This is a genomic window from Salmonella sp. K21076, assembly GCF_039650795.1.
Classification (GTDB): Bacteria; Pseudomonadota; Gammaproteobacteria; order Enterobacterales; family Enterobacteriaceae; genus Salmonella; species Salmonella enterica.
This window is the reverse complement of the sequence record NZ_JBCLYA010000045.1, coordinates 115344-230686: the sequence shown is the minus strand read 5'-3', so window position 1 is coordinate 230686 and position 115343 is coordinate 115344. Positions and strand designations below refer to the sequence as shown.

Annotated in this window: 101 protein-coding genes, 5 tRNA genes and 4 pseudogenes (2 of these 110 cut by a window edge); 43 read left to right on the top strand and 67 right to left on the bottom strand. The window is 53.9% G+C overall.

All coding sequences use genetic code 11. The annotated features are described in order from the left end of the window. A protein-coding gene (locus AAYN39_RS13910; RefSeq protein WP_001180878.1) for an alpha-keto acid decarboxylase family protein crosses the window boundary here: on the bottom strand, nucleotides 1-1210 show its 5' portion. The gene continues 443 nt to the left of window position 1, outside the view; the window shows 1210 of its 1653 coding nt (coding positions 1-1210); it begins with the start codon at nucleotides 1208-1210; the stop codon falls past the left edge of the window. A 179-nt stretch (nucleotides 1211-1389) separates the two neighbouring features. Here AAYN39_RS13910 and mgrA point away from each other — a divergent pair, with 179 nt between their 5' ends. Both mgrA and ypeC read left to right on the top strand, forming a co-directional pair. Continuing rightward, nucleotides 1390-2388 (top strand): L-glyceraldehyde 3-phosphate reductase, encoded by a 999-nt coding sequence (gene mgrA, locus AAYN39_RS13905; protein ID WP_000640297.1) that lies wholly within the window; start codon nucleotides 1390-1392, stop codon nucleotides 2386-2388. A 113-nt stretch (nucleotides 2389-2501) separates the two neighbouring features. Continuing rightward, nucleotides 2502-2828 (top strand): DUF2502 domain-containing protein YpeC, encoded by a 327-nt coding sequence (gene ypeC, locus AAYN39_RS13900; protein WP_000490091.1) that lies wholly within the window; start codon nucleotides 2502-2504, stop codon nucleotides 2826-2828. Nucleotides 2829-2888: 60 nt separating this feature from the next. Here ypeC and AAYN39_RS13895 read toward each other — a convergent pair whose 3' ends face one another. After that, the gene (locus AAYN39_RS13895) at nucleotides 2889-4130 is read right to left on the bottom strand and encodes an Nramp family divalent metal transporter (RefSeq protein WP_000131734.1); all 1242 of its coding nucleotides are present in this window, start codon (nucleotides 4128-4130) and stop codon (nucleotides 2889-2891) included. Between the two features lie 342 nt (nucleotides 4131-4472). On the opposite strand from AAYN39_RS13895, the gene nupC reads away from it, so the two are divergent. Continuing rightward, on the top strand, nucleotides 4473-5675 hold the full coding sequence (gene nupC, locus AAYN39_RS13890) for a nucleoside permease NupC (RefSeq protein ID WP_000376341.1): 1203 nt from the start codon (nucleotides 4473-4475) through the stop codon (nucleotides 5673-5675). Between the two features lie 52 nt (nucleotides 5676-5727). Here nupC and AAYN39_RS13885 read toward each other — a convergent pair whose 3' ends face one another. The 3 genes from AAYN39_RS13885 to AAYN39_RS13875 all read right to left on the bottom strand — a co-directional run bounded on the left by AAYN39_RS13885 (nucleotide 5728) and on the right by AAYN39_RS13875 (nucleotide 8301). Next, nucleotides 5728-7917, bottom strand: coding sequence for a sensor domain-containing phosphodiesterase (locus AAYN39_RS13885; protein WP_001112949.1), 2190 nt, complete (start codon nucleotides 7915-7917; stop codon nucleotides 5728-5730). Between the two features lie 190 nt (nucleotides 7918-8107). After that, nucleotides 8108-8183, bottom strand: a tRNA-Ala gene (locus tag AAYN39_RS13880). 42 nt (nucleotides 8184-8225) lie between these two features. Further along, a tRNA-Ala gene (locus AAYN39_RS13875) sits at nucleotides 8226-8301 on the bottom strand. 221 nt (nucleotides 8302-8522) lie between these two features. Between AAYN39_RS13875 and AAYN39_RS13870 the strand changes: the two genes are divergently transcribed. Both AAYN39_RS13870 and AAYN39_RS13865 read left to right on the top strand, forming a co-directional pair. Next, entirely contained in the window at nucleotides 8523-8885 is a 363-nt protein-coding gene (locus AAYN39_RS13870) for a YfeC-like transcriptional regulator (protein WP_000472034.1), read from the top strand. Between the two features lies 1 nt (nucleotide 8886). After that, the gene (locus AAYN39_RS13865; protein WP_000826515.1) at nucleotides 8887-9279 is read left to right on the top strand and encodes a YfeC-like transcriptional regulator; all 393 of its coding nucleotides are present in this window, start codon (nucleotides 8887-8889) and stop codon (nucleotides 9277-9279) included. 53 nt (nucleotides 9280-9332) lie between these two features. On the opposite strand, the gene gltX is transcribed toward AAYN39_RS13865, so the two are convergent. Beyond that, nucleotides 9333-10748: a glutamate--tRNA ligase gene (gltX, locus tag AAYN39_RS13860; RefSeq protein WP_000695623.1), complete on the bottom strand. Its 1416-nt coding sequence runs from the start codon at nucleotides 10746-10748 to the stop codon at nucleotides 9333-9335. 258 nt (nucleotides 10749-11006) lie between these two features. On the opposite strand from gltX, the gene AAYN39_RS13855 reads away from it, so the two are divergent. From AAYN39_RS13855 to AAYN39_RS13845, 3 genes are all read left to right on the top strand, one after another. Beyond that, nucleotides 11007-11082: transfer RNA gene (locus AAYN39_RS13855), tRNA-Val, on the top strand. Between the two features lie 41 nt (nucleotides 11083-11123). After that, nucleotides 11124-11199 (top strand) — tRNA-Val (locus tag AAYN39_RS13850). 4 nt (nucleotides 11200-11203) lie between these two features. After that, nucleotides 11204-11279 (top strand) — tRNA-Lys (locus AAYN39_RS13845). A 162-nt stretch (nucleotides 11280-11441) separates the two neighbouring features. On the opposite strand, the gene AAYN39_RS13840 is transcribed toward AAYN39_RS13845, so the two are convergent. The 4 genes from AAYN39_RS13840 to xapA are packed head-to-tail and all read right to left on the bottom strand — an operon-like array spanning nucleotide 11442 to nucleotide 14739. Next, nucleotides 11442-12326 carry a LysR family transcriptional regulator gene (locus tag AAYN39_RS13840; RefSeq protein ID WP_000438886.1) on the bottom strand — a complete coding sequence of 295 codons (885 nt, stop codon included), beginning with the start codon at nucleotides 12324-12326 and terminating at the stop codon, nucleotides 11442-11444. Nucleotides 12327-12377: 51 nt separating this feature from the next. Then, entirely contained in the window at nucleotides 12378-12536 is a 159-nt protein-coding gene (locus AAYN39_RS13835; RefSeq protein WP_000658727.1) for a DUF1427 family protein, read from the bottom strand. Nucleotides 12537-12594: 58 nt separating this feature from the next. Then, nucleotides 12595-13851, bottom strand: coding sequence for a nucleoside permease (locus AAYN39_RS13830; protein WP_000513243.1), 1257 nt, complete (start codon nucleotides 13849-13851; stop codon nucleotides 12595-12597). A gap of 54 nt (nucleotides 13852-13905) precedes the next feature. After that, nucleotides 13906-14739 (bottom strand): xanthosine phosphorylase, encoded by an 834-nt coding sequence (gene xapA, locus AAYN39_RS13825; protein ID WP_001119752.1) that lies wholly within the window; start codon nucleotides 14737-14739, stop codon nucleotides 13906-13908. 255 nt (nucleotides 14740-14994) lie between these two features. Between xapA and AAYN39_RS13820 the strand changes: the two genes are divergently transcribed. Continuing rightward, nucleotides 14995-15756: an outer membrane protein OmpK gene (locus AAYN39_RS13820; RefSeq protein WP_000722932.1), complete on the top strand. Its 762-nt coding sequence runs from the start codon at nucleotides 14995-14997 to the stop codon at nucleotides 15754-15756. A 61-nt stretch (nucleotides 15757-15817) separates the two neighbouring features. Here AAYN39_RS13820 and AAYN39_RS13815 read toward each other — a convergent pair whose 3' ends face one another. Then, nucleotides 15818-16744, bottom strand: a complete 927-nt coding sequence (locus tag AAYN39_RS13815; protein WP_001109831.1) for a LysR family transcriptional regulator — start codon at nucleotides 16742-16744, stop codon at nucleotides 15818-15820. 89 nt (nucleotides 16745-16833) lie between these two features. Between AAYN39_RS13815 and AAYN39_RS13810 the strand changes: the two genes are divergently transcribed. Further along, nucleotides 16834-17832, top strand: a complete 999-nt coding sequence (locus AAYN39_RS13810) for a bile acid:sodium symporter family protein (protein WP_000765569.1) — start codon at nucleotides 16834-16836, stop codon at nucleotides 17830-17832. On the opposite strand, the gene AAYN39_RS13805 is transcribed toward AAYN39_RS13810, so the two are convergent. The 3 genes from AAYN39_RS13805 to zipA form a co-directional block, all read right to left on the bottom strand. Continuing rightward, a complete protein-coding gene (locus AAYN39_RS13805; protein WP_001682115.1) occupies nucleotides 17829-18047 on the bottom strand; it encodes a DUF3820 family protein in 219 nt (72 codons plus the stop codon). The two genes, AAYN39_RS13810 and AAYN39_RS13805, sit on opposite strands and share 4 nt — an antisense overlap. 1 nt (nucleotide 18048) lies before the next feature. Continuing rightward, a complete protein-coding gene (gene ligA / locus AAYN39_RS13800; protein ID WP_000433257.1) occupies nucleotides 18049-20064 on the bottom strand; it encodes an NAD-dependent DNA ligase LigA in 2016 nt (671 codons plus the stop codon). A 71-nt stretch (nucleotides 20065-20135) separates the two neighbouring features. Next, the gene (gene zipA, locus AAYN39_RS13795; RefSeq protein ID WP_000983126.1) at nucleotides 20136-21122 is read right to left on the bottom strand and encodes a cell division protein ZipA; all 987 of its coding nucleotides are present in this window, start codon (nucleotides 21120-21122) and stop codon (nucleotides 20136-20138) included. Between the two features lie 231 nt (nucleotides 21123-21353). Here zipA and cysZ point away from each other — a divergent pair, with 231 nt between their 5' ends. The 5 genes from cysZ to crr all read left to right on the top strand — a co-directional run bounded on the left by cysZ (nucleotide 21354) and on the right by crr (nucleotide 26426). Beyond that, nucleotides 21354-22115 (top strand): sulfate transporter CysZ, encoded by a 762-nt coding sequence (cysZ, locus tag AAYN39_RS13790; RefSeq protein ID WP_000255008.1) that lies wholly within the window; start codon nucleotides 21354-21356, stop codon nucleotides 22113-22115. A gap of 372 nt (nucleotides 22116-22487) precedes the next feature. Continuing rightward, a complete protein-coding gene (gene cysK, locus AAYN39_RS13785) occupies nucleotides 22488-23459 on the top strand; it encodes a cysteine synthase A (protein ID WP_000036904.1) in 972 nt (323 codons plus the stop codon). Between the two features lie 383 nt (nucleotides 23460-23842). Continuing rightward, nucleotides 23843-24100, top strand: coding sequence for a phosphocarrier protein Hpr (ptsH, locus tag AAYN39_RS13780; protein ID WP_000487600.1), 258 nt, complete (start codon nucleotides 23843-23845; stop codon nucleotides 24098-24100). 48 nt (nucleotides 24101-24148) lie between these two features. Further along, nucleotides 24149-25876 carry a phosphoenolpyruvate-protein phosphotransferase PtsI gene (gene ptsI / locus AAYN39_RS13775; RefSeq protein ID WP_000623114.1) on the top strand — a complete coding sequence of 576 codons (1728 nt, stop codon included), beginning with the start codon at nucleotides 24149-24151 and terminating at the stop codon, nucleotides 25874-25876. A gap of 40 nt (nucleotides 25877-25916) precedes the next feature. Further along, nucleotides 25917-26426 carry a PTS glucose transporter subunit IIA gene (gene crr / locus AAYN39_RS13770; RefSeq protein WP_000522253.1) on the top strand — a complete coding sequence of 170 codons (510 nt, stop codon included), beginning with the start codon at nucleotides 25917-25919 and terminating at the stop codon, nucleotides 26424-26426. A gap of 149 nt (nucleotides 26427-26575) precedes the next feature. Here crr and AAYN39_RS13765 read toward each other — a convergent pair whose 3' ends face one another. Together AAYN39_RS13765 and pdxK are read right to left on the bottom strand one after the other, a co-directional pair. Further along, the gene (locus AAYN39_RS13765) at nucleotides 26576-26815 is read right to left on the bottom strand and encodes a hypothetical protein (protein ID WP_000844540.1); all 240 of its coding nucleotides are present in this window, start codon (nucleotides 26813-26815) and stop codon (nucleotides 26576-26578) included. Beyond that, nucleotides 26812-27678, bottom strand: coding sequence for a pyridoxine/pyridoxal/pyridoxamine kinase (pdxK, locus tag AAYN39_RS13760; RefSeq protein WP_000529613.1), 867 nt, complete (start codon nucleotides 27676-27678; stop codon nucleotides 26812-26814). The genes AAYN39_RS13765 and pdxK overlap by 4 nt, the downstream gene beginning before the upstream one ends. An 82-nt stretch (nucleotides 27679-27760) precedes the next feature. Between pdxK and ptsJ the strand changes: the two genes are divergently transcribed. Genes ptsJ through AAYN39_RS13745 form a run of 3 tightly spaced genes read left to right on the top strand, consistent with a single transcriptional unit; the run spans nucleotide 27761 to nucleotide 30223 of the window. Next, the gene (gene ptsJ / locus AAYN39_RS13755; protein ID WP_000565130.1) at nucleotides 27761-29053 is read left to right on the top strand and encodes a transcriptional regulator PtsJ; all 1293 of its coding nucleotides are present in this window, start codon (nucleotides 27761-27763) and stop codon (nucleotides 29051-29053) included. 14 nt (nucleotides 29054-29067) lie between these two features. Then, nucleotides 29068-29787, top strand: a complete 720-nt coding sequence (locus AAYN39_RS13750) for a GMP synthase (protein ID WP_001263738.1) — start codon at nucleotides 29068-29070, stop codon at nucleotides 29785-29787. A gap of 58 nt (nucleotides 29788-29845) precedes the next feature. Continuing rightward, complete coding sequence (locus AAYN39_RS13745) at nucleotides 29846-30223, top strand: YfeK family protein (RefSeq protein ID WP_000710735.1); 378 nt, start codon at nucleotides 29846-29848, stop codon at nucleotides 30221-30223. 32 nt (nucleotides 30224-30255) lie between these two features. Here AAYN39_RS13745 and cysM read toward each other — a convergent pair whose 3' ends face one another. From cysM to AAYN39_RS13695, 10 genes are all read right to left on the bottom strand, one after another. After that, nucleotides 30256-31167: a cysteine synthase CysM gene (cysM, locus tag AAYN39_RS13740; protein ID WP_001093881.1), complete on the bottom strand. Its 912-nt coding sequence runs from the start codon at nucleotides 31165-31167 to the stop codon at nucleotides 30256-30258. Nucleotides 31168-31287: 120 nt separating this feature from the next. Next, nucleotides 31288-32382: a sulfate/thiosulfate ABC transporter ATP-binding protein CysA gene (gene cysA, locus AAYN39_RS13735; protein ID WP_000021072.1), complete on the bottom strand. Its 1095-nt coding sequence runs from the start codon at nucleotides 32380-32382 to the stop codon at nucleotides 31288-31290. Beyond that, nucleotides 32372-33247 carry a sulfate/thiosulfate ABC transporter permease CysW gene (cysW, locus tag AAYN39_RS13730; protein WP_000852703.1) on the bottom strand — a complete coding sequence of 292 codons (876 nt, stop codon included), beginning with the start codon at nucleotides 33245-33247 and terminating at the stop codon, nucleotides 32372-32374. The genes cysA and cysW overlap by 11 nt, the downstream gene beginning before the upstream one ends. Continuing rightward, entirely contained in the window at nucleotides 33247-34080 is an 834-nt protein-coding gene (gene cysT / locus AAYN39_RS13725; RefSeq protein ID WP_000881746.1) for a sulfate/thiosulfate ABC transporter permease CysT, read from the bottom strand. The genes cysW and cysT overlap by 1 nt, the downstream gene beginning before the upstream one ends. Next, nucleotides 34080-35096, bottom strand: coding sequence for a thiosulfate/sulfate ABC transporter substrate-binding protein CysP (gene cysP / locus AAYN39_RS13720; protein ID WP_000290267.1), 1017 nt, complete (start codon nucleotides 35094-35096; stop codon nucleotides 34080-34082). Before cysP ends, cysT begins: the two co-directional genes overlap by 1 nt. A 157-nt stretch (nucleotides 35097-35253) precedes the next feature. Then, on the bottom strand, nucleotides 35254-36045 hold the full coding sequence (ucpA, locus tag AAYN39_RS13715) for an SDR family oxidoreductase UcpA (RefSeq protein WP_000517460.1): 792 nt from the start codon (nucleotides 36043-36045) through the stop codon (nucleotides 35254-35256). A gap of 236 nt (nucleotides 36046-36281) precedes the next feature. After that, the gene (gene yfeX / locus AAYN39_RS13710; protein WP_000084583.1) at nucleotides 36282-37181 is read right to left on the bottom strand and encodes a porphyrinogen peroxidase; all 900 of its coding nucleotides are present in this window, start codon (nucleotides 37179-37181) and stop codon (nucleotides 36282-36284) included. Between the two features lie 94 nt (nucleotides 37182-37275). Beyond that, entirely contained in the window at nucleotides 37276-37851 is a 576-nt protein-coding gene (locus tag AAYN39_RS13705; RefSeq protein WP_000838971.1) for an RpoE-regulated lipoprotein, read from the bottom strand. A 61-nt stretch (nucleotides 37852-37912) separates the two neighbouring features. Beyond that, nucleotides 37913-38362 (bottom strand): DUF2919 domain-containing protein, encoded by a 450-nt coding sequence (locus tag AAYN39_RS13700; protein WP_000842927.1) that lies wholly within the window; start codon nucleotides 38360-38362, stop codon nucleotides 37913-37915. After that, entirely contained in the window at nucleotides 38349-38774 is a 426-nt protein-coding gene (locus tag AAYN39_RS13695) for a GNAT family acetyltransferase (protein WP_000406008.1), read from the bottom strand. The genes AAYN39_RS13700 and AAYN39_RS13695 overlap by 14 nt, the downstream gene beginning before the upstream one ends. A 212-nt stretch (nucleotides 38775-38986) precedes the next feature. Between AAYN39_RS13695 and amiA the strand changes: the two genes are divergently transcribed. From amiA to AAYN39_RS13675, 4 genes are all read left to right on the top strand, one after another. Beyond that, nucleotides 38987-39856, top strand: a complete 870-nt coding sequence (amiA, locus tag AAYN39_RS13690) for an N-acetylmuramoyl-L-alanine amidase AmiA (RefSeq protein WP_000102880.1) — start codon at nucleotides 38987-38989, stop codon at nucleotides 39854-39856. A 2-nt stretch (nucleotides 39857-39858) separates the two neighbouring features. Continuing rightward, entirely contained in the window at nucleotides 39859-40758 is a 900-nt protein-coding gene (gene hemF, locus AAYN39_RS13685) for an oxygen-dependent coproporphyrinogen oxidase (RefSeq protein WP_000801336.1), read from the top strand. Between the two features lie 20 nt (nucleotides 40759-40778). Next, a complete protein-coding gene (locus tag AAYN39_RS13680; RefSeq protein WP_001194343.1) occupies nucleotides 40779-41108 on the top strand; it encodes a hypothetical protein in 330 nt (109 codons plus the stop codon). Nucleotides 41109-41236: 128 nt separating this feature from the next. Then, a complete protein-coding gene (locus tag AAYN39_RS13675) occupies nucleotides 41237-42514 on the top strand; it encodes a DUF1963 domain-containing protein (RefSeq protein WP_000344436.1) in 1278 nt (425 codons plus the stop codon). 199 nt (nucleotides 42515-42713) lie between these two features. Here AAYN39_RS13675 and eutR read toward each other — a convergent pair whose 3' ends face one another. The 19 genes and pseudogenes from eutR to maeB all read right to left on the bottom strand — a co-directional run bounded on the left by eutR (nucleotide 42714) and on the right by maeB (nucleotide 60904). Continuing rightward, nucleotides 42714-43766 (bottom strand): HTH-type transcriptional regulator EutR, encoded by a 1053-nt coding sequence (gene eutR, locus AAYN39_RS13670; RefSeq protein WP_000753659.1) that lies wholly within the window; start codon nucleotides 43764-43766, stop codon nucleotides 42714-42716. Between the two features lie 47 nt (nucleotides 43767-43813). Beyond that, entirely contained in the window at nucleotides 43814-44308 is a 495-nt protein-coding gene (eutK, locus tag AAYN39_RS13665) for an ethanolamine utilization microcompartment protein EutK (protein WP_000606260.1), read from the bottom strand. Between the two features lie 12 nt (nucleotides 44309-44320). After that, nucleotides 44321-44980, bottom strand: coding sequence for an ethanolamine utilization microcompartment protein EutL (gene eutL, locus AAYN39_RS13660; RefSeq protein WP_001111056.1), 660 nt, complete (start codon nucleotides 44978-44980; stop codon nucleotides 44321-44323). 9 nt (nucleotides 44981-44989) lie between these two features. Next, the gene (gene eutC, locus AAYN39_RS13655) at nucleotides 44990-45886 is read right to left on the bottom strand and encodes an ethanolamine ammonia-lyase subunit EutC (RefSeq protein WP_000372351.1); all 897 of its coding nucleotides are present in this window, start codon (nucleotides 45884-45886) and stop codon (nucleotides 44990-44992) included. An 18-nt stretch (nucleotides 45887-45904) separates the two neighbouring features. Next, nucleotides 45905-47266: an ethanolamine ammonia-lyase subunit alpha gene (eutB, locus tag AAYN39_RS13650; protein ID WP_000769994.1), complete on the bottom strand. Its 1362-nt coding sequence runs from the start codon at nucleotides 47264-47266 to the stop codon at nucleotides 45905-45907. 11 nt (nucleotides 47267-47277) lie between these two features. Beyond that, nucleotides 47278-48681 carry an ethanolamine ammonia-lyase reactivating factor EutA gene (eutA, locus tag AAYN39_RS13645; RefSeq protein ID WP_001097523.1) on the bottom strand — a complete coding sequence of 468 codons (1404 nt, stop codon included), beginning with the start codon at nucleotides 48679-48681 and terminating at the stop codon, nucleotides 47278-47280. Continuing rightward, the gene (eutH, locus tag AAYN39_RS13640; protein ID WP_000512341.1) at nucleotides 48678-49904 is read right to left on the bottom strand and encodes an ethanolamine utilization protein EutH; all 1227 of its coding nucleotides are present in this window, start codon (nucleotides 49902-49904) and stop codon (nucleotides 48678-48680) included. The genes eutA and eutH overlap by 4 nt, the downstream gene beginning before the upstream one ends. Before the next feature lie 118 nt (nucleotides 49905-50022). Further along, the gene (gene eutG, locus AAYN39_RS13635; protein ID WP_001147519.1) at nucleotides 50023-51210 is read right to left on the bottom strand and encodes an ethanolamine utilization ethanol dehydrogenase EutG; all 1188 of its coding nucleotides are present in this window, start codon (nucleotides 51208-51210) and stop codon (nucleotides 50023-50025) included. Beyond that, nucleotides 51200-52039, bottom strand: coding sequence for an ethanolamine utilization protein EutJ (eutJ, locus tag AAYN39_RS13630; RefSeq protein ID WP_000929675.1), 840 nt, complete (start codon nucleotides 52037-52039; stop codon nucleotides 51200-51202). The genes eutG and eutJ overlap by 11 nt, the downstream gene beginning before the upstream one ends. Nucleotides 52040-52049: 10 nt before the next feature. Continuing rightward, complete coding sequence (locus tag AAYN39_RS13625; protein ID WP_001075647.1) at nucleotides 52050-53453, bottom strand: aldehyde dehydrogenase family protein; 1404 nt, start codon at nucleotides 53451-53453, stop codon at nucleotides 52050-52052. A gap of 11 nt (nucleotides 53454-53464) precedes the next feature. Beyond that, complete coding sequence (gene eutN / locus AAYN39_RS13620) at nucleotides 53465-53752, bottom strand: ethanolamine utilization microcompartment protein EutN (RefSeq protein WP_001522340.1); 288 nt, start codon at nucleotides 53750-53752, stop codon at nucleotides 53465-53467. A 126-nt stretch (nucleotides 53753-53878) separates the two neighbouring features. Continuing rightward, nucleotides 53879-54154 (bottom strand): annotated as a pseudogene (eutM, locus tag AAYN39_RS13615) (ethanolamine utilization microcompartment protein EutM); the annotation flags it as partial. 40 nt (nucleotides 54155-54194) lie between these two features. Then, on the bottom strand, nucleotides 54195-55211 hold the full coding sequence (gene pta / locus AAYN39_RS13610; protein ID WP_000582913.1) for a phosphate acetyltransferase: 1017 nt from the start codon (nucleotides 55209-55211) through the stop codon (nucleotides 54195-54197). Then, nucleotides 55208-56005, bottom strand: a complete 798-nt coding sequence (gene eutT / locus AAYN39_RS13605; protein WP_000997668.1) for an ethanolamine utilization cob(I)yrinic acid a,c-diamide adenosyltransferase EutT — start codon at nucleotides 56003-56005, stop codon at nucleotides 55208-55210. Before eutT ends, pta begins: the two co-directional genes overlap by 4 nt. Continuing rightward, on the bottom strand, nucleotides 56002-56691 hold the full coding sequence (eutQ, locus tag AAYN39_RS13600) for an ethanolamine utilization acetate kinase EutQ (protein WP_000733871.1): 690 nt from the start codon (nucleotides 56689-56691) through the stop codon (nucleotides 56002-56004). The genes eutT and eutQ overlap by 4 nt, the downstream gene beginning before the upstream one ends. Further along, nucleotides 56669-57148, bottom strand: a complete 480-nt coding sequence (gene eutP / locus AAYN39_RS13595; RefSeq protein ID WP_000820751.1) for an ethanolamine utilization acetate kinase EutP — start codon at nucleotides 57146-57148, stop codon at nucleotides 56669-56671. The genes eutQ and eutP overlap by 23 nt, the downstream gene beginning before the upstream one ends. 12 nt (nucleotides 57149-57160) lie before the next feature. Beyond that, entirely contained in the window at nucleotides 57161-57496 is a 336-nt protein-coding gene (gene eutS / locus AAYN39_RS13590) for an ethanolamine utilization microcompartment protein EutS (RefSeq protein ID WP_001031445.1), read from the bottom strand. 480 nt (nucleotides 57497-57976) lie between these two features. Beyond that, the gene (tnpA, locus tag AAYN39_RS13585; RefSeq protein WP_048658925.1) at nucleotides 57977-58435 is read right to left on the bottom strand and encodes an IS200/IS605-like element IS200F family transposase; all 459 of its coding nucleotides are present in this window, start codon (nucleotides 58433-58435) and stop codon (nucleotides 57977-57979) included. Between the two features lie 189 nt (nucleotides 58436-58624). Further along, on the bottom strand, nucleotides 58625-60904 hold the full coding sequence (gene maeB, locus AAYN39_RS13580; protein ID WP_000344299.1) for an NADP-dependent oxaloacetate-decarboxylating malate dehydrogenase: 2280 nt from the start codon (nucleotides 60902-60904) through the stop codon (nucleotides 58625-58627). A 271-nt stretch (nucleotides 60905-61175) separates the two neighbouring features. On the opposite strand from maeB, the gene tal reads away from it, so the two are divergent. Together tal and tkt are read left to right on the top strand one after the other, a co-directional pair. Then, entirely contained in the window at nucleotides 61176-62126 is a 951-nt protein-coding gene (gene tal / locus AAYN39_RS13575) for a transaldolase (RefSeq protein ID WP_001072452.1), read from the top strand. 19 nt (nucleotides 62127-62145) lie between these two features. Continuing rightward, a complete protein-coding gene (gene tkt / locus AAYN39_RS13570; RefSeq protein ID WP_000087345.1) occupies nucleotides 62146-64146 on the top strand; it encodes a transketolase in 2001 nt (666 codons plus the stop codon). Nucleotides 64147-64208: 62 nt separating this feature from the next. On the opposite strand, the gene AAYN39_RS13565 is transcribed toward tkt, so the two are convergent. The 3 genes from AAYN39_RS13565 to nudK all read right to left on the bottom strand — a co-directional run bounded on the left by AAYN39_RS13565 (nucleotide 64209) and on the right by nudK (nucleotide 66310). Then, nucleotides 64209-64439: a hypothetical protein gene (locus AAYN39_RS13565; protein ID WP_000700635.1), complete on the bottom strand. Its 231-nt coding sequence runs from the start codon at nucleotides 64437-64439 to the stop codon at nucleotides 64209-64211. A 127-nt stretch (nucleotides 64440-64566) separates the two neighbouring features. Next, nucleotides 64567-65610 (bottom strand): DUF1176 domain-containing protein, encoded by a 1044-nt coding sequence (locus AAYN39_RS13560; protein WP_001270681.1) that lies wholly within the window; start codon nucleotides 65608-65610, stop codon nucleotides 64567-64569. A gap of 124 nt (nucleotides 65611-65734) precedes the next feature. Then, on the bottom strand, nucleotides 65735-66310 hold the full coding sequence (nudK, locus tag AAYN39_RS13555; RefSeq protein WP_000084037.1) for a GDP-mannose pyrophosphatase NudK: 576 nt from the start codon (nucleotides 66308-66310) through the stop codon (nucleotides 65735-65737). Between the two features lie 203 nt (nucleotides 66311-66513). Here nudK and pbp4b point away from each other — a divergent pair, with 203 nt between their 5' ends. Further along, nucleotides 66514-67812 (top strand): penicillin binding protein PBP4B, encoded by a 1299-nt coding sequence (pbp4b, locus tag AAYN39_RS13550; RefSeq protein WP_000673295.1) that lies wholly within the window; start codon nucleotides 66514-66516, stop codon nucleotides 67810-67812. A gap of 448 nt (nucleotides 67813-68260) precedes the next feature. Here pbp4b and AAYN39_RS13545 read toward each other — a convergent pair whose 3' ends face one another. Further along, on the bottom strand, nucleotides 68261-70120 hold the full coding sequence (locus tag AAYN39_RS13545; RefSeq protein WP_001078926.1) for an oxidoreductase FeS-binding subunit: 1860 nt from the start codon (nucleotides 70118-70120) through the stop codon (nucleotides 68261-68263). Nucleotides 70121-70305: 185 nt separating this feature from the next. Here AAYN39_RS13545 and narQ point away from each other — a divergent pair, with 185 nt between their 5' ends. Continuing rightward, on the top strand, nucleotides 70306-72006 hold the full coding sequence (gene narQ, locus AAYN39_RS13540) for a nitrate/nitrite two-component system sensor histidine kinase NarQ (RefSeq protein WP_000216820.1): 1701 nt from the start codon (nucleotides 70306-70308) through the stop codon (nucleotides 72004-72006). 184 nt (nucleotides 72007-72190) lie between these two features. Continuing rightward, nucleotides 72191-75304: a multidrug efflux RND transporter permease AcrD gene (acrD, locus tag AAYN39_RS13535; RefSeq protein WP_001263083.1), complete on the top strand. Its 3114-nt coding sequence runs from the start codon at nucleotides 72191-72193 to the stop codon at nucleotides 75302-75304. 101 nt (nucleotides 75305-75405) lie between these two features. Here the strand turns inward: acrD and ypfM are convergent, their stop codons facing one another. Continuing rightward, nucleotides 75406-75585 (bottom strand): protein YpfM, encoded by a 180-nt coding sequence (gene ypfM, locus AAYN39_RS13530; protein WP_055385076.1) that lies wholly within the window; start codon nucleotides 75583-75585, stop codon nucleotides 75406-75408. A 412-nt stretch (nucleotides 75586-75997) separates the two neighbouring features. Here ypfM and AAYN39_RS13525 point away from each other — a divergent pair, with 412 nt between their 5' ends. Genes AAYN39_RS13525 through AAYN39_RS13515 form a run of 3 tightly spaced genes read left to right on the top strand, consistent with a single transcriptional unit; the run spans nucleotide 75998 to nucleotide 77713 of the window. Next, nucleotides 75998-76354 carry an ArsC family reductase gene (locus tag AAYN39_RS13525; protein ID WP_000631925.1) on the top strand — a complete coding sequence of 119 codons (357 nt, stop codon included), beginning with the start codon at nucleotides 75998-76000 and terminating at the stop codon, nucleotides 76352-76354. A 3-nt stretch (nucleotides 76355-76357) separates the two neighbouring features. Beyond that, a complete protein-coding gene (dapE, locus tag AAYN39_RS13520) occupies nucleotides 76358-77485 on the top strand; it encodes a succinyl-diaminopimelate desuccinylase (protein WP_001277830.1) in 1128 nt (375 codons plus the stop codon). Between the two features lie 27 nt (nucleotides 77486-77512). After that, on the top strand, nucleotides 77513-77713 hold the full coding sequence (locus AAYN39_RS13515) for a YpfN family protein (protein ID WP_000383839.1): 201 nt from the start codon (nucleotides 77513-77515) through the stop codon (nucleotides 77711-77713). A gap of 26 nt (nucleotides 77714-77739) precedes the next feature. On the opposite strand, the gene tmcA is transcribed toward AAYN39_RS13515, so the two are convergent. The 5 genes from tmcA to dapA form a co-directional block, all read right to left on the bottom strand. Beyond that, nucleotides 77740-79755, bottom strand: a complete 2016-nt coding sequence (gene tmcA / locus AAYN39_RS13510) for a tRNA cytosine(34) acetyltransferase TmcA (protein WP_001279850.1) — start codon at nucleotides 79753-79755, stop codon at nucleotides 77740-77742. 15 nt (nucleotides 79756-79770) lie between these two features. Then, nucleotides 79771-80634 (bottom strand): neutral zinc metallopeptidase, encoded by an 864-nt coding sequence (locus AAYN39_RS13505; RefSeq protein WP_001267527.1) that lies wholly within the window; start codon nucleotides 80632-80634, stop codon nucleotides 79771-79773. Nucleotides 80635-80765: 131 nt separating this feature from the next. Next, nucleotides 80766-81479, bottom strand: a complete 714-nt coding sequence (gene purC / locus AAYN39_RS13500; protein WP_001171630.1) for a phosphoribosylaminoimidazolesuccinocarboxamide synthase — start codon at nucleotides 81477-81479, stop codon at nucleotides 80766-80768. A gap of 174 nt (nucleotides 81480-81653) precedes the next feature. After that, a complete protein-coding gene (bamC, locus tag AAYN39_RS13495; RefSeq protein ID WP_000331880.1) occupies nucleotides 81654-82688 on the bottom strand; it encodes an outer membrane protein assembly factor BamC in 1035 nt (344 codons plus the stop codon). Between the two features lie 16 nt (nucleotides 82689-82704). Continuing rightward, nucleotides 82705-83583 carry a 4-hydroxy-tetrahydrodipicolinate synthase gene (gene dapA / locus AAYN39_RS13490; RefSeq protein WP_000494019.1) on the bottom strand — a complete coding sequence of 293 codons (879 nt, stop codon included), beginning with the start codon at nucleotides 83581-83583 and terminating at the stop codon, nucleotides 82705-82707. A 145-nt stretch (nucleotides 83584-83728) separates the two neighbouring features. Between dapA and AAYN39_RS13485 the strand changes: the two genes are divergently transcribed. Both AAYN39_RS13485 and bcp read left to right on the top strand, forming a co-directional pair. Continuing rightward, a complete protein-coding gene (locus tag AAYN39_RS13485; RefSeq protein ID WP_000189060.1) occupies nucleotides 83729-84301 on the top strand; it encodes a glycine cleavage system transcriptional repressor in 573 nt (190 codons plus the stop codon). Further along, on the top strand, nucleotides 84301-84771 hold the full coding sequence (gene bcp, locus AAYN39_RS13480) for a thioredoxin-dependent thiol peroxidase (RefSeq protein WP_001068686.1): 471 nt from the start codon (nucleotides 84301-84303) through the stop codon (nucleotides 84769-84771). Before AAYN39_RS13485 ends, bcp begins: the two co-directional genes overlap by 1 nt. A gap of 46 nt (nucleotides 84772-84817) precedes the next feature. On the opposite strand, the gene AAYN39_RS13475 is transcribed toward bcp, so the two are convergent. The 4 genes and pseudogenes from AAYN39_RS13475 to AAYN39_RS13460 all read right to left on the bottom strand — a co-directional run bounded on the left by AAYN39_RS13475 (nucleotide 84818) and on the right by AAYN39_RS13460 (nucleotide 89830). After that, the gene (locus AAYN39_RS13475) at nucleotides 84818-85957 is read right to left on the bottom strand and encodes a glycerate kinase (protein ID WP_000706383.1); all 1140 of its coding nucleotides are present in this window, start codon (nucleotides 85955-85957) and stop codon (nucleotides 84818-84820) included. 5 nt (nucleotides 85958-85962) lie between these two features. After that, nucleotides 85963-87231 (bottom strand): SLC13 family permease, encoded by a 1269-nt coding sequence (locus AAYN39_RS13470; RefSeq protein ID WP_000200863.1) that lies wholly within the window; start codon nucleotides 87229-87231, stop codon nucleotides 85963-85965. Nucleotides 87232-87298: 67 nt separating this feature from the next. Further along, nucleotides 87299-88486: pseudogene (locus AAYN39_RS13465) on the bottom strand (sugar diacid recognition domain-containing protein). Nucleotides 88487-88762: 276 nt separating this feature from the next. Further along, the gene (locus AAYN39_RS13460) at nucleotides 88763-89830 is read right to left on the bottom strand and encodes an AI-2E family transporter (protein WP_000892056.1); all 1068 of its coding nucleotides are present in this window, start codon (nucleotides 89828-89830) and stop codon (nucleotides 88763-88765) included. A 207-nt stretch (nucleotides 89831-90037) separates the two neighbouring features. Between AAYN39_RS13460 and bepA the strand changes: the two genes are divergently transcribed. Together bepA and arsC are read left to right on the top strand one after the other, a co-directional pair. Beyond that, a complete protein-coding gene (gene bepA, locus AAYN39_RS13455; RefSeq protein WP_000489630.1) occupies nucleotides 90038-91501 on the top strand; it encodes a beta-barrel assembly-enhancing protease in 1464 nt (487 codons plus the stop codon). A 39-nt stretch (nucleotides 91502-91540) separates the two neighbouring features. Continuing rightward, nucleotides 91541-91900 carry an arsenate reductase (glutaredoxin) gene (gene arsC / locus AAYN39_RS13450; protein WP_000132650.1) on the top strand — a complete coding sequence of 120 codons (360 nt, stop codon included), beginning with the start codon at nucleotides 91541-91543 and terminating at the stop codon, nucleotides 91898-91900. Between the two features lie 26 nt (nucleotides 91901-91926). Here arsC and AAYN39_RS13445 read toward each other — a convergent pair whose 3' ends face one another. From AAYN39_RS13445 to upp, 3 genes are all read right to left on the bottom strand, one after another. Further along, nucleotides 91927-92628 (bottom strand): DnaA inactivator Hda, encoded by a 702-nt coding sequence (locus tag AAYN39_RS13445; protein ID WP_061835882.1) that lies wholly within the window; start codon nucleotides 92626-92628, stop codon nucleotides 91927-91929. Nucleotides 92629-92722: 94 nt separating this feature from the next. Continuing rightward, the gene (gene uraA, locus AAYN39_RS13440) at nucleotides 92723-94012 is read right to left on the bottom strand and encodes a uracil permease (protein WP_000198341.1); all 1290 of its coding nucleotides are present in this window, start codon (nucleotides 94010-94012) and stop codon (nucleotides 92723-92725) included. An 87-nt stretch (nucleotides 94013-94099) separates the two neighbouring features. After that, nucleotides 94100-94726, bottom strand: a complete 627-nt coding sequence (gene upp / locus AAYN39_RS13435; RefSeq protein ID WP_000706208.1) for a uracil phosphoribosyltransferase — start codon at nucleotides 94724-94726, stop codon at nucleotides 94100-94102. A 412-nt stretch (nucleotides 94727-95138) separates the two neighbouring features. Between upp and purM the strand changes: the two genes are divergently transcribed. From purM to ppx, 4 genes are all read left to right on the top strand, one after another. After that, nucleotides 95139-96176 (top strand): phosphoribosylformylglycinamidine cyclo-ligase, encoded by a 1038-nt coding sequence (gene purM, locus AAYN39_RS13430; RefSeq protein WP_001767330.1) that lies wholly within the window; start codon nucleotides 95139-95141, stop codon nucleotides 96174-96176. Next, nucleotides 96176-96814 (top strand): phosphoribosylglycinamide formyltransferase, encoded by a 639-nt coding sequence (gene purN / locus AAYN39_RS13425; protein WP_001028592.1) that lies wholly within the window; start codon nucleotides 96176-96178, stop codon nucleotides 96812-96814. Before purM ends, purN begins: the two co-directional genes overlap by 1 nt. A gap of 188 nt (nucleotides 96815-97002) precedes the next feature. After that, a complete protein-coding gene (gene ppk1, locus AAYN39_RS13420) occupies nucleotides 97003-99069 on the top strand; it encodes a polyphosphate kinase 1 (protein WP_000529558.1) in 2067 nt (688 codons plus the stop codon). A 4-nt stretch (nucleotides 99070-99073) separates the two neighbouring features. After that, nucleotides 99074-100615, top strand: coding sequence for an exopolyphosphatase (gene ppx / locus AAYN39_RS13415; protein ID WP_001123330.1), 1542 nt, complete (start codon nucleotides 99074-99076; stop codon nucleotides 100613-100615). A 35-nt stretch (nucleotides 100616-100650) separates the two neighbouring features. Here ppx and AAYN39_RS13410 read toward each other — a convergent pair whose 3' ends face one another. Beyond that, nucleotides 100651-102864: a sensor domain-containing phosphodiesterase gene (locus tag AAYN39_RS13410; protein WP_000773655.1), complete on the bottom strand. Its 2214-nt coding sequence runs from the start codon at nucleotides 102862-102864 to the stop codon at nucleotides 100651-100653. Between the two features lie 96 nt (nucleotides 102865-102960). Beyond that, nucleotides 102961-103098 carry a hypothetical protein gene (locus AAYN39_RS13405; protein WP_001581698.1) on the bottom strand — a complete coding sequence of 46 codons (138 nt, stop codon included), beginning with the start codon at nucleotides 103096-103098 and terminating at the stop codon, nucleotides 102961-102963. A gap of 196 nt (nucleotides 103099-103294) precedes the next feature. On the opposite strand from AAYN39_RS13405, the gene AAYN39_RS13400 reads away from it, so the two are divergent. The 4 genes and pseudogenes from AAYN39_RS13400 (at nucleotide 103295) to AAYN39_RS13385 (ending at nucleotide 105754) form a co-directional block, all read left to right on the top strand. After that, nucleotides 103295-103468: a YfgG family protein gene (locus tag AAYN39_RS13400; protein WP_001231515.1), complete on the top strand. Its 174-nt coding sequence runs from the start codon at nucleotides 103295-103297 to the stop codon at nucleotides 103466-103468. 263 nt (nucleotides 103469-103731) lie between these two features. Continuing rightward, a complete protein-coding gene (locus AAYN39_RS13395; protein WP_001131774.1) occupies nucleotides 103732-104226 on the top strand; it encodes a glycine zipper 2TM domain-containing protein in 495 nt (164 codons plus the stop codon). Between the two features lie 15 nt (nucleotides 104227-104241). After that, nucleotides 104242-104781: a DUF5384 family protein gene (locus tag AAYN39_RS13390; RefSeq protein ID WP_000755800.1), complete on the top strand. Its 540-nt coding sequence runs from the start codon at nucleotides 104242-104244 to the stop codon at nucleotides 104779-104781. A 228-nt stretch (nucleotides 104782-105009) separates the two neighbouring features. Then, nucleotides 105010-105754 (top strand): annotated as a pseudogene (locus tag AAYN39_RS13385) (hypothetical protein). 266 nt (nucleotides 105755-106020) lie between these two features. On the opposite strand, the gene guaA reads toward AAYN39_RS13385, so the two are convergent. After that, entirely contained in the window at nucleotides 106021-107598 is a 1578-nt protein-coding gene (gene guaA / locus AAYN39_RS13380; RefSeq protein WP_000138293.1) for a glutamine-hydrolyzing GMP synthase, read from the bottom strand. Nucleotides 107599-107667: 69 nt separating this feature from the next. Then, nucleotides 107668-109134 carry an IMP dehydrogenase gene (gene guaB / locus AAYN39_RS13375; RefSeq protein ID WP_000944174.1) on the bottom strand — a complete coding sequence of 489 codons (1467 nt, stop codon included), beginning with the start codon at nucleotides 109132-109134 and terminating at the stop codon, nucleotides 107668-107670. A 160-nt stretch (nucleotides 109135-109294) separates the two neighbouring features. On the opposite strand from guaB, the gene xseA reads away from it, so the two are divergent. Beyond that, nucleotides 109295-110644 (top strand): exodeoxyribonuclease VII large subunit, encoded by a 1350-nt coding sequence (xseA, locus tag AAYN39_RS13370; protein WP_000953156.1) that lies wholly within the window; start codon nucleotides 109295-109297, stop codon nucleotides 110642-110644. Nucleotides 110645-110805: 161 nt separating this feature from the next. On the opposite strand, the pseudogene AAYN39_RS13365 reads toward xseA, so the two are convergent. Beyond that, nucleotides 110806-115343 (bottom strand): annotated as a pseudogene (locus tag AAYN39_RS13365) (autotransporter outer membrane beta-barrel domain-containing protein); it runs 419 nt beyond the window's last position.

Sequence of the window (115343 nt, the reverse complement as noted above, 5' to 3'; positions counted from 1 at the left end):
GCGGCTGAACCACAACTTCCGCGCCGTCAGGAAGCGACAGCGCGGCAGCGCCAAAGGCGGCGGTCCCCTGGTCGACAAGGATAATATCGCCGGGTTTGAGACACTGCTGTAAGGTTTGCCAGAAGCTTTCCTGGGTCAGTTCTCCCTTATCAATCCGCACTGGCTGTCCGGCGGAACGCGTCGGCGGCGGCGCAAAAGCGCATTCAAGGCACAGTTCGCGCAGCGTAGACACTGCCTGCGCCATCGGGAGGTTGAACCAGGTTTCGCCGATGCGCGACGCGTAAGGCTGAATCTCCAGCGTGCGTTCCGCCGGCAATTGTTGGGTAAATCCGGCCGTAAGGGTATCGACAAAACGGGTGCCGACGCAGATAACCCTATCGGCGTCCTCTATGGCCTGACGTACTTCTTTGCTGCTGGCGCCTGCACTATAGGTGCCAACGAAGTTCGGGTGCTGTTCATCAAAAAGCCCCTTCCCCATCAGTAGTGTCGCATGAGCGATGGGCGTTTCCGCCATCCAGCGCTGCAACAGTGGTCGTAAACCAAAACGCCCGGCAAGAAAGTCGGCCAATAGCGCAATGCGCCGACTGTTCATCAGGCACTGACGGGCGTGGTAACGAAAAGCCGTCTCCACGCCGCTTTGCGCTTCATGCACGGGCAACGCCAGCGCCTCCGTAGGCGGGATAGCCGTTTTTTTCGCCACGTCGGCGGGCAGCATGATGTATCCTGGCCTGCGTGCGGCAAGCATTTCACCCAATACGCGGTCAATCTCGAAACAGGCGTTCTGTTCATCCAATATTGCGCTGGCAGCGGATATCGCCTGACTCATGCGATAAAAATGACGAAAATCGCCGTCACCGAGGGTATGGTGCATCAATTCGCCACGCTGCTGCGCAGCGCTACAGGGCGCGCCGACGATATGCAAGACCGGGACATATTCCGCGTAACTGCCCGCGATACCGTTAATAGCGCTAAGTTCTCCCACGCCAAAGGTGGTGAGTAGCGCTCCAGCGCCCGACATGCGCGCATAACCGTCCGCGGTATAAGCGGCGTTCAGCTCATTGGCGCATCCCACCCAACGCAAGGTCGGGTGGTCAATCACATGGTCAAGAAACTGCAAGTTATAATCGCCCGGTACGCCAAAAAGATGGCCAATGCCGCATCCTGCCAGTCTGTCCAGCAAATAGTCGGCCACGGTATAGGGGTTTTGCATGACAGCTTTCCTTCTGACGTTGACATTATGTTGAGTATTAAGGAATGCCGATGGCTGTCCAGCACGGCGGGGATGAAAGCCTGGAAAACAATGTTTACAGCGGCAAACAGTAAAAGCCGGATACCGCCTGGCGAGTGTAACCGTATACACTATTTATTCACGCCACAGGGGGAAAGGTCATGATTTATCAGCCCGATGAGAATCGTTATCACACAATGGAGTATCGTCGCTGCGGGCGCAGCGGCGTCAAACTTCCCGCTATTTCGCTGGGGTTATGGCACAACTTCGGCGATACGACACGGGTAGAAAATAGCCGGGCGCTGCTGCAACGCGCGTTCGATCTGGGCATTACCCACTTTGATCTCGCCAATAATTATGGGCCGCCGCCGGGCTCCGCAGAATGCAATTTTGGCCGCATTCTGCAGGAAGATTTTTTACCGTGGCGCGATGAGTTAGTCATCTCCACCAAAGCGGGCTACACCATGTGGGATGGCCCTTATGGCGACTGGGGTTCACGGAAATACCTTATCGCCAGCCTCGATCAAAGCCTGAAACGTATGGGGCTGGAGTATGTCGATATCTTTTATCACCATCGTCCCGATCCCGAAACGCCGCTTAAAGAGACGATGAAAGCGTTAGATCACCTTGTGCGCCACGGCAAAGCGTTGTACGTGGGGATCTCTAACTATCCTGCCGATCTGGCCAGACAAGCTATCGATATTCTGGAGGATCTCGGCACGCCTTGCCTGATTCATCAGCCTAAATATTCGCTTTTTGAGCGTTGGGTAGAGGACGGGCTGCTGACGCTGTTGCAGGAAAAAGGCGTCGGCAGTATTGCCTTCTCGCCGCTGGCGGGCGGGCAGCTCACTGACCGTTATCTGAATGGCATTCCGGAAGATTCCCGCGCGGCGAGCGGAAGCCGTTTCCTTAAACCAGAACAGATTACCGCCGACAAACTGGAAAAAGTTCGCCGGTTGAATGAACTGGCTGCACGACGGGGCCAAAAATTGTCTCAGATGGCGCTCGCCTGGGTGCTGCGTAACGATAACGTTACCTCGGTACTGATTGGCGCCAGCAAACCGTCGCAAATCGAAGACGCCGTAGGAATGCTGGCCAATCGCCGTTTTTCGGCGGCGGAATGTGCAGAAATTGACGCTATTCTGGAGGGCCGGTTTTAGCAAAAAATGCTCTCCTTCATGATTTAAGAGTTAAGGCGATGAAACAAATCTTTACTGCTTTGTAATATTGCATTAACAGGCCGGCGACGGCTCGATCGTGAAGGAGAGAAAGTATGTTCAGGTCACTGATTCTGGCGGCAGCCTTGCTGGCTTTTACACCGCTTGCCGCGAATGCGGGCGAAATCACCCTGTTGCCCTCAATAAAATTACAGATTGGCGATCGCGATGATTACGGTAACTACTGGGACGGTGGTCGCTGGCGCGACCGGGATTACTGGCACAACCATTATGAATGGCGTAAAAATCGCTGGTGGCGCCATGACAACGGCTATCATCGCGGCTGGGATAAGCGTAAAGCGTATGAACGCGGTTATCGGGAAGGCTGGCGCGATCGCGACGATCATCGCGGGCGAGGCCGGGGTCACAAACATCATCACTAAGCCTCCTGCTGAATAACAGCCCGATGACGCCCACGCATCGGGCCTGCTATCTTTCTGTCTTTATGACAACCCCATCACCGTTCCAACCAGCAACCAGATATTCAGGGCGACGACCAGCACGACAATTATCCAGCCAATCTGTTTTACCCGCCGCGTGTTCACCAGCTCGCCCATTAGCGTAGCGTTACTGGTGAAAATCAGGAGCGGCACCAGCGCCAGCGCAATACCAAAACTCAGCAGCACCTGGCTCATCACCAGAATTCGGGTAGGGTCCAGCCCCATCAAAATCACAATAAATGAGGGCAGCATGGTAATGGTGCGCCGTACCCACAGCGGAATGTGAAAACGGACAAACCCTTGCATCACCACCTGCCCCGCCAGAGTCCCTACCACGGTGGAGGAAAGCCCTGCCGCAACCAGACTAAGACCAAACACTGTTGCCGCCGCATGGCTTAGTAACGGTTCCAGCGTCAGGTATGCCTGATCGAGGTCGGCGATGCCAGTATGGCCGCTAAAATGAAACGCCGCCGCGGCGGTCGCCATCATTGCCAGATTGACAAAACCGGCAATCGTCATGGCAATAGCGACATCCCATTTCGTTGCTGAGTACCGTTGTTGCCGCGTTCCGCCGTGCAGATGCTGCGTTAATGACGAGTGCAGATAAATCACGTGCGGCATAATCGTCGCGCCAAGCACGCCGGCGGCTAAGAATACGGCTTCCGGGTTCGGTAGCGCCGGGATAACCATTCCTTTGCCGAGCTGCGCCATATCAGGCTGAGAGAAAAACAGCTCCACAATGTAAGCGGCGGCGACAAAAAGCAGTAAACCGCCGATGACTTTTTCAAGCGGTTTTTGACCGCGGCGCTGTAACATTAAAATCAGAAACGTCGCGATACCGGTCAATACCGCGCCCTGTAGTAAAGAGACGCCCAGGATCAGCTTAAAACCTATTGCCGCGCCGATAAATTCAGCTAAATCGGTGGCCATCGCGATGATTTCCGCCTGTACCCAGTAAAACCAGACTACCGGACGCGGATAATGGTCGCGAATTTGCTCCGCCAGGTTCTTGCCGGTGGCGATCCCGAGTTTTGCCGAGAGGATTTGAATCAGCATCGCCATCAGGTTCGCCCAGACCACCACCCAGAGTAGCTGGTAGCCAAAGCTGGCGCCGGCCTGAATATTGGTCGCGAAGTTACCGGGATCGATATAACCAATCGCGGCAATGAACGCAGGTCCCATTAATGCGAGCCTTAGCTTGCGCGCCGCCCGTCCGCTGCTATTCTCTACGCGATTGTCAGTCATCTTTTGCCTCAAAAACATAGCCTTTGCTATGTTTCATGCTATGTTCATTGATAATGATTATCAAGTGCATTTCAATGGGTACGGGTGATTACTTTGATAGTGTGAAACGATAGACCGATACGATGGCGACCTGTATCAGAACAGTTTGGCTTAACATTACAAGATTAGCACACTGATATAACTTTTCATTTTCATATTCAGTACAGTAAAAGTGTATTACAGATCACTAATTTTGAATCTCGTCACAGGTCCTTATTATAGTGTGTGTTGGATCTCGTTTTCTTTACAGCTGTTGCATAGAATGTGCACGAAAATTAAACCTGCCTCATATTTGGAGCAAATATGGACCGCGTCCTTCATTTTGTCCTGGCGCTTGCCGTTGTTGCGGTACTCGCACTGCTGGTTAGCAGCGACCGTAAAAAAATTCGCATTCGTTACGTCATTCAGTTACTTGTTATCGAAGTGTTACTGGCCTGGTTCTTCCTGAACTCGGATGTTGGCCTTGGCTTCGTAAAAGGTTTCTCCGAGATGTTTGAAAAACTGCTCGGATTTGCCAACGAAGGGACAAACTTCGTCTTTGGCAGTATGAACGATCAAGGTTTGGCGTTCTTCTTCCTGAAAGTATTGTGCCCGATCGTCTTTATTTCCGCGTTGATCGGTATTCTCCAGCATATCCGTGTTCTGCCAGTGGTCATCCGCGCTATTGGTTTCCTGCTATCCAAAGTAAACGGTATGGGCAAACTGGAATCTTTTAACGCCGTCAGCTCGCTGATCCTCGGCCAGTCTGAGAACTTTATCGCTTATAAAGATATTCTCGGTAAAATGTCCCGTAACCGCATGTACACCATGGCTGCAACGGCGATGTCTACCGTTTCCATGTCTATCGTGGGCGCGTATATGACCATGCTGGACCCTAAATATGTGGTCGCAGCGCTGGTTCTGAACATGTTCAGCACCTTTATCGTTCTGTCGCTGATCAACCCCTATACCGTTGATGCCAGCGAAGAAAATATTCAGATGTCGAACCTGCATGAAGGCCAAAGTTTCTTCGAAATGTTGGGCGAGTACATTCTGGCAGGTTTTAAAGTGGCGATTATCATCGCGGCGATGCTGATCGGCTTCATCGCGCTGATCGCGGCGCTGAACGCGCTGTTCGCAACGGTTACCGGTTGGTTCGGCTACAGCATCTCCTTCCAGGGCATTCTGGGTTACATCTTCTACCCGGTCGCATGGGTAATGGGCGTACCGTCCAGTGAAGCGCTGCAGGTAGGAAGTATCATGGCGACCAAACTGGTTTCCAACGAATTCGTGGCGATGATGGATCTGCAGAAAATCGCCTCTACCCTCTCTCCACGCGCTGAAGGCATTATCTCCGTCTTCCTGGTGTCCTTCGCGAACTTCTCTTCCATCGGTATTATTGCGGGCGCGATTAAAGGCCTGAACGAAGAGCAAGGCAACGTGGTTTCCCGTTTTGGTCTGAAACTGGTTTACGGTTCTACGCTGGTGAGCGTACTGTCCGCCTCTATCGCGGCGCTGGTACTGTAAGTCTGCGTTTAATGTAGAAACCGGGGAGCTATCCCCGGTTTTTTTATGCCGCTTATTTGCCTAACGGGCGCGGGCGGCCAATCAGATATCCCTGCAAACTATGTACGCCAAGCTGCAATAGCAGATCGCGCTGCGCAGGCGTTTCAACAAACTCAGCCACGACGCTCAACGATTTCGCTTTCGCTAAATCAGTGATGGATTTCACGATCATCGCATCCAGGGAGTCCGTCAGAATATCTTTTACGAAACAACCGTCGATTTTAATGATGTCCGCCTTGAGGCGTTTTAGCCGTTCATAGTTTGCATAACCGGTGCCGAAATCATCAATGGCGATTTTTAGGCCAAACTTACGCAGCTGGTTGATATTGTGCATACTGATTTCGGAATGAGAGAAGGCCTGTTCTTCAGTAATTTCGATGATGACCGAAGCAGGCGGGACGCCATAGCGTTTAAAAAGCTGCATAATGCGCGACGCCGTCTCTTTTTGCAGCAGCGTCAGCGGCATCAAATTAACCGAAAAACGCGCCCCCTGCTCCGCCGAAGGATGCGCGGACAACCATTGCAGGAGCGCTTCCATCACCTGCATATCAAACCGTACGCTCAGGTTAAACTGGGCGATAAGCGGAATGAACTGATTCGGCATCATGATACCGTCGTCGCACCGAAGCCGCGTCAGAATCTCGTCATACCCTTTTCCCTGCGCGTCGCGAATGGGTTGCGCATACAAAACCAGCGCGCCGCGCTCCAGCGCCTGACGGATTTTCTGCAACCGCAGCACCCGTTCCGTCGTCTGCCCGGAAGCGGCTTCAATACTCTGGGTCAGTGCAAGCACCCGACGGTGCGAGCAGGATTGCTCCGCCAGCCAGCTTAATTGCCCCAACAGCGGTTGCAAGGTTTCCTGGCGACCATCGAATGTTCCCCACGATGCGCCGTATTCCATGTCCAGACCGGTATTGTTCCAGTAAATTTTGCGGTTATTAAGCACATTGAGCATATATTGCAGGCGGGCTTCCGTCTCCGGTCCCGTCAATACCAGCAATAATTCACTGCCCGGCAGATGGAAAATTTTCTCCTTTTCCAGCAGCAGCGGCTGCAACACGCGAAACACCTCGCGTTCGCAATGCACGCGCATCTGCATACCGTAATGACGGCTCAGAAATTCCAGGTTTTCCATGCGTAGATAACACACGCTTTGCCCGGCATCCTGTAAAAGAAACTGCCCCAGCGCGCGCAAGTTAGGCAGTTGCGTCAACGGATCGGTCAATGCCTGCGAGTGCCACTGTCGATTCAACCATTCGCTACGCTGATTAATCCGCGCCATGTACAACAAACAAATACTAAAAGAAATGAGAACTGAAAGGATAAATGCCAGCGAATATTCTGAACCCACGCCCTGCAGAAAATTGCGGTTATAGCTAAGCAGGAATAGCGCAGTGAGAGCCCAACTAAAATTCAACAGCGGATAGCTGATTTTCCCCACGCCGATGGTAAATCCAATGAACAGAACTGGCACCAGATAGCCAGCAATATACTTTGTCTCGAAAGGCGTACACAGCACCGCTAATAGCGTCGCCAGAGTGGCAAACCAGAGAAGCGTAAACAGGCGTTTTTCTTTGGCGAGATAAGGAGCGACATCCCTCCGCCAGAAAATACGCATATAGTGCGGGCTGACTATCATTCGCAGCGGATAATAGAAAAAGAGGGTAAAAATAAGCGCGGCAGAAATCAGACTCAATAAATCGACAATCGAGAAAATAGCGGTGCCGGTGCCAAAGAAGGTAGAGATGGTCACCGGGAAAGCCAGGTAGTGCCCCGCCAGATGCATACTGATTTTTATACCAAACGGCGTCATTAACCCTAACCAGAAAACGCGTAGCCAGATGCCTTGGTTGGGTATTCCGTAGCGCCAGCGCGCGCCCAGCTGCCAGCGTACGATAGCGCAAACCAGCAACACGGGAAACGTCTGGCAAAATAGCAGCACCATCGCCTGTGGCAGAGGTAAATGAAAATTCCATTCATTAGTCAACATCATTCCGCCTACCATCGGCGCGACGCCACGGCGGCCAAATAAAAACAGCACGGAAAACATGACGCAGAGCGGTAGCCAGGCCAGAAAGATATAGCTGGAATCAATTGTGGCGCGGGGAGAAATGAGACGAGATAGCAGAATAGCCGGAACGGTCAGGCAGAAGGCCAGTAAGAATATTTTTATATTTTTTAATACGTTACACTTATCCGGCATTGCTTTAATGCTCACATCATTATATAAGGCGCATGAATAATAAGTATATTCGCATTATGAAGCAATCTAACAAAAGCTCATATTGACCGCAAAAGCAGCGGCAAACGAACGCACCTGAAGAGCAGATCAGACGCCATGAATTTTGTGACAAAAAGCAAAAACCCCCGCTTTTCAGCGAGGGTTTGAACGTTGGTGGAGCTAAGCGGGATCGAACCGCTGACCTCTTGCATGCCATGCAAGCGCTCTCCCAGCTGAGCTATAGCCCCATAGTGCTTTTACGTATACGCCAAATTTATCGGGAGTAAATTTGGTGGAGCTAAGCGGGATCGAACCGCTGACCTCTTGCATGCCATGCAAGCGCTCTCCCAGCTGAGCTATAGCCCCACTACGTAAAGCTTGTCGAGTTGACGGGCGGCATCATATGAATTCCCTCGGCATGTGTCAACGGCAAAATGAACTTGCCGAATTCAATCGCTGAAAAAGCATTCAAATAAAGGACATTGCGGCACAACTCGCATTCAGTAGTTAAACACGTCACGGTTTCGACTAAAATGGTGCTATAAAATGAACCACTAATTAACCCCACGACTATTCAGGGAATCGTTATGTTCAAGGAACGGATGACGCCAGAAGAACTCGCTAATCTCACCGGTTACAGCCGACAAACCATCAATAAATGGGTACGGAAAGAAGGCTGGGCAACATCGCCCAAACCTGGCGTCCAGGGCGGTAAAGCCCGTCTGGTTCATGTAAACGAACAGGTTCGTGAATATATCCGCAGCGCTGAACGTTCAGTTGACCATCACGCAGACACATTCACGCCTGCCAGCAACGCATCGCTTGAAGCGCTGCTCATGACGCTCGCCAAAGAGATGACCTCATCCGAGCAGAAACAGTTTACCTCTCTCCTCGTGCGTGAAGGGATTACCGGTTTGTTACAACGCTTAGGGATACGCGATAGCAAATAATATGAAAAGATTACGCAGTAAAATGACCACTGAAGAGCTGGCTGAATGCCTCGGCGTGGCCAGACAAACCGTCAATCGCTGGATCAGAGAACAACACTGGAAAACCGAAAAATTTCCCGGCGTCAAAGGCGGACGCGCAAGACTCATCCATATTGATGCCAGCGTGCGGGAGTTTATTCTCAATATTCCGGCTTTTCGCAAACTGCCTGCGTTTTATCAGGCGGAAGAGGCTTTCGCAGAATATGCGAACGCGACGCACAGTCACGCTTATCGACAAATTATTGATGCCGTTGAAAATATGTCTGCTCAGGAACAGGAAAAACTGGCGCTGTTTTTATCGCGGGAAGGTATTCGCGGATTTCTGACGCGTTTAGGTATCAATGAGGCGGACTAACAAATAATAAACGGCAGGCGTCTGCCCTGCCGTTTATTCTGTTTCAGCTGGCGTTACTGCTGACTTTCACGCTCGGCGATAAAGCCCAGCGCTTTGTTGATACGCTCAATGCTGCGGGTTTTACCAATCGCATGTACGGTGACATCCAGCGCAGGCGACTGCCCGGCACCGGTCACAGCCACACGCAGCGGCATCCCTACTTTACCCATCCCCACTTCCAGCTCATCCGCCGTGGCCTGAATCGCGTGGTGGACGTTTTCTGCTGACCAGTCCGTAATCGCCGACAGCTTGTCGCGCACCACTTCCAGCGGCTGACGCGCCACCGGGCGGAGGTGTTTTTTCGCCGCATCGGCGTCAAACTCGCTGAAGTCTTCATAGAAGTAGCGGCAGCTCTGCGCCATCTCTTTCAGAGTCTTGCAGCGTTCGCCCAGCAACTTCACCAGCTCAGCAAGCTGCGGGCCGTTACGGGTGTCGATATTTTCCTGCTCGATATGCCACTGCAAATGCGTCGCCACATATTCCGGCGCCAGCGTATTGATATAGTGGTGGTTCAGCCACAGCAGTTTATCGGTGTTGAACGCGCTCGCAGACTTGCTCACCGCACCGAGGGAGAACAGCTTGATCATCTCTTCGCGGGTGAAGATTTCCTGATCGCCGCTGGACCAGCCCAGACGCACCAGATAGTTCAGCAACGCTTCCGGCAGATAACCGTCATCGCGATACTGCATCACGCTCACCGCACCGTGACGTTTAGACAGCTTTTTACCGTCGTCGCCGTTAATCATCGACACATGCGCGTACATCGGCACCGGCGCGTTTAACGCTTTCAGAATGTTAATCTGGCGCGGAGTATTGTTGATATGGTCTTCGCCACGAATCACATGGGTAATTTCCATATCCCAGTCGTCCACCACCACACAGAAGTTGTAGGTTGGGGAACCGTCGGTACGACGAATGATCAGATCGTCCAGTTCCTGATTGCTGAATTCGATCGGGCCACGGATCTGATCATCAAAAATAACGGAACCGTCCTGCGGGTTGGCAAAGCGCACCACGCATGGCTCATCGTCGGCATGATGTTCGTGGCTGTGACGGCAACGCCCGTCATAACGCGGCTTCTCGCCTTTCGCCATCTGATCTTCACGCAGTTGCTCCAGACGCTCTTTAGAGCAGTAGCATTTATAGGCTGTTCCCGCCTCCAGCATCTCGTCAATCACCGCGTTATAGCGATCAAAACGTTTGGTCTGGAAATATGGGCCTTCGTCCCATTCCAGGTTCAGCCAGTTCATACCATCCATGATGGCTTCAATGGCTTCCGGCGTGGAACGCTCAAGATCGGTGTCTTCAATACGCAGCACGAATTCACCGCCGTGGTGACGTGCGAAAAGCCAGGAATAAAGAGCAGTACGCGCGCCGCCGACGTGCAGATAACCTGTCGGGCTAGGCGCGAAGCGAGTTTTGATTTTCATGAAATGGCCTTACGTTTATAAAGATGCCGACAACCGGCAAATCCTGGAAAGATGAATAGCCTTGTATTCTATCACTGTGGCTTGATTCCTCAATGTTGATCCGGTCAGAACGCTGCGCTTTGCTATTTCCGTATAGAAATCATGCAGTGCGGGGTAATTCACGATCGTTTTGTTTAATTTTACGACGAACAAACAAAAACTTTAGAAAATGCGTTGACTCATTTTCAACTCTCCCTATAATGCGACTCCACACAGCGTGGGTGATTAGCTCAGCTGGGAGAGCACCTCCCTTACAAGGAGGGGGTCGGCGGTTCGATCCCGTCATCACCCACCACTTTCTCGCCAGCTAAATTTCTTATTGTGAAGTACCGAAGTGGGTGATTAGCTCAGCTGGGAGAGCACCTCCCTTACAAGGAGGGGGTCGGCGGTTCGATCCCGTCATCACCCACCACTTCGGGTCGTTAGCTCAGTTGGTAGAGCAGTTGACTTTTAATCAATTGGTCGCAGGTTCGAATCCTGCACGACCCACCAATGTAAAAAAGCGCCCTAAAGGCGCTTTTTTGCTATCTGCGATTTATAAGATTCGAACCTGCCGCAGGTTCGGGTCTTGCCTGATGCGCTGCGCTTATCAGGCCTACAGACGACACCGCCGCGTAGGCCGGATAAGACGTTAGTCGCCATCCGGCACAGACATCATACCGTCAACGCCGCCACCAGTTTCTCCAGTGCTGGCGTTGCCTGCTGCTGGTCATACACAATATACAAATCCGCCGGAATACGTTCCTCTAACGGACGGAACACCACACCCGGCCAGCTCATTTGCGCATAGCCATCAGCCATCAACGTAATCCCGATCCCCATACTGATCATCGCCAACACCGTTTGCGGCTCAACCACTTCCCGAATAATCATTGGCGAGAAACCCGCCTGTTGGCATACACGTTGTAAAAATCCCCAATCAGAATGTACGGAAGGCAACGTAACAAAATATTCATTGCGCAACGCCGACAGCGGCACAGAATCTCTGGATGCCAGATCGTGATCTTCCGGAACTGCAACCATGAATGCAGATTCATGCAAACGTATGCTGGTAAAACCGACTGCTGGTTCGATAGCCATACGCCAGATCCCTGCATCAAGTTCCCGACGCTCTAACAACGCCATTTGCATACCTGGAGACTTTTCGCGAAAAAGTACTTCAACATTGGGATTTGCTTTCAAAAAGTGACGCATCGCAGGACGCATTCTTCCCCACAGCGCCGTACCAACCACACCCAGTTCAATGCGCCCCGCTTCACCGCGACCAATCTGCTCCACTCGCGCCAGCGCCTGATTTGCATTGGCTAACAAGCGACGTGACTCCTCCATTAAAACTTTCCCGGCATGGGTTAATGCAACGCTGCGGGAATGACGAATAAACAGCAATGTACCCAGTTGCTGTTCAAGTTCTTTGATATGGATACTCAAGGGAGGTTGTGACATATTTAACCGGGCAGCAGCCCGGCCAAAATGCAATTCTTCTGCAACAGCGAGGAAATAACGTAATAGCTTTAGATCAATACGATGGGCTCGTTCCATCACTATCGCACTCCAGGAATAAGGGATAACGTCTGGAATTTACCATATTACCTAGTAAAAAATAGATTTAACGACAAGATACCCAATATACATAAATACAATAGATAAAACCCCGGGTAAAACATTTGGTGCAGGAATAGGTATACGGCATAAAGTAAAAAATGCGCCAATACCAAATCCAATACCGGAGGAGAGAATAATTTCTTTCATACTGTGTCCTTGTTCATAAAAATGGACTGGCGAACATCCTCTCGCCAGTCAAATAAAATTAATGTGCTAATGATTTGGTCGACAGTTTTTCTGGATGGTGCTGATATTTAAAGAACAATGCAAAAATAACGGCCAATGCCAGAGCGTAGGCGGCAAAAACCAGCCAGATGGTTTGCCAATCTTTTACGCCATCAATAGAAAAATAATCCACGGCCATACCGCTTAAAAGAGACCCAATCCACGCCCCCACGCCGTTAACCATGGTCATAAACAGCCCCTGCGCGCTGGCGCGAATACTTGAGTCCACCTCCTGCTCTACAAATACTGACCCTGAGATGTTGAAGAAATCAAATGCGCAGCCATAAACAATCATCGACAGCAGCAATAGCACAAAGCCAAACGGGGATGGATCGCCAAAGGCAAAGAAGCCGAAACGCAGCGTCCACGCCAGCATGCTCATCAGCATTACCGTTTTAATACCAAAGCGTTTAAGGAAGAACGGAATGGTGAGGATAAAGCCCACTTCCGCCATCTGCGAAACTGAAAGCAAGATAGAGGGATACTTCACCACAAAACTATCGGCAAACTCAGGATTACGGGCAAAATCATGCAGGAACGGATTACCGAAGACATTGGTAATTTGCAGCACCGCCCCCAACATCATCGCAAACAAAAAGAAGATTGCCATGCGTGGATTTTTAAACAGAACAAAAGCATCCAGTCCGAGCTTACTGACAAGCGTGGTGTTCGCCTTCTTCTCGGCTACCGGAATTTTCGGTAACGTCAGCGCATACAGGGCCAGCAATAACGATGCGCCAGAAGCGATGTATAATTGCGCACTGCTCAGTTCCAGCCCCATCAGGCTCACCGTCCACATCGCAACAATAAAACCTATTGTGCCGAAAACGCGCACGGGCGGAAATGACGTTACCGGATCCTGACCTGCTTTCGCCAGACAGGAGTACGAAACGCTATTGGATAATGCAATCGTTGGCATATACGCCATCGCATTAACCAACATCACCCAGAACATCGTCTGGGGATCGGTAACGGTGGTGGCGTACAATAACGCCCCCGCGCAAACCAGATGGCAAAGCATATAGGCTCGCTCAGCGCGCAGCCATTTATCAGCAATGATCCCCATAATGCCCGGCATGATAATCGCTGCCAGTCCTTTTGAGCTGTAGACCATACCGACATTCGCGCCGGTAAAATCCAGAGTGTTGATCATGTAAGAGCCCAGGGTAACCAGCCAGCTCCCCCAGATAAAATATTGCAAGAACGACATGACTTTTAAGCGGGACGTAATACCCATTTTTTATTCCTTGCCGTGAGATAAAGCCCCAATACGGGGCCGTAGTCATTGTGTTTAGGCCAGCTTACGTAAAAAGCCGCAAATCAGATTGATAAAGTTCTGCCGGGAAAGTTCAGCCGCCGCCAGCGTTTGCGCATGGGAGAGTTTTACATCGCCCAGCCCTTCCGCCAGATTGGTGATCGCTGAGACGGCAACAACTTTGAGGCCACAATGACGTGCGCTAATCACCTCAGGGACAACGGACATTCCGACCACATCGCCGCCAATAATCTGCATCATGCGGATTTCTGCCGCCGTTTCGAAGTTCGGACCCGGATAAGAAACAAATACGCCTTCAGTGAGGGGGAATCCCTTCTCTGCCGCAACGGACTGAAGCATGGCGCGATAATCTGCGTCATAAGCATTAGCCAGCGAGAAGAAGCGATCGCCATAACGATCATCGTTTGGCCCCACCATCGGCGTACCGGGCATCGTATTAATGTGATCGCTAAGCGCAACCAGGCTACCCGGCCCCACTTCCGGACGCAGAGATCCTGCCGCATTGGTGCAGAACAACACTTCACAGCCCAGTAATTTCAACGTGCGAATGGCATCGGTCATCACCGCCATTCCACGCCCTTCATAAAAATGTCCGCGGCCTTTCATACAGGCCACCGGAACACCCGCCAGATGGCCGAGCACCAGTTCACCAGCATGGCCGTGTACGGTGCTGACGGGAAATCCCGGCAATTTCTCGTAAGAAATGGCTACCGCATCTTCGATTTGATCCGCCAGAGCACCCAACCCGGAGCCTAAAATAAACGCGACTCGCGGGGTAAATGCCGGTTTATGTGCATGAATAATATCAATACAATACTCAGGATTATGAGAAAAAAGAGCGTGAGGCATAAGTTTCCTTGTTCTATCGGATTTAATTTGACTCCTTTTTATAACGACCATCGCCCCTTGCTGACCAATACACTTTTCACGTGTCATCAATAGCCATTTAATATCGATAGATTTAGATCGCTTCTGTATTAATACAGAGGGAAAACAGTATTGGTTTTTGCTTGCACTTCATATTAACAATATGCCGCTTTCATATTTATAAATTGCCTCTTTTTAATTAACCCATTAATAATTATCGGCATAGGGAAATATGCTATGAAAAAAATTCTTACTCTGACGCTTTCTTCTTTACTCATTATTCCCGCACTCACCCATGCGGAATTTAAAGGCGGGTTCGCCGATATCGGCCTCCATTACCTCGACTGGACATCAGACACCACGGAAAAAACCAGTAAAAAATCCCATAAAGATGATTTTGGGTACCTGGAACTGGAAGGCGGAGCGAATTTTAGCTGGGGAGAAATGTACGGGTTCTTCGACTGGGAAAATTTTTACAATGGCCGCCACGCTAAACCAAGCAGCGAACAGCGTTACACCTTTAAAAATACCAACCGTATTTATCTGGGCGATACAGGATTAAACCTCTATCTCCATGCCTACGGGACGTACGGTTCACCTCATCGCGCTAATTTCCATGATGACATGTTTCTCTATGGTTTAGGCTATAACTTCACAGGTAACGGTTACTGGTTTAAACCCTTCTTTGCCAAACGTTATACCGATCAGACCTACTACACAGGCGATAATGGTTATGTATTAGGTTGGGTGGCCGGCTATAGCTTCTCGTTGGGTAGTGAGAAATTCAGCGTAACGAACTGGAATGAGTATGAGTTTGACCGCGATGCGTCCTACGCTGCGGGCAATGGCGGGAAAGATGGCATTAATGGCGCAGTAGCGCTGTGGTGGAATGCGACTCCTCACCTGACCGCAGGAGTACAATATCGTTACGCTGATAATAAGTTAGGAGAATCCTTCCTGCAGGATGGCATTATTTATTCCATCAAATACCTGTTTTAACACACTGCCCTGTCAAAAATGGCAGGGCAAGACCGCACCTCACACACGGACAGATAGATATTTATAGCTGATACAGCGGATCTTTCGCCCTCGCGGCGGTTAATTCGCTGGCCTGAGTACGCACCACGTCCCACAACGCCTGCGCCGCCGTGGAGAGCGATCGGTTTTTTCGCCGCGCCAGCATGAGCTGCCTTTCAACTACGGGCGTCAGCCGTTTAACCTGTAAGTGGCTGCCCTGCGGGAGCGGTAACGCCAGCGCGGGCAGCACGCTGATGCCGATTCCCGCTTCCACCATTGGAAACAGCGTGGCCGGGTGACCAATCTCCTGCACGATATCCGCCTCAATAGCAAAATGGGCCAGCGCCGCATCAATCAGCGGTCGACTGCCGGAAGCATAATCCTGTAAGACCAGCGAGGCCTGTTTAAGATCCTGCCAGCTCACCCATTCCTGATGCGCCAGCGGATGATCCTGGCGACACAACAGTAAAAAAGGCTCTGATAAGATGGCTTCACACTGTAAATCCACCGCTGCGCCGGGATCGATAACGATGCCAAAATCCACTTCACCCTGGCGGATGCTCTCCAGCACCCACTGCTGCGGACGATCGTGCAATACAAAATCAATAGCGGGATAAAGTGAATTACTTTGGGCAATGCATTGCGGAATAAGATGCGCAGAAATGGTTTGGCTCGCGGCAACGCGCACGGTGCCGGTTAATTGTGTCCCTACTCTGCCTGCATCGCGCAGTATGCTGTTCAGTTCATCAAGCACCCGCTCCAGACGCGTCGCCAGCTGTTGCCCCGCCTCGGTCAGCACCACCTCACGCGTGGTGCGATCCAACAGTCTGACGCCGGTTTGCCGCTCCAGCTCTTTTACGCTATGACTGACCGCAGACTGGCTCAGTCCAATCCTGTCCCCTGCCCGACTAAAACTTTTGGCCTGGGCGACGGTAATAAAAATCCGCAGTTGACGCAGTGAATAGTTCATCGACTAGATTCATATATAGATGCAATAAATCAATTTTATTTCTCAAAGCGAAAAACGCAAAATAGCTGCACCGACTTTCAGGAGTTTTTATGAAACTTTTTCGTATCCTTGACCCTTTCACGCTGACACTTATCACCGTGGTACTACTGGCCTCTTTTTTCCCGGCGGAAGGTGGCTTTGTGCCTGTCGTTGAAGGCATTACGACAGCGGCTATCGCTCTGCTGTTTTTTATGCATGGCGCGAAGCTTTCGCGTGAAGCGATCATCGCTGGCGGCAGCCACTGGCGGTTGCATCTGTGGGTCATGTGCAGCACTTTTGTGCTCTTTCCTGTCCTCGGCGTGCTGTTTGCCTGGTGGGCGCCTGTCAATGTCGACCCTATGCTCTACAGCGGCTTTCTGTATCTGTGTATTTTGCCCGCCACCGTGCAGTCGGCGATTGCATTTACTTCACTCGCGGGCGGCAACGTCGCGGCCGCGGTGTGCTCAGCGTCTGCGTCCAGCCTGCTGGGCATTTTCCTGTCGCCGCTGCTGGTCGGTCTGGTAATGAATATTCATGGCGCGCAGGGCAGTCTGGAAGAGGTGGGCAAAATTATGCTGCAACTGCTGCTGCCTTTTGTGCTGGGACACCTGTCTCGCCCGTGGATCGGCAATTGGGTCGCGCGCAACAAAAAGTGGATCGCGAAAACGGATCAGACCTCTATTCTGTTGGTGGTCTACTCGGCGTTCAGCGAAGCGGTGGTCAACGGCATCTGGCACAAAGTCGGCTGGGGATCGCTGCTGTTTATCGTCGTGGTCAGCCTCATACTGCTGGCGATCGTCATAGCCATTAACGTCTTTGTCGCCCGTAAATGCGGCTTCAATAAAGCCGACGAAATCACTATTGTCTTCTGCGGTTCGAAAAAAAGCCTGGCCAACGGGATCCCGATGGCCAATATTCTGTTTCCGACGTCAGTGCTGGGTATGATGGTATTACCGCTGATGATCTTCCACCAGATCCAACTGATGGTCTGCGCAGGGCTGGCGCGGCGCTACAAACGCCAGACCGAGAAGTTACAGGCGCAGCAGGAAAGCCGCGCCGCGAAAGCTTAAAGCGGGCGTTTCAGGGGCTGCACCAGTTGCGTCAGCCCCTCGGTTTTAATCAGCAGCGTGATTTGCATCAACTCCCCTAGTTTACCCGCCGGAAATTGATCTTTACGGGCAAACCACAGCAAATACTCTTCCGGAAGGTCGATCAATCGACGTCCCTGATATTTGCCAAAGGGCATCACGGTGTTGGCGATTTCAAGCAGCTGCTCTTTTTCCATCTCAGGCACCCAGTAAGCGGATCATTTCCGCTTCATCAATCACGGTAATACCCAGTTCCTGCGCTTTGGCCAGTTTGGAGCCCGCCGCTTCACCGGCAATCACCAGATCGGTTTTCTTCGATACGCTGCCTGCCACTTTCGCGCCCAGAGCCACTAAACGCGCTTTAGCGTCATCGCGGGACATCTGGCTCAGGCTACCGGTTAGTACCACGGTTTTACCGGCAAACGGGCTATCGATCTCTTGCGCATTAATGACTACCGGCGCGGGCCAGTGAACCCCTTCCGCCAGTAGCTGCCCAATCACGTCACGATTGCTCTCTTCGGCAAAAAAGTTAAAGACGTGCGTAGCGACCACAATCCCCACGTCGGGTACTTTCTGCAACTCGTCAATGGTGGCAGCCTGCAGCGCCTCCAGCGTGCCGAAGTACGCCGCCAGCCCCGCCGCCGTCGCTTCACCCACTTCACGGATGCCCAGCGCATAGAGAAAACGCGCAAAAGTCGTCGCTTTGGCTTTTTCCAGCGCGTTAACAACATTTTGCGCGGACTTTGGCCCCATTCGGTCCAGGCCGGTCAGTTTACCCGCCGTCAGACGGAACAGATCCGCTGGCGTATGGACATACTCCCTTTCCACCAGTTGGTCGATGATCTTATCGCCCATCCCGTCTACATCCATCGCCCGGCGCGACACAAAATGTTTCAGCGACTCTTTACGCTGCGCGCCGCAAATCAGCCCGCCGGTACAACGGGTAACGGCTTCGCCTTCGACGCGCTCTACGTCCGATCCGCACACCGGACAGTGCGTTGGAAACACAATCGGACGCGTCTCTTCAGGGCGTTCGGACAGAACCACGTTGACCACCTGAGGGATCACATCGCCTGCCCGACGGATAACCACCTTATCGCCAATGCGCAAGCCAAGCCGCTCAATTTCATCGGCATTATGCAACGTGGCATTGCTGACCAGCACACCAGCCACCTGAACCGGTTCTAGACGCGCCACCGGCGTAATCGCCCCGGTGCGCCCGACCTGAAACTCAACGTCGCGCACAAAAGTCATCTGCTCCTGAGCAGGAAATTTAAACGCCACCGCCCAGCGCGGCGCGCGGGCCACAAAGCCCAGCTGTTCCTGCAAAGCCAGCGAGTTGACCTTAATCACCACGCCGTCGATATCAAAACCGAGCGTGGGGCGATCTTTTTCGACGTTGTGATAAAAATCCAGTACTGCCTGGGGAGAATCGCACAGCGTCACGCGATCGCTGACCGGTAACCCCCACGCTTTAAATTGCAGCAACCGTCCCAGATGCGTATCCGGCAACTCTCCGCCTTCCAGAATACCGACGCCGTAGCAGAAAAATGTTAGCGGTCGCTTCGCCGTAATACGCGGATCGAGCTGACGCAACGAGCCCGCCGCCGCGTTACGCGGATTAGCAAACACTTTGCCGCCAGTACGGCGCGCGTCTTCATTGATCTTTTCGAACCCGGCCTGCGGTAAAAATACCTCTCCGCGAACTTCAAGACGCGCCGGAATGTTATCGCCGTGCAGCTTTAACGGAATGGCGCGAATCGTGCGCACGTTTGAAGTGATATCTTCACCGGTGGTGCCGTCGCCACGCGTCGCAGCGCTCACCAGCACGCCGTTTTCATACAGAATGCTGACCGCCAGGCCATCCAGTTTTAGCTCGCAGCACCAGATGACATTTTCCGTGCTTTTTAGACGATCCTGCACTCGCTTGTTAAACGCCAGGAAGCTTTCTTCATCAAATACGTTATCGAGCGACAGCATCGGTACTTCATGGCGAATCTGGTTGAATGCCGTCAGCGGCGCCGCGCCAACGCGCTGCGTGGGCGAATCCGGCGTGATAAGGTCCGGACGTTGCGCCTCCAGCTCTCGCAGTTCCCGCATCAGGCGGTCATATTCGGCGTCGAGAATCTCGGGCGCATCCATCACATGATACAGATATTCATGATGGCGAAGCGTGGTTCGCAGTTCTGTCAGTTGTTGTTCGATTGGTTCCATATCACACCATCAATGATAAAAAACCCCCGACAGGCGGGGGTTACGTTAAAAATGTCACACCTGCGTTAACCTCAGGCGTTAGCGTCCATCACCTCGCGGATGCGGTCCTGATATTCGCGCAGTTTCTGCGGCGTCATCATCCGACGCTGGTCATCCAGCACGACGCCACCGACCTCATCAGCGATATGCTGCGCGGATTGCAGCATCAGCTTGAAATTCTGCAGCGCATCGCCGTAAGACGGTACCTGCATAAAGATAGTGACGCCAGGCGTAGTGAAGTCCGTCATTTCAGGATCGAACGTTCCCGGATTGACCATATTCGCGAGACTGAACAAGGCCGGGCCGCTGCCGTCCGGGCTCAAATGACGATGGAAAATATTCATATCGCCAAATTTAAAGCCTGACTGCTGAATACTGTTCAGTAACACTTCACCATTAAGCTCGCTGCCATGATGGGCCGCGACGTTCATAATGATGACCGCCTCTTTACGCTGCGGTTTTTCCACAACCGGCGCTTCTTCCACTACCGGTTCCGCCTCAACCACAGGTTCCGCAGGCTGGAAGGTTTGCGCTGATGGCGGCGGCGCGGGCTGCGCAACAGGCTGCGGCGCTTGCGACGGCGGTGCAGGCTGCTGTTGCGGCGGCTGTACCGGCGGCGCAGATGGCTGAACCTGCTGAGGCTGCGGCGCAGGTTGGACCGGTTGCTGAACCGGCTGTTGCATCGGCGCTTGTGGCTGCGGCGGCGCCGCTGGACGCGGTTGCGCAGACGCATAAGGCGGCTGGTACTGGTGTTGCGGCGACTGACGAGGGGCATCATGCTCCTGCGACTGGCCGGGGGCATGATTTACGCGGTGAACACGAACTTCACCCACGCCTTCGTCTTCTTCGACATCGTCGTCATACGAGTCGTCGTCGCGTTTCGATTTCATGCGTTTTAGTGGACGATCGCGGAACATAGAAGATCGTTCTTTACGGCTGGTCCAGAAACCATGTACCAGTAAAGCGATTATGGCGATCGCGCCAACAATGATTAATATCAGACGCAAATCCTGCATCATTATATTCTCTGTTGTTCTAACACCTTGCCACCACGGCAAACATTTACTCACTAAGAGTATTTGCCGATTACGTCAAGTGCAAGTGTACTGTTGGCTTTCGCAGCATAAAGATGAAGGAAAATGTGCTTTTTGCTGTTTTTTCGAACATTTCCGAACTATCCACCGTCTGATAACCGGGTAAGATATCCCACGTTTACCCAGGGCTTTAAGAAAAAGGAGTATGTCCTGAATATGGTTTCATCATCCACAACCGTACCACGTAGCGGCGTCTATTATTTCTCGCAAGGATGGAAGTTAGTCACCCTACCGGGAATCCGCCGCTTTGTTATTTTACCTTTGCTGGTCAATATTGTGCTGATGGGCGGCGCATTTTGGTGGCTGTTTACCCAGCTTGACGCCTGGATACCTTCGTTGATGAGTCATGTGCCGGACTGGCTGCAATGGCTGAGCTATCTGCTGTGGCCGATTGCGGTTATCTCTGTTCTGTTGGTCTTTGGCTATTTTTTCTCTACCCTCGCCAACTGGATCGCCGCGCCGTTTAACGGCCTTTTAGCCGAACAGCTTGAGGCGCGGTTAACCGGCGCTACGCCGCCAGATACCGGCATACTCGGCATCATGAAAGATGTACCGCGCATTATGAAACGTGAATGGCAAAAGCTGGCGTGGTATCTGCCGCGCGCTATTGTGCTGCTGGTTCTCTATTTTATTCCTGGCATTGGCCAAACCATCGCGCCGGTGCTGTGGTTTTTGTTCAGCGCCTGGATGCTGGCGATCCAGTATTGCGACTACCCGTTTGATAACCACAAAGTGCCGTTTAAAACGATGCGCGCCGCGTTGCGCACGCAGAAGGTGGCGAATATGCAATTTGGCGCGCTCACCAGCCTCTTTACGATGATTCCGGTGCTTAACCTTTTCATTATGCCTGTCGCCGTCTGTGGCGCGACGGCAATGTGGGTTGATTGCTGGCGTGCTAAACACGCGTTATGGAAATAACGTAAAAATGTATAAATAAGAGATGGCTTAGAGCCTATCCCACCAAGCGTTATTGGCGCAGCCAGTTTGGACACGGACAGCGCGCAAAAACCGGAGCGTACACGTAGTACGTGAGGTTTGACTCGCTACGCTCGCCCTTCGGGCCGCCGCAAGCGGCGTTCAAAACGCTAATGCGTTTTGGCGAGCACTGCCCAAGACCAAAATGGCAAGTAAAATAGCCCTAATGGGATAGGCTCTTATGCTGTCTCTTATTCCATACTGATAACCATTATTCCCCATCAGCATATAGATATGCGAAATCCTTACTTCCCCATATCTGGCTGGAAGGTATGCTGGGAAGGTATCCCAATTTCATACAGTTAAGGACAGGCCATGAGTAAGATTTATGAAGATAACTCGCTGACTATCGGTCATACGCCGCTGGTTCGACTGAATCGTATCGGTAATGGACGCATTCTGGCGAAGGTGGAGTCGCGCAACCCGAGCTTCAGCGTCAAGTGCCGTATCGGCGCCAATATGATTTGGGATGCCGAAAAGCGTGGCGTACTGAAACCTGGCGTGGAACTGGTGGAGCCGACCAGCGGCAATACCGGTATTGCGCTGGCGTATGTCGCCGCCGCGCGCGGTTACAAACTCACCCTGACCATGCCGGAAACCATGAGCATTGAACGCCGCAAGCTACTCAAAGCATTAGGCGCGAATCTGGTGCTGACCGAAGGGGCGAAAGGGATGAAAGGCGCTATTCAGAAAGCCGAAGAAATTGTCGCCAGCGATCCGCAAAAATATCTCCTGCTCCAGCAGTTCAGCAACCCTGCCAACCCGGAAATCCATGAAAAAACCACCGGCCCGGAAATCTGGGAAGACACCGATGGTCAGGTGGATGTGTTTATCTCCGGCGTCGGCACTGGCGGTACGTTAACCGGCGTCACGCGTTATATCAAAGGGACGAAGGGTAAAACCGATCTTATCACCGTTGCGGTAGAACCCACTGACTCCCCGGTTATCGCCCAGGCGCTGGCTGGTGAAGAGATCAAACCGGGCCCACATAAAATTCAGGGCATCGGCGCAGGCTTCATCCCGGGCAACCTGGATCTGAAACTGATTGATAAAGTGGTTGGCATCACCAATGAAGAAGCCATTTCTACCGCGCGCCGTCTGATGGAAGAGGAAGGTATTCTGGCGGGAATTTCTTCCGGCGCCGCGGTTGCTGCAGCGCTTAAGCTGCAGGAAGATGAAAGCTTTACCAATAAGAATATTGTGGTTATCCTACCCTCATCAGGTGAGCGTTATCTGAGCACCGCGTTGTTCGCCGATCTCTTTACTGAGAAAGAACTGCAACAGTGATGCCAGCATGTTAAAAACGCGTAAAAAAGCACCTTTTTGGGTGCTTTTTTGTGGCCTGCTTCAAACTTTCACCTCACCTGGCATTGATTCACCCTGCCGGAACTGGTATTTAACCAGACTAATTATTTTGATGCGCGAAATTAATCGTTACAGGAAAAGCGTTAGCTGAATCGATTTTATGATTTGGTTCAACTCTTCCTTTCGCGGCATAATGTTTAATGACGAGCGAAACGTCAGCGGCCATAAGTTGCCAGCAACGGATTGCGTAGAACACCTTTTGTGTCGCGTCCCGTTTACGCCGGCGCTAACAATACAGGCTAAAGTTGAGCCGCCAGGCTAGACTTTAGTTCCACAACACTAAACCTATAAGTTGGGGAAATACAATGTTCCAGCAAGAAGTTACCATTACCGCTCCGAACGGTCTGCACACCCGCCCTGCTGCTCAGTTTGTTAAAGAAGCAAAAGGCTTCACTTCTGAGATTACTGTGACTTCCAACGGCAAAAGCGCCAGCGCGAAAAGCCTGTTTAAACTGCAGACTCTGGGCCTGACTCAAGGCACCGTCGTCACCATCTCCGCAGAAGGTGAAGATGAGCAGAAAGCGGTTGAACATCTGGTCAAACTGATGGCGGAACTCGAGTAAGTTTTTTTCCGGGTTCTTTTAAAAATCAGTCACAAGTAAGGTAGGGTTATGATTTCAGGCATTTTAGCATCCCCGGGTATCGCTTTCGGCAAAGCACTGCTGCTGAAAGAAGACGAAATCGTCATTGACCGGAAAAAAATTTCTGCCGACAAGGTTGATCAGGAAGTTGAACGTTTTCTGAGCGGTCGTGCCAAGGCATCTGCGCAACTGGAAGCGATCAAGACAAAAGCTGGTGAAACGTTCGGTGAAGAAAAAGAAGCCATCTTTGAAGGGCATATTATGCTGCTCGAAGATGAGGAGCTGGAGCAGGAAATCATAGCCCTGATTAAAGATAAGCACATGACGGCTGACGCAGCCGCACATGAAGTTATCGAAGGTCAGGCCACTGCCCTGGAAGAACTGGATGACGAATACCTGAAAGAGCGTGCGGCTGACGTACGTGATATCGGTAAGCGCCTGCTGCGCAACATCCTGGGTCTGGCCATTATCGATCTGAGCGCGATTCAGGAAGAAGTTATCCTGGTTGCCGCTGACCTGACGCCGTCAGAAACCGCACAGCTGAACCTGCAGAAAGTGCTGGGCTTCATCACCGACGCGGGCGGACGCACGTCTCATACCTCCATCATGGCGCGTTCTCTGGAACTGCCAGCGATCGTAGGTACCGGTAGCGTCACCGCTCAGGTGAAAAACGGCGACTATCTGATTCTGGATGCCGTAAACAACCAGGTTTACGTCAACCCGACCAACGATGTTATTGAGCAACTGCGCGCCGTCCAGGAGCAGGTTGCGACCGAGAAAGCGGAACTCGCAAAACTGAAAGATCTGCCGGCAATCACGCTGGATGGACATCAGGTTGAAGTTTGCGCCAACATCGGTACCGTTCGTGACGTTGAAGGCGCTGAGCGTAACGGCGCGGAAGGCGTTGGTCTGTATCGTACTGAATTCCTGTTCATGGATCGCGACGCGCTGCCGACGGAAGAAGAGCAGTTTGCCGCCTATAAAGCGGTCGCTGAAGCGTGCGGCTCGCAGGCGGTTATCGTCCGTACCATGGACATTGGCGGCGACAAAGAGCTGCCATACATGAACTTCCCGAAAGAAGAGAACCCGTTCCTGGGCTGGCGCGCCGTGCGTATCGCCATGGATCGCAAAGAGATCCTGCGTGACCAGGTTCGCGCGATTCTGCGTGCCTCCGCTTTCGGTAAATTGCGCATTATGTTCCCGATGATCATCTCTGTTGAAGAAGTTCGCGCGCTGCGCAAAGAGATTGAAATCTACAAACAGGAACTGCGTGACGAAGGTAAAGCATTTGACGAAAGCATTGAGATTGGCGTGATGGTGGAAACACCGGCTGCGGCGACAATTGCGCGTCATTTAGCCAAAGAAGTTGATTTCTTTAGTATCGGCACCAATGATTTAACGCAGTACACCCTGGCAGTTGACCGTGGTAATGATATGATTTCACACCTTTACCAGCCAATGTCACCGTCCGTACTGAACTTGATCAAGCAAGTTATTGATGCTTCTCATGCAGAAGGTAAATGGACTGGCATGTGTGGTGAGCTTGCAGGCGACGAACGTGCTACACTTCTGTTGCTGGGGATGGGTCTGGACGAATTCTCTATGAGCGCCATTTCTATCCCGCGCATTAAGAAGATTATCCGTAACACGAACTTCGAAGATGCGAAGGTGTTAGCAGAGCAGGCTCTTGCTCAACCGACAACGGACGAGTTAATGACGCTGGTTAACAAGTTCATTGAAGAAAAAACAATCTGCTAATCCACGAGATGCGGCCCAATTTACTGCTTAGGAGAAGATCATGGGTTTGTTCGATAAACTAAAATCTCTGGTTTCTGATGATAAGAAAGACACCGGAACTATTGAGATTGTTGCCCCGCTCTCTGGCGAGATCGTCAACATCGAAGACGTGCCGGATGTAGTTTTTGCTGAAAAAATCGTTGGTGATGGCATCGCTATCAAACCAACCGGTAACAAAATGGTCGCCCCTGTTGACGGTACCATCGGCAAAATCTTTGAAACCAACCATGCGTTCTCTATCGAATCCGATAGCGGCATTGAGCTGTTCGTTCACTTCGGTATCGACACCGTTGAGCTGAAAGGCGAAGGCTTCAAGCGTATTGCTGAAGAAGGTCAGCGCGTGAAAGTTGGCGATCCGGTCATCGAGTTCGATCTGCCGTTGCTGGAAGAAAAAGCCAAGTCTACCCTGACTCCGGTTGTTATCTCCAACATGGATGAAATCAAAGAACTGATCAAACTGTCCGGTAGCGTGACCGTGGGTGAAACTCCGGTTATCCGCATTAAGAAGTAATTCTTGCCGCAGTGAAGAATGGCGCCTTTGGGCGCCATTTTTTTTGCCTGTACTTGCGCCGCCATCCGGCGATGGTGCGGCGCACTGCCTGATGGCGCTACGCTTATCAGGCCTACAAGGTTGCGAACATTTCAGCGCCAATCCACGGGTTACAACTGCGAGGTCACCGGGCGAAAGCACTTCTCGCGCATCAGGATCTTCATCCCATCCGGGCCACTCTCCAGTATCCTGCGTTCGGAATCGGACACTTGCAACTCGCACTGATAGCCGCCAGTGATGCCAAACATCGCTCGCGCCACGCAGATATCTTCCAGCGCGTCCAGCCCGCTCGTTTCAAAATGCCCCACGATACGCCCCTGCTGGCGAACCACCAGCCGATAACTCTTCATCGCGCCTCCCCTGCCGGCGGCAGAATTAACTCATCACAGCCACACTGCTGTGTCCAGGTCATCACCTCCAGCACGCGCTGCGCCGCATCTTTTGCCGCGGTCGTCAGTTTTTTTCCCTGCACAATACCGCTGACCAGCTCGGCGCAGAAGAGATCTCCCGTCCCTTTTAACTCCGTCGCCACCCGCGGATGGGCAAAGACCTCCACGACCTGCGCGGTAACGACGGCAACCGTTATGGTCTCCAGAGATTCGCCCGGCGCGCTGGTGATAACCACCCATTTCAGCGTATCGGAAAGCAGCGATTGCGCCGCCGCCACCGCCTCTTCCAGCGTGCGACACGGTTTACCACTCAGCATCTCCAGCTCAAATACGTTCGGCGTTAGCCCCTGCGCCTGCGGCAACAAATGTGTGCGATAAGCCTGCGGAATTTCCGCCTGCACATACATTCCACTGTCGGTATCGCCAATGACGGGATCAACAAGAATACACACCTCCGGATGCGAAGCCCGGATCGCCATTAGCCACTTCGAAAGCAAGACAATTTGGTCTGCGCTGCCCATGTAACCGGTGGTAATCGCTTTTAATTCACGTAGCGCATCGCGCTCATTCAACGCCGTAAGGTAGCCTGCAAACCACTCGGCGGGAATAATGCCGCCATAAAACGTTTTATAGTGCGGCGTATTGCTGAACAACACCGTCGGGACCGCCGTCACGCGTAATCCCTGCGCTTTAATGGCCGGAACAGCGATACTGTTGCCTACGCTGCCGTACACAACCTGTGACTGGACGGCGACGATATCGGTCTGTAACGCCCGATGGTTGTCGTCGAAGAGCACTGACTGAATATCACTCTCTTGTCCCATAAAATTTTCCTCTCGCTGGACAGCAGGCTACCGCCTCATTATCATTGTCATATGCTAAAATTCATTTTGTCATAGGTCAATAATGATCGACGGAAAAACCGCTAACGAAATTTTTGACAGTATCCGTCAACACATTATCGCCGGCACGTTACGGGCGAAGGATTCGCTCCCGCCGGTACGGGAGCTGGCAAGCGAATTAAAGGTGAACCGCAATACCGTCGCAGCGGCGTATAAACGGCTGATAACGGCGGGACTGGCGCAAAGTTTAGGCCGCAATGGGACGGTGATTAAAGGCAGTCCGTCTCCCGTAGCGTTGGAAGGCGGCGATCCGCATACGCCTCTGCACGACCTTTCCGGCGGCAATCCCGATCCGCAGCGTCTGCCTGACCTTAGCCGTTATTTTGCCCGTCTCAGCCGCACGCCGCATCTCTACGGCGATGCGCCCGTTTCCCCTGAACTACACGCCTGGGCGGCGCGCTGGCTACGGGATGCCACCCCCGTCGCAGGCGAAATTGATATCACCAGCGGAGCTATCGACGCTATCGAAAGACTGCTTTGCGCGCATCTGCTGCCGGGCGACAGCGTTGCGGTGGAAGATCCCTGTTTTTTAAGCAGTATCAATATGCTGCGCTATGCCGGTTTTAGCGCCAGCCCGGTCAGTGTGGATAGCGAAGGAATGCAGCCTGAAAAGCTGGAGCAGGCGCTAAACCAGGGCGCGCGGGCAGTGATCTTAACGCCGCGCGCACACAACCCTACCGGCTGTAGCCTGAGCGCTCGCCGTGCCGCTGCGCTGCAAAATATACTGGCGCGTTACCCTCAGGTACTGGTCATTATCGACGATCACTTCGCCCTGCTTTCTTCGTCGCCCTGGCAGCCGGTTATTGCGCAGACAACGCAACACTGGGCGGTGATACGCTCCGTTTCCAAAGCCCTCGGCCCCGATTTACGTCTTGCTATTGTCGCCAGCGACAGCTCGACCTCGGCAAAACTTCGGCTGCGGCTAAATGCCGGTAGTCAGTGGGTCAGCCATCTGTTACAGGATCTGGTCTACGCCTGCCTGACCGACCCTGAGTATCAGCACAGGCTGGCGCAAACGCGGCTGTTTTACGCCACCCGGCAACAAAAACTGGCCCGCGCCCTACAGCAATATGGCATCGCCATTTCTCCCGGCGACGGCGTGAATGCCTGGCTCCCGCTGGACACCCATAGCCAGGCTACCGCGTTTACGCTGGCAAAATCCGGCTGGCTGGTACGTGAGGGCGAAGCCTTTGGCGTAAGCGCGCCGTCTCACGGTCTACGTATCACGCTGTCGACATTAAATGACGGCGAGATCAACACGCTGGCGGCTGATATCCATCAGGCGCTAAATCGCTAACAGGAGAAAATAACGTGCGAGTTCATTTTGTTATCCATGAGTCGTTTGAATCCGCTGGCGCTTATCTGAAATGGGCTGAAGATCGCGGTTATACCATTTCATGGTCGCGCGTCTATGCCGGAGAAGCGCTACCGCCCAATGCAGATGAGTTCGATATGCTCGTGGTATTTGGCGGTCCGCAGTCGCCGCGCACCACCCGCGAAGAGTGCCCGTACTTTGATTCTCAGGCCGAGCAACATCTGATTAACCAGGCGATTTCGGCACGAAAAATCGTGGTGGGGATCTGTTTGGGCTCGCAGTTAATTGGCGAAGCGCTGGGCGCCAAGGTGTGCCAAAGTCCGGAAAAAGAGATCGGTCACTACCCAATCGTCCTGACCGAGGCAGGCCAACAGCACCCGCTGTTCAACCATTTCGGCTCCCCGCTTATCGTCGGTCACTGGCATAACGACATGCCGGGGTTAACCGACCAGGCGATAATTCTTGCTACCAGTGAGGGCTGCCCGCGACAAATCGTGCAGTACGGCAATTTTGTCTACGGCTTCCAGTGTCATATGGAATTTACCGTCGAGGCGGTTGAAGGATTAATCCAACATTCGCAGCAGGAGCTGGCCGACGCGCAAGGGAAGCGTTTTATCCGCTCGGTCGCCGAGATGCGCGCATGGAATTATCAGCAGATGAATGAAAAGCTGTGGCGTTTTCTGGATGAACTCACGCTGGCGCACTCACAGAAATAACCACACCAGGAGTGCAACTTATTACCCGGCTAACGGTCTGAGGTGCAGTGATTATTGCATGAAAAAGGATTTTACCATGAAGAAAATTGTCTGCGCCGTCGTCGCGCTCCTGCTGACCCTCCCCGCCTGGGCGAAGCTAAACGCCCATGAAGAAGCGCGCATTAACGCCATGCTTAATGTGCTGGCGCAGAAAAAGGATCTGACCTTCGTTCGTAACGGTGATGCGCATAACTGCGAGGAAGCCGTATCGCACCTGCGCTTAAAACTGGGTAACACGCGCAATCGTATCGACACCGCTGAACAGTTTATCGATAAAGTCGCGTCGTCGTCGTCCATCACCGGAAAACCCTATATCGTTAAAATTCCTGGTAAAAGCGATGAAAACGCGCAGCCTTATTTACATGCACTTATTGCGGAAACGGATAAAACGCTATAACACACGGGTGTCATACGACGATGGCACCTCGTTTAAATCCCTGCCCCCTGGCTGAAATGCTCTTCACCAAACACGCCGGTAGACAAGTAACGGTCGCCGCGATCGCAGATGATCGCCACCACTATCGCGCCGGGCGTGGCTCGTGCGACGCGTAACGCGCCCGCTACCGCGCCGCCGGAGCTGACGCCGCAGAAAATCCCTTCACGAACCGCCAGTTCACGCATGGTGTTTTCGGCATCATTCTGATGAATATCCAGCACCTCATCCACCAGCGAGGCGTTAAATATGCCCGGCATATATTCCGTAGGCCAGCGGCGAATGCCCGGAATACTGCTGCCCTCTTCCGGTTGCAGGCCAACGATGGTGACCGTTTTTTCCTGCTCGCGCAGAAAACGCGACACGCCGGTAATGGTGCCGGTCGTGCCCATGCTGGAGACAAAATGGGTGATGCGACCTGACGTTTGCCGCCAGATTTCCGGGCCGGTGGTCGTGTAGTGGGCGTAGGGATTATCAGGATTATTAAACTGATCGAGCAGTTTACCTTCTCCGCGCTCAGACATAGCGAGCGCTAAATCGCGCGCCCCTTCCATTCCCTGCTCTTTAGTGACCAGAATCAGTTCCGCGCCATAGGCCCGCATTGCCGCCCGACGCTCCTGGCTCATGTTGTCCGGCATCAACAGCTTCATGCGATAACCTTTCAGCGCGGCGATCATCGCCAGCGCAATGCCAGTGTTGCCGCTGGTCGCTTCAATCAGGGCATCGCCCGGTTTAATTTCCCCGCGCTTTTCCGCCTCGACAATCATCGATAGCGCCGCGCGATCTTTCACCGATCCTGCCGGATTATTGCCTTCCAGCTTGACCCAGATTTCACTGCCGTTATCCGGCCCCAGCCGTTGTAATTTGACCAGCGGCGTATTGCCGATGGTTTGTTCTAATGTATTCACGTTTTCAGCTCAATAAAAATGCCGGGTGGCGCTGTGCTTACCCGGCCTACAAAATCACGATATACGCTGTAGGCCCGGTAAGCGAAGCGCCACCGGGCGATAACTATGCAAATTAACCTATCAGGCAGACTCCGCAAGAGCAAGCGCCTCATGGGGCTCAATACGCTGGTCGCCATGATAGAGACGTGCGTTCTGTAAGCCGACAAACAAACGCTCGCCGCGCTGCGGGACGTCGTCACCCGCCATCACCACCGTCAGCGGATCGTGATACCACCCCAGCGGCTGTACCACTAACTGTGTATAGTGACCTTTCGGGCTTGCCTCAATGACCTGTACTGGTAGCGGAGAATCCAGGCTGGTGCGGCGGCTGATATCCACCTCCCACGGACGCAGGAACAGATCGACCGGCCCTTGGTACGCGGGCGTATAACCCAGCGGCCAGCGATGCGCGCCAACGTGAAACTGCCCGCCGCGGACGGTGCCTGTCAGGCGGTTCACCTCGCCCATAAACTCCAGTACGAAGCGGGTTGCCGGTTCACGCCACACCCGATCCGGCGCGTCAGCCTGTTCGATATTGCCCTGACTCATTACCACCACCCGATCCGCCACTTCCGTCGCTTCTTCCTGATCGTGGGTGACAAAGACGCTGGTGAATTTCAGTTCTTCATGTAGCTGGCGCAACCAGCGACGTAACTCTTTACGTACCTGGGCATCCAGCGCGCCAAACGGTTCATCCAGCAGTAGAATTTGCGGTTCTACGGCAAGCGCGCGCGCCAGCGCCACGCGCTGTTTTTGTCCGCCGGAAAGCTGGGCGGGGAAGCGATCCGCGAGGTGCGCCAGTTGCACCATCTCCAGCAATTGCGTCACTTTCGTTTTAATAGCCGCCGCAGTTGGGCGGTCGCGTCGCGGCAGCACCGTCAGGCCAAAAGCGATGTTGTCAAACACCGTCATATGGCGAAACAGCGCATAGTGCTGAAACACAAAACCGACTTTACGCTCACGCGCGTGCAGGCGGCTAACGTCCGTACCGTGGAAACGAATATGGCCGCTGGACTGATGTTCCAGCCCGGCAATAATGCGCAGCAGCGTCGTTTTGCCGGAACCAGACGGCCCCAACAAGGCAACCATCTGGCCGGAAGGAATATCCAGCGAGATATCATTCAGTACCTGAGTGCGACCAAACGATTTCTTAATTCTGGCGATCTCAATGCTCATGATTTTCCTCCTGTTGCGCGCGTTTTTCCTGATTCTCCAGACGCCATTGCAACATGCTCTTCAAAAACAGGGTAATAATCGCCATTAGCGTCAACAATGCGGCGGCGGTAAAGGAGCCGACGGTGTTGTAGTCCTGCTCCAGTAATTCAATCTGTAACGGTAGCGATAACGTTTCGCCGCGAATCGAGCCGGACACCACCGACACCGCGCCAAACTCGCCAATCGCGCGGGCGTTGGTTAATACCACGCCGTAGAGTAGCGCCCAGCGAATATTCGGCAACGTCACGCGGCGAAACATTTGCCAGCCGGATGCGCCCAGTAAAATCGCCGCCTCATCTTCCTGGCTGCCCTGGCTGAGCATCACTGGCACCAGTTCGCGCACCACAAACGGGCAGGTGACAAAAATAGTGACCAGTACCATCCCCGGCCAGGAGAACATCATTTGCAAATTATGCTCATCCAGCCAGCCGCCCAACGGGCCGTTGGAACCATAAAACAACAGATAAACCAGACCGGCCACCACCGGTGAGACGGCAAAGGGAATATCCAGCAGGGTCAGCAGTAGCTGACGTCCGGGGAAGTTAAAGCGCGTCACCAGCCACGCCAGCAGAATACCGAACACCAGATTCATCGGCACTGCGATCAAGGCAATCAACACCGTCAGCCAGATGGCGTGCAGCATGTCCGGATCGGCCAGATTTTGCAGTACCGGCATTAACCCTTTGCTGAACGCCTGCACGAAGATGTAAATCATCGGCACCAGCAGGATAAAGGCCGAAACGAGCATCCCGACGCCAATCAAAAACCATTTTCCCCAGTTAATACGGGGGACGTCGTATCGCTTCAATTGAGTCACTTCCGCCATTAATGACCTACCACACGTCGACCAAAGCGACTTTGCAGAGTGTTAATTGAGAACAGCAGCAGCAGTGATGCCGCAAGGATCACCGAGGCAATGGCGCTGGCAGCTGGGTAATCAAACTCCTGCAAACGCACAAAAATCATCAGCGAGGTCACTTCTGTTTTCCAGGCGATATTTCCGGCGATAAAAATCACCGCGCCAAACTCGCCCAGGCTACGGGTAAAAGAGAGCGCCACGCCGGCAATCAGCGCAGGCGACAGCTCAGGCAGCACGACTTTGCGAAAACTTTGCAGGCGGGTGGCCCCCAGCGTTTGTGCCGCTTCTTCATATTCCGGCCCCAGCTCTTCCAGTACCGGCTGGACGGTGCGCACCACAAATGGAATGCTGGTAAAGGCCATCGCCACCGCAATACCGAGCCAGGTATAGGTCACTTTGATATCAAACTGCGCAAGAAACTGACCGTAGAAACCGTTCACTGAGAACAGCGAGGCCAGCGTTAACCCCGCCACCGCTGTCGGCAGCGCAAATGGCAGATCCATCAGCGCATCCAGTAACGTGCGCCCTGGAAAACGGTAGCGGGTTAAAATCCACGCCATCAGCAGGCCAAACACGCCATTAAAAATCGACGCCACAAATGCCGCCAGCAGCGTCACTTTATAAGCAGCCACCACCTGTGGGTTGGTCACGACATCCCAGTATTGCGACCAGCTCATCTGTGAGAGCTGCATCACCAGCGCGCTCAACGGCAACAGCAGGATCAGGCAGACAAACAGCAAACTGGTGCCGAGGCTTAACGTAAAGCCGGGCAGCACGCGTCGGGAAGAAACGGCAAGCATTACTTACGCCCCGCCGCCAACAGTTTGTCCAGCTCGCCGCCGCTGGCAAAGTGCGTTTTCATCACCTCAGGCCACGTGCCAAACTTGTCTTCCACGCGGAACAGTCCGGTTTGCGGGAATTTATCTGCTTGCTTGCCCATGATTTCCGGGTTATTCACGCGGTAGTAGTAATGGGTAATGATGGTCTGCGCCTGCGGGCTATACAGCCAGTTCAGGTAAGCTTTGGCGGCTTTTTCTGTGCCGTTGGCCTTCACGTATTTATCCACCCAGGCAACCGGGAATTCAGCAAGAATGTTCGTTTTCGGGATCACCACTTCAAATCCCTGGGCTTCATATTGTTTGCGGATGTTGTTCACTTCCGATTCAAAACTAATCAGCACATCGCCCAGACCACGCTCGGCAAAGGTAGTCGTAGCGCCGCGACCGCCGGTATCAAACACTTCGACGTTTTTCAGGAACTGGGTCATAAACTGTTCGGTTTTGGCTTTATCGCCGCCGTCCGCGTTATCCGCCGCGCCCCATGCCGCCAGATACGTGTAACGGGCGTTGCCGGAGGTTTTCGGGTTAGGGAAAATCAGCTTCACGTCGGAACGTACAAGATCGCTCCAGTCGTGAATATTTTTCGGGTTCCCCTTGCGCACTAGGAAGCCCATAGTGGAATAGAATGGCGAACTGTTGTTCGGCAGACGGCTTTGCCAGTCGGCAGGGATCAGTTTGCCTTTATCATGAAGAATCTGTACGTCGGTCACCTGATTGTAGGTCACGACGTCTGCCTTCAGTCCCTGCAAAATCGCCAGCGCCTGTTTTGATGACCCGGCATGAGACTGCTTAATCGTCAGCTTATCGCCGCCGTTATCCTTCGCCCATTGTTGCTCAAACGGCGGGTTAAGGGCGGCAAACAGCTCGCGGGAGACATCGTATGAGCTGTTCAGCAGCTCCGTTGCCTGCGCCTGCCCTGCCAGTAACAGCATTGCTGCCAGCGTCAGGAGTCTCTTTTTCAGTAAGTTAACGGCCATTGCGCACCCTTATAAATTTAATGACTTTCTTATGGTCATCATATTTATAACCAGCGCTAAAGGAGTAACGGTTTTATATACCGTTTGATGATTTGAAAGTTGAAAAGGGAATAAGAGAATCCCTCCCCACGCGGCGTGAGGAGGAGACCGGCATCAATCAGACGCCTACGCTTACGCTTTCAGGCAGGGTACTGCCGCCATCAATGACGTTTTGCGTTCCGGTAAGATAGCTGGACTCATCGGAAGCCAGAAATGCCGCCAGTTCCCCTACTTCCAGCGGATCGGCAAGACGGCGTAGCGGAATGGCTTTTGCCATTTCCGTTAATACCGATTCCGGATCGTCAGGGTTAGACTGACGGGCAATGCTTTCCGCCATCGGCGTTCTTACATAACCGGGGCAAATGGCATTCACACGAATACCGGACTGCGCGTACTCTACCGCCAGCGATTTGGTTAAACCGACAATGGCGGCTTTTGACAGCGCATAGGCCGTTTCACCCGGGTCCGCCACCATATCTCCCGTGACGGAAGACATCATCACAATGCGGCCATCTTTACGTTTGATCATCTCCGGCAGGACGGCTTTGGTGACGTTCCAGACACCTTTAATATTAATATCAATGTGGAAATCGCGATCTTCTTCACTCATATCGAGGAAGTTGCCCAGACGGCACACGCCAGCGTTATTCACCAAAATATCAATTCTACCTTCAGTCTCTTTGGCGCGCGCAACCGCCGCCTGCACCGAAGCAAAATCTCTGACGTCGGCTTTAACGGCAGTACAGCGATGCCCGCGCCCGCCCAGCTCATCCGCCAGCTTTTCAATCTCATCGGAGATATCCAGCAAGATTAAGTTCGCGCCGTGGCGTGCGAATACGCGAGCGATCCCTTCGCCAATGCCCTGCGATGCGCCCGTAATCAATGCTGTCTTGCCCGTGAGTTTACCCATTTTCAATGTCTCCTTTTGAATATGGAGTCTTACACTCCATTAACACTGAAAATACAGTAATAACAAATAAGTGCTGAGGAATAGCTCACTAATTCAGGTAAATATTAGGTAAAAAAATCCCCGCGGAGGCGGGGATGGGCATTTTTATGCTGTTCTGCCTGATGGCGCGGCGCTTGTCAGGCCTACCAATCGTAGGTCGAATAAAGCGTTTGCGCTGCCATCCGACAGGGTTTTACTTATAGCGCTAACAGGCGATCCAGCGACGGCGCAAAATAGTAGCCGCCAGTCACCGGTTTGGTGAAGCGCAGCATTGCGTCGCGTTTACCGTCGGTATCGCCGAACATACTCAGAAGCTGCTGTTCGATATTGTGCAGGCGTGCGCAGTAAGCGCAGAAATAGAGACCATGAGTACCGCTGGCGGTGCCGTATGGCAGGCTCTGACGCACAATCTTCAGCCCTTTGCCATCTTCTTTGAGATCGACGCGGCTCAGGTGAGATGTTGCCGGACGCGCATCGCCGTCAATCTCTTCATTGGCTTCTTTGGTACGCCCGATCATCATCTCCTGATCGTGAATACTCATCCGGTTAAGTTGCTTGAGATTGTGTTCCCAACGCTGCACGAACACATAACTGCCGCCGGCATCCACGCCATCTTTGATCACCGCCACTTCACGACGCGTCTCTTCGCCCGCCGGGTTCTCTGTCCCGTCGACAAAGCCGCTCAGATCGCGTTCTTCCACCCAACGGAAGCCGTGAACTTCTTCTTTCACGTCGATACAGTCGCCGAAGGCTTCCATCGCCGCCTGAGCAACAGAAAAATTCACATCGTGGCGCAGGGAAAGGATATGGATCAGCACGTCATACTGCGTGGCTGGCGCCAGCCCTTTACCATAAGGAATAAAATCTTTCAGTTCTTCCGCCCCGACGCCGCCACTCAGGGCACGCCAGGTATTGTTGCCAAACGCCACAACGGCCCCAAGATGGGCGTCCGGAAATTTGACTTCGAAGGTCGCCAGTTTATCGGCAAATGTTCTGCTGGCCGCGCGCAGGGCGTCCAGGTCGCCTTTTACATTGGCTTCAATCCAAATTGCCGCACGGCAATGTTCCGGCAAAATGCCACTTTGAACCTGAGACATGATTCCTCCTGAAAATGAGAATGCCACGCAGTCGTGGCATTAATGGAGGTTATTTTACCTTGTTTTTAAGCGAAGCGGTTTGTTCAGGCGCAAATTAACGACGCCAGATAATTTTGCGCACGTCCCAGTTTTTTAAGACGTCATCAGGAGGCATTAAGCCTTCCGGTCCGCTCCACTCGCCGGAGAAAACATAGCTAATATGCTGACTTCCCTCGGCTTTACATTCGACGCTGGTATGGCTATCGCTGGAAACCGGCTCGCAGTGACCAAACGCTTTGCTGTAAAGGTCGCTAAACGGCGTACCGATTTTGCCCCCCGCGGCGGTTGGGATATCGCTGTCCAGCACATCAATACGGCTCACGGTTCCCTGCTCGCCGTTGATCACCATCGCGACGCTGTCGCCCTTCATCGCTTCGAAAAAGCGCACCACGTTGCCGTTATCGGTTTTCATACCGCTACGCAGGCGATAATCGCCATCTAATGCCTCTGCAATAGCCGGCTCTTCCAGCGGCGTGGCGGCGGTCAGCGCTCCCACGCCTTGCTCAGTGACTTCTGTCGAGGAACCAAACCAGTTCCATGGATTTGCGGCAGACCAGTTGACCGAGGAGAGCGTCGAGCAGCCGGTCAGCGCCAGCGGCAGTGCGAGTAAAGTCAAACGCAGCGATTTCATCTCACTTCCTTTCTTTTATTAATTAACGTTGGTTGGAGTACGGGTTCGCCAAAAAGTGCCGTTATTCTTTCTCAAGGGAAAAACAGGCACGCAAACGTTGATTGGTTAACAGCCAGATCAGCGCGACGATGTCCGCCAGCAGCAGCGCCAGCCCGACGCCGTTGACCGGGTCGCCACCCAGCCACATCACCGGCAGCCAGCACAACGACACCAGTTGAGCGAGGATCAGGAGTCCGCGCAGCCAGCGCCACACACCAGGAACCGCTTCACGCCGCCCGCTGAGTAAAAACGCCACTACCGCCGGAACGCCGGGCAACAGCCCCAGCCAAAAATTATCATGGTCGGGATAAAAAAAGTTTAACAAAGTATTACCCTGTCCACGGGATGAACCGGCAATGACAAAGAGTACCCAGGCGCGCGCCTGAAGTAGCAGTACGCACCAGAACAGAAACGGCAGGCGTAAACATCCGTGTACATCATAATCGGCTGGATGAAACTCAGTACTCTTCATCTTCAATCAGGCGTTTACCCAAACTTAGGGCGTCAGAATGCTCATACCCCAGACGTTCATACATGCCCAGCACAACGTCGTTATCATCACGCACCATAATTTGGATTTTCGGACACCCGCGGGCGATGAGTTTTTTTTCCAGCCGGTTAAGCAGCGCATTCGCAATGCCGCGCCCGCGGAACTCCGGGTGAACGCCCAGGTAATACGCCGAGCCGCGATGCCCGTCATAACCGCCCATTACCGTACCGACGACTTCGCCGCTAACTTCCGCAACGAGGAACAAGCTGACATCGTGATTCACCTTGCGTTCAATATCCATTTCAGGATCGTTCCATGGACGCAGCAGGTCGCAACGCTCCCAGAGGGTAATCACCTCTTCGAAATCTTCCTGGCGAAAAACGCGTATTTCCATGGTATTCGTTGCCTTTTCGGGTGGAAAAACCAAGATTATGGCGCAAACATCTGATTCAGCCAATATCTGACGCGATGTAGCGGAAAAAATGGCATAATGGCGATGTGTCACGTATTGAAATGAAAAGTAAAACAATTCTCATCACCAACCGTCGTAACGGATTACGCGATACGATATAACATCTTGAACTTAATTTTCACAACTCAGGCCGTATGAGCACTTTTAAACTCCTAAAAACTCTCACATCGCGCCGCCAGGTACTCAAAACAGGTCTGGCGGCCCTGACGCTGTCAGGTATGTCGCACGCAATAGCCAAAGAAGAAACGCTAAAAACCAGTAATGGTCACAGCAAACCCAAAACCAAAAAAACCGGCAGTAAACGGTTGGTGATGCTCGACCCCGGACACGGCGGCATCGATACCGGCGCGATTGGCCGCAACGGTTCTCAGGAAAAACACGTCGTACTGGCAATTGCCAAAAACGTACGCGCTATTTTGCGAAATCACGGAATCGATGCGCGTTTAACCCGGACAGGGGATACCTTTATTCCGCTGTACGATCGGGTGGAAATCGCCCATAAGCACGGCGCGGATCTGTTTATGTCTATTCATGCCGATGGTTTTACCAATCCGAAAGCGGCGGGCGCTTCCGTTTTTGCGCTTTCCAACCGCGGGGCCAGTAGCGCCATGGCGAAGTATCTCTCCGAGCGTGAAAACCGCGCGGACGAAGTGGCGGGTAAAAAAGCCACTGACCGGGATCATCTATTACAACAAGTTTTGTTTGATCTGGTGCAAACCGATACGATTAAAAACAGTCTGACGCTGGGTTCGCATATTCTCAAGAAAATCAAACCCATACATAAATTACACAGCCGCACTACCGAACAAGCGGCTTTCGTGGTGCTAAAATCACCGTCAATTCCGTCGGTACTGGTCGAAACCTCGTTTATTACCAATCCGGAAGAAGAACGCCTGCTGGGCACGACGGCGTTTCGCCAGAAAATCGCTACGGCGATCGCCAACGGCATCATCAGTTATTTTCACTGGTTTGATAATCAGAAAGCACACACGAAGAAACGGTAATCATGAAACCCGATGCACATCACGTAAAACAGTTTCTGCTACGCCTGCAGGATGATATTTGCCAAACGTTATCCGCTGTGGATGGCGCAAACTTTATCGAAGATAGCTGGCGACGCGAAGCGGGCGGCGGCGGACGCAGCCGGGTATTACGCAACGGCGGAATTTTCGAACAGGCGGGCGTTAATTTCTCTCACGTTCACGGCGATGCAATGCCCGCGTCCGCCACCGCACATCGGCCAGAACTGGCCGGGCGTAGTTTTGAAGCGATGGGCGTATCGCTGGTGGTGCATCCGCACAATCCGTATATTCCCACCAGCCATGCTAACGTGCGCTTTTTTATTGCCGAAAAACCGGGCGCCGATCCGGTGTGGTGGTTTGGCGGCGGGTTCGATTTAACGCCCTACTACGGCTTTGAAGAGGATGCCGTTCACTGGCACCGCACCGCCCGCGACCTGTGCCAGCCGTTTGGCGACGATGTGTATCCGCGCTATAAAAAGTGGTGCGATGACTACTTTTTCCTCAAGCATCGTAACGAGCAGCGCGGTATCGGCGGCCTGTTTTTTGACGATTTGAATACGCCGGATTTCGACCACTGTTTTGCTTTTATGCAGGCGGTCGGTAACGGCTACACCGAGGCGTATTTACCGATTGTCGAACGACGCAAAGCGATGGTCTGGGGAGAGCGGGAGCGTAATTTTCAACTTTATCGCCGCGGTCGCTACGTGGAGTTCAATCTGGTATGGGACAGAGGCACCCTGTTTGGTCTGCAAACCGGCGGGCGCACTGAATCTATCCTGATGTCGATGCCGCCGCTGGTGCGCTGGGAGTACGACTGGCAGCCGGAAGCGGGTAGCCCGGAAGCGGCGCTGAGCGAGTTTATTCAGGTACGCGACTGGATTTAACTTATTTATAAAGTAAAACAATGCAAACAAATACACGGAAAGTAGTAACCAGTGACGCCAAATGGCATCCCCATCTGGGTATAAGTTTTATTGGCTGCCTGCTTGCCATTACGCTAGAAATATATTTTGAAGAAAGAATATTCATCCCTCATAGCGGAGGGGTGAGCTTCGGTCTGATCGTGCTTCTGGTTATCAATATGGTGACCATCCCTGTGGTCATGGCCCTGATAGCATTACTCTGCTTTATTATTCATATTCCGCGTAAAAGCGTTAACTGCATCTTGCTATGCCTACTGGCATGTATTTTGACGATAGCCGGTTTGTTTATCGCCTATCCGGTTGGCCGTTGAATAAAAGCAGGCTCGTAGAAATAAACGAGTTCATTGTAGATAAAGAATTCGGATAACCGCCCGCTGCCGTTATCATTAGTAAAACAGTACAGTAAACACTCGTAGAATTTGCAGTGGAGCACTACCGCATGGACGAGCGTATTCCTTGTAAAAACCCGCAATGCTCACATTTCATCCTGCCAGCAACGGCTGCCCGCACGGAGGGCTATTGCATGCCCTGCGTCCAGGCGCGCTATCGGCAAGAGCAGGAAGAATATATCCGGAAAAACAGAAAAACGATCGACGCGTTCAGTGGCATTACCAACCCTGTTGAAATGCTTAAACTCGTTCATGAACCCCGGGAACACGATCCGTTAATCGAGTGGATTCCCTGCCCCATTCCGACCGATGAGCTTTACAAAAAGCTCTCCGATGATGAAAGCCGCGACATGGTCGATTATGCAGAAGAATTATTTGATTCCGGATGGCAGGAGGAAGCTCAGGAAATTGCGCTGTGCCTGGCGGCATTTACCCAGGCCAATCTGGATAATTTCCTGCGCCAAGTAATAAATGAAGAGGAACTGGAGCTCTCTTCACCCCTACCTTTTCACCGTGCGCCGCCTGACGTACGCGACGCGCTTTTGCAGAAGGTTGAAACCGATGACGAAAACCGTGATGGCATTCTTTGCGCCCTGGCCTGGATTGGCGATGAGGTTGTCGTTGAGCATTTTAACCGCTGGCGCCAGGAACCACCTGCGTGGAGTGCTTCACTTCATATCCTCCCTCATCGCTATGCTCACCAGGCGGGATGGGAGCTCACTGAAAATGGCCGCAGGCGCGATCTTTACTTTACGCAATGTACCCATCTGGTAAAACAGGCACCTGAACAGCCGGCCGTTTTTCGCGCCGTTGCAGAATATGGTGAAAACTGCCCACACTGTTCCCTGCCGCTAATCAATCTGTTTGAGGTTGCGCCGAGCGCCGTCGGCCTAAGCACGCAGGGTTGGCCCGGTCAAATTCGTATTCTGACCTGTCAGTGTTGTACGGCATATAACACCGTTTTCGCCACCGTCGATCCACAAGGCCAGCCGCGATGGTACGAAAAAAATGCGCTCTCGACGCTGGCGGTGGAGAATTCCTCTGACTGGATAACGCTACCGCTTGATGTTCTGCACCCCGGGGAATCCCGTTTGCCGCTATTCGCTGCTGAAATATTTTTACCCACCACCTTCTCACAGCTCGGCGGCCATCCCGCATGGGTTCAGGATACAGACTATCCCACGTGCCCAACGTGCGCGCAAACGATGATGTTTCTTGCGCAGCTAAGCTATGAAGATATCGAGGAAGAGGAATATGCGGAAGGAATGCTTTACGGGTTTATCTGCCCCTCCTGCCAAACAACGGCAACGTCTTATCAGCAAACATAAACGCTCATCCTCATGATCTGATGACAAAACTGTTTTGCACGTTGTGCGCGCGCTTCCCCGGAGGCGGCGCTGGCGCGCCTTGTCCGGGCTACCAACCACAAACAGCAGCGAATCCGTAGGCCCGGTAAGGCGCCAGCCGCCACCGGGCAATTCCCGACACGCGCACGTTATCAGCAACCGGAGAGCCTACCCATCAATATCAAGCCCATTGCCGCATCCGTTGATGCAGCGTCAACGACGGTTTTTCGGCAAATAATTGCTGATAATCGGTGGCAAACTGCCCCAGATGCCAGAATCCCCACTGCATCGCGGCATCTCTGACCGTGGTGCTCTGCGACCACGGGCTAATCAACTCCCGGCGCACTGCATTGAGGCGAATACGTTTCAGCCACGCATTGGGGCCAATGCCCAAAATGGCGTGAAACGCATTTTGCAGCGTGCGACGGCTTACGTGTAGCTGGTTACATAAGTCGAGCACCGTCAGCGGCTCCGACATATTTTCCAGCACATATTCCCGCGCCCGCGACAGTAGCCTACGATATCCCTGATGGCTGATGCTTTCGGCGCTATGAATCGGCTTCGCCTCTTCCAGCATCGTGCCCATCGCCAGCAACAAATTATCACTCAAGACCTTACGCACCGCAGGTTGATGCAGGGTTTCAGGACTCTCGCTAAAGGTGGCCAGCGCCTGCTGCACAAAGCCCCACAGCGCCGCTTTATGCTGTTCTTTTACCTCCAGCGCTAACTGGTTACGCAGCATATGCAGCACCCTTTCCGGGTTATGCAAAAACGTGGCCTGACGGGAAATAACATCTTCCGAGATAACGACGCCCAGAATGGTGTAATCATCCGGCGTGCTCAGTTCAAACTCGGTGCCTCCCGGTCGGGTGGCAATCTCGGCGCTGCCGAGCCCCTGCGCGCCAATAAATCCCTGTTCGCCGCGCGTCGCCGGAATACCAAACCAGAAAGAGTTTGGCCAAACCAGACACGACTGACGCAGCGCCAGGCCGGTGTATTCACGGAACACCTGAATCTCATCAAGCAGGATTTCCGTGAACTCGCCATGAAATTTACCCAGGTGTAACTGATCGTAGATCTGCTGCCAGGCGGTGATAGTCAGAGCATGTTCATAGACATCCGTCGTCCGTCGCTGATGAACATTGTCCACCTCGACTCTGGGCGTAAGTTTAACGTCTTCGGGTAACGCTTCATGATAAAGATGGTGCAAATTCGCTGTACGGGTCTTTTTCATGATCTTCTATGCCGGACGCCCGCCAGGACGCCCGGCCCTCCGACAGATTAATTTTTGATGCGATAGCGACTACTGCGTTTACGCAACGCTCCGTCAGAAAAGAGTTGTTCCAGCACGTTTCTGGCCTGCTCCAGCGGCCAGCCAAAATGCGCGGCCACCTCTCCCGCCGTCATTCCCTGGCGTACTGATGCCAGCAGCGCCAGTAACGCTTCAGCGAACTCAGGCGTTGCGGGTACCTGGGGCGCTTTCTCAGTCGGCGTTGTCGCACGCGCAAACCCGCCAATCAGCCACTGGGTGTCCTCTTCCGGACGACCAATTTCTTTGCGACTAATCACACGGCCTGTGTGCTGCGCGGCGGCGCTTCCGGCATCTAGCGCCGCACGACACGCCGCCAGATCGCCCTCCACCACCAGCGTGAGCCTGCCAGGGTCGAGCACTTGGTGACTGAGCAAACGCACGTTGGCCGCTTTCAGCATGGCATCCGCCGCATCGACGGCGGCGACCATTCCGTCCACTTCCAGTAATCCCAGGGCATTGATCATTGGCAGCCTCCGTTACGCACGCTGGACAGGGTTACGGGCGATATCCAGCACGGCGTCGGTAAAGGCGTTGCAGGCGGCTTTACACGCGGCCTGGCTTCCCGTTAAAAACGCGGCCGAATAGTTGGTTTCCGACGGCGGCGGCACGTAAGTCACCAGTTGAACGTCAGCGGATTTCATCGCCGCGTCAATGCCGAATGTCGCTTCCAGCGGCGGCGCCACCAGGTAGGCCATTGGATCGCCCAGCGCGATACCTGCGGTAGACGAGAGGTACGAGCCGGTACGCGAAACCACATGCGCCAGGAACGCGGTATTTTCCGCATCGTTCGCCCACTGGAACGCCGCGCCGTTTTCAATACTGGCGACCATCGCATCCAGACCGGCGCGCACTTCCGCCGGGTTCGGTCCGCCCAGCATAATCAACACTTCACCGGCGGTAGGCGACGGCCCGTGAGCCGCCCCGGCATAGAGGGAGCGGCCATAGACTACTTCCACCATCGCCTGTTTGGTCGCTTCGTCAGCGGCAATATAGGTCACATCATCAGAATCTGCCGTGATGAGTCCGAGACTACGTATATGTGGCGGTAATTTAAGTTCCCGCGCAAAGCCGTCATTCACGGAGGCAATCACGCGCATGGCAGTCACTGAAGGTCGAATCAAATCTAATGCAGGCATGATGTCTCCTTAACGGGTCATGTTGATGCCGGACGCTTTCTGCTCCAGCATCCGTTTGGCCAAATCCACAATCACGGCGGCAGCTTCTACTGGCGGCGTCCCCCCCTGATGAATGTTTGAAATACAGGTTCTGTCGGCCTCGACGGTGGTCGCCACGCGCGGGGAATAGACGGCGTAGCAGGAGAGGCTTTCCGACTGCCCCAGCCCCGGACGTTCGCCCACCAGCAGGATGACGACCTTCGCGCCGAGAATTTCGCCAATCTGATCTTCAATCTTCACGCGGCCATAGCGCACAAAGAACGGCGTGCCGACGTTCAGCCCGGCCTGCTTCAGACCGGCAAGCAGCGGCGGCAGGATCTCTTCATAGTTGGCGGTGATCGCATCCGTAGAGAGGCCATCGGAGACCACTACCTGCACATCCGGGTTCATCACGCACTGCGACTTCAGCGCGTCAATGGCTTCCGGGCTCAGGCGACGCCCCATATCCGGGCGCGTCAGGTACAGGTTTTTGTCGCTGATCTCCGAACGTACTTCCAGCAGCCCTTGCGCTTTGCCCCACTCTTCCGGCACTTCTTTGAGCACGGTGTCTTTCGAACGGGAGTGATCCGCCAGGAAGCGCAACAGCGCCTGGGTGCGCGGACGCGGCCCGGCACGACCCGTACAGACGCGTGCCGCAGTACTGCGACGCAGTTCGGTCAGCACGTCCGCACGATGCGGATTCTCGACGCCAATCCAGGCTTTTGCCTCTGCGGAACCTAAATCCAGCGCGCAGCTTTCGGTCACCGTCGGCGCGGCGCACTGCGGCTTTGCGCCTTCCTGCGTTGACGGCGCGACGGGCTGCGGTACGTCCTGTCCCATTGACGCCATCACGCTACGTACAATTTCTTCAATCTGTTTTTGATCCATGGTGTTATCCCCGCGTCATCAGAAGAACAGTGACGGATCGCCCGCCCGTTTGGTCAGACGACCGTTTGCCATAATGCCCATCGTTTCCAGCCAGCGTTCAAACTCCGGCGACGGCCGTAAATTCAGCAACTGACGGACGGTGGCGGTATCGTGGAAAGCGGTAGTCTGGTAGTTGAGCATGATGTCGTCGCCGAGCGGCATCCCCATGATGTAGTTACAGCCGGCAGTGGCGAGCAGAATCATCAGGTTTTCGTTAAGGTTCTGGTCGGCGTCGGCATGGTTGGTATAGCAGCAGTCGCAGCCCATCGAGATGCCGCTCAGCTTGCCCATAAAGTGATCTTCGAGACCGGCGCGGATAATCTGCCTGTCGTTGTAGAGATACTCCGGCCCGATAAAGCCCACCACGGTGTTCACCAGGAACGGATCGTAGTAGCGAGCCAGCCCGTAGTTACGCGCTTCCATCGTCACCTGGTCGGCACCAAAGTTCGCACCAGCCGACAGCGCCGAGCCCTGTCCGGTTTCAAAGTACAGGCAGTTTTCCCCGGCGATGCGGTTGAACTCCGCCCCCACTGCCCGCGCTTCGTCGAGCATTGCCAGCTCGACACCGAACTCTTTTAAGCCCTTCTCGCTGCCGCAAATGCTCTGGAAAATCAGTCCGCCTGGCGCGCCGCGACGAATCGCTTCAATCTGGGTGGTGACGTGCGCCAGCACGCAGCCCTGGGTCGGAATATTGAATTTATCGATAACGCCGTAAACGGTGTCGAGCACGCGGGTCAGGTTCTCCACGTCATCGGTCACCGGGTTAACGCCGATCACCGCATCGCCTGCGCCGAAAGAAAGCCCTTCGTAGATTTGCGCGGCGATACTCTGCACATCGTCACGGGTATCGTTCGGCTGCAAACGGCAGCTAAAGGTGCCCGGAATACCGATGGTGGTATTGGCTTTTTTGATCACCGGCATTTTCTTACCGCCGTAGATCAGGTCGGCGTTGGAGCAGATTTTCGCCACTGCCGCCACCACTTCGGAGGTCAGGCCTTTGCGGGTAAACGCGATGTCGTCCACGGAGGTTTCATCGCTCAGTACGTATTCGCGCAGTTCGCTGATGCTCCAGTTTTTAATCCGATTATAGGCCGTTTCGTTGACGTCATCCTGAATCAGGCGCGTCACGCAGTCCTCTTCATAGGCAATCACCGGATTGTTGCGGATATCCGCCACCGTCATTTCCGACAGTACCTGTTTTGCCGCTACGCGCTCCTGCGAACTTGCCGCGGCAACCCCGGCCAGCACATCCCCCGAACGCAGTTCGTTGGCTTTAGCCAGTACCTCTTTTACATCCTTAAACTGATAAACATTGCCGAACAATGTGGTCTTTAGTTTCATAAGTCGTTCCCTCAGGAAGGAAATGCGAGTGATTTCACCGTCACCGGCACAACCGATCCGCCAAAAAGAGGCGTACCAATGTCGATATAGTCTCCCGCCCGCACGACCACCTCATCGATGACCGCCAGCGGAAGTTGCGGTAACTGTGGGCGCAATAACATGCCCAGCGCTTTACCAAAATCCTGCTCGGCCACCACCAGCAGGGGATGTGGATTGGGATAACGCGCGACAAAAGCCGTCAGCGCGTTGATGACCGTGAGTAATGCGGCGTAACGCACCGGAAGCGTGGAGGGAAGCGCCAGCACGTAAGCGTCGGTTTGCGGGTCGAGATCAAGCTGGAGAAGCGCCTGCCGCCAGGCGTTCACCAAATCGGCGTCATCCTGCGGGATCGCCACCGGCAGGTTGCGCAGCGGCAGTTGGACGTCTTCCAGCCAGATAGTACTGCCGGAAAGCGAGAGCGTATGGGCCCCCGCGCCAATCACCGTGGCGCGTACGGTTTGCGCCGGAAACTGCACGTTCATCTCGCGCAGACGCGGGTGCTCATGCAGCGCGGTCGCCAGCAGCGGCCCGATATCAGAAAAGCAGAACGGATCGGCAGGTTGGTTGCGGTAGCATTCACCTACTCCACCGGAAAGGGTGATCACCTCCGGCGTAATATCGGCGGGCAGCAGCCCGGTTTGCATCAGCGATTGCGCCAGCGGCGAGAGCGCGCCAGTGATAACCTCGACGATGAGATCCGCCATCCGCCGCGCCACCTGCCCCAACTGTGCGGCAGCTAAGGCGCGAGCATCAGTACCCGAACCGAACACCTCATCGATAATCATCTGCCCCGGCTGATGGGCATAAACCACGCGCCCCTGAGCGTCGGTTTCCAGCAGGCGACCACCGACGTTAAGGCAGGCGGTGCCGCTGACTTTTCCCGCGTCAAACAGCGCGTAGTTAGACGTGCCGCCGCCGATATCAATATTCAGCACCCGGCACATCCGCTGCTCAGACAGGCTTTGCGCCCCGGCGCCGTAACCGGCAATGACCGATTCCAGATGCGGCCCGGCGCTGGCGACCACAAAGTCGCCCAGCGACTGCGAGAGCGCCATGACCGCCGGACGGGCGTTGCGGGTTTTGGCGCTTTCGCCGGTGATAATGATAGCCCCTGAGTCCACCGATTCAGGCGCGATGCCTGCGGCCTGATACTGAGCCAGAATCAGCGCTTTAAGTTCTGCCTCTTTCAGACCGCCCTGCTTATCCACGGGCGTAAAGAAGACCGGGCTTTGCCAGCTAATGTCGCGTTTGATGAATTCGTAGCGCGGCACCTGCGACACCGCCGCACGGTTAACCAACTCCAGGCGCGAGAAGATCACCTGCGTGGTGGTGGTGCCGATATCGATACCGACGCTCAGTAGCTGGCGAGTGTTCACGATTGCGCCTCCGCTTCGGTTTTCACCTGGGCGGCGTCATCTTTCGGCACCAGCATCATCGCCACGCCAATCGCCGTCACGCCGCCGATCAGCTTGCCGACAATCATCGGGAAGATCATGGCGTTCATGTTGGCAGCGGCGAAGCCTAAATGGTCGACCAGCGCGAACGCCGCAGAGACGGCAAATGCGCAGTTAATCACTTTGCCGCGGGTATCCATCTGCTTCATCATGCCGAACATGGGGATATTGTTCGCCAGGGTCGCTACCATGCCTGCCGCCGCAATATTATTTACGTTCAGCAGCTTACCGACATTCATCAACGGTTTTTCAAACCAGCGGGTCAGTAACAGCACCATCGGATACGCGCCGAGCAGCACGCAGGAGATAGAGCCGATCACTTCAATGGCGCGCATCACTTCGCCGGGTTTGTCGCCTGGCGCCATAAAGATCGGGTCGAGCCCCGGAATCAACTCCCAGCCCAACAGGAATTTAACCACCGCAGCCGCCAGACCGATGGTGATCAGCGCCACCAGAAATTTGGCGAAAATCTGGAAACCGTTGATCATTTTTTCCGGGATGAACTTCAGCCCCAGCGCTACCAGCACCGCGACGATCAATACCGGGATCATGTTCATCAGGATCAGCGCGAAGGTAAACTCCACTGGCTGACCATTGATCTGCACACCTGAGTACATGGCGATCAACCCCCCCGCAATGCAGCCAATGGGAATGGTGACGATACCCGCCAGTACGCCAAGCGCCAGGTAGCGGCGGTCAGACGGTTCGATAATGCCGAGCGCCACCGGAATGGAGAACACAATGGTCGGCCCCATCATCGACCCAAGTATTAACCCTGAGTATAGCCACGCCGCGACATCACCGCCGGCCAGCTCTTTGGCGAGGAAGAATCCGCCCATATCACAAGCCAGTAGCGTACCCGCGAACATGGATGGGTTCGCGCCCAGCATTTCGTATACCGGGATAATAACCGGCCCCAGTACATGCGCCAGCACCGGCGCCAGCGCGGTCATACCAACCATCGCCAGTCCCAACGCGCCCATCGCCATAAAGCCCTCTTCAAACTGGCCGCCAGACTCCTCGATACTCTTGCCAAATTTACCGAGGAAGCGCGCCGACCCGCCGAACTGCGACAGGATCCTGTCCACGGCGGCAATCAGCATAAAGAACATCATGATGTACATGATGATTTCGTTAATTCCCATAGCCCCTACTCCCTGTCATTTTTGATTTGTAAGCCGGATAAGACGTTTACGTCGCCTCCGGCATTAACGCCGTGTTATTGCCGGATGGCGATGCGAGCACCTTATCCGGCCTACAGCATTACCCGGCAGCCGCGTACAGGTCGATAATCTGTGCCTGTGTGGCGGTGCGTGGGTTACTGCGCAGACAAATATCCTCCAGCGCGGCTTGCGCCCACGCGCTGTAGTGTTCGGGTTTGGCGCCAGCGTCAGCCAGCCGTTTGCTCTGCCCCACTTCGGCAATCAGCTCGCACACCGCCGCAATCGCATCGCGATCGTCCGATTTCTTATTGGTTAACGCCCGACCGATTTGACTGAAGCGCTCGCGGCATACCATCCGGTTAAAGCCCATGACTGTCGGCAGCAGCATGGCGTTGGCCTGGCCGTGCGGAATATGCAGCGCCGCCCCTGGCTGGTGCGCCATCGCATGACACAGCCCCAGACCGGCGCTGGAAAAGGCCATTCCCGCCATACAGGAGGCCAGCAACATATTTTCACGCGCCGCCAGATCCTGCCCATAGCCGACGGCCTTCGGCAGCGATTTGCCAATCATCGCTATCGCGCCAATCGCCAGGCTGTCGGTAAACGGCGTGGCGTTGAGCGCGCTGTAGGCCTCAATCGCATGCGTCAGCGCATCGATACCGGTCATCGCCGTCACATTTGGCGGAACGCCTTCGGTCACGGCAGCATCAAGAATCGCCACATCCGGCATTAGTGACGCGTGTGCCAGCACCTGCTTGCGCCCGCTGACCGCGTCGATAATCACCGTCACGTTGGTGGTTTCTGAACCGGTTCCGGCGGTGGTCGGCACCGCAATCAGCGGCAGACGCGGGCGTAATGTACTGCGCTCGGTCATGGCGCTCAGCGTCTGGTCAGGGTTAGTCACCAGCAGGGCGACCGCTTTCGCCGCGTCCAACACCGAACCGCCGCCAAAGGCCACTACGCCGTCGCACGCCGCCTCACGCAGTTGCGCCACCGCCGCGCAGACATCGGTGATGCACGGCTCGCCTGGCGGACACGGCCAGACCGTCATCGCCACGCCTTTCATCGCCAGGCTGCGTGCCAGCGGCGCGGTCATTCCCGCCTGATGCAGGAAGCTGTCGACCATCACAAACAAATGGCTTACGCCCCGCGCTTGCGCTTCCTGCCCGCAGGCGCCGAGCGCCCCAAGCCCGCACAGCGTGACCGGCGGTACGCTGAACGTTTTCACCCGTTGCAGATTCAGGGTGTTGAATGCCTGAAACAGCGCCGTCTGTAGTTCAGCTTGCATAGAGTCCCTCCGCTTTCGCTCTCCCGCTGTTAGCTATCGCCAGCGGGGTCATAAACAGGCTGTGCTGCGGTAAATGCACCTGTAACTCCGGGAAACGCTGGCGAAATAACGCCTCCACGCCCGGCTGCATACAGGAACCGCCCGCCAGCCATAAATCAGCAATTCCTTGCCCTTCAATGTGGCGAGCAACGATCTCCGCCATCTTTTCGTACACCGGCTTCACTACCGGCCAAATCTCCTGCGCATTGCTGCGCTTGTACTGTTCCGCCTCTTCTAGGGGAATACGGCGGTTGCCCGCCAGCGTCAGGGAGATATGGTGCCCGCCAGTGGCTTCATCGGCGGAGTAAGTCACCTTGCCCTGTTTGACGATGGCAATGCCGGTAGTGCCGCCGCCAATATCCACCACGCCTGCATTATCAAGCGCCAGCAGATCCGCCACCGCCGTCGGTTCATCCAGTACGTGGCTGACTTCTAACCCAGCAGACTCCAGCACGTTGATCGAAATACGCGGGTCGGTGCCCGGTGGGAACGAGGTCGCCGCGTGGGTAAAGCGGCAGCCGAGCTGCTGTTCAAGGGTGTCGAGATGGCGGCGCACGAGGGTGACGGCGCCGAAGAAATCCCAGACGATGCCGTCACGCACAACGTCGGCCCAGTCAAGGCACACCGCCACCGGCTGGGCGTTGCCGTCGACCACCATCGACACCACGTCGCAGGTGCCCAAATCGACGCCCAGCCACAGCGGTGTGTCGCTGGCGGCGGGCGTCTGGTTACACAGGGCCGCCGCTTTTTGCAGTCTTGGGGTGAGCCAGAGTTGTTCGTCGTGCGCCATGAGTCATCCCTTATACAATGCGAAACGCATCCACCAGCACGCATCGACGCAGCCGCACAAAGGTACGCGCGCTGGTCACCCCTTCGCCGGTTGGCGTAGTGATAGTCATGGTGGTCCAGCCTTCTCCGCCCAATCCAAGCCCGGCAATGCACGGCCCGTTTTTGACGAAAATGCTGGTGTCGATGGCGTTCGCCATCTGGTTCATGTTGTCGATATTGCGCGAGTGCATCGCCGCCGTATGGTGGCAACCGCCTTCAAGTTGTACCGCCAGGGCGATGGCATCTTCGACGTTGGCGACCCGCACCACCGGCAGTACCGGCATCATCATTTCAGTGACGGCAAACGGATGGTTAGCTGGCGTTTCCACAAATAGCAGGCGCGTTTGATCCGGGACGTTCAGGCCAATGGCTGCGGCGATTTTGCCCGCGTCACGACCGACCCAGTCACGGCTGACGGTGCCTTTGCCGCGCTCATCAATATTCTTCAGCAGCACCGGCTGGAGCTGTTCGGCCTGAGCGGCAGTCAGTTTCACCGCGTGCTGACCTTCCATCAGACGCATCAGCTCGTCGGCGACGCTATCCACCACAATCAGCACTTTTTCGTCGGCACAGATGATGTTGTTATCAAACGACGCGCCTTTGACGATGGATTGTGCGGCGCGCGGCAGGTCGGCGGTCTCATCCACCACCACCGGGGGATTGCCGGCACCGGCGGCGATCAGGCGTTTATTAGTATGTTTGCGCGCCGCGTCCACCACCGCTTCGCCGCCGGTCACCACCAGCAGGCCAATACCGGGGTACTTGAACAGCCGCTGGGCGGTTTCGATATCCGGGTTCGCCACGGTGACCAGCAGATTTTCCGGGCCGCCGGCGGCGACCACCGCCTGATTGAGGAGGGTGATTGCCCGCTGAGAGACCTTTTTCGCCGCCGGATGCGGGGCAAACACGACGCTGTTGCCTGCGGCAATCAGGCTGATGGCGTTATTGATCACCGTCGCCGCCGGATTGGTGGACGGCGTGACCGAGGCCACCACGCCCCACGGCGCATTTTCAATCAATGTCAGGCCGTTATCGCCGGTCAGCACCTGCGGAGATAAACACTCGACGCCCGGCGTGCCGCGCGCCTGCGCCACGTTTTTGGCAAATTTATCGTCAACGCGTCCCATGCCGGTTTCGCTGACGGCAAGTTCCGCTAATTCTCGGGCGTGTTTTTCGCCCGCCTCGCGAATGGCATGAATGGCAAGCTGGCGCATCGCCACGCTCTTCAGCCCCTGCTGGGCCCGTTTTGCTGCCGCCACTTCGTCATCCAGGGAGGCAAAAACGCCCATCTCATGAACAGTGCTGGCCGGCTGGCTGCTGTCTTTCATTTTCAGCAGCACCGCTTTCACCACCTGTTCAATATCCTGTTGATTCATGATGTTCAGTCCTATTTATGGAAAACCACTTTCCCGCCAGCCACCACTTCATCGACGATGCCAATGACGCACAGATCGACCGGTGATAATTCGCTGCGATGCGCCTGGCGCGCGGAACTGCCGCTGACCAGCAGTACCCACTCTCCGGTTCCCGCCCCGATACTGTCGATAGCGACGGCACACTGCCCGTCGGGGTTGCCCTGGGCATCGATCATTTCCACCATCAGCAATTTGTCATGCGCCAGTCCCTGATGGCGGACGGTACATACGATTTGTCCTGTGACGACTGCCAGTTTCATATCCGCCTCCATGGATTGCCCGTTGGGTCGTAGGCCTTGAATCTGCGCACTATCAGGCAATGGCGCGCATTCATGCCGGATGGCGACGCTGCGCGTCTTATCCGGCCTACCATCAAATGTTGCTGCGCCTTTGAAGCTGATCGGGAACACTTCTTCCAGATCGCCGTGCGGGCGTGGAATCACGTGTACAGAGACCAGCTCGCCAATGCGCTGCGCCGCAGCGGCGCCAGCATCGGTTGCGGCTTTGCACGCCGCCACGTCGCCACGCACCATGGCCGTACACAGGCCACCGCCAATCTGCTTCACACCGACCAGCTTCACGCGTGCGGCTTTTACCATCGCATCTGAGGCCTCAATCAGCGCAACTAGGCCCCGGGTTTCAATCATTCCTAATGCTTCCATCGTGTTTTCCTCTCATTAAAGGGGTCCAGAACGGGACCGTTCATTCAACCAGTGTGTGTAAGCTGCGTTCGCGGCTCACGTCAGCCTGGCGCGGCACGGCTGCCACCAACGCCAGTTCGATAATTTCCTGCACGCTACAGCCTCGGGAGAGGTCGTGAAGCGGCGCGGCAAGCCCCTGAATTAGCGGCCCAACAGCGCGATAGCCTCCCAGACGCTGAGCGATTTTGTAGCCAATATTGCCCGCCTCCAGCGACGGGAAAATCATCACGTTGGCGCGGCCTTGCAGCGGGCTGTCAGGCGCTTTTTGCGCGGCGACCTCCGGTACGAAAGCGGCGTCAAACTGCAATTCACCGTCCACAAGCAGTTGCGGCGCACGTTCGCGAACGAACTCTGTCGCCTGCTGCACGTTGGCAACATTGGGGTGACGGGCGCTGCCGTTGCTTGAAAATGACAGCATCGCCACGCGCGGCTCTTCGCCGGTAATGGCCCGCCAGGTGTCGGCGCTGGCGATAGCGATATCCGCCAGCTGCGCCGCCGTCGGCTGCGGCACTACGCTGCAATCGGCGAACCCTAATGCCGGGCCGGCATACTGCGGCAGCATCAGGAAAATAGACGATAATGTTTTGCACCCGGGTTGCAGGCCAATCACCCGCAGCCCTGCGCGCAGCACGTTCGCCGTTGACGACAGGTTGCCTGCGATACACACATCAGCCTCACCGGCGCTCACCATGGCGGCAGCGAACATTAGCGGGTCGCTAAGCTTTTCCACTGCGTCCGGCGGCGTTTTTTCTCCGGCACGGGCAAGCCAGCGTTGCGCAAAACGCTGGCGCATACTCAGGTTGCTGTGTGGGTCGATGACCTGAATGCCATCCATCGCCATACGATGACTCAGGGCAAACTGACGCAGCGCAAACGGACTGGCGACCAGAACGGGGCGAGCCAGACCGCACTGTTGCAGGTAATGCGCCGCTTTCAGCACGCGTTCGTCCAGCGCATCGGGAAAGACGACTCTGGCGGGGGCGCGTACCGCCAGTTCGCGGGCGCGTTCAATGATCATGGCTTCTCTCCCAACCGTTGTTGAATTTGGGCGACCGTCAGCGGATGTTTCGCCACGCTCAAAATCATCATCACGTAAACCGTGCTGGAGAGACGGTTTAGCGCCTGTAAAATGTCCGGGCGCAAGACCTCAAAACTACGGGTAATAAACACTTGTGCGGCGAGGGTTTCCGTTTCGCGGACTTTGGTTCGCAGCAGATTAAGCAGCGCCGCATCGCGACCGTGGCTGGCCTCCGGCACCAGGTGATCGTGGTCGAGATAGCGCAGCGGCTGGTGGGAAAGCCGATGCAGCTCATCCTCGTTCAGCCCGACGATAGACTGCGCCGCCAGCGGTTCATCTATAGCGTCGGCGCGCATAATGTTGCCCAGCCGCGAGCGGATATCGAAAAGCCACGGCTGCCAGGGTTCCGCCAGTTCGATTTGTAGCCACACGGTCAGCGCGATGGCGCTGTCGAGCGCGGCGCGAAAGCCGAGGCGCGGGTCGCTTTTGGCGACCATTTTGTCCGCCGTCAGATGGGTCAGCGTATCGGGCTTTTTCACCACCGGCTGGCGGCACAGTTCACAGCAGGCCTGTGGGTGCGTATCGCTACTGGTTAAGCCATGTACCGGCTGCTGTTCGTCATCATCGACAAACAGCCGGCCTTGCTGATCCAGAAACTTAATGCGCAGGCGACGACTTTCCAGCAGTTCCCGGGCCGAGGGCGTCAGTCGTGCGTCAGCGGGCAGATGGATTTCCGATCCTTCGCTGAGCGTATGATTCGCTCTGAGCCACGTTTCGGTGATGAAATCGTTCATACGGATTGCCAGTTTGCAGGCCAGGCGACGTACAGAAAGCGCACGGACGTTGGCGTGCCAAATTCAATGCTGGAGCCTTTAGGGATGAACATGACATCTCCGGCTTTGGCAATCATGGTTTCGCCTTCATGGCGTACGTGCAGTTCACCCTCCAGCACCATGTCGATTTCGTCGTAGTTCAGCGTCCACGGGAAAAAGGCGTTGTCCCACTGCATAAACCCGGCGGCCATGCTGCTGCCATCCTGCTCTGTAACCAGATCGGTTAAGCCGACGCAGTGCGGTTCGGCGCCGTCGAAGCGGCCAAATTTCACGCTGCTGCCGTCAATGACTTTCACGCCGCCTTTACCCGTGACGGAGGTAAAGCTCGGCTGCATCGTCCCCAGTTCCAGCGACTGCTTTTCCTTGAGCACTTTTTCCATCAACTGCGCCACCAGGCTTTCAGTAAACTGCCCTTCCGGGCGCTGCGCGATGATGGCTTCCCGAATGCGCTGGCTTTCGCTTTTACACGCCTGCGCCGATGTGGATGCCGGGACGGACTCGTCGCATTCGGTAATCGTGAAGCCCAGTAGTTCCGCCACTTCGCGAGCCTCCGGGGTAATAATGCTGGCGCGCAGCACTACCGACATCGCCTGTTCGCCGCGGGCGTGGGCCGCACGAATATCGTTAGCTGTGATAAGTTTTTTCACCTGCCTCTTCCTCCTGTTCACTGAGAGCCGCCAGATAATCCACCAACTGCCGCACGCTTTGCGGGTCGTGGCCGTTGAGCTCGAAAATCGGCTCCCGGAATCCAATCTCGCAAAGCAACTGCCGCGTAGCGGCGACGTCGGCATCCGGCATGTCCGTTTTGCTGATAACGGCGATATGTCGTTTACGGGTTCCAACATCCAATAACCCGGCAGGTAAGCGACTTTCTTTATCGTTTGCCGCGTGGACATAAATCAGCGTGTCCACATCCTGCAACGTGGTAATTAAGGCGTGATACCAACGGGGATGGCTAAAATATTCACCCGGCGTATCGATATCGCCATGATCATTAAATTCCACGGCCTGCGTTTTTCTGGCGAGGGAATAATTTCCCCGTAACGCGTTAAAAAGCGTTGTCTTTCCGGCGCCGACCGCGCCGACAAAAGCAATACGTTTCATTACCGCCACCAATTAACTTTTTGTTAACTCACACAGGGTGAAGTTTAATAATCGCCCCAGCCCGCTGACCGTCTGTAATAGCGCTTCTTCTACTGCGCCGACGGTGCCATAAATCACCAGCGCGCCGCTAAATCTGTCGAGAAAACCGATGTGTACATCCGCAGCCTTCATCGCTAAATCGCCAGCGATCATGGCCGTTTCCCCCGGCGTTAAGGTCATAATGCCAATCGCGCCAGCATCGGGAACGCCGATCTTTTTCGCCAGTTCTTCACCAGGGTGCGCAATGAGATGCGCCAGCGTGACCTGTTTGCCCGGCACAAATTCCTGAATAATGCGTTCTTTATTCATTGCTCACCGTCTCCACTGAAACTGCCGTCATCGTGGCAATTTTTTGTCGGAGTAAATAACAAAATTCGGCAAGGTGATGTAAAAGGTGAGGTAGATCACTAAGAGAAAGAAAATAAAAGGGACTTCTGTCGAAGGTGTTAACGATAAATATCGTGGTGCATCACATTTTCAGGCGTCATTCTGAATTTAAGCTTGTTCCGCAATAAATACCCACCGGCTATTCTTTGTATTACTATTATTGATAAAAATAATGCGTATCACTCGATTTGTGCATAGTACAGATTCAGTGAAATAAGTAGGGGTAACGCAATAGGTTCCAGAATATCCCCACCCGAGCCTTTCATACCATGGCGAAGCCCAGCGGCGCATAAAATAAATATCCTCCGGCATAGCCGGAGGTTTTTCTGATGCGCCTGTAAGGCTCTCTTACCAGCCGCGCCCTAACAGGCGCATACGATCTGACATTTGCATCAAACTTCGTTACTTACGGCCCGTAAACAGGCTGCCCGGATACGGGATCGATAATTGCTCACCCATTTTATCCTCTTCAAGCTGGTGCTTTATGTAGTCCTGTATCTTCGCCGTATTCTTACCCACCGTATCGACATAGTACCCTCTGCACCAGAACTCCCTGTTCCTGTATTTGAATTTTAGATCCCCAAACTGCTCGTAAAGCATCAGACTACTTTTACCCTTCAGATATCCCATGAAACTCGACACACTCATCTTCGGCGGGATCTCCAGAAGCATGTGAATATGATCTGCACAACATTCTGCTTCCAGAATTCGTACGTTTTTCCATTCACACAATTTTCTTAATATGCTGCCTACTGCCCTACGCTTCTCTCCATAGAACGCTTGTCTTCGGTATTTGGGCGCGAAAACTATGTGATATTTACAGTTCCATCGGGTGTGCGCTAAGCTCTTTTCGTCCCTCATTGGGACCCCCTTTTGATTTCTTGTTGAACTTTTGCAGTTGCCAGACCGCAAGATGTTTTAACAAATCAAAAGGGGTTTTAATAACTGGCTTAAAGCTGAAAGCTTTCCGGAACCCCCAGCCTAGCTGGGGGTTTTCCATAGACAAAAAAGCGCAGGAGAACCTGCGCCAGAAGAGAGAGTAATGCGTTATTAAAGCGGCGTGGTTTGCGCTTCAACTACCGCTAACGCCACCATATTCACGATACGGCGTACAGAGGCGATCGGCGTTAATACATGTACCGGTTTAGACACGCCCATCAGGACCGGGCCGACCGTGACGCCTTCGGAACTGGAGACGCGGAGTAAGTTGTAACTAATGCGGGCGGCTTCCATATTCGGCATCACCAGAATATTGGCGGCTCCCTTCAGCGGACTATCCGGCATCCGGTCATTACGAATACTTTCCACCAACGCCGCATCACCGTGCATCTCACCGTCAATCATCAGATCGGGCGCTCGTTCGCGTACCCGCTCAAGGGTTTCGCGCATTTTGCTGGCGGACAGCGAATTTGAGGAACCAAAGTTAGAGTGCGACAACAGCGCGACTTTCGGCTCAATACCAAAGCGGCGAACGGTTTCCGCCGCCATTACGGCGATCTCCGCCAACTGTTCCGGCGTGGGATCTTCGTTAACATAAGTATCGGCGATAAAAGTGTTGCCGCTTGGCAGCAGTAAGGCGTTCATCGCCCCTGCCGTATGCACGCCGTCACGGTAGCCAAAGACGGCTTTCACGACGCTGAAATGCTCATGGTAGTCGCCGATGGTGCCGCAGATCATCGCATCCGCTTCTCCACGCTGCACCATGATCGCGCCAATGGCCGTATGGTTGCCGATCATCGCACGCTGCGCCTGTTCCTGAGTTACCCCGCGACGCTTCATGATCTGGTAATACTCGCTCCAGTACTCTTTGAAGCGCGGATCGGATTCATTATTCACGATCTCGAAATCAACGCCCGCTTTGATCTGTAACCCCAGTTTCTGGATACGCATTTCGATCACGCTCGGACGCCCGATCAGGATGGGCTTCGCCAGCCCCAGGGTTATCAACTCCTGGGTTGCGTGCAGCACGCGCGCCTCTTCCCCTTCCGGCAGCACTACGCGCTTCGGATCTTTGCGTGCCTGCGAGAAGATCGGCTTCATGAACAGGTTAGTTTTGTAGACAAACTCGGTCAGTTTATCGATATAGGCATCAAAGTCAGCAATCGGGCGCGTCGCCACGCCGGAATCCATTGCCGCTTTCGCGACCGCCGGAGCGATTTTGACAATCAGACGCGGGTCAAACGGTTTCGGAATAATGTATTCCGGCCCAAAGCTCAGGTCCTGATCGCCATAGGCCGAGGCCACCACTTCGCTCTGTTCGGCGTGCGCCAGCTCGGCAATCGCACGGACCGCCGCCAGTTTCATCTCTTCGTTGATCGCCGTCGCGCCGACGTCCAGTGCGCCGCGGAAGATAAACGGGAAGCACAATACGTTGTTCACCTGGTTCGGATAGTCGGAACGACCGGTACAGATGATGGCGTCCGGACGCACTTCTTTCGCCAGCGGCGGCAGAATTTCCGGTTCCGGGTTAGCCAGCGCCAGAATCATTGGCGCGCGGGCCATTTTCTTCACCATCTCCTGAGTCAGCACTTTCGGGCCTGAACAGCCGAGGAAAATATCCGCGCCGTCAATGACCTCATCCAGCGTGCGCTTGCCGCTGTCGTCTACCGCATAGGCCGCTTTGGTCTCCGCCATATTCGGCTCACGGCCTTTGTAAATAACGCCCTTAGAGTCGCACACCACGATGTTGTGCTTCTGCATCCCCAACGCGACCAGCAGGTTCATACAAGCGATTGCCGCCGCCCCTGCGCCGGAGACGACCATCCGCACGTCGGAAATATTTTTCTCTACGACTCGCAGGCCATTAAGAATGGCGGCCGTACTGATGATCGCCGTTCCGTGCTGATCGTCATGGAAAACCGGGATGTTCATGCGCTCGCGCAGTTTCTGCTCAATATAGAAACATTCCGGCGCTTTAATGTCTTCGAGGTTAATGCCGCCAAAGGTCGGCTCCAGCGCTGCGACCACATTGATAAATTTGTCCGGATCAAGCTCATCGACTTCAATGTCAAACACATCGATGCCGGCGAATTTTTTAAACAGAACGCCTTTGCCTTCCATGACCGGCTTGCCGGCCAGCGCGCCGATGTTGCCTAACCCCAGCACCGCTGTACCGTTGGAAATGACCGCGACAAGGTTGCCGCGCGCGGTGTATTTGTAGGCTGCCAGCGGATCTTTTTCGATTTCCAGGCAGGGCGCCGCCACGCCTGGCGAGTAAGCCAACGCCAGATCGCGTTGGGTGGCAAGGGGCTTAGTCGGAGAAACCTGAATTTTACCGGGTACCGGAAATTCGTGGAAATCAAGGGCGCTTTGTTTTAACTGCTCATCCATTTTGTTGTTCCTTTCACGTATCGTTCAAAAAGTGACGCGGCCTGGTGCGCCGCACATTATCACCGTACTGCGCAACACAAACTTTGAAGGTCTGCAAACTATCACGACGCGGCGCAAGAGTTTGTTATCAACTTATAACAGCCATGTTACCTGCTTATACCAGCAATACCATGCCTGTCTGCTATGCTTTTTGGTTATGTAGTGTATCAATCTTTCAGAAGTGTGAATCAACACACTCATCTAACACTTTACTTTTCAAGGAGTATTTCCTATGAACCAGCTAGACGGCATCAAACAATTCACTACCGTCGTCGCCGACAGCGGCGACATCGAGTCCATCCGCCACTACCAGCCGCAGGATGCCACGACAAATCCCTCTTTACTGTTAAAAGCCGCCGGGCTTGAGCAGTATGGTCATTTGATTGAGGATGCGATTGCCTGGGGAAAAAAACACGGCGGTACGCAGGAACAGCAGGTTGCGGCAGCCAGCGATAAACTGGCGGTTAATTTTGGCGCGGAAATACTGAAAAGTATTCCCGGTCGCGTCTCCACTGAAGTCGACGTGCGGTTATCGTTCGATAAAGAAAAAAGTATCGAGAAAGCACGCCATCTGGTGGATCTCTACCAGCAGCAGGATGTTGATAAATCACGCATTCTGATCAAGCTCGCCGCGACCTGGGAAGGTATTCGCGCCGCCGAACAGCTCGAAAAAGAAGGCATTAATTGCAACCTGACGTTGTTGTTCTCTTTTGCCCAGGCGCGCGCCTGCGCCGAAGCGGGCGTCTATTTAATCTCTCCGTTCGTGGGCCGAATTTACGACTGGTATCAGGCGCGTAGTCCGCTGGAGCCGTATGTCGTGGAGGAAGATCCCGGCGTGAAATCGGTACGCAATATCTACGATTACTTTAAACAGCATCGCTATGAAACCATCGTGATGGGTGCAAGTTTCCGCCGTACTGAGCAAATCCTCGCGCTAACCGGCTGCGATCGACTGACTATCTCCCCTAACCTGCTTAAAGAGCTGAAAGAAAAAGAAGAACCGGTGATCCGTAAACTGGTGCCTTCCTCGCAGATGTTCCACCGTCCTACGCCAATGACGGAAGCGGAGTTCCGCTGGGAACATAATCAGGACGCGATGGCCGTAGAGAAGCTGTCGGAAGGTATCCGCCTTTTCGCCGTTGACCAGCGCAAACTGGAAGACCTGCTTGCCGCCAAACTATAAACCTTGCATGGAGTGATTTATGTCCCGTAAAGACCTTGCCAATGCGATTCGTGCGCTGAGCATGGATGCCGTTCAAAAAGCCAATTCCGGGCACCCCGGCGCGCCGATGGGGATGGCGGATATCGCTGAAGTGCTATGGAACGATTTTCTTAAACATAACCCCACCGATCCGACCTGGTATGACCGTGATCGTTTTATCCTTTCCAACAGTCACGCCTCCATGCTGCTCTATAGTCTGCTGCATTTAACCGGGTATGACCTGCCGCTGGAGGAGCTAAAAAACTTCCGTCAACTGCACTCTAAAACGCCTGGTCACCCGGAGATTGGCTATACGCCTGGCGTTGAAACCACCACCGGGCCGCTGGGCCAGGGGCTGGCGAATGCCGTCGGGCTGGCGATTGCCGAGCGTACGTTAGGCGCACAGTTCAACCGGCCGGACCATGAGATTGTCGACCACTACACCTATGTCTTTATGGGCGACGGCTGTCTGATGGAGGGGATCTCGCATGAGGTGTGTTCGCTGGCTGGTACGCTGGGACTGGGCAAACTGATCGGCTTTTACGATCACAACGGCATCTCCATTGATGGCGAAACCGAAGGCTGGTTTACCGACGATACAGCCAAACGTTTTGAAGCCTACCACTGGCATGTCGTGCATGACATTGACGGGCACGCTCCGGAGGCGGTGAAAAAAGCCATTCTGGAAGCCCAGAGCGTAAAAGATAAACCTTCGCTAATTATCTGTCGGACGGTGATAGGTTTTGGCTCGCCGAATAAAGCCGGGAAGGAGGAGTCGCACGGCGCGGCGCTGGGCGAAGAAGAGGTGGCGCTGACCCGCCAGAAGCTGGGATGGCATCATCCGGCGTTTGAGATCCCAAAAGAGATTTACCGCGCGTGGGATGGCCGTGAAAAAGGCGAGAAAGCGCAGCAGCAGTGGCAGGAAAAGTTTGCTGCTTATGAGAAGGCTTATCCTGAGCTGGCCGCGGAGTTTACCCGCCGGATGAGCGGCGGATTGCCGGAGGCATGGGAATCCGCCACGCAAAAATTTATTAACGACTTGCAGGCTAATCCGGCCAAAATCGCCACCCGTAAAGCATCGCAAAATACGCTCAATGCCTATGGTCCCCTGTTGCCGGAACTGTTGGGCGGATCGGCGGATCTGGCGCCGAGCAACCTGACTATCTGGAAAGGTTTGACCTCGTTGAAAGAGGATCCGGCAGGTAATTACATCCACTATGGCGTGCGCGAATTCGGCATGACCGCCATTGCCAACGGCATCGCCCACCACGGCGGCTTTGTACCGTATACCGCCACGTTTCTGATGTTTGTCGAATATGCGCGTAACGCGGCGCGTATGGCGGCCTTAATGAAAGCCCGGCAGATTATGGTCTATACCCACGACTCCATCGGTTTGGGCGAAGATGGCCCGACGCACCAGGCCATGGAACAACTGGCGAGCCTGCGCTTAACGCCTAACTTCAGCACCTGGCGTCCCTGCGATCAGGTTGAGGCGGCAGTCGGTTGGAAGCTGGCCATTGAACGTCAGCACGGGCCGACGGCGTTGATTCTCTCGCGGCAGAATCTGGCGCAGGTGGAACGCACGCCGGAACAGGTGAAAGCGATTGCCCGCGGCGGTTATATTCTGAAAGATAGCGGCGGCAAGCCGGATATCATTCTGATCGCTACCGGATCGGAAATGGAAATTACCCTCCAGGCGGCGGAAAAATTGACTGGCGAGGGGCATAACGTTCGGGTGGTGTCGTTGCCTTCAACGGATATTTTCGATGCGCAGGACGAGGCATATCGCGAATCAGTGCTACCGGCGCACGTAACCGCCCGCGTCGCGGTGGAGGCCGGTATAGCCGACTACTGGTATAAATATGTTGGCCTAAAAGGCGCAATTATCGGCATGACGGGATACGGTGAATCCGCCCCGGCTGACAAACTGTTCCCGTATTTTGGCTTTACCGTGGAAAATATTGTGGAAAAAGCCCGCCGGGTGCTGAACATCAAAGGCTAAGGCGGGCGTTAGCAACACAGACTTTGCACAGTCTGCAGACCTGTTCTGTAGGCTGTGCAAAATTACTTCGTAGACTCAGGCGCATCTGACTGCCCGATGACGACCTCATCAATGGATTTATGGCACATCAGGCAAAAGGCCTTTTTTTTATGCGCCTGCAATGTTGAATCCCACGCCGCTGATCCGCCTTCTTTATTCACTTTTTCTCTTATCGCCGCCAGCCGATCTATTTCATAATAAGCGCTCAGGCAGCCACAATGGGGGCATAATACGGGGCCATTATTTATTTTCATACTATTTCCTGCTGTGGTGAGGCTATCGGGTAAAGTAACAATCCTACCGTAACGTAGCAATCTCTATACCATAAATGAAACCTCAATAGGTGTATCCCTATTCTGAAAAGGGGATAACAACCAGGATTCAACGCGTGATCCACAGCGTAGGCCAGGCATCCGGCCCGTGCCAGCTATCGCAGCTCGGTTCTTCGGCATAACGTACCAGACGAAAACGATCGCCATCATAGCGCCAGCGCGTCTGGATACCACAGTCGGTTAACCCCCGCCCTTTCGCCAACGTCACCAGCTCGCGCGTTTTCTCGTCAAAGAAGGCGTTCATCAACTCCATGTCATTACTTTCGACGCCGCGATTAAACGGCAGCCGCAAACGTACGGCGCGCGAGACGAGCGTTTTTTTGCGTGAAACTACCCAGGCGAGATCAATAGTGTTATAGGCGCCGGCTTCGCAGTTAACAATCAATAACGCTTTATCATCCGTCAACGCGCTGACCTGCGTCTCGCGACGCAGCGGGTCAAGCGAACAACGAATGCCGTTTACCCGCCATGCGGCGTAGTCCAGCAGATCGTCGCGTTCTTCCTCACTCAGCGGTACGGGCGTTGGATTAATAACGGCGATCCCCTTTAATGCCGGTGCCGGGGGCACGCTGAGCGGCGGTTCGTTTCCTTTTTCAATCCAGGCGGTTTCGCTGCCCACACGTTTTTGTTGCGCGTCGATAAACAGTAATGCCGCTTTTAATCCCGCCAGCGAAAGCGTCTGAACGCCGTTTTTTAAGGTGATGGCCTGCGCATCCTGAATCGTCTGTAAAAATGCGGTGATGGTGGCAGGATCGCCGGTCATGAGATGCCAGGGCGACACGCGCCAGTGTGAACTGTTGAACGAAAGCGGTTTGCCATCCAGCAATAAGCGAGGCGCAATTGCGGCTTCTTTAGCGTCGGGCGGCGCCAAACCGCCGCGGTCGATACGCAGTACCGCATCGGTACGCGCCCCGGCGCTGCGGCTTAATGTCATCACCAGCCCATGATGTTCGCCAGTATTGCGCGCTACGCAAAAATTTTGGTTATTGCAGGTGACCTGCCAGTCGGAAAAAGTCCGTTGCGCTGGCGCAGCCCACAGTAGCTGGACCGGCAACAGGCCAAACAGACAAAAAAGAATAACGCGGTAGCGCATGAACGGAACAACCCCAGATTCAGAACAACACAGCTCAGGCGGTATCTTCCTTGCGCGCCTCAGGGTTCTCAATCAGATTTATCGGATTGGTCTTTTTTGTGTAAAGAAATATATTTCTTTTTTTTCAGTCCATTAGATGAGACGTCTGTAAATAGTTAAGCAATAACACGGTCTTACCGTCCCGAATCTCGCCTGAGCGCACCATTTCCAGCGCCCGGGAAAACGGTAGTTCAAGCACCTCAATCTCTTCGTCCTCCACGCCGCCGCCGATGCTGGCACGCTCGCTATCATGATATTCGGCAATGAAGAAATGAATCAGCTCCGTGACGCCGCCTGGCGACATATACAGCTCAAATATCTTGCGTACCTCACCAACGTCATACCCTGTCTCTTCAATGGCCTCTTTACGGATACAGACCTCCGGCTCGTCGTTATCAAGCAGGCCAGCGCAGGTTTCAATTAACATACCGTCTTGATTACCATTGACCCATGTCGCCACGCGAAACTGGCGAACCAGAACCACGGTTTTTTTAGTTGAGTTGTAAAGCAGAATGGTTGCGCCATTCCCGCGATCGTAAACCTCACGCTTGTGACGGATAACCTCGCCATTACGACGGGTCAGGTCATAGGTAATGTTGCGCAGAGTAAAATAATTATCAGAAAGAATTTTATCCTTAATAAGCGTAATGGTTTGCGACATGCTGGCTCCAGGGTGTAAAAAGAGCATTAATATTACGCCGTGAGGTCGGTTTTGTCTGCTGAAGGGTTAATCCTTAATGCCGACTGAACGGATGTACAGCCATATTTTTCTGTCACTGCCATGACCACATTCTGCTTCTCCGGGCCGCAGAGTCCATGCTCGCGATATGATTTGACGGCCGGAGTGAGACTGAGGGAATCATCATGAAATTTACTCTCGTTGCGACGGTTCTACTGACGTTTTCCCTTTCAGCTTTTGCCGTTGAGTATCCGGTATTGACCACCGCGAGCCCTGATCAGGTGGGGTTTGATAGCCAAAAACTTCACCGACTTGATGGCTGGATTCAAAATCAAATTGATGCCGGATATCCCAGCATCAATCTTCTGGTGATAAAAGATAATCATATTGTTCTACAAAAAGCCTGGGGCTATGCCAAAAAATATGACGGTTCCACGCTGTTAGCCCATCCCATTCGGGCGACCACTAACACGATGTATGACCTGGCTTCAAACACAAAAATGTATGCCACTAACTTTGCATTGCAAAAACTGGTGTATGAAGGAAAAATAGATGTCAATGATTTGGTATCAAAATATATCCCCGGCTTTAAGGATATGCCTGGGGATAAAATAAAAGGCAAAGATAAACTCCGCATTATTGATATTCTTCATCACGTCGCGGGCTTTCCTGCCGACCCACAATATCCCAATAAAAACGTCGCCGGTAAATTATTTTCACAGAGTAAAAGCACTACTCTGGAGATGATTAAAAAGACACCGCTGGAATATCAACCTGGGTCGAAGCATATCTACAGCGACGTGGATTATATGATTCTTGGTTTTATCATTGAATCGATAACGGCAATGCCATTAGATCGCTACGTCGAAACCACCATTTATAAACCGCTCGGATTAAAACATACCGTCTTTAACCCGCTGATGAAAGGCTTCACGCCGCCGCAAATCGCCGCAACGGAACTACACGGCAACACGCGTGACGGCGTGATTCATTTCCCCAATATTCGCACCAATACACTATGGGGCCAGGTGCATGACGAAAAAGCCTGGTACTCAATGGGCGGCGTTTCAGGACACGCCGGACTGTTTTCTGACACCCATGATATGGCTGTGTTAATGCAAGTCATGCTCAATGGGGGCGGCTACGGTAACGTGAAGCTATTCGACAACAAAACGGTTGCGCAGTTTACTCGCCGCTCGCCAGAAGATGCTACCTTTGGTCTGGGGTGGCGCGTTAACGGCAACGCCTCAATGACCCCAACGTTCGGGGTATTAGCCAGTCCGCAAACGTATGGACATACCGGATGGACCGGAACGCTGACGTCTATCGATCCGGTTAATCATATGGCGATTGTTATTTTAGGTAACAGGCCGCACTCGCCGGTAGCAAATCCTAAAGTGAACCCGAATGTTTTTGTCAGTGGATTATTACCTGCGGCGACGTATGGCTGGATTGTTGACCAGATATATGGTTCCTTAAAATAAAAATTAAGAGCCTATCCCACCAGACGTTATTGGCGCAGCCAGTTTGGACACGGACAGCGCGCAAAAACCGGAGCGTACACGTAGTACGTGAGGTTTGACTCGCTACGCTCGTCCTTCGGGCCGCCGCAAGCGGCGTTCAAAACGCTAACGCGTTTTGGCGAGCACTGCCCAGGTCCAAAATGGCACGTAAAATAGCCCTAATGGGATAGGCTCTAAGAAGGGATTCTGATAGCGTCCCTTCCTTCAATTTACACTCTATTTTCAATACTAAGATTGACCTTATCAGGCCTGTTAAACATCGACCCAGCGGGAAAATGTTTATCGCAGGGCGTCCAGCCCTGCGAGCGTCAACATTTCTGCAAACGGAGTAAGGTTAGCCAATAAGTTTAAGATTTTTTATCACTAAATCATTTAACCGTTCCAGGCCTTAACCGGCCTACAAATACGCTTATTTAGCTAACCAGTCGAGTATCCCCTGCGCGGCATGTCGGCCTTCTGCCATCGCCGTCACCACCAGATCGGCGCCGCGCACCGCATCGCCGCCAGCGAAAATTTTCGGGTTGGACGTCTGGTAACGAAACTCGCTCTCGACGCTGGCGGCAATACGTCCCCAGTTATCCACCTTCACGCCATGCGATTCCAGCCACGACATACCATGCGGATGAAAACCAAACGCCATAATGACCGCATCCGCCGGCATCACGAACTCGCTGTCCGGTACAGGTACCGGACGGCGTCGCCCCTGACCATCCGGTTCGCCAAGCCGCGTACGCAAAAAGCGAATACCGCTGGCGCGCCCGTGCGTATCCAGCACCAACTCAACTGGCTGAACGTTAAATTCAAAGTTCGCGCCCTCTTCCCGCGCGTTTTTCACCTCTTTTTTCGACCCTGGCATATTGGCCTCATCGCGGCGATAAGCGCAGGTGACGTTGGCAGCGCCATGACGCAACGCCGTACGTACGCAGTCCATTGCGGTGTCACCGCCGCCCAGCACAACCACGTTAAGGCCCGCAGTATCAATAAACGGCTCGTCAGGCAACGCCGGAAGCCCCATCACCTGTTTGGTATTGGCGATGAGGAATGGCAACGCATCATATACCCCCGGCGCGTCTTCATTCGGTAAATCAGCCTTCATGGAACGATAGGTTCCTACCCCGACAAAGACGGCGTCATAACTCTCCAGCAGCGTCTCCAGAGAAATATCTTTCCCTACTTCGCAGTTAAGTTCGAAACGAATCCCCATCGCGCTGAAGATTTCCCGACGGCGCGCCAGCACGTCAGCGCAGGCAAGACCTGCCGGCCCCGCGCCGATAATCGCCACGCGCTTATCGCTCTTCTGTACGTCCGACAGGTCGGGACGCCAGCCTTTGCTCAGAGCGCGATCGGAGATATAGCGCTCAATGTTGCCGATGGTAACCGCGCCATACTCATCGCGGAGTGTACACGCGCCTTCGCATAGCCGATCCTGCGGACAGACGCGCCCGGTAATTTCCGGCAGACAGTTGGTCTGGTGGGAAAGCTCTACCGCCGCATCAATATCGCCGGCTTTCACCAGTTCGATCCACTGGGGAATATGGTTATGCAGCGGACAGGTCCATTCGCAGATACTGTGTTCCCCGCATGTGAGGCAGCGGGCCGCTTCACGCTCCGCCTGCGCGGCGCGAAACGGCAGATAAATTTCCTCAAAGGTGGTTTTACGCGCTTCAATCGCCAGTTTATCCGGTTCGCCGCGCGGCGGCGTCGCCTGCATACGCTCGACTTTGCTGCATGCTGTCCCACTGTGTTGTGTATCCACGGTATGCCAGGGGCGAATCTCCTGCCGGGCGGTACGCAGCCGTCGCGTTTTAGCCAGACGGGTCAACGAGTCTTCGGTGACCAGTTGCAGCGCATCCGCCGGGCAATTTTCCACACAGGCCGGACCCTGTTCACGTCCCTGACACAGATCGCATTTATGCGCGCTGGCTTTGAACTGGTTTGGCGCGACGGGCGTCAATACCATCTGCATGGTGCCGAATGGGCAGGCGACGACGCAGGACTTACAGCCGATGCACTTCTGCGCATTGACCTGCACGCTGTCGTTAATATGCGCGATCGCGCCGTTCGGACAGCTACGGGCGCAGGGCGCATCTTCGCAATGGTGACATGTAACCGCGCTGCGCTGGCGCTGATGTTTGATGACAGTAATTCGGGGCTGATAGCGCTGTGGCGTCAGAACATGTCGCTCATCATTGTGAGCCATTACGCAGGCGACCTCGCAGGCATGGCATCCCAGACACTGCTGGCTATTGGCCATAATAAAACGATTCATGGCGTCCTTCTGTTTTGGTTGCAAAAACCTTATTCTTTATATGAGCATTGTTATTAACTGACGAAGGCGGGGTCGGCAATGTTCATCTGCCCAGGAAGCACAACTATCTGTCCAGAACCTGTGGCAGATCAATTTATTTCAAAGCAAATGAAATTGCGGTTCAGCTAAATGCGGGGAGTACCAGTGTGACGGTTAAACGCCCGGTCTCGGCCAGTCTGGCTAAGGCTTTTTTCTATATTGTGCTGTTGTCTATTCTGTCCACCGGCAGCGCATTACTGACGCTGACCAGCAGTTTACGGGATGCCGAAGCGATCAATATCGCCGGTTCGCTACGAATGCAGAGCTATCGGCTGGGTTACGATCTGCAAAGCCGTAGCCCGCAGATTAATGCGCATCGTCAACTTTTCCAGCACGCGCTCAACTCGCCGGTACTGCAAAATCTCAACGCCTGGTATGTGCCGCAGGCGGTGAAAACTCGCTACGCGCGCCTGCACGCCAACTGGCTGGAGATGAATAGCCGCCTACAGGATGGCGACATTGTCTGGTATCAGTCCAATATCAACAATTACGTCGATCAAATTGATCTCTTCGTTCTGGCGTTACAGCATTACGCCGAGCGTAAAGTCATGCTGGTCGTCGCCATATCGCTGGCGGGCGGTATCGGCATATTTACGCTGGTCTTTTTTACCCTACGGCGTATTCGCCAGCAGGTCGTTCGCCCGCTGAATCAACTGGTCACCGCCAGTCAGCGAATTGAACATGGTCAGTTCGCCCCGCTGCCGCTGGATACCAGCTTACCCAATGAGCTGGGATTGTTGGCGAAAACGTTTAGTCAGATGTCGAGCGAGCTGCATAAACTTTATCGTTCGCTGGAAGCCTCGGTGGAAGAAAAAACGCACGATCTGCACGAAGCGCACCGCCGCCTGGAGGTGTTATACCAGTGCTCCCAGGCGCTGAATACCAGCCAAATCGATGTCCACTGTTTTCGCCATATTTTGCAAATTGTCCGTGAACATGACGCCGCCTGGTATCTGGAGTTAACCGTGGGCGATAACTGGCGGATTAGCGAAGGCACGCAAAGCCCCGACCTGCCGATGCAAATGCTGCCAGTGACGATGCAGGACACGGTCTATGGCGAACTCCACTGGCAAAGCCCCAACGTTAATGCCTCTACGCCGTTGCTGAACAGCGTCTCCACGATGCTGGGGCGTGGTTTGTACTTTAATCAGGCGCAAAAACACTTCCAGCAACTTTTGTTAATGGAAGAGCGCGCGACGATTGCCCGTGAGTTACACGATTCGCTGGCGCAGGTACTTTCTTATTTACGTATTCAATTAACGCTTTTGAAGCGCGCCATTCCAGAAGATAACGCCGGCGCGCAAAGCATCATGGCGGATTTTTCCAGAGCGCTGAACGACGCCTACCGTCAGCTTCGCGAGCTACTCACCACGTTCCGTCTGACGTTACAGCAGGCCGATTTACCCTCCGCATTGCATGAGATGCTGGAAGATTTACAGAGTCAGACTCCGGCTAAACTCAAGTTGGATTGCCGTTTACCCACGCTGGCGCTGGATGCGCAAATGCAGGTGCATTTATTGCAAATTGTGCGTGAAGCTGTCCTGAACGCCATTAAACACGCCAACGCGAGCGAAATCGCCGTGAGCTGCGTCACCGCGCCTGACGGCGATCATACCGTTTATATTCGCGATAATGGCATTGGTATCGGCGAACCGCATGAGCCTGCCGGACACTATGGTCTGAATATAATGCGTGAGCGCGCGGAACGGCTTGGCGGCACGCTGAATTTTTCGCAACCCTCCGGCGGCGGCACGCTGGTCAGTATCAGTTTTCGCTCCTCCAACAAGGAAGAGAGTCAGTTAACGTAAAGAACGGCAAATCACCGGAAGGCCAGATGTCAGGCTTTCCGGCGTTGGCACAAAAAGTATGCTGTAAAAGCGCATGATAATTTACATTATCTCCTTTATTTCTCCACGTTTGGCTCGTAGCTTGCCGCTACAGTGAAGCAGTTCAAATCTATAACGATATGTAGAAACACGAGGTTCCCCTTTAATGGCGAATTTTTTTATCGATCGCCCCATTTTTGCCTGGGTGCTGGCTATCCTGTTGTGTCTGACAGGGGCGTTAGCCATTTTTTCTTTACCTGTTGAACAATATCCCGATCTGGCGCCGCCCAACGTACGTATTACCGCGAATTATCCGGGAGCGTCGGCGCAAACGCTGGAAAATACCGTAACCCAGGTTATTGAGCAGAATATGACGGGCCTCGATAATCTGATGTACATGTCATCACAAAGCAGCGGAACCGGACAGGCGACCATTACGCTGAGCTTCATTGCGGGAACCGATCCTGATGAGGCGGTTCAGCAGGTGCAAAACCAGTTACAGTCCGCGATGCGTAAACTGCCGCAGGCGGTACAGGATCAAGGCGTCACGGTACGCAAAACGGGCGATACCAATATTTTGACCATCGCTTTCGTCTCTACCGACGGTTCTATGGACAAGCAGGATATCGCCGACTACGTCGCCAGTAATATTCAGGACCCGCTCAGCCGCGTCAACGGCGTGGGCGATATTGACGCTTATGGTTCACAGTACTCTATGCGTATCTGGCTCGATCCGGCCAAATTGAATAGTTTTCAGATGACCACGAAAGACGTGACCGATGCGATTGAGTCGCAGAATGCGCAAATCGCCGTCGGGCAGCTTGGCGGTACGCCTTCGGTCGACAAGCAGGCGCTGAACGCCACCATCAATGCGCAGTCGCTGCTGCAAACGCCGCAACAATTTCGCGATATCACCCTGCGCGTTAATCAGGACGGTTCCGAGGTCAAACTGGGCGATGTCGCCACCGTGGAGCTGGGGGCGGAAAAATATGACTACCTCAGCCGTTTTAACGGCAATCCGGCTTCCGGCCTTGGCGTTAAGCTGGCCTCCGGCGCGAACGAAATGGCGACCGCGAAGCTGGTACTGGATCGCCTCAACGAGCTGGCGCAGTACTTCCCTCACGGCCTGGAATACAAGATCGCGTATGAAACCACCTCCTTTGTCAAAGCCTCGATTATCGATGTGGTCAAAACGTTGCTGGAAGCTATCGCGCTGGTTTTCCTGGTGATGTATCTGTTCCTGCAAAACTTTCGCGCCACGCTCATTCCGACGATCGCCGTGCCAGTAGTATTAATGGGCACCTTCTCCGTGCTTTACGCGTTCGGCTACAGTATTAACACATTAACCATGTTCGCGATGGTGCTGGCGATCGGGCTCCTGGTCGACGATGCCATCGTGGTGGTGGAAAACGTCGAACGTATCATGAGCGAAGAAGGGCTCACGCCGCGTGAAGCGACGCGCAAATCCATGGGACAAATCCAGGGGGCGCTGGTCGGTATCGCGATGGTGCTGTCTGCGGTATTCGTACCGATGGCGTTCTTTGGCGGTACCACCGGGGCGATTTATCGTCAGTTTTCTATCACCATTGTCTCGGCAATGGTGCTGTCGGTGCTGGTCGCCATGATCCTGACGCCGGCGCTGTGCGCAACGTTATTAAAACCGCTGCACAAAGGCGAACAGCACGGGCAACGCGGATTTTTCGGCTGGTTTAACCGTACCTTCAATCGTAATGCCGAACGTTATGAGAAAGGCGTAGCGAAAATTTTGCATCGCAGCCTGCGCTGGATTCTGATTTATGTTCTGTTGCTTGGCGGCATGGTGTTCCTGTTTTTGCGTCTCCCCACCTCCTTTCTGCCGCAAGAAGATCGGGGCATGTTCACTACGTCTATCCAGCTACCGAGCGGCTCTACGCAACAGCAGACCCTGAAAGTCGTTGAAAAGGTTGAAAACTATTACTTCACCCATGAGAAAAACAACATTATGTCGGTCTTCTCGACGGTCGGTTCCGGCCCTGGCGGGAACGGGCAAAACGTCGCGCGTATGTTTGTTCGCTTGAAAGACTGGGACGCGCGCGATCCCACCACCGGCTCCTCGTTCGCCATTATTGAGCGGGCGACAAAAGCATTTAACCAGATTAAAGAAGCTCGCGTCTTCGCCAGCAGCCCGCCGGCAATTAGCGGTCTGGGCAGCTCCGCCGGTTTTGATATGGAATTACAGGATCACGCCGGAGCAGGCCATGACGCGCTGATGGCCGCACGAGATCAACTCATTGAGCTGGCCGGGAAAAACAGTTCCTTGACCCGCGTGCGCCACAACGGCCTGGACGACAGCCCGCAACTGCAAATTGATATTGACCAACGGAAAGCGCAGGCGCTGGGCGTATCGATTGACGATATCAACGACACCCTGCAAACAGCCTGGGGATCGAGCTACGTCAACGACTTTATGGACCGGGGCCGCGTGAAGAAGGTCTATGTTCAGGCCGCAGCGAAATATCGTATGTTGCCGGACGATATTAATCTTTGGTATGTCCGTAACAAAGACGGCGGCATGGTCCCCTTCTCCGCCTTCGCCACCTCGCGCTGGGAAACCGGATCGCCGCGTCTGGAACGCTATAACGGCTATTCGGCGGTAGAAATTGTCGGAGAGGCCGCGCCGGGGGTCAGTACCGGGACGGCGATGGATGTCATGGAGTCGTTGGTGCATCAGCTACCGGGCGGTTTTGGCCTGGAATGGACAGCCATGTCTTACCAGGAACGGCTCTCCGGCGCGCAGGCGCCTGCGCTGTACGCTATTTCGCTATTAGTCGTCTTCCTGTGTCTGGCGGCATTGTATGAAAGCTGGTCGGTGCCCTTCTCGGTGATGCTGGTTGTGCCGCTCGGGGTCATCGGCGCGTTACTCGCCACCTGGATGCGCGGGCTGGAAAACGATGTTTACTTCCAGGTGGGGCTGTTGACCGTTATCGGCCTCTCGGCGAAAAACGCGATTCTGATTGTGGAATTCGCCAACGAAATGAATCAGAAGGGACACGCGCTGTTAGACGCCACGCTGTACGCCAGCCGCCAGCGCCTGCGACCGATACTGATGACTTCGCTGGCGTTTATCTTTGGCGTATTGCCGATGGCCACCAGCACCGGGGCAGGCTCGGGTAGCCAACATGCTGTCGGAACCGGCGTGATGGGGGGAATGATCTCAGCAACCATTCTGGCTATCTTCTTTGTACCCCTGTTTTTCGTGCTGATACGTCGCCGCTTCCCGCTGAAGCCGCGCCCGGAATAAGCTCCTGGCCAGCCTGATACGAGGTGTCGGGCACAAAAAAGGCGACTTTCGTTGAGTCGCCTTTTCTTATCCCCTATGGGAGCGCGGTGCCTTCCAGGCATTTATTTACGAAGCATGACTTCGATAAAATCTTTCCAGTTCCCCAGTTCCCCAGTTCCCCAGTTCCCCAGTTCCCCAGTTCCCCAGTTCCCCAGTTCCCCAGTTCCCCAGTTCCCCAGTTCCCCAGTTCCCCAGTTCCCCAGTTCCCCAGTTCCCCAGTTCCCCAGTTCACGTTCAATCATAATAGCCTCTCTTATTATTATGGGTATTCTACGTAGTTAGCGGTATAGAGAGAAGTTCATTTAACCGATTGTTGCGATATCCTCTGGTTATGCTGTCTATGATATTACTATGGCGCTGTAGCCGTAAATTTTATGTGACTTACTGCAATATTTAGCAACATTAATACCTTTTCTACTACTTTATCAAATCGGGTTAAAAAACAATCAATTGCATGTGCGCAAAATAGGATTTTCCTCACGAATTATAAACAAGCCACATCTGGAACGTTTTGGAATCATTATTCACATTCACTCAACAATGTTATATTGATTGCCGATCAGCGCTGGATAAATAACCATTAACAGCCACACTTATTATCCCGCAGACGATACTATTGATTATTTATTCGAATTTCGCGTTAAAGGATTCAATATGATTACCCTCTATGGCATTAAGAATTGCGACACGATCAAAAAAGCGCGCCGTTGGCTGGAGGAGCATGGCATTGATTATCGTTTTCACGATTACCGTGTGGATGGCATAGACCTCCCTCTTCTTAATACCTTTATTGCCGAACTCGGCTGGCAGCCTTTACTGAATACGCGCGGCACAACATGGCGCAAACTGGATGAAGGCCACCGCAGCGGGATTACCGATGCCGACTCCGCCGCTGCTCTCATGGTTGAACAGCCGGCAATCATCAAACGCCCATTGCTCTGCGCGCCCGGGAAGCCTATGCTGCTTGGTTTCAGTGAATCCCGTTATCAGCAGTTTTTTGATGAGGTGTAGTCTATGTCGTGCCCGGTTATTGAGCTGACACAGCAACTTATTCGTCGCCCCTCCCTGAGTCCGGATGACGTAGGCTGTCAGGCATTAATGATTGAACGCCTGCGTAAAATCGGTTTTACCATTGAGCATATGGATTTTGGCGACACGCAAAATTTTTGGGCATGGCGTGGGCGTGGCGAAACGCTGGCGTTCGCCGGGCATACTGACGTCGTACCGGCTGGCGATGTCGATCGCTGGATCAATCCGCCGTTTGAACCTACGATTCGCGACGGAATGTTGTTCGGTCGCGGCGCGGCGGATATGAAAGGTTCACTGGCGGCCATGGTGGTGGCTGCTGAACGTTTTGTTGCACAGCATCCTCATCACCGGGGCCGCCTCGCATTTTTGATTACCTCTGATGAAGAAGCCAGCGCAAAAAATGGCACCGTAAAGGTGGTTGAAGCGCTGATGGCCCGTAACGAGCGGCTGGATTACTGTCTGGTCGGCGAACCTTCCAGTACTGAAATTGTGGGCGATGTCGTCAAAAACGGGCGTCGCGGTTCCCTCACCTGTAACCTCACTATTCATGGCGTTCAGGGGCACGTTGCCTATCCGCATCTGGCGGATAACCCTGTTCATCGCGCCGCGCCTTTTCTCAATGAACTGGTCGCTATCGAGTGGGATCGGGGCAATGACTTTTTCCCGGCCACCAGTATGCAGATAGCCAATATCCAGGCAGGCACCGGCAGCAATAATGTCATTCCCGGCGAACTGTTCGTGCAGTTTAACTTCCGTTTTAGCACGGAGCTGACCGATGAGATGATCAAAGAACGGGTACATGCGCTGCTTGAGAAGCATCAGCTACGCTATACCGTAGACTGGTGGCTTTCCGGTCAGCCGTTCCTGACCGCACGCGGAAAGCTGGTGGACGCGGTGGTAAACGCCATTGAGCACTATAATGAAATTAAACCGCAATTACTGACGACGGGCGGTACGTCCGACGGACGTTTTATCGCCCGTATGGGAGCGCAGGTGGTAGAACTGGGGCCGGTGAACGCCACCATTCATAAAATTAACGAATGTGTGAATGCCGCCGATCTCCAGCTACTGGCCCGTATGTATCAACGTATTATGGAACAGCTCGTCGCCTGATGAGCGTTCCGGTAAGAGGAAATAAGCATGGACTGGCTGGCAAAATATTGGTGGATTCTGGTATTGGTGTTTCTGGTAGGCGTACTGCTGAATGTGATCAAAGATCTCAAACGCATCGACCATAAGAAATTCCTTGCCAACAAACCTGAGCTGCCCCCGCATCGCGATTTTAACGATAAGTGGGACGATGAAGACGACTGGCCGAAGAAAGATCAGCCGAAAAAGTAACCGGATAACATGCCGGACAGGTATCGCTATCCGGCATGGTCCCCACCGCCTGGCATTACGTCGCGCAAACGCTGCGTTCGTCCGGCATCCAACGCAATTAGCGCCTGCGCCGCCTGCGCACGCTGCAACGCCAGCAGAGCTTTACGGCCTGAAATGCGTAGCCGGGCGCACAGTTCGGCATCGCTGGCTTTTTCCTCCAGCCGCCCTCTCAGCGCCGGCAATGGCAATGCGCTGTATTGCAGTAAACGATGCAGGCAACCTAACGATGTCAGTAGCGGGCGGTGCGCGAACGCAAAACCGACCAGCTCACGCCAGTCTTCATCATTAAGCGCCTGTTCGCGCAACGCCGCCAGCGGTATCGCCTCGCCGTTCCACTGCGTCAGGATATCCGCATCGCGGCGCAAACGTCGGTGTTCCTGTTGCGCCAGCCGTTGTCCCGCGTCGCTCAGCGGCAATAACGCCATCGCCGTATAGCAACCGCTGCTCGCCTCCCGATGGCTGCCCATCCGTACCAGCACAAAGCCGCAGCGTTGCCAGAAGCGCCACAGCTCCGGCGTATAGCCGAAGCTGACGGAAAGATAATCACACTGCGCCGCCTGCTCGCACGCGCAGGCAATCAACTGCTGACCGATGCCTTCGCGCTGACGGGCGGGGTGCACCGCGATACGGCTTACGCGACGCCCGACCAGCGTCGCGGCTAAAGGGTCGCTACCGTGCGCCGCCAGCGACTGCGCCACCAGATTTCCACGCGGACGCCGGAAACCGCACCATACAGCCTGACTGAGCTCTGCGGATAACCCGCCCTCTTCGACCAGCCAGAGGGCGCCCGCCACACGGTTATTCGCCGTAGCCTGCAAGAAATGCTGTCCTGGCGCATCCATCATTCGGCGCAGATCCAACGGCGAAGTACGATAGTGCGCCCCCGACAGTAACTGATACACAGCCCTCGGCAACGCGGGCGTCTTCCCCCAGGCCTGCTGGTAAAATGCCGAGATTGCTATCCCGCCATGCGGCGCCTGCGCAAACGCTTCATCGTCGAATATCAGCGCCTCGCTGACGATATTTTCCAGCGGGCATTCTGGCGCCCAGCGGACAGGCTGACGAAGCGTAAAGCGGTGAAGCTGCGGAAAACGGGCGCAAAACTTAAGTAAAAAACCGCGTCCGGTGCCTTCGTAGCCCTGAACGGTGGTGGTGAGTAGTATGCGGGGAAAGCGCGAAACCAGTTGCAGCAGCAGCGGCGCGGGGATTGCCGCCGCCTCGTCAACCACCAGCCAGTCGGCTCTTGCCCCGCTCGCCAGCAGCGCATCCGGCGCCATAAAGCAGAACCGCTCACCGGCAAACGCTGCCAGGATATCCGTTGCCGTTTTCGCCGGTGCGGTCACGATAGCCGTGCCCGCCATCTGTGAGATGAATTGCCCGGCCAGCGCCGATTTGCCGCGCCCACGGGGGGCAATCACCGTCGCCACGCCGGGCGGCATTTCACGTAAACGCGATAAGATAGCCGCCTGCTCCGGCTGCGGCTCGCCGGTGGCGGGTCGCCAGCGTTCGCGGGAAGGATAAGATGGCCAGCAAAACGGCTGGCGCTGTCGCCAAAGCAGCGTTTGCGGATCGCGGGAAAGAGTCCGTTTAAGATGCTGTGCAAACTGCGGTGTGGGGATAGGCTGCGCGCAGTCGCTCCAGCGCAGTGAATCGGTATCAGGCCGGCTTTCCCACGTCTCATACGGCGGCATCAGCAGAAGCAGCCAACTTCCGGCCTGCAAGGTCCCGCTCAGGGCGGCAAACGCTGCGGCGTCAAAGCCCTGCCAGGCATCAAATATCGCATGACGAAATTCACGGCCCAGCAGCGTTTGTAACGCCTGTGGCGTACAGCGCGGCTGGGCGGGCGCGTCAGGCGCGACCCACCAGTCACCGGGCAATACAGCGCGTATCGCCTCGGCCCGTTCCCGGCACCACGCCGCATCGCCGCTGATGACCAGTAAACGGCGAATGCCTTCCTGTGTCATTTGCGACGTTAACGCCCGTAGCGCATCGATATCAGACATCCCTGCCCCAGTTTATCAAAAGTTTTTACCAAACGTATTACATTGCGCCGGGTCACCGCTGTCAAATCCACGCTTAAACCAGCTGTAGCGCTGTTCTGAGGTGCCGTGGGTAAAACTATCCGGCACCACGCGCCCCTGCCCCTGTTGCTGTAAGCGATCGTCGCCGATAGCCTGTGCGGCATTGAGCGCCTCTTCCAGATCGCCCGCCTCCAGTACGCCTTGCTGCTGCATACTGTGTCCCCACACGCCGGCAAAGCAATCCGCCTGTAGCTCCATGCGCACCGAAAGGCGATTCACCTCCGTTTGCGACGCGTTTTGTTGTAACTGGCGTACTTTCGGCTCAATGCCTAACAGTTTTTGTACGTGGTGGCCGACTTCGTGGGCGATAACATAACCCTGGGCAAAATCACCGTCCGCGCCCAGCTTATTTTTCATAACATCGTAAAATGAGAGATCGATATAGACGGTGCCGTCCGCCGGGCAGTAAAACGGCCCCATCACGGACTGACCCGCACCACAGCCGGTACGCGTCATACCACGGTACATCACCAGTTTTGGCTGCTGATAGCCGCGCCCCATTTTTTGAAAGAGTTGCCCCCAGGTATCTTCGGTCGTCGCCAGAATCACCGAGGTAAATTTTGCCGCTTCATCATCATTGGGGCTTATCGAACGCGTCGACTGCTGCTGCGAAACCGGCTGACCAGTCAACAGACCGGTTAAATCCACCCCATAGTACCCTGCGACCACCACCACCACCAACAGAATGATGCCGCCTTTCCCGCGCGGAAGACGAAAGCCAGGGCCACCCAGCGAGGGGCCGCCTGGCCGATTACGTCTGTCCTCTACATTGTTACTTTCACGACGCCCTTGCCAGCGCATAATCACCTCATTCTCTCTTTGTTATACAGATGATCGTAGGCGGTCAGGCGCAGGATTACCACAGGTAAACGCTATCAGAATGAGGAAAGGATGATACCGGAGAGCGGTTGCCCCCCCGGTCAGAAGCGGAATTAATCTAATTTCACGCCCAGGCGATGCGCAACGGCTTCATAGGCTTCAATCAGACCGCCCAGGCTCTGGCGGAAGCGGTCTTTGTCCATTTTGTCCAGCGTCTCTTTATCCCACAGGCGGCTACCGTCCGGTGAAAACTCATCGCCCAGCACCACTTCGCCTTTATACAGGCCAAACTCCAGTTTGAAATCCACCAGGATAAGACCCGCGTCATCAAACAGTTTTTTTAGTACGTCGTTGGCTTTGTAGGTTAGCTCTTTCATACGCGCCAGATTTTCCTGGCTTACCCACCCGAAAGTTTCACAGTAGGAACTATTCACCATCGGGTCGTGCAGCGCGTCGTTTTTCAGGAACAGATCGAAGATCGGCGGGTTAAGCTCCATGCCTTCTTCCACGCCCAGACGCTTGACCAGCGACCCTGCCGCACGGTTGCGCACCACACATTCAACCGGCACCATCTCCAGCTTCTTCACCAGACACTCGGTATCAGACAGCAAACGTTCCATCTGGGTCGGGATGCCCGCCTCGGCCAGTTTGGTCATAATGAAATGGTTGAATTTGTTATTTACCATGCCTTTGCGATCAAACTGTTCAATGCGCGCGCCATCCCCTGCTGACGTATCATTGCGGAATTCGAGCACCAACAGGTCCGGGTTTTCCGTGCTGTATACGGTTTTCGCTTTACCACGATACAACTCAGCTTGCTTTTGCATCTTTAACACTCCTGGGTGTGAATTAACGATAAGTATTCATTTCCTGCTACGCCTGCCAGAGACGCCGGCCTGTAATTGTGGTGCGAAATAGCGGTTAAATCGCGTTTTTGTACCGACGCACACGTTTGCGTATCTTATCAGAAAAAAGGGCCGGATTGCTCCAGCCCTGTTAAATTACTTGTTGAACGCAGCCTGGAAGACGGCAACCAGCGCGTCGTTCTGGCTTTGCGTCAGAGTATGCCCCTTAGGATCGATAAACTGCAAGCTGCTGCGGTTATCTAAATCGCCGACCTGCAATTTATAGTCTCCGGATGCCAGGCCCGGGTCGCTAGCGCCCAGATCCCGCCAGTCGCTGTCAGACAACGGTTTGTACGTTACCGCCATGCTGCCCTGAGAGCGAGTGCTGTCGGTGACTTTCATGCCCACTTTTTCCAGCGCGGCCGGGAGACGCTGCCACACGAGGTTGAACGGACCGCGAACGACCAGCATAGGTAAACCGGTATCATCAGCGGCGCTCTGCACATCCATCGTTGCGGCGGAACGGTTCTGCGCGGCATTTGCCGCATCCGTAGCGGTCTTATCCAGACCGGCGGAAATGACGTTCATCATTTCAGTGCTATAGCGCTGCAGCGACGCCGCATCAGCGACCGGCTTGCCAGCCTGTTCCAGATTAACCAGTTTTACCGTTACCGCCTGCTGATAGCCCTGCGGCTTCACCGAGATTTGATAACGTCCGCGATACTGTTCGTCTTCATCCAGGCGGTTCCAGCTCACCCAATCGGTCGTCAGGGTCTGGCTGGCATCGTCACGTTTTTCAATCGGATAATTTTTCGCCTGAATCACGCTGACGACTTGCGGCCACAGCGTGCTGCTACGGCCATTTTCCACCAATAGCGTAGCGGTATCGCCAGAGAACTGGGTACGCGCGCCGCTCACTAACGCTAACGGCTGCGCCGGCGGACGGATATCCAACGCCTTACCAACCGCGCCGCTCCCCTTCGTGACCGGAATAACGTAGTCGCCGGTCGTTATCGGCAGAATCATTCCTGCCGGGGCGTGAAGTTCAGCAAGCGGCGCGGCATCCAGATAGGATTCATCGCCGCTTACCTGGCGCTTGTAGCGCGAATCGGAACTACAGGCAGCGAGCAGCAAAACAAGCGAAACACCCGCAACCTTCGCCAGGCGCGACTTTTGTACTGAGTAAGCCATCAAATCTCCCTAAACTTTACAGCAGGCCAGCATGCTGAAGCGCTGCTTTGACGATGTCACGACCATGGTCGGTGATAGGCGTCATTGGCAGGCGCAGCGTGTCGGTCGCCACAAGACCCAATGCCTTACATGCCCATTTCACCGGGATAGGATTGGGTTCGACAAATAGTTTGTTGTGTAACGGCATCAGACGCTGGTTGATAGCGCGCGCCTCGGCAAATTGCCCTTCCGCCGCCAGTTTGCACATGTCAGCCATATCGCGCGCCGCTACGTTAGCAGTAACGGAAATCACGCCATGACCACCCAGTTGCATAAAGTCCAGCGCGGACGCGTCATCGCCGCTAAGCAGAATAAAATCGTCTGAAACCAGCTCTTTGATCTGGTGAACGCGGGTTAAGTTCCCTGTCGCCTCTTTGATAGCGATAATATTTTTTATTTCCGCCAGACGACCCACGGTTTCCGGCAACATGTCGCAACCGGTACGGGACGGCACATTATACAGAATTTGCGGCAAGTCAGTGTGTTCCGCGATGGCTTTGAAATGCTGGAACAAACCTTCCTGCGTGGGGCGATTGTAGTACGGCGTTACCGTCAGGCAGCCAACAATGCCGCTATCGTTAAAACGCTGCGTCAGGCTAATCGCTTCCGCGGTCGCGTTTGCGCCCGTGCCAGCGATAACCGGAATACGTCCGTCAGCCAGTTCCAGCGTCATCATCACGACATCGCCATGTTCATCATGGCTTAGCGTGGCAGACTCGCCGGTGGTGCCAACCGAAACAATCGCCGAGGTACCGTTGGCGACATGATAATCAATGAGTTTTTTCAGGCAAGACCTACTGACGTTACCTTTCTCATCCATCGGCGTAACAAGCGCGACAATACTTCCCGTGAACATGGGCCATCCTCTGTGCAAACAAGTCCCTCAATGGTACGTTTGGTATGACAATAAAAGCAAGCGACCAAAGCCGTTCTGATTGTTGTATGCAGGTTTTTTTTATGGTTTCCTTAAGATTACCTCACCGCTCAAAGGAATAACTGGTTTGACACCGTCATCACAACACTATTTGGTTATCACTGCGCTGGGCGCCGACAGGCCCGGTATTGTGAATACCATTACTCGCCATGTCAGCAGTTGCGGCTGTAATATCGAAGACAGCCGACTGGCGATGCTGGGCGATGAATTCACGTTTATTATGCTGTTGTCCGGCACGTGGAACGCGATTACCTTGATTGAATCGACATTGCCGTTAAAAGGCGCGGAGCTGGATCTGCTGATTGTGATGAAACGGACGTCCGACCGCCCCCGCCCGGCAATGCCCGCGACGGTATGGGTTCAGGTTGAGGTCGCCGACTCCCCGCATTTAATTGAGCGATTCACCGCGCTGTTTAATAGTCATGAAATGAATATTGCGGAGCTGGTCTCCCGCACGCAGCCGGCTGAAGATGATAAAGCTGCGCAATTATTTATTCAAATCACCGCACATAGCCCGGCGTCGCAAAATTCCGCAAATATTGAGCAAGCCTTTAAAGCACTATGTACAGAACTCAATGCGCAAGGCAGTATAAACGTCGTCAATTACTCACAACATGATGAACAGGATGGAGTTAAGTAATGAATCCACTGAAAGCCGGTGATATCGCACCGAAATTTAGCTTGCCGGATCAAGACGGGGAACAAGTAAATTTGACCGACTTCCAGGGGCAGCGCGTTCTGGTTTATTTCTACCCAAAAGCCATGACACCCGGCTGTACCGTGCAGGCCTGCGGCTTACGCGATAACATGGACGAGCTTAAAAAAGCAGGCGTGGACGTGCTGGGCATCAGCACCGATAAACCTGAAAAACTCTCCCGTTTCGCTGAAAAAGAGCTGCTGAACTTTACCCTTTTGTCCGATGAAAACCATCAGGTGTGTGAACAGTTTGGCGTCTGGGGCGAAAAGTCGTTTATGGGCAAAACGTATGACGGCATTCACCGCATCAGCTTTTTGATTGACGCTGATGGTAAGATTGAGCACGTCTTTAATGATTTTAAAACCAGCAATCACCATGATGTGGTGCTGAACTGGCTGAAAGAAAACGCGTAAAAGCCTCAGGCCGCGCTGATGTGCGGCCTGGAAAGGGAATGCGCCGTCAGGCTTGCCGCGCCAGACGCCATATCGCCGCCACATTGCGCGCCGACAGGCTCAGGTTATATTCCGCCTCGTGTAAGGCTTCCGGCAGCGTAACGATATGCGACAAAATCGATAGCGCCGCATCGATACCCTGCTGATACACAACGTGATGATCGTGTTGCAGCCCACCGGCGAGCGCGATAACCGGTTTATGATGCCGCTTCGCCACTCTGGCGACGCCAATCGGCGTCTTGCCGCAAATACTTTGGCTGTCCAGCCGCCCTTCTCCGGTAATCACCAGATCGGCATCTTTAACCGCCTGCTCAAGCTGTAGCGTTTCCACGACAATCTCTACGCCGGCGCGTAATTCCGCATTGAGCAACCCTAAAAGCGCGGCGCCCATTCCGCCTGCCGCGCCCGCGCCGGGAGCGTTAATCACCTCACGTCCCGTTGCCTGATAAATATGTCGGCCCCAGTTTTCCAGCGCCGCGTCCAGGGAGTTCACCATTTCCGCTGTCGCCCCTTTTTGTGGGCCAAAGATGGCCGATGCGCCCTGGGGACCACACAGCGGATTGTTGACATCACACGCCACGGTTATCGATACCTTACGCAGCAATGGGTGACAACCGGACAAATCGATAGACGCCAGCGCCGCCAGCGCCTCGCCGCCCGGAGAAAGCGAGCGCCCCTGTTTATCGCGCAATATAACGCCAAGCGCCTGCATCATCCCCGCGCCGCCGTCATTCGTCGCACTGCCGCCAATTCCCAGAATAATACGCTTTACGCCACGCTCCAGCGCCGCGACGATTAACTCGCCGGTGCCGTAGCTGGTAGTATTAAGCGGGTTACGCAATTCAGGCGAAACGTGATGCAGCCCGGATGCCGCCGCCATTTCAATCACGGCGGTATCGCTATCGCCCAGCATTCCCCAACGCGCGGTTACCGGTTGCCCAAGCGGGCCTTGTACCCACTGGTCAACATAACGCCCGCCGCTAGCTTCCACCATTGATTGCACGGTTCCTTCCCCGCCATCCGCCATGGGCACCTTAACGTAGTCGGCGTCAGGATAAATTTCGCGGAACCCCTTTTCTATCGCCTCAGCGACCGCCATTGCGGACAAACTTTCTTTAAATGAATCAGGAGCAATAACAATTTTCATAGGGATTATCCTGCAAAACCAAAGAAACCGAACATCAGAGTAGAAATAAAGGTAATGGCTAACCCCACCAGCGTTTCATACGGCATTAGCTTTAAACGTTCATGAATTTGCATATTGACGCTGCCGCCCGTCGCGTGGAAAAAGCTGCCATGCGGCAGATGGTCCAGCACCGTGGCGCCCGCATGGATCATAGCGGCTCCCGCCAGGGCGGAAACGCCAAGTTCAAGTAACGTGGGAGAGAAAACGCCGGACGCCACCGCCGTTCCCGCTGTGGTTGAGGCCGTCGCCATTGACATCATGGCGCCAGACACGGGCGCCAGCAGCCAGGACGGCAATCCCGAAGCGGTGAGGCCATGAATCAGGACATCTTTAAGTTCGGAATTAGCGATAATGCCGGCCAGCGTACCGGTTCCCAGCAACATAATAGCGACAGGCGCCATACGCATCAGACCGGCGACCATGTACTGGTTACAGTGGCGCGCGCGTCCCATCAACAGCAGACCGACCAATCCCCCTACGGGCAGGGCAATTAACGGGTCAATGGAAATGCCGACAAACGGACGGAGAGAAAGCAGGAAAATAGCGACCAGCGGCGCGCTAATCGCCACCAGAAAACCGGGCCTGGCGACAGAGTCATCATGGTGAGTCACTTCATGATCGGCGACGCCCGCGCCTTTATTATTCAGCCGTTTCGCTAACAGATAGGCGATAATAAGCCCAACGATGCCCGGAACCACGCCCGCCAGCATAATAGAGGTAAGAGGAACATGAAACGCATCGGAGGCGGCAATAGCGTTCGGGTTAGGTGACATCACGTTACCCGCTTTGCCGCCGCCGACCATCGCCAGCAGAATAGCGCTTTTTGACAGGCCTGCATTACGCGCAATCGACAGCGCAATCGGCGCGACGGTAATCACCGCCACATCAATAAATACGCCGACGGCGGTCAAACATAGTGTGGCAATGGCTAATGCCAATAATGCCCGGGTTTCCCCCACTTTGCGGACAATCGTCTCAGCAATCGTATTCGCCGCCCCGGACTCAATTAATACGCCCGCCAGTACGCCTGCGGCCAGAATACGCAATACGGCATTAACGATGCCCTGCGCGCCTGACACCATCAGCGACACGGTTTGCAGAAGATCGGCGCCGCCAATCAAACCGCCGACCAGCGCGCCCGCCATCATGCCGTAGGCTGGCGACACTTTTCTTAAAATTAATACGATGGCCACAACCAATGCGGCAATGGCTCCCAAGGTGGATATCGACGTCATATACTGCGCCTCCTTTAACATGGAGCGCGCAGTATGGAAAAAACCGCCTAAAAATCCGCTGGAGCTTTCAACAAATTTCGATTCGACCAGGCAGCGGTAACTTGTCGGACGATACAGATTCGGCCTGAAGCTCCATACCGATATAAAGCCAAAGCGTACTTTTTAACTCGTTGATTTTTATGTGCGTAATATCCTCACAGCGCTGTAAGCGATAGCGCAATGTATTCACATGAATATGCAATGCTTTGGCCGTTTGCGTCAGGTCACAATTATGTTCAAACCAAGTCCGCAGCGTCTGTTGCAATACGCCTTTCGCGTCATGTTGCACCAGTTGCAGCCACAGACGCGATAACTCCTGCACTTGCCAACTTTCAGACAGCCCGCTTAGCAGCGCGGGAAGCGCGTGGTCATGATAAAAAATGTACTGGCTGCGCAGCTTTTGTCTTTTCGCCATCGCCTGCGTGGCTCTCGCTGTGAGCAAAGATCGGTGCAATCCCGTCTCGCCGGCAAAATAGCCCCCAACCAAAATACGGCTAAAGCCCGATGATGCAGCCCATGATTTAAAAATCTGCAATTCGCCCATTTCCTGGCGGGTATTCCACTTTCCCTCTTTTAACGTGATAGGCTTAATAATGATTAATTCATTAAATTCGGTAAACGTCACCAAATGGTTGCGCGCGTGATTCTCGAAATAATCCATTACATTGCGCAGCGCTTCGCGATCCGGCTGGGAAAGTTCAATAATCAGCACCACTCTGGGAACCGCCAGATCAATGCCCAGATAGGCCGCCATGGAGCGCAACGACTCTGTTGAATTTTCTCGCAAAATCAATTGGTTGATCAGCTCTTCGCGATAGCGTTTATCCCATTGTCACTGTTCGATCAGCACCATATGCTCGATCACCAGCTCCGCCGCCATTTTAACCAGCTCGGCATACGCGCGAACCTCCTCCGGTTCGCCGGTAATGCCGACCACGCCGATAAGCTGTTCATGAAAAGAGATGGGAAGATTAATGCCGGATCGCACGCCTTTAAGCTGATTGGCGGTAGCGGAATCAATTTCTACAATACGGTTTTCCTTCAGCGCCAGAATGGCCCCTTCGTGACGCTGGCGAAGCCGCGAAGGTTCGCCAGACGCGATAATGACGCCATGCTCATCCATGACGTTTACCGAGTAAGGAATAATTTTCATGGCTCGCTGTACAATTTGCCGCGCGGTATACCCTTTCAAGTAATGTTTTCTCAACACACTCATTCCCTGTTTCGTTATCGCTTCACATTAAAAAAGCAATCTCGCATCAATGATGTCACTTATTAACGAATTTCTCAGAAGAATGCTTAGGCTAAGTCACCAAATTTTGGCGGCTTTACAGCGAGAATTTTGTAGGTTCCGACAATAAAAATGCCGCAACACGGTGCGGCATTAAAAAAAAGAGCGGCTTTCTAAGCGCTTGACCCTCATCAGGCGTGCGCAAAATGGCGGCAGGGCACTATGATGTCGTTCACGCTTTACAACTTTTGTACAGACCGCTCAGGATGAGGCATCCGTCACCTGACCATCCGGCCAGGCATGGACAACGGCTTTAATCAGCGTCGCCAATGGAATGGCGAAAAATACCCCCCAGAATCCCCACAGACCGCCGAAAATCACCACTGACAGAATAATCACCAGCGGATGCAAATTCACCGCTTCGGAGAAAAGTACCGGTACCAGCAAATTGCCATCCAGCGCCTGAATAATCAGATAAACGGCAAAACAGCTCCAGAATTCCGTCCCCAGACCAAACTGAAACAGCGCGACGCCCACCACCGGAATTGTCACCACAAAGGCGCCGATATAGGGGATCAGGACCGAAAAGCCCACCAGTACCGCCAACAGTAGCGAATAGTTGAGGCCAAACAACAAAAAGCCCAGCCAGGTCGCCACGCCCACCACTACCATCTCCAGCACTTTTCCGCGGATATAGTTGGTGATCTGCTGATTCATCTCATTCCACACCTGCCCCGCCAGCCCGCGATTACGCGGCAGCACGCGGCGCACGGCATTCAGCATCTGCTCTTTATCTTTTACCAGGAAAAAGACCATCAGCGGCACCAGCACCAGATATACCGCCAGCGTCAGTAGCCCGACTAACGAAGCCAGCGAATATTTCACCACCGAATCGCCCATGTTAAGCATCCGGGTACGCATGTTTTCCGCCATCGCATCAATAATGCCCGCATCCATCAGCGCCGGATAGCGTCGCGGCAAGGTCGCGGCAAAATCGGACAGTTTATTCAGCATACCAGGCATATCACGAATCAGGTAAATACCCTGCTGCCAGGCAATCGGCATCACCACAAACGCCATTAATAACAGAATGCCGACAAAGAGGATAAGGACAATGGAGGCTGCCCAGCGCCGGGAACAGCCAATCGCCTGCAGGCGCGCCGTCGGCCACTCCAGCAGGTAGGCCAGTACGATAGCGACCAGCAGCGGCGCTAACAGGCCGCTAAAGAAAAAGAGGATGCTAAAACCAGCCACCAGAATGACCAGCAAGGCAATCGCCTCCGGATCGCTGAAGCGACGGCGATACCATTGCATTAACATTTCGAGCATAAAACCCTTCCCAGAACTCAACTGCGGGATTGTGATGCCGAATTGTATCGAAATGTCACAAAAAAGACTTCGCTTTTTATCGTTGATTCAGGAAACTAAAATAGTGAGTCTGTGCTCATCACAGTTACACTTATGAAGTGTCGGAGCGTGGAACGATATTTCACGACGTTGGTCAAAGGGCTATCTCAAAACAACAGGATAGAGGTTATGTTCAGGCAGTTGAAAAAAAACCTGGTGGCAACCCTCATTGCAGCATTGGCTCTCGGTCAGGTCGCGCCCGCATTTGCCGACCCTGCCGACACGCTGCCCGATATGGGAACCTCGGCAGGAAGCACGCTTTCTATTGGACAAGAGATGCAAATGGGCGACTTTTATGTGCGCCAGCTACGCGGCAGCGCGCCGTTAATCAACGATCCGCTGCTGGTGCAATACATTAACGCGCTGGGGATGCGTCTGGTCTCGCACGCAGACTCCGTCAAAACGCCCTTCCATTTTTTCTTGATCAATAATGACGAAATCAACGCGTTCGCGTTCTTTGGCGGCAATGTGGTGCTGCACTCGGCGCTTTTTCGCTACGCGGATAACGAAAGCCAGCTAGCTTCAGTCATGGCGCATGAAATTTCCCACGTTACGCAGCGCCATCTGGCGCGCGCGATGGAAGATCAAAAGCGCAGCGCGCCGCTTACCTGGGTGGGCGCGCTGGGTTCCATTTTGCTGGCCATGGCCAGCCCACAGGCCGGTATGGCGGCGCTAACCGGTACTCTGGCGGGAACGCGCCAGGGAATGATAAGTTTCACCCAGCAAAATGAGCAAGAGGCCGACCGTATTGGTATTCAGGTACTGCAACGCGCCGGATTTGACCCACAGGCGATGCCCTCTTTCCTCGAAAAACTGCTCGACCAGGCGCGTTACTCCACGCGACCGCCTGAAATTTTGCTCACTCACCCCTTACCGGAAAGCCGCCTTGCGGATGCCCGCAACCGTGCCAACCAGATGCGCCCGGTCGTGGTGCAATCTTCCGCCGACTTTTATTTCGCCAAAGCGCGCGCCCTGGGAATGTACAATTCCGGACGTAACCAGCTCACCAGCGACCTGCTGGATCAGTGGTCTAAAGGCAACGTGCGTCAGCAACATGCGGCGCAATATGGCCGGGCGTTGCAGGCGATGGAAGCGAGCAAGTACGATGAAGCGCGCAAAACGTTGCAGCCGCTATTAAGCGCAGAGCCGAACAATGCCTGGTATCTTGACCTCGCCACCGATATTGACCTGGGGCAGAAAAGAGCCAACGACGCGATTAATCGCCTGAAAAATGCCCGCGATCTGCGCGTTAATCCTGTGCTGCAGTTAAACCTCGCCAATGCGTACCTCCAGGGAGGCCAGCCGAAAGCGGCGGAAACCATTCTGAATCGCTACACCTTTAGCCATAAAGATGACGGTAACGGCTGGGATCTGCTTGCTCAGGCCGAAGCCGCGCTGAACAACCGCGATCAGGAGCTGGCGGCACGCGCTGAAAGTTATGCGCTGGCGGGACGACTGGATCAGGCAATTTCACTGCTCAGCAGCGCCAGCGCCCAGGCAAAACTGGGTAGTCAGCAACAGGCGCGTTACGATGCGCGTATCGACCAGTTGCGCCAGTTACAGGAACGCTTCAAGCCATACACGAAAATGTAATCGCCGTTTATTAGCCGGATGGCGTCACAAGGAGAACTCATGACCGACACGATTAAAATCTACCATAACCCGCGCTGCTCGAAGAGCCGCGACACGCTGAACCTGCTGAAATCTAACGGCGTGGAACCGGAAGTGGTGCTTTATCTGGATACGCCCGCCGATGCCGCCACCGTGCGGGAACTGCTGCGTATGTTGGGCATGTCCAGCGCGCGCGAACTGATGCGCCAGAAAGAAGATCTCTATAAGACGCTTCACCTGGCGGATAGCCAGCTAAGTGAAGAGGCGTTAATCCAGGCGCTGGTTGAACACCCTAAACTGATGGAGCGCCCCATTGTAGTGGCAAATGGTCAGGCGCGTATTGGCCGACCGCCTGAGCAGGTGCTGGACATCCTCGGTTAACCGTTAAACGCCGCCGTCGCGGCGTATTACAGTTTCAGGATCTCTTTGACAAACGGGATCGTCAGTTTTCGCTGGGCAGTGATCGACGCATGATCGAGCTGATCCAGCGTCATAAACAGCGTGCGCATTTCGCGATCAAGACGTTTGAGTAAAAACCGTCCGACATCTTCCGGCAGTTCAAACCCCCGTAATCGGGCACGCAACTGTAGCGCCTGAAGTTTGTCTTCATCGGAAAGAGGCTGGAGTTTATAGATTTGCCCCCAGTCCAGACGGGAAGCGAGATCGGGTAAGCCCAGATTTAACTGTCTTGGCGGACGATCGCCGGTGATCAATAACCGCGTCTTACCGGACTCCAGAATGCGGTTATAGAGATCAAAGATGGCCATCTCCCACAGTTCATCGCCAGCGACGCACTCAATGTTATCAATACACACCAGCGAGAGGTGTTCCATACCGTCGAGCACTTCCGGCACGAACCAGGTGCGTTTATCGAGCGGGACGTAGCCTACCGCATCTCCACGCTGCGACAGTTCAGCGCAGGCGGCGTGCAGCAAATGGCTGCGGCCCGCGCCTTCACGCGCCCAAAGGTAGATATATCCACTATGTTCCTGGCGCAACACGTTTTGTAACGCGGCCAGTAGAGAGGCGTTATCCCCCGGCCAGAAACTTGCGAAAGTTTCGTCGTCAGGAAGATAAAGTGGCAAAGAGAGCTGTGCCGGTGTGTTCAGAGATACCTCAACCCAGGATGACATAAAATCGCGCTGAGTTTACCACATAATTCCCGTGAGATAGAACCGGGCAGCATCGCTGCCCGGCAACCCGTTACTGATGCGGAGACTCCGCATCATTTGCCTCCAGTACCACTTCTTCCGGACGCAACAGGCTAATCAGTTTAAAAATCAGGCTCAGGCCAATCCCGACGATGGTCGCCAGCGCCATCCCTTTCAATTCTGCCGCGCCGATATGCACTTTCGCGCCGCTAACGCCGATGATCAAAATCACCGAGGTGAGGATCAGGTTTTGCGCTTTGTTGTAGTCGACTTTCGATTCGATCAAGACGCGAATCCCCGACGCGCCGATGACGCCGTACAACAGCAGCGAGACGCCGCCCATCACGGGTAACGGGATAATCTGAATCGCCGCCGCCAGTTTGCCGACGCAGGAAAGCAGAATGGCGAAAATCGCCGCGCCGCCGATAACCCAGGTACTGTAAACGCGGGTGATCGCCATGACGCCAATATTTTCCCCATAGGTGGTATTCGGCGTGGAGCCGAAGAAACCGGAAATGATCGTCGACAGTCCGTTAGCGAACATCGAGCGGTGCAAACCGGGATCGCGCACTAAATCTTTTTTGACGATATTCGCCGTCACCACCAGATGACCGACATGCTCGGCGATCACGACCAACGCCGCGGGCAGAATCGTCAGGATCGCAAACCATTCAAAACGCGGCGTATAGAAGGTCGGCAGCGCAAACCAGTGCGCCTGGGCAATCGGCGTGGTATCGACCACCCCCAGCGCGAATGACAGCGCATAGCCCGCCAGCACGCCGATCAAAATCGGAATGATCGCCAGGAAACCGCGAAACAGTACGGAGCCGAACACCGTCACCGCCAGCGTGACCATGGAGATAATAATTGTTTTCGTGTCCGGCGACTGCCCTTGCGCAGGCAGCAATCCGGCCATCCCCGCCGCGACGCCAGCCAGCTCCAGACCGATGACGGCAACGATTGCGCCCATTGCCGCAGGCGGGAACATCACATCCAGCCAGCCGGTGCCCGCTTTTTTAACGATGAAAGAGACCAGACAGAACAACACGCCGCACATAATAAAACCGCCCAGCGCCACTTCATAACCCAGCGGCAACAACAGTAATACCGGGGAAATAAAGGCAAAGCTCGATCCGAGGTAGGCAGGAATTTTACCTTTGCAGATAAAGAGATACAGCAACGTTCCGATACCGTTAAACAGCAGCACCGTCGCGGGATTGATATGAAACAGAACTGGCACCAGCACGGTCGCGCCAAACATGGCGAAAAGGTGCTGTAAACTAAGCGGGATTGTCTGTAAAAGCGGCGGTCTTTCACTCACCCCGATAGCACGGCGCGTCATAGTGTTTTCCTCTAAGTGTGTTTGTTATTAGTGGTTTTATTCAAAAAAAAGCCGACTCTTAAAGTCGGCTTTTAATTATTTATTCACTTATTTGGTACCAAAAATCTTATCGCCGGCATCGCCAAGCCCCGGAATAATGTATCCGTGCTCGTTAAGCCCCTGATCGATAGAGGCGGTGTACAGTTCAACGTCCGGGTGCGCTTTTTCCAGCGCCGCAATGCCTTCCGGCGCGGCGACCAGCACCAGCACCTTAATGCTGCTACAGCCTGCTTTTTTCAGCAGGTCGATGGTCGCGATGACAGAACCGCCGGTCGCCAGCATCGGGTCGACGATCAGCGCCATGCGCTCATCAATGTTCGATACCAGTTTCTGGAAATAAGGTACTGGCTCGAGCGTCTCTTCGTTACGGTACATCCCGACTACGCTGATACGCGCGCTCGGTACATTTTCCAGAACGCCTTCCATCATGCCCAACCCCGCGCGCAGAATCGGCACAACGGTAATTTTTTTACCTTTGATCTGGTCGATTTCCACCGGGCCATTCCAGCCTTCGATGGTGACTTTTTCCGTTTCCAGGTCGGCTGTCGCTTCATACGTCAGCAGGCTGCCTACTTCTGAGGCGAGTTCACGAAAGCGTTTAGTGCTAATGTCGTTTTCACGCATCAGACCCAGCTTGTGTTTGACGAGTGGGTGTTTGACTTCCACGATCTTCATACTCTTCTCCTATCCTCAGATGACTGGCAACCACAAAAAAAATCGCCGGATTATACCGCTTTTCCTCTCTGACGCAACACAATGTATGCTTGACCTGGATCAACCAAAAGCGCTGATAGCGGAAAAGTGAGTATAAATCACTCACGTTGAAACTGGCGATAAAAGCTAACAACCGATTGAATCTTAGCAATTTTAAGGGTGAATGACCTGTCCCGACCACCTGTCGTAAACCAAGTGCTGGATATCCTTTTCTTTTTTACCAACAGGGAAATTTTCAAGCAGCGACCGAAACCATGCCAAAAAATCGCCCGGATAACCAGGGCGCAGACCACGCTCGCAAACGTTTGCTTTCCCTGTTAGAATTGCGCCGAATTTAACTTTTACCGCAAGAAAAAACGTGGGGAACCAGGCAGTGACCGATAAGACCTCTCTTAGCTATAAAGATGCCGGCGTCGATATTGATGCGGGTAACGCTCTGGTTGATCGAATCAAAGGCGTAGTGAAGAAAACTCGCCGCTCGGAGGTTATGGGCGGTCTGGGCGGTTTCGGTGCGCTGTGCGCGTTGCCGCAAAAATATCGTGAACCGGTACTGGTTTCCGGCACTGACGGCGTAGGCACCAAACTTCGCCTGGCGATGGACTTAAAGCGTCACGACGCTATCGGTATTGATCTGGTGGCGATGTGCGTAAACGATCTGGTCGTTCAGGGCGCGGAACCGCTGTTTTTCCTCGATTACTATGCCACCGGTAAACTGGATGTCGATACCGCCGCCAGCGTGATCAACGGTATTGCCGAAGGCTGCCTGCAATCCGGCTGCGCGCTGGTCGGCGGCGAGACGGCGGAAATGCCGGGCATGTATCACGGCGAAGATTACGATGTGGCGGGTTTCTGCGTCGGCGTAGTCGAAAAATCAGAAATCATCGATGGCTCCCGGGTTGCCGAAGGCGACGTGCTGATTGCGCTCGGCTCCAGCGGCCCGCACTCGAATGGATATTCGCTGGTGCGGAAAATTATTGACGTTAGCGGCTGCGATCCACAGACCACTCTGCTGGAAGGGAAACCGCTGGCCGATCATCTGCTTGAACCGACCCGTATCTACGTAAAATCGGTTCTGGAACTGATTGAAAACATCGATGTACACGCTATCGCCCACCTCACCGGCGGCGGCTTTTGGGAAAATATTCCGCGCGTTCTGCCGGAGAATACCCAGGCGGTAATTAATGAGTCGTCCTGGCAGTGGCCCGCCATCTTTACCTGGCTGCGAACCGCCGGTAATGTCAGCCGACATGAAATGTACCGTGCCTTTAACTGCGGCGTCGGCATGGTGATTGCGCTCTCTGCTCCGGAAGCGGACAAAGCGCTTGCTCTGCTAAACGAGAAAGGTGAAAACGCATGGAAAATCGGTATCATCAAAGCCTCTGATTCCGAACAGCGTGTGGTTATTGAATAATGAATATTGTGGTGCTGATTTCCGGCAATGGAAGCAATTTACAGGCGATTATCGATGCCTGCGAAGCGAAGAAAATTAAAGGCACCCTCAGGGCAGTATTCAGCAATAAGGCCGACGCGTTCGGCCTTGAACGCGCCAGAGAAGCCGGCATTCCGGCGCAAGCGCTGACTGCCGATCGGTTTGACAGCCGCGACGCCTTCGATCGCGAGTTGATTCGCAAGATAGACGCGTATGCGCCCGATGTGGTCGTGCTGGCCGGTTTTATGCGTATTCTGAGTCCGATGTTTGTCGCGCATTACTACGGGCGTCTGCTGAACATTCACCCTTCCCTGCTGCCAAAATATCCGGGGTTGCATACCCATCGCCAGGCGCTGGAAAACGGCGATGAGGAGCACGGTACCTCGGTGCATTTCGTGACAGACGAACTCGACGGCGGCCCGGTCATTCTCCAGGCGAAGGTGCCGGTTTTTGCCAACGACAGCGAAGATGATATCACCGCACGCGTACAAACTCAGGAACATGCGATTTATCCGCTGGTGATTGGCTGGTTTGCGCAGGGGCGTCTAAAGATGCGCGATAACGCCGCCTGGCTGGACGGGCGTCGTCTGCCGCCGCAAGGTTATGCGTCTGACGAATAATATGTCATCGGCCAGGGCTGCGTCTGCTTGCCGGATGGCGGCATAAATGCCTATCCGGCCTACTCTTTTCCCTTCCTTTATGCTATCAGTTTATTGTCATATTTTTCTGACGCTGTTGGACATTAACGCGTAATGCTCGCCATAATTATCAGGCAGTGTCCCGTGAATAAAACGGAGTATAGGTAGTAATGGGTCAGGAAAAGCTATATATCGAGAAAGAGCTGAGCTGGTTAGCATTTAACGAACGCGTGTTACAGGAAGCAGCGGATAAATCCAACCCGTTGATTGAGCGGATGCGGTTCCTGGGAATCTATTCTAATAACCTCGACGAGTTCTACAAAGTGCGTTTCGCTGAACTGAAACGACGCATTATTATCAGCGAAGAACAGGGTTCAAATTCTCATTCACGCCATTTGTTAGGCAAAATTCAGTCCCGCGTGTTGAAAGCAGACCAGGGGTTCGACGGCCTGTACAACGAATTACTGCTGGAAATGGCGCGTAATCAAATCTTTCTGATCAACGAGCGTCAGCTCTCGGTGAACCAACAAAGCTGGTTGCGCCACTATTTTAAGCACTATTTGCGCCAGCATATTACCCCGATTCTCATTAACCGGGAGACGGATCTTGTTCAGTTTTTAAAAGATGATTACACCTATCTGGCGGTGGAGATTATCCGCGGCGACACCATCAACTATGCGCTGCTGGAGATACCGTCCGACAAAGTCCCACGCTTCGTTAATCTGCCGCCGGAGACACCGCGCAGACGCAAGCCGATGATCCTACTGGATAATATTCTGCGCTACTGCCTGGATGACATTTTTAAAGGGTTCTTCGACTATGACGCGCTCAATGCCTATTCGATGAAAATGACCCGCGATGCCGAATATGACCTGGTGCATGAGATGGAATCCAGTCTGATGGAGCTGATGTCCTCCAGCCTGAAGCAGCGCCTGACCGCTGAACCTGTGCGCTTTGTCTATCAACGCGATATGCCCGCCGCGCTGGTCGACGTGCTGCGGGAAAAACTGACGATCTCCCGGTATGACTCAATCGTACCCGGCGGGCGCTACCACAATTTTAAAGACTTTATTAATTTTCCGAATGTCGGTAAAGCCAACCTGGTCAATAAACCGTTACCGCGGTTACGCCATCTTTGGTTTGATAAAGAGAAGTTTCGTAACGGTTTCGACGCGATTCGTGAACGTGATGTGCTGCTCTATTATCCGTACCATACCTTCGAGCATGTACTGGAACTGCTGCGCCAGGCGTCGTTTGACCCAAGCGTGCTGGCGATCAAAATCAATATTTATCGCGTAGCGAAAGACTCGCGCATTATTGACTCGATGATCCATGCCGCCCATAACGGCAAAAAAGTCACCGTGGTGGTGGAGTTGCAGGCGCGCTTCGATGAAGAGGCGAATATTCACTGGGCCAAGCGGTTAACCGAAGCGGGCGTCCATGTTATTTTCTCTGCGCCCGGGCTGAAAATTCACGCCAAACTCTTTCTCATCTCACGAAAAGAGGGCGATGACGTGGTGCGTTATGCGCATATCGGCACCGGTAACTTCAACGAAAAAACGGCGCGGCTGTATACCGATTATTCGCTGCTGACCGCCGATGCGCGCATTACCAATGAAGTGCGCCGGGTCTTTAATTTTATTGAAAACCCCTATCGCCCGGTCACTTTCGATTATTTGATGGTTTCTCCACAAAACTCACGGCGTCTGCTGTATGAGATGATCGATCGTGAAATTGCCAATGCCCAGCAAGGCTTACCGTCAGGGATTACCTTAAAGCTTAACAACCTGGTCGATAAAGGGTTGGTCGACAGGCTATACGCCGCGTCGGGTTCGGGCGTCCAGGTCAATCTGCTGGTGCGCGGTATGTGTTCTCTTATTCCGCAACTGGAAGGCATTAGCGATAATATTCGCGCGATTAGCATCGTGGATCGCTATCTGGAACACGATCGGGTTTATATTTTCGAAAACGGCGGTGATAAGCAAGTTTGGCTCTCTTCAGCTGACTGGATGACGCGTAATATTGACTACCGTATCGAAGTCGCTACGCCTATCCTCGACCCGCGGCTTAAACAACGCGTCCTGGATATCATTGACATTCTGTTTAGCGACACGGTAAAAGCGCGTTTTATCGATAAAGAACTCAGCAACCGCTACGTACCGCGCGGCAATCGCCGCAAAGTTCAGGCGCAGCTGGCAATTTATGACTACATCAAATCACTCGAGCAACCAGACTAACGCTATGCCAATTTACGATAAATCCCCTCGCCCGCAGGAGTTCGCTGCGGTCGATCTCGGCTCAAACAGCTTTCATATGGTCATTGCCCGCGTGGTTGACGGCGCAATGCAGATTATCGGGCGCTTAAAACAGCGCGTCCATCTGGCGGACGGGCTGGGCGCAGATAACAAACTCAGCGAAGAAGCCATGGAACGGGGGCTTAGCTGTCTGTCGCTGTTTGCTGAACGCTTACAAGGTTTCTCCCCTTCCAGCGTTTGTATCGTAGGCACCCATACGTTACGTCAGGCGCAAAATGCCGCTGATTTTCTCAAACGCGCGGAAAAGGTTATTCCCTACCCGATAGAGATTATTTCCGGTAACGAAGAAGCGCGCCTGATTTTTATGGGCGTAGAACATACGCAGCCGGAAAAAGGCCGCAAGCTGGTGATCGATATCGGCGGCGGATCAACAGAGCTGGTTATTGGCGAAAACTTCGAACCCAGGCTGGTTGAAAGCCGTCGTATGGGCTGCGTGAGCTTCGCGCAGCTCTACTTTCCCGGCGGCGTTATCAATAAAGAAAACTTCCAGCGCGCCCGAATGGCGGCAGCGCAAAAACTGGAAACCTTAACCTGGCAGTATCGTATTCAGGGTTGGAACGTGGCGATGGGCGCTTCCGGTACGATTAAGGCCGCTCATGAAGTTCTCCTGGCGCTGGGTGAGAAAGATGGCTTCATTACGCCGGAGCGCCTCGATAAACTGAAGTCAGAAGTGTTGAAGCACCGCTCCTTTAATGCGCTCAGCCTGCCGGGTCTGTCTGAAGAACGAAAAGCGGTCTTTGTGCCGGGCCTGGCGATTCTGTGCGGCGTTTTTGATGCTCTGGCTATCCGCGAGCTTCGCCTTTCCGACGGCGCGTTGCGCGAAGGCGTGCTGTATGAAATGGAAGGCCGCTTCCGCCATCAGGATGTTCGCAGCCGTACCGCAAAAAGTCTGGCCAATCAATACAACATTGACAGAGAACAGGCCAGACGTGTGCTGGAAACCACCATGCAGATGTACGAGCAGTGGCAGGCCCAGCAGCCAAAACTGGCGCATCCGCAGCTTGAAGCGTTGCTCCGCTGGGCGGCAATGCTGCATGAGGTTGGACTGAATATTAATCACAGCGGTTTACATCGCCATTCGGCTTATATTCTGCAACACAGCGATTTGCCCGGCTTTAATCAGGAGCAGCAAATGATGATGGCGACGCTGGTGCGTTATCATCGTAAAGCCATAAAACTGGATGATATGCCCCGCTTTACGCTGTTTAAGAAAAAACAGTATCTGCCGTTAATTCAGCTACTTCGGCTGGGCGTATTACTGAACAACCAGCGGCAGGCGACCACCACACCGCCGACGCTGCGGCTAACGACCGATGACAGCCACTGGACGTTATGTTTTCCGCATGACTGGTTCAGCCAGAATGCGCTGGTACTGCTTGATCTGGAAAAAGAACAGCAGTACTGGGAAGCGGTAACTGGCTGGCGTCTCAATATTGAGGAAGAAAGCTCGCCGGAGATCGCCGCGTAAATTGTGGATCAGACGCCGCGCTGCGGCGTCTGCCTTTACTGAATCTCAGATAATAGCTGCGGCTCGCCAATTAAATATCCCTGAAGATAGTCGATCCCCAACGACAGCACTACGCTTCGTATTTCTTCGCTCTCGATATACTCCGCGACGACCTGCATATTTTTCATTCGCGCTAAATGACAAATAGAAGCCACAATCTGATAATCGAGACTGTTTGACACTATATTGCGAATAAAACTGCCGTCAATTTTAAGAATATCGGCGTCAACGTTTTTCAGCCGCGCATAGCTGGCGTAGCCAGTACCGAAATCATCAATCGCTATCTGACAGCCAAACTGCTGTAGCTGTCCCAGTGTCAACTGCGCCTGCTCAGCATTGGTGAGAGAGTTGCTTTCCGTTACCTCAAAAACCAGTTGCCAGGGTTCAACCTGATATTGCGTAAGCAGCTGCTTAACTTCTGCAGGGAAACGGGCGCGGCATACCGATGTTGGCGACAGATTAATGGCAAAACGATGCGCGGGCATATATTCCCGGCTGGCCGCCATAAACCGTAGCGTGTTTTCAATCACCCAGAGATCGATAGCGGAAGACAAACCAAACTCATGCGCCACGGGTAAAAAATTGTCCGGGTTGATAACGTCGCCGTTGTCATCCCTGAGTCGCAGTAAAATTTCATGGTAAACGTCCCCACGAACACCGAAAATAGGCTGCGCCATCAGGAAAAAATGATCGTGCTCCAACGCCTGTTGCAGGCGATTCATCATCGCAATTCTGCCCTTCAAATCGCGCTGCAGGTGCATTGCGCCGCGCCGCTGTAAATCCTCCGGCGCGTTAGTCGTCAACGAAAGATCGGAACTGGTGCTTAATTCGCCCAACAGCAGATAAAGGTGGCTAACCGGAGAACGCACGCAGCAGTAGCTCACGCCAACAGGCGGCTGTAGCGGCAGTCCATCCCAAATAAACCGAAACTGCTTAATATGTTTATCCAGCGCTTCAATACGCTGCTGATGCGCCTCTGTATTAAGACGCAGCACCAGGTCGTGCCCTGACATCTGGTAGACGCACTCATTTGAGGCCAACATCGGCGTAATCCAGTGAGAGAGCTTTTGCTTATACTGGATGCGTAGCATGACGCCATAATTTTTACCCAATAGCTCCAGACCCGGCACGTGTAAAAAACAGATCGTAGACCAGGGTGCATTTTTAAGCGCGCGGTTTAACGCACGTAAATTGGGAAGATGTACAACCGGGTCAAGATAGGCCAGCCGCCGTGCGCGACCACTCACTACGCGCTGACGCGTGGCCAGTACAGACATATAATTAACAATAAAAGAAAAAACCAGATAGCTCGAAGAGGTAATCGCTAATTGCGTATCATAACCTGAATACCAGGGCATATAACGCTGATAATAATGAATCGACGTAATTAGCACGACGGCCCAGATAATTGAAATAAACTTATAACCATAGCGCATCGCGCCCCACAGCATGACCGGCAATAATAACGAAAGCGTATAGTTGGTACTAAATATTGAGCTATTATCCGTCAATGGCATACACAGTATAAACATTAGTGTAGTCAATACAGCCAGCCAAATAACGATCTCTTTTTTAGTGGCCTTGCTATCAATCTGTAGCTTTAATTGCTGATAATACCCCCGCAGGTGCAGCGGATTGCGGAGAGTACGAATAATAAAATAGCACAATGGCACGCCGACAAGGTTACCGACCAGTAACGCCTGGTAATTAATCAGCGTGTTGATATTAAAGGGCATTACCCCCATCAGGCTGGCTTTACTTTCGTACATGCCAACAAAAGCGGCAAACTGGTAAATGACCAGAAATAATGTCGCTGAACAAAATACCTGCCAGAACATTCGTTGAAACAACAGGTGGGCGTCGCCGTGGGAAACATTGTTTCGCCGGGGGGAAAAGACACGATAGCCGCCCCAGCTTAGCACGATAGTAATGATAAAGTGCATCGTCACAGAAAGGGTTTCATACAGCCCTGTCTGCGGGTATCTGCGCCAGAAGATAGCAAGCACAATGCCCGGCAGTGCTGCCCAGCCGAAAAAGAGCATCAGACTAAGCATAAAAGCTAACGGCAGGTAAAAAAGAACCACATTTCCAGTGCTGGTAAGCGCATAAGTATTTGCGCTACTTAAAACAGGTAGTAAAATCGAAGGGAGAATGAGCGGTAGTCCCCACCATTTATCTCTGATATTTATATAAGTTTTATTCAGCTTCATAGATGCTCAGCAGAACCCCCCAATCCCAAAGGGGCGTTAACAGACAGGCATCCCACCTGACTTTAAATTGATGATGCGATATACATCACACGATAGTCATCGATTGTAATTATTAAACAAAAGTAACATTTGATTTAAGTCAATTATTACCTTTCTCCTGCAGCCTTTATTCGTCTTTTTATTCTTTGTTATCATTAATTTATTATTAATGTAAATACTAAAATTATCTTCCATAACAATATAAGATAAATCAACTGACGCAATTTTACATTAAGAGGAATTGACCATCGGTTCGCAGTATGCCTTAATGTAGAGTGAACGCAGGCTTGTTACGTTCTTCGCCTTGATAATACCTTTGAAGAACCCAGCCTGATCCCGCCCATACCGCTGGGCCAACGTTAAGGAACCCTTTGTAAGTCAGGCCAACAGTATGCGAAAACGACATCGATTTAACACTCGCATGACCCGTATCGTACTGCTTATCAGTTTTCTCTTCTTCTTTGGACGTTTCGTCTACTCTTCTATCGGCGCCTGGCAGCACCATCAGGATAAAAAAGAAGCGCAACAGTCATCGCTTTCGGTCACCACGCCGGGACAACGTTAAGCTGTTATCCGTTAAAATAGTGATGGCGGTATTATCGTCACAGGTTTGCCGTGTTATCCAGCGCTCTGTTATCCCCTTCCCTGGCTTAGCATGAACCGATAAAAACAAAGCATCGTATCATCTAATGCTTTGTTTTTTAGTCTAAAAAAAACAATCAACTACAAGAAACGATAGTTTACTTTTTTTAAGATTAGTCTTAAATACATTCCTTTTTGCGTTATTACCTAAACAAGGAATTGTGATGAATTTAAAAAAAAAATGCTTTGCCTCTGGTTTTGTTTGCCTCTTTTTCTCTTGCCGGATGCCAGTCCAATGCGGATGACTACGCCGCAGATGTTTACCAAACCGGGCAGTTAAACGCGAAGCAAGAAACAAAGACCGTCAATATTATCTCTGTTTTGCCAGCGAAAGTTGCCGTAGATAACACCGCCAATAAAAAAACCGCTCAGACCTTCGGCGCAATTCTTGGGGCTGTAGCGGGCGGCGTTACTGGTCATAACGTGGGCTCAGGTAGCGGTTTGGGTACTACTGCCGGCGCGGTTGGCGGCGGAGCCGTTGGCGCAGCGGCGGGGTCATTGGTTAAAGATAAAACGTTAGTTGAAGCCGTATCTTTGACTTACAAAGAAGGAACGAAGGTTTATACCTCCACCCAGGTGGGAAAAACGTGCCAATTTACCACCGGTCTGGCTATGGTGATATCGACCAAAGATAACGAAACGCGAATTCAACCCAATACGAAATGTCCTGAGAAAAGCTAACTATCGGGAGATTTTATGAAGAAAGTTATTTTAGGCGCTGTTTTATTCACTCTAAGCGGCTCGGTTTTATCTTCTTCTTTGCAGGATCAGCTTGCGGCGGTAGCCCAGGCTGAACAGCAAGGAAAAAATGAAGAAAACAGACAGCGTGATGCTCTGCAAGCCAAACGAGATCAAGAGGCTCAACAGGAAAGACAAAGGCAAGCCAATGCGGCAGCGGTTGCTAAGCAGCGAGCAAAAGCGGCAGAAGCTGAACGGAAAGCACGGCAAGCAAAATTGGCAGCGGAAGCCGCGCAAGATAAAGCGCGCGATCAAAGCTACGAAGATGAGCTTCGTCGTTTAGAAATTCAGAAACAAAAACTGGCGCTGGCCAGGGAAGAGGCCCGGGTAAAAAGAGAAAATGAATTCATCGATCAAGAGCTGAAAAGTAAAGCTGCCCAGACAGATGTTATTCAATCTCATGCTGATGCAAACAGAAATCTATCTGAAGGCGGTCGCGATCTGCTGCAAAGCGAAGGTAAAGCCCGTGAGGAAAAGGCAAGCGGCTGGTTTAACTGATTTCGCTAATCATTTATGTGTATTAGCTCAGATTTGACCTGACATAGCTATGGCACAGACCTAAACCTAATCTGACAGGCAGGTCTGTGCCAATAGCGGACGTTGTTAACTTTGGCCCATATTCATCAATGGACGCAGGTCAATCTATACGCTAATTGTTTTGCGCTTAAGTTCTGAACTATAGTGCCGATAGTAAAATTAAGTACTTTTGCCTTAAGGAAGCAAGGTTTGAAAGATTTTTCAAAATACTCAAAAGCGTTAGGGATGGCTAAGTTCTATGTTTATGCATTTTATGACACTGAAGATGCAGCTAAGAAGCCGTTTTATATAGGCAAAGGCAAGTCAGAACGCTGCCTTGATCATATAAAGTATAATGATGACTCTCCGAAATCAGAACGAATTAATCATCTGTTAAAAACAGGAAATCTGGGTATCGACATACTACGCCATGGCATGGATGAGGCAACCGCGAAGCTTGTTGAAGCAACATGTATTGATCTCTTGGGTGTTGGAGAACTGACCAACAAAGTACGAGGAAGCAGCTCCCTTATGGGGCGAATCACGCTGGATGAGCTCAATCATCTTCTTCTTAAGCAAGAGACGGAAATCGCACCTGAACATGCCGGGCTCGCTTTTTTGCTAAACAGCACCTACAAGTCTGGCATGAGTGCACTTGCATTATATGAAGCTACGCGTGGCGTCTGGGCAAAAGTACCAAAAGATGAAAACCTACAATTTGCATACGCCACCTACGGCGGTTTGGTGATGGAAGTTTACGAGATACAGTGCTGGTTGAAGGCAGGCTCTCAGCAATACTTTACCCGGGAATTGGTCATCCCCCCCCGAAACCAACCGTTCAGAATTTGTTGGACGAATCGCATCACCAGAAATCAGAGGATTATACGTTGGCAAGCTAATCAAAAAATCGCGTAGTCATGGTAGCCCTTTCGTAAAAGTCGGGCTGGCGGAGTAAACTGACCTGCTTCCCGTTGATTAATACACCTCAATGCCAGTCATGTTGTTGAAGCTACCAATGTCCGCACCTCGCTCGAAGCCGACTGTCAGATTTGATTGTGTGCTGCCAGTGAAACCCACTATTGTGTCGATGCAGTGCTTTGCCGCCAGAAGCTGTGCACTACACAGAAAATGCATCTATGCACATAAATAAAAACCCTCTGCAAAAACAGAGGGTTAAATTCACTTTTACCTGTTCATGAAAACACAGGAAGGGTTATCGACTTATTCCCACTCAATGGTAGCCGGTGGTTTACCGCTGATGTCATACACCACACGGGAAATCCCGTTGACTTCATTGATGATGCGGTTGGAAACACGACCCAGGAAGTCATACGGCAGGTGCGCCCAGTGCGCGGTCATAAAGTCGATGGTTTCGACAGCACGCAGAGAGACCACCCAATCGTACTTACGACCATCGCCCATTACGCCAACGGAGCGTACTGGCAGGAAGACGGTGAACGCCTGGCTGACTTTGTCGTACAGATCCGCCTTACGCAGCTCTTCAATGAAGATGGCATCAGCACGGCGCAGCAGGTCGCAGTACTCTTTCTTCACTTCACCCAGTACACGTACGCCGAGGCCCGGCCCCGGGAACGGATGACGGTACAGCATGTCGTACGGCAGGCCCAGCTCCAGACCAATCTTACGCACTTCGTCTTTGAACAGCTCTTTCAGCGGTTCAACCAGCCCCATCTTCATCTCTTTCGGCAGGCCGCCAACATTGTGGTGAGATTTGATGACGTGCGCTTTACCGGTTGCAGACGCCGCAGATTCGATGACGTCAGGGTAGATGGTGCCCTGCGCCAGCCATTTCACGTCTTCCAGTTTCAACGCTTCTTCGTCGAACACTTCCACAAAAACACGGCCAATGATCTTACGCTTCGCTTCCGGATCGTTTTCGCCAGCCAACGCGGACAGGAAGCGATCTTCTGCCGGTACGTGAACGATGTTCAGACCAAAATGGTCGCCAAACATGTCCATCACCTGCTCGGCTTCGTTGAGACGCAGCAGGCCGTTGTCGACGAATACACAGGTCAGATTTTTACCGATCGCGCGGTGCAGCAGCATTGCGGTTACGGAAGAATCCACGCCGCCGGAGAGACCGAGGATCACTTTATCGTCGCCTACCTGCTCGCGAATGCGCGCCACGGCGTCGTCGATGATCTTCGCCGGCGTCCACAGGGCTTCACACTGGCAGATATCACGCACAAAACGCTCCAGCATGCGCATACCCTGGCGGGTGTGAGTCACTTCCGGGTGGAACTGTACGCCGTAGAAGCGTTTTTCTTCGTTAGCCATGATGGCGAACGGGCAGCTTTCGGTGCTGGCTACGGTCACGAAGTCGGACGGAATCGCCGTCACTTTATCGCCGTGGCTCATCCACACGTCCAGCAGCGGTTTGCCGTCGGCGGTCAGGGAATCTTCAATACCGCGAACCAGCGCGCTGTCGGTCAGCACTTCGACCTGCGCGTAACCAAATTCACGCTCATTAGAACCTTCTACATGACCGCCAAGCTGCATCGCCATGGTCTGCATCCCGTAGCAGACGCCAAATACCGGCACGCCTGCTTCAAAGACATACTGCGGCGCGCGCGGGCTGTTTTCTTCGGTGGTGCTTTCCGGGCCGCCGGAAAGAATAATGCCGCTTGGGTTGAAGTCACGAATTTGTGCTTCTGTCACATCCCACGCCCACAGTTCGCAGTAAACACCCAGCTCACGCACGCGGCGCGCAACCAGTTGAGTGTACTGAGAACCGAAGTCCAGAATGAGGATGCGATGCTTATGAATGTTTTCCGTCATTGACGCTTATTCCGAGGCAAGTGAAACAGATTAAATAAATCGCCCGACGCGAAGGTCGGGCGAAGAAAATCAGGAGCCCAGACGGTAGTTCGGGGACTCTTTGGTGATGGTCACGTCGTGAACGTGGCTTTCCTGGATACCCGCACCGCTGATACGCACAAACTCCGCTTTAGTACGCAGTTCGTCGATGGTAGCACAACCGGTCAGCCCCATACAGGAGCGCAGGCCGCCCATCTGCTGGTGAATGATCTCTTTCAGGCGACCTTTATAGGCTACGCGGCCTTCGATACCTTCCGGCACCAGTTTGTCGGCGGCGTTGTCGCTCTGGAAGTAACGGTCAGAGGAACCTTTGGACATCGCGCCCAGCGAGCCCATGCCGCGGTAAGATTTGTAAGAACGGCCCTGGTAGAGTTCGATTTCGCCCGGGGATTCTTCGGTACCCGCCAGCATAGAACCGACCATGACAGCGCTCGCGCCTGCGGCGATGGCTTTGGCGATGTCGCCGGAGAAACGGATACCGCCGTCAGCGATAACCGGAATCCCGGTGCCTTCCAGCGCTTCAACTGCGTCAGAAACAGCGGTAATCTGCGGAACGCCCACGCCAGTCACGATACGAGTGGTACAGATGGAACCCGGGCCGATACCGACTTTCACCGCGCTGCAACCGGCTTCCGCCAGTGCGCGAGCGCCTGCGCCCGTCGCGACGTTGCCGCCGATGATTTGCAGGTCAGGATATTTAGCACGGGTTTCACGGATACGTTGCAACACGCCTTCAGAGTGACCGTGAGAAGAGTCGATCAGCAGGACGTCAACGCCTGCCGCCACCAGCGCGTCAACGCGCTCTTCGTTGCCCGCGCCTGCGCCGACCGCCGCGCCGACACGTAAACGGCCCTGCTCATCTTTACAGGAGTTTGGTTTACGTTCCGCTTTCTGGAAATCTTTTACGGTAATCATGCCAAGCAGATGGAAGTTATCATCAACGACCAGCGCTTTTTCTACGCGTTTTTCGTGCATTTTTGCCAGCACGACTTCACGGGCTTCGCCTTCACGAACGGTCACCAGACGCTCTTTCGGCGTCATGTAAACACTCACCGGCTGGTTCAGGTCAGTCACAAAACGCACGTCACGACCGGTGATGATACCCACCAGCTCGTTATCTTCAGTCACCACCGGATAGCCCGCAAAACCGTTACGCTCGGTCAGGGCTTTCACTTCATGCAACGTGGTGGTTGGCAGGACGGTCTGCGGGTCGGTCACTACGCCGGACTCGTGTTTCTTCACGCGGCGAACTTCTTCCGCCTGGCGCTCAATAGACATGTTTTTGTGGATAAAACCGATGCCGCCTTCCTGGGCCAGGGCAATTGCCAGGCGCGCTTCCGTCACGGTGTCCATCGCCGCAGAAAGCATAGGAATATTCAGACGAATAGTTTTCGTCAACTGCGTGCTGAGATCAGCAGTATTCGGCAAAACGGTGGAGTGAGCGGGAACAAGGAGGACGTCGTCAAACGTCAGGGCTTCTTTAGCGATACGTAGCATGGGCAATATCTCACCTGGGAGGTTAATAAATATTGCCGCGGCATTATACAGAACGTAATCGGTTGCATCTACATTTTTTTGCAAATAGTGCTTGCGATCCCCCGTGAGCAGGTTACTATCGATTGAATAACCTGCTGATTTAGAATTTGATCCCGCTCACATGTTATCCTCTCAAACTTCCTCAATTTTTACCGTAAGCCGCCTTAACCAGACGGTTCGTCTGCTGTTAGAACAGGAGATGGGACAGGTATGGATCAGCGGCGAGATTTCTAATTTCACGCAGCCTGCGTCGGGCCACTGGTACTTTACGCTCAAAGACGATACCGCTCAGGTGCGCTGTGCGATGTTCCGCAACAGCAACCGCCGGGTGACGTTCCGCCCGCAGCACGGGCAGCAGGTGCTGGTACGCGCCAACATTACGCTGTACGAGCCGCGCGGCGATTATCAAATCATCGCCGAAAGTATGCAGCCGGCTGGCGAAGGCTTGTTGCAGCAGAAGTATGAGCAGCTAAAAGCCAAACTCCATGCCGAAGGCTTGTTCGATCAGCAGCATAAACAGCCGTTGCCCTCCCCGGCCCACTGCGTTGGGGTGATCACCTCGAAAACCGGCGCGGCGCTGCACGATATCCTCCACGTGTTGAAGCGTCGTGACCCATCCCTGCCCGTTATTATCTATCCAACCGCGGTACAGGGCGACGATGCGCCGGGGCAGATCGTTCGTGCTATCGAACTGGCAAACACGCGCGGCGAGTGCGACGTGCTGATCGTCGGACGCGGCGGCGGTTCGCTGGAAGATTTGTGGAGTTTTAACGACGAACGCGTGGCGCGGGCTATTTTTGCCAGCCGTATTCCGGTGGTCAGCGCCGTCGGTCACGAAACCGACGTCACTATCGCCGATTTTGTCGCCGACCTGCGCGCGCCGACGCCATCAGCAGCGGCAGAAATTGTCAGCCGTAACCAGCAGGAGTTGTTGCGTCAGATCCAGTCCGCCCAGCAGCGTCTGGGCATGGCGATGGACTACTACCTCGCCAACCGCAGCCGTCGTTTCACGCAGATTTTTCACCGTCTGCAACAACAACATCCGCAACTACGTCTGGCCCGTCAGCAAACCGCGCTGGAACGTCTACGCCAACGGATGGGATTTGCGCTTGAGGCCAGGATTAAGCAGGCCACTCAGCGTCAGCAACGCGTAAGTCAACGCCTGAGCCAGCAAAATCCGCAGCCGCGCATTCACCGCGTGCAGTCGCGCATCCAACAGCTGGAATATCGTCTGACGGAGAATATCCGCTCACGGTTAAGCGAACAGCGCGAGCGTTTTGGCAACGCGGTCACGCATCTGGAAGCGGTCAGCCCGTTAGCCACGCTGGCGCGCGGCTATACGGTTTCGACGACAACGGACGGCAAGGTGTTGAAAAAGATCAAACAGGTCAAAGCAGGCGATATCATGACCACGCGGCTGGAGGACGGCTGGCTTGAAAGTGAAGTCAAATCCGTCACGCCGGGAACGTAATCCAACACTCCCCCACCTTTTGCAGCGCGATGTTGGGTTTCGACTTCACCTCAGCCAACCCACGCGCCACGTCGGATAAGGTGTAGCCACAATCCGACGCTCAACCGGTTTGTCATTCGCCTCAAAACCGGGCAGGGAATACCCGCCCGGTTTTGTCTAACTTACCAGTTATAGCGCAGATTGAGGCTACCGTTCAGATCGCCAAAGTCATTGCTGCCAGTCTGCCCGGCAACCTGAGCGCGAACGCTCCACTGCTTATCGATATCTGCCTGCAGACCCACTTTCAGCTCCGCACGGTTAGCCGGAAGATCCTGTTTCACCGTGGCATCATCAAACGATACCGACACATCATCGCTGGTGTGCAGCCAGTTGGCTTCAGCAAACGGCTGGATAACCGTACGGCTGCCTTTGTACAGCTTGCCGTCAACACGCAGACCCAGGCGCGTTGTCCAACTGTCGCCATCCTGACCGTCGATCCGGGTGCCGTAGTTATCCTTCACGCTATCCGCTGAGTAGTTCTGCCAGACAACCTGCGCCTGCGGCGTCAGACTGACAGTATTACCGTTGCTAAGCGCAATATCGTAGCGATAACCGGTTTCCAGCGAGACAGCATTAGCGGTTGAATCATAAGATTCAGATCCCGCATCACCGCTCTCTACGCTGTTGTTGTAGAAACCATATTGGTACCAGCTGTCGACATACGCGCCGCTATGCGTTTGGGCATCGGCAAACCAGGTGGCATAGACGCCAAGGTTGTAGCCGTCTACGTTGGCGCTGCTGGTGAACTGGCTACCGTCTGCGCCACGGTTACCGGTGCTGTCGGTATCGGCGTTGATGTAGCTCGCTATGACGCCAACGGTAATGCTCTGTTGGCCGTTACCCCAAGCCAGAATGTCGCCGCCTAGCTGGAACTGAGAGTAGTTGCTGTCCATATCGATATTACCGCTGACAGCCTCTGATTCCGCTTTACCCGCTTTGAAGCGTGCCCAGACGCTGCCATCAGCGTTACGATACTGGCTGCCCTCGCGGTCATAGAGGGTCTGTCTGCATTTGCAGGTTGCGCGCCATCCACTGGTTGCCCATGTACGCGCCGATATCCGCACGGTACTGTGGTGCGACATCGCCGCCGTCGTCCGGAGGCGTGACATCGCCACCGTCGCCGCCGTCGTCCGAAGGCGTGACATCGCCACCGCTGTCGTCATCATCAGACTGTGCTTTTGACGCCAGATACCAGTCGTTGTCACTTTCATTCCAGTACAGACGGTAGGTATACAGACTGGCGTTTACCTCATTTTTTAACACAAACGCATCGCTGGTCGATACGCCGCCAACATCCACCACTTCGATACCGTTAGTGGTCTGCGCCCCATCGCCGATGCCGTTGATGTACAGATCGGTGGTGCCGGAGGCATCGCCGGTAATGACCAACTTATCGGTCGCCGAATCATCGTCGCCCAGGACGGTATTCAGGTAAAGCGAGCCGCCGTTGCCGGTTTTATCGCCCAGTACGCTGGTGACTTCAAAGCTATCGCCTGCGCCCAGAGTGAAGGTGCCGTGTGCTGGCGTCGCTGACGTGGCGGTCGCATTCCAGCTCAGCCCTTCGGTAAGCAGGTATTCAGACTGGTCTTGAGGATTGATTGTTCCGGTTACGGTCAGATAGTCCGGCTTGTCGGTGAGGTTCATCGTCAGGCTGGTAAAGTCGCCGCTGATATCGCTGTCCATATCCATCAGTTTAAAGGACTGGAACTCCGCGTCGGAGGCGCGCGCTTGTAGGCTGGCGTCGCTGACGACCAAATCACCGCCAAGCGTGGCGCTGCCACCGGTAATCAGCGGTTGCGCTGAGTCACTATTCAGCTCAACGTTCAGCGTACTGCCATCTTCCTGAATTAACGCGCTGTCGCCGAGATCCAACGAGGTGCCGAGCGCCAGTTGGGTCGTCGCGCCGCCATGAGTGGTGATGCCGCCCACCGCGCTGACTTCACCGTCTGCGTCCAGTACCAGCGTGGCGTTATTGTCCACCAGACCGGTGCCCAGCGCCGTCGTGCTGGCGGCGACCAGCGTACCTTCATTGATTGTAGTGCCGCCGCTGTAGTCGTTGTCGCCGGAGAGGATCAGCGTGCCTGCGCCTTCTTTGGTCAGCGACTTACCGTCCCATGTGCTGCCCGGATCCAGCGCGTCATCAACATCTGTCAGTTTAGCCGCAACGTTAAAGCTGCCGTCAGGGTCACTTAGCGTAAAGGTGCCGTGGGCGTCGGTAGAAGCGTTGTCTCTGTCCGCATACCAGGAGAGGGAGGCCGTCAGATCATAGTTTGTGCTATCTGCTTCGTCGACTTTTCCGTCGATGGTCAGGAAGTCAACATCTTCGCTATTCATTCCCGCGACGGTCAAATCATTGAAATCGGTCGTAATGGCGCTGTCGCTGTCAATCAGCGTGTAGGTGTATGCCTCAGGCGTCCAGCTGTCTGTGACGTTGCCGATCCCGGTAATGTTGAGCGCACCAGCCAACGAGACGCTGTCAGCGGTAATGGCGCTTTCACCATTAGTCTTACTGAGGTCAATATTCAGCGTACTATCGGCTTGCTGAGTCAGCGAGTCGACGTTGAGCGTCGTACCTTTGGACAGCTCAGTCGTTGCTCCAGACTGGGTCGTGACATTCGCAAGGTTGAATTCGCCCTCCGCGTCCAGCTTCAGCGTACTCGCGTTATCGACATCACCGCCGCCCAGCGCGTTAACGTTGGCGGCAATCAGCGTACCGCCGGAAATAGTGGTGCCGCCGGAGTAAGTGTTGTCGCCGCTTAACGTCAGCTCGCCCGTACCGGTTTTCATCAGCGAACCGTTGCCGGAAAGCGTATTTTCCAGCTCGCCTTCGCCGACCTGAAGCACGCCGCTGTTGGCAACAGCCCCGGTACCCAGCGAATCTGCATGGTCAGCAATCAGCGTGCCGTCGGAAATAGTGGTACCGCCGCTGTAGTTGTTATCGCCGGTCACGATCAGCTCATCGCTACCGCTTTTGACAATTTGGCCCTCGCCGGTCACGTTGTTATCCAGCGTGCCTTGGCTCAACTCAAGCTTTGCGTTTTCTGCAATGGCCACGTCGCCGCTGCCGAGCGCGGCGGCATCATTCGCAGACAGCGTACCGCCGTTAATGTCGGTATTGCCGAAGTCGTTCGCCGTGTTGCTGAGGACGAGCGTACCGTCGCCTTCTTTGAACAGCGTTTTACCGTCCCAGTTGGAGGTGGCCGCGGTTTCATCCAGTTCGCTGGTGACGGTAAAGGTATCGCCTGCGTCAACGGTAAAGGTGCCGTGCGCAACGCGCGCAGATTTTGCGTCCGCGTACCAGCTCAGGCCCGTAGACAACACGTAGTTGGTATTATCATTCGCATCAACGCCCGCGTTGATCGTCAGGTAATCCGGCATAGCAGAGGTGTCGGCATCCAGCGTTACGCTGTCAAAATCGGTAGTAATCGCGGTTTGCGAATCAATTAGCGTGAACGATCCTAACTGCTCGTCGGTTTCGGGCGCGACAAAGGTGGCCGCTGAGCTAAGGTTCAGTGTCCCATCCAGCGTCACGTTGGCGGCTTTGATAATTGGCGAGCTGTTGGCGGTATCCAGCGTCGCGTTTATCTGGCTGCCGTCCTGCAAGGTCAGGGTATTGCCCACCGTCAGCAGCGTGCCTGTCGAACCGCTCTCGTTGTTCAGCGTAATGTCGCCGTTGTTGGTCAGGTTGCCGATGATTGACGAGTCGGTCATATTCCACTGGCTAGTATCGTCGAGCGACAGTGTAGTAAACATCGCATCTACACTACCGGTTAACGTGGAACCCTGGCTTAAAGACAGCGATGACGATGACATGTCACTCTGAACAACGTCACCGTTCAATGTCGTATTGTCGGCCTGAATGACCGCCTTGCTGCCCAGCTTGATCACTGCCGGCGCGTCAAATGCGCTATCGGTTAGCACGATAGGATCGTTAATCGTCGTGCCAGAGTCCACATGCAGCGCAATCGTCTCTGAATTAACCTGTGCTTTGTTAACCGTCAGCGCGTTGATATCATCATACCCACCGCTTTTACCTTTGCTTGTTATAAAGATGCCGTCGCCGTCGGCGTTGATGGTGGCGCCGTTAATATCCACGCTGGAGGCGAGGATTTTAATACCGATGCCTTTGGAGTTGATGGCCATCGAATCTTTATCATCAGAGATGCTCACCGTTGAGGCGTTTTTCACCTCAATAGCGGCGCCTGTGGCATTATCGTGCGTGACGGTAGAGTTCGTAATATCAAGAACGCCCTTGTTGGACACAAGAAGCGTACTATCCGTACCCGTGGAGCTCATCGTGCTATCGGACACATTCAGCCAGGAGTTGTATGTCGTCTCGCCTACTACGCGCACCTGGCCGTTTGTCAGCGTAATTACGCTCCCGTCCTTAATGTTAAGCGTGCTACCTGATTGTGACACTATGCTGCTACGGCTTTGCGTCGTTGCCGTAACGTCGGTGCCAATCAGGGCAGCCCATGACTCGCCAGAGAGGGTCAGGATGCCGTAATTACTTCCGATCTGGATGCTCCCGCCATTCAGCGTCATGCTGCTTTGCGCCTGGAGGTCGATACCTGCCGTGTAGGTTCCTTCCGTAGAGATCTGCGCCCCGGTCAGGTCAAGTGTTGCGCCCTTGTTGAGGGTAACTGCCGTGGCGATAGCA

Bases quoted from the DNA above. Each gene is read 5' to 3' on its own strand.
- mgrA (WP_000640297.1), top strand. From the start codon at position 1,390: ATGATTTATCAGCCCGATGAGAATCGTTATCACACAATGGAGTATCGT.
- ypeC (WP_000490091.1), top strand. From the start codon at position 2,502: ATGTTCAGGTCACTGATTCTGGCGGCAGCCTTGCTGGCTTTTACACCG.
- AAYN39_RS13895 (WP_000131734.1), bottom strand. From the start codon at position 4,130: ATGACTGACAATCGCGTAGAGAATAGCAGCGGACGGGCGGCGCGCAAG.
- nupC (WP_000376341.1), top strand. From the start codon at position 4,473: ATGGACCGCGTCCTTCATTTTGTCCTGGCGCTTGCCGTTGTTGCGGTA.
- AAYN39_RS13885 (WP_001112949.1), bottom strand. From the start codon at position 7,917: ATGCCGGATAAGTGTAACGTATTAAAAAATATAAAAATATTCTTACTG.
- AAYN39_RS13870 (WP_000472034.1), top strand. From the start codon at position 8,523: ATGTTCAAGGAACGGATGACGCCAGAAGAACTCGCTAATCTCACCGGT.
- AAYN39_RS13865 (WP_000826515.1), top strand. From the start codon at position 8,887: ATGAAAAGATTACGCAGTAAAATGACCACTGAAGAGCTGGCTGAATGC.
- gltX (WP_000695623.1), bottom strand. From the start codon at position 10,748: ATGAAAATCAAAACTCGCTTCGCGCCTAGCCCGACAGGTTATCTGCAC.
- AAYN39_RS13840 (WP_000438886.1), bottom strand. From the start codon at position 12,326: ATGGAACGAGCCCATCGTATTGATCTAAAGCTATTACGTTATTTCCTC.
- AAYN39_RS13835 (WP_000658727.1), bottom strand. From the start codon at position 12,536: ATGAAAGAAATTATTCTCTCCTCCGGTATTGGATTTGGTATTGGCGCA.
- AAYN39_RS13830 (WP_000513243.1), bottom strand. From the start codon at position 13,851: ATGGGTATTACGTCCCGCTTAAAAGTCATGTCGTTCTTGCAATATTTT.
- xapA (WP_001119752.1), bottom strand. From the start codon at position 14,739: ATGCCTCACGCTCTTTTTTCTCATAATCCTGAGTATTGTATTGATATT.
- AAYN39_RS13820 (WP_000722932.1), top strand. From the start codon at position 14,995: ATGAAAAAAATTCTTACTCTGACGCTTTCTTCTTTACTCATTATTCCC.
- AAYN39_RS13815 (WP_001109831.1), bottom strand. From the start codon at position 16,744: ATGAACTATTCACTGCGTCAACTGCGGATTTTTATTACCGTCGCCCAG.
- AAYN39_RS13810 (WP_000765569.1), top strand. From the start codon at position 16,834: ATGAAACTTTTTCGTATCCTTGACCCTTTCACGCTGACACTTATCACC.
- AAYN39_RS13805 (WP_001682115.1), bottom strand. From the start codon at position 18,047: ATGGAAAAAGAGCAGCTGCTTGAAATCGCCAACACCGTGATGCCCTTT.
- ligA (WP_000433257.1), bottom strand. From the start codon at position 20,064: ATGGAACCAATCGAACAACAACTGACAGAACTGCGAACCACGCTTCGC.
- zipA (WP_000983126.1), bottom strand. From the start codon at position 21,122: ATGATGCAGGATTTGCGTCTGATATTAATCATTGTTGGCGCGATCGCC.
- cysZ (WP_000255008.1), top strand. From the start codon at position 21,354: ATGGTTTCATCATCCACAACCGTACCACGTAGCGGCGTCTATTATTTC.
- cysK (WP_000036904.1), top strand. From the start codon at position 22,488: ATGAGTAAGATTTATGAAGATAACTCGCTGACTATCGGTCATACGCCG.
- ptsH (WP_000487600.1), top strand. From the start codon at position 23,843: ATGTTCCAGCAAGAAGTTACCATTACCGCTCCGAACGGTCTGCACACC.
- ptsI (WP_000623114.1), top strand. From the start codon at position 24,149: ATGATTTCAGGCATTTTAGCATCCCCGGGTATCGCTTTCGGCAAAGCA.
- crr (WP_000522253.1), top strand. From the start codon at position 25,917: ATGGGTTTGTTCGATAAACTAAAATCTCTGGTTTCTGATGATAAGAAA.
- AAYN39_RS13765 (WP_000844540.1), bottom strand. From the start codon at position 26,815: ATGAAGAGTTATCGGCTGGTGGTTCGCCAGCAGGGGCGTATCGTGGGG.
- pdxK (WP_000529613.1), bottom strand. From the start codon at position 27,678: ATGGGACAAGAGAGTGATATTCAGTCAGTGCTCTTCGACGACAACCAT.
- ptsJ (WP_000565130.1), top strand. From the start codon at position 27,761: ATGATCGACGGAAAAACCGCTAACGAAATTTTTGACAGTATCCGTCAA.
- AAYN39_RS13745 (WP_000710735.1), top strand. From the start codon at position 29,846: ATGAAAAAGGATTTTACCATGAAGAAAATTGTCTGCGCCGTCGTCGCG.
- cysA (WP_000021072.1), bottom strand. From the start codon at position 32,382: ATGAGCATTGAGATCGCCAGAATTAAGAAATCGTTTGGTCGCACTCAG.
- cysW (WP_000852703.1), bottom strand. From the start codon at position 33,247: ATGGCGGAAGTGACTCAATTGAAGCGATACGACGTCCCCCGTATTAAC.
- cysT (WP_000881746.1), bottom strand. From the start codon at position 34,080: ATGCTTGCCGTTTCTTCCCGACGCGTGCTGCCCGGCTTTACGTTAAGC.
- cysP (WP_000290267.1), bottom strand. From the start codon at position 35,096: ATGGCCGTTAACTTACTGAAAAAGAGACTCCTGACGCTGGCAGCAATG.
- ucpA (WP_000517460.1), bottom strand. From the start codon at position 36,045: ATGGGTAAACTCACGGGCAAGACAGCATTGATTACGGGCGCATCGCAG.
- yfeX (WP_000084583.1), bottom strand. From the start codon at position 37,181: ATGTCTCAGGTTCAAAGTGGCATTTTGCCGGAACATTGCCGTGCGGCA.
- AAYN39_RS13705 (WP_000838971.1), bottom strand. From the start codon at position 37,851: ATGAAATCGCTGCGTTTGACTTTACTCGCACTGCCGCTGGCGCTGACC.
- AAYN39_RS13700 (WP_000842927.1), bottom strand. From the start codon at position 38,362: ATGAAGAGTACTGAGTTTCATCCAGCCGATTATGATGTACACGGATGT.
- AAYN39_RS13695 (WP_000406008.1), bottom strand. From the start codon at position 38,774: ATGGAAATACGCGTTTTTCGCCAGGAAGATTTCGAAGAGGTGATTACC.
- amiA (WP_000102880.1), top strand. From the start codon at position 38,987: ATGAGCACTTTTAAACTCCTAAAAACTCTCACATCGCGCCGCCAGGTA.
- hemF (WP_000801336.1), top strand. From the start codon at position 39,859: ATGAAACCCGATGCACATCACGTAAAACAGTTTCTGCTACGCCTGCAG.
- AAYN39_RS13680 (WP_001194343.1), top strand. From the start codon at position 40,779: ATGCAAACAAATACACGGAAAGTAGTAACCAGTGACGCCAAATGGCAT.
- AAYN39_RS13675 (WP_000344436.1), top strand. From the start codon at position 41,237: ATGGACGAGCGTATTCCTTGTAAAAACCCGCAATGCTCACATTTCATC.
- eutR (WP_000753659.1), bottom strand. From the start codon at position 43,766: ATGAAAAAGACCCGTACAGCGAATTTGCACCATCTTTATCATGAAGCG.
- eutK (WP_000606260.1), bottom strand. From the start codon at position 44,308: ATGATCAATGCCCTGGGATTACTGGAAGTGGACGGAATGGTCGCCGCC.
- eutL (WP_001111056.1), bottom strand. From the start codon at position 44,980: ATGCCTGCATTAGATTTGATTCGACCTTCAGTGACTGCCATGCGCGTG.
- eutC (WP_000372351.1), bottom strand. From the start codon at position 45,886: ATGGATCAAAAACAGATTGAAGAAATTGTACGTAGCGTGATGGCGTCA.
- eutB (WP_000769994.1), bottom strand. From the start codon at position 47,266: ATGAAACTAAAGACCACATTGTTCGGCAATGTTTATCAGTTTAAGGAT.
- eutH (WP_000512341.1), bottom strand. From the start codon at position 49,904: ATGGGAATTAACGAAATCATCATGTACATCATGATGTTCTTTATGCTG.
- eutG (WP_001147519.1), bottom strand. From the start codon at position 51,210: ATGCAAGCTGAACTACAGACGGCGCTGTTTCAGGCATTCAACACCCTG.
- eutJ (WP_000929675.1), bottom strand. From the start codon at position 52,039: ATGGCGCACGACGAACAACTCTGGCTCACCCCAAGACTGCAAAAAGCG.
- AAYN39_RS13625 (WP_001075647.1), bottom strand. From the start codon at position 53,453: ATGAATCAACAGGATATTGAACAGGTGGTGAAAGCGGTGCTGCTGAAA.
- eutN (WP_001522340.1), bottom strand. From the start codon at position 53,752: ATGAAACTGGCAGTCGTCACAGGACAAATCGTATGTACCGTCCGCCAT.
- pta (WP_000582913.1), bottom strand. From the start codon at position 55,211: ATGATCATTGAACGCGCCCGCGAACTGGCGGTACGCGCCCCCGCCAGA.
- eutT (WP_000997668.1), bottom strand. From the start codon at position 56,005: ATGAACGATTTCATCACCGAAACGTGGCTCAGAGCGAATCATACGCTC.
- eutP (WP_000820751.1), bottom strand. From the start codon at position 57,148: ATGAAACGTATTGCTTTTGTCGGCGCGGTCGGCGCCGGAAAGACAACG.
- eutS (WP_001031445.1), bottom strand. From the start codon at position 57,496: ATGAATAAAGAACGCATTATTCAGGAATTTGTGCCGGGCAAACAGGTC.
- tnpA (WP_048658925.1), bottom strand. From the start codon at position 58,435: ATGAGGGACGAAAAGAGCTTAGCGCACACCCGATGGAACTGTAAATAT.
- maeB (WP_000344299.1), bottom strand. From the start codon at position 60,904: ATGGATGAGCAGTTAAAACAAAGCGCCCTTGATTTCCACGAATTTCCG.
- tal (WP_001072452.1), top strand. From the start codon at position 61,176: ATGAACCAGCTAGACGGCATCAAACAATTCACTACCGTCGTCGCCGAC.
- tkt (WP_000087345.1), top strand. From the start codon at position 62,146: ATGTCCCGTAAAGACCTTGCCAATGCGATTCGTGCGCTGAGCATGGAT.
- AAYN39_RS13565 (WP_000700635.1), bottom strand. From the start codon at position 64,439: ATGAAAATAAATAATGGCCCCGTATTATGCCCCCATTGTGGCTGCCTG.
- AAYN39_RS13560 (WP_001270681.1), bottom strand. From the start codon at position 65,610: ATGCGCTACCGCGTTATTCTTTTTTGTCTGTTTGGCCTGTTGCCGGTC.
- nudK (WP_000084037.1), bottom strand. From the start codon at position 66,310: ATGTCGCAAACCATTACGCTTATTAAGGATAAAATTCTTTCTGATAAT.
- pbp4b (WP_000673295.1), top strand. From the start codon at position 66,514: ATGAAATTTACTCTCGTTGCGACGGTTCTACTGACGTTTTCCCTTTCA.
- AAYN39_RS13545 (WP_001078926.1), bottom strand. From the start codon at position 70,120: ATGAATCGTTTTATTATGGCCAATAGCCAGCAGTGTCTGGGATGCCAT.
- acrD (WP_001263083.1), top strand. From the start codon at position 72,191: ATGGCGAATTTTTTTATCGATCGCCCCATTTTTGCCTGGGTGCTGGCT.
- ypfM (WP_055385076.1), bottom strand. From the start codon at position 75,585: ATGATTGAACGTGAACTGGGGAACTGGGGAACTGGGGAACTGGGGAAC.
- AAYN39_RS13525 (WP_000631925.1), top strand. From the start codon at position 75,998: ATGATTACCCTCTATGGCATTAAGAATTGCGACACGATCAAAAAAGCG.
- dapE (WP_001277830.1), top strand. From the start codon at position 76,358: ATGTCGTGCCCGGTTATTGAGCTGACACAGCAACTTATTCGTCGCCCC.
- AAYN39_RS13515 (WP_000383839.1), top strand. From the start codon at position 77,513: ATGGACTGGCTGGCAAAATATTGGTGGATTCTGGTATTGGTGTTTCTG.
- tmcA (WP_001279850.1), bottom strand. From the start codon at position 79,755: ATGTCTGATATCGATGCGCTACGGGCGTTAACGTCGCAAATGACACAG.
- AAYN39_RS13505 (WP_001267527.1), bottom strand. From the start codon at position 80,634: ATGCGCTGGCAAGGGCGTCGTGAAAGTAACAATGTAGAGGACAGACGT.
- purC (WP_001171630.1), bottom strand. From the start codon at position 81,479: ATGCAAAAGCAAGCTGAGTTGTATCGTGGTAAAGCGAAAACCGTATAC.
- bamC (WP_000331880.1), bottom strand. From the start codon at position 82,688: ATGGCTTACTCAGTACAAAAGTCGCGCCTGGCGAAGGTTGCGGGTGTT.
- dapA (WP_000494019.1), bottom strand. From the start codon at position 83,583: ATGTTCACGGGAAGTATTGTCGCGCTTGTTACGCCGATGGATGAGAAA.
- bcp (WP_001068686.1), top strand. From the start codon at position 84,301: ATGAATCCACTGAAAGCCGGTGATATCGCACCGAAATTTAGCTTGCCG.
- AAYN39_RS13475 (WP_000706383.1), bottom strand. From the start codon at position 85,957: ATGAAAATTGTTATTGCTCCTGATTCATTTAAAGAAAGTTTGTCCGCA.
- AAYN39_RS13470 (WP_000200863.1), bottom strand. From the start codon at position 87,231: ATGACGTCGATATCCACCTTGGGAGCCATTGCCGCATTGGTTGTGGCC.
- AAYN39_RS13460 (WP_000892056.1), bottom strand. From the start codon at position 89,830: ATGCTCGAAATGTTAATGCAATGGTATCGCCGTCGCTTCAGCGATCCG.
- bepA (WP_000489630.1), top strand. From the start codon at position 90,038: ATGTTCAGGCAGTTGAAAAAAAACCTGGTGGCAACCCTCATTGCAGCA.
- arsC (WP_000132650.1), top strand. From the start codon at position 91,541: ATGACCGACACGATTAAAATCTACCATAACCCGCGCTGCTCGAAGAGC.
- uraA (WP_000198341.1), bottom strand. From the start codon at position 94,012: ATGACGCGCCGTGCTATCGGGGTGAGTGAAAGACCGCCGCTTTTACAG.
- upp (WP_000706208.1), bottom strand. From the start codon at position 94,726: ATGAAGATCGTGGAAGTCAAACACCCACTCGTCAAACACAAGCTGGGT.
- purN (WP_001028592.1), top strand. From the start codon at position 96,176: ATGAATATTGTGGTGCTGATTTCCGGCAATGGAAGCAATTTACAGGCG.
- ppk1 (WP_000529558.1), top strand. From the start codon at position 97,003: ATGGGTCAGGAAAAGCTATATATCGAGAAAGAGCTGAGCTGGTTAGCA.
- ppx (WP_001123330.1), top strand. From the start codon at position 99,074: ATGCCAATTTACGATAAATCCCCTCGCCCGCAGGAGTTCGCTGCGGTC.
- AAYN39_RS13410 (WP_000773655.1), bottom strand. From the start codon at position 102,864: ATGAAGCTGAATAAAACTTATATAAATATCAGAGATAAATGGTGGGGA.
- AAYN39_RS13405 (WP_001581698.1), bottom strand. From the start codon at position 103,098: ATGGAAGATAATTTTAGTATTTACATTAATAATAAATTAATGATAACA.
- AAYN39_RS13400 (WP_001231515.1), top strand. From the start codon at position 103,295: ATGCGAAAACGACATCGATTTAACACTCGCATGACCCGTATCGTACTG.
- AAYN39_RS13390 (WP_000755800.1), top strand. From the start codon at position 104,242: ATGAAGAAAGTTATTTTAGGCGCTGTTTTATTCACTCTAAGCGGCTCG.
- guaA (WP_000138293.1), bottom strand. From the start codon at position 107,598: ATGACGGAAAACATTCATAAGCATCGCATCCTCATTCTGGACTTCGGT.
- guaB (WP_000944174.1), bottom strand. From the start codon at position 109,134: ATGCTACGTATCGCTAAAGAAGCCCTGACGTTTGACGACGTCCTCCTT.
- xseA (WP_000953156.1), top strand. From the start codon at position 109,295: ATGTTATCCTCTCAAACTTCCTCAATTTTTACCGTAAGCCGCCTTAAC.